The 98,056-nt window shown below is 69.6% G+C and carries 74 protein-coding genes; 38 read left to right on the forward strand and 36 right to left on the reverse strand.

Annotated elements, in window-relative coordinates:
* Both rsgA and KY572_RS43180 read left to right on the forward strand, forming a co-directional pair.
* Positions 1 to 300 (forward strand): GTPase RsgA (gene rsgA, locus KY572_RS43175; protein ID WP_224249624.1); only part of this gene is annotated, 300 nt, incomplete at its 5' end.
* A 259-nt stretch (positions 301 to 559) separates the two neighbouring features.
* Positions 560 to 2,119 carry a sensor histidine kinase gene (locus KY572_RS43180; RefSeq protein WP_224249625.1) on the forward strand — a complete coding sequence of 520 codons (1,560 nt, stop codon included), beginning with the start codon at positions 560 to 562 and terminating at the stop codon, positions 2,117 to 2,119.
* Here KY572_RS43180 and KY572_RS43185 read toward each other — a convergent pair.
* From KY572_RS43185 to KY572_RS43200, 4 genes are all read right to left on the reverse strand, one after another.
* Positions 2,116 to 3,468, reverse strand: coding sequence for a cytochrome P450 (locus tag KY572_RS43185; protein WP_224249626.1), 1,353 nt, complete (start codon positions 3,466 to 3,468; stop codon positions 2,116 to 2,118). The genes KY572_RS43180 and KY572_RS43185 overlap by 4 nt on opposite strands.
* A 25-nt stretch (positions 3,469 to 3,493) precedes the next feature.
* Complete coding sequence (locus tag KY572_RS43190; protein ID WP_224249627.1) at positions 3,494 to 4,684, reverse strand: metallophosphoesterase; 1,191 nt, start codon at positions 4,682 to 4,684, stop codon at positions 3,494 to 3,496.
* 40 nt (positions 4,685 to 4,724) lie between these two features.
* Positions 4,725 to 5,882: an AI-2E family transporter gene (locus KY572_RS43195; protein WP_224249628.1), complete on the reverse strand. Its 1,158-nt coding sequence runs from the start codon at positions 5,880 to 5,882 to the stop codon at positions 4,725 to 4,727.
* A 222-nt stretch (positions 5,883 to 6,104) separates the two neighbouring features.
* Entirely contained in the window at positions 6,105 to 7,025 is a 921-nt protein-coding gene (locus KY572_RS43200) for a hypothetical protein (RefSeq protein WP_224249629.1), read from the reverse strand.
* A 321-nt stretch (positions 7,026 to 7,346) separates the two neighbouring features.
* Between KY572_RS43200 and KY572_RS43205 the strand changes: the two genes are divergently transcribed.
* Positions 7,347 to 8,612 carry an FAD-dependent monooxygenase gene (locus KY572_RS43205; RefSeq protein ID WP_224249630.1) on the forward strand — a complete coding sequence of 422 codons (1,266 nt, stop codon included), beginning with the start codon at positions 7,347 to 7,349 and terminating at the stop codon, positions 8,610 to 8,612.
* Here the strand turns inward: KY572_RS43205 and KY572_RS47590 are convergent.
* Genes KY572_RS47590 through KY572_RS43230 form a run of 5 tightly spaced genes read right to left on the reverse strand, consistent with a single transcriptional unit; the run spans position 8,524 to position 16,190 of the window.
* Entirely contained in the window at positions 8,524 to 10,788 is a 2,265-nt protein-coding gene (locus tag KY572_RS47590; RefSeq protein WP_263452474.1) for a YfhO family protein, read from the reverse strand. The two genes, KY572_RS43205 and KY572_RS47590, sit on opposite strands and share 89 nt — an antisense overlap.
* Complete coding sequence (locus KY572_RS43215; RefSeq protein WP_224249631.1) at positions 10,785 to 12,260, reverse strand: hypothetical protein; 1,476 nt, start codon at positions 12,258 to 12,260, stop codon at positions 10,785 to 10,787. Before KY572_RS43215 ends, KY572_RS47590 begins: the two co-directional genes overlap by 4 nt.
* Positions 12,261 to 12,266: 6 nt before the next feature.
* Positions 12,267 to 13,520 (reverse strand): hypothetical protein, encoded by a 1,254-nt coding sequence (locus tag KY572_RS43220; protein WP_224249632.1) that lies wholly within the window; start codon positions 13,518 to 13,520, stop codon positions 12,267 to 12,269.
* Positions 13,521 to 13,554: 34 nt separating this feature from the next.
* Positions 13,555 to 14,784, reverse strand: a complete 1,230-nt coding sequence (locus KY572_RS43225) for an SGNH/GDSL hydrolase family protein (protein WP_224249633.1) — start codon at positions 14,782 to 14,784, stop codon at positions 13,555 to 13,557.
* Between the two features lie 8 nt (positions 14,785 to 14,792).
* Positions 14,793 to 16,190 carry an MBOAT family O-acyltransferase gene (locus tag KY572_RS43230; protein ID WP_224249634.1) on the reverse strand — a complete coding sequence of 466 codons (1,398 nt, stop codon included), beginning with the start codon at positions 16,188 to 16,190 and terminating at the stop codon, positions 14,793 to 14,795.
* 89 nt (positions 16,191 to 16,279) lie between these two features.
* Here KY572_RS43230 and KY572_RS43235 point away from each other — a divergent pair, with 89 nt between their 5' ends.
* The 9 genes from KY572_RS43235 to KY572_RS43275 all read left to right on the forward strand — a co-directional run bounded on the left by KY572_RS43235 (position 16,280) and on the right by KY572_RS43275 (position 26,614).
* Positions 16,280 to 17,605, forward strand: a complete 1,326-nt coding sequence (locus KY572_RS43235; RefSeq protein WP_224249635.1) for an amidohydrolase family protein — start codon at positions 16,280 to 16,282, stop codon at positions 17,603 to 17,605.
* Complete coding sequence (locus KY572_RS43240) at positions 17,602 to 18,588, forward strand: class I SAM-dependent rRNA methyltransferase (RefSeq protein WP_224249636.1); 987 nt, start codon at positions 17,602 to 17,604, stop codon at positions 18,586 to 18,588. Before KY572_RS43235 ends, KY572_RS43240 begins: the two co-directional genes overlap by 4 nt.
* A gap of 43 nt (positions 18,589 to 18,631) precedes the next feature.
* Positions 18,632 to 19,822, forward strand: coding sequence for a serine/threonine protein kinase (locus KY572_RS43245; RefSeq protein WP_224249637.1), 1,191 nt, complete (start codon positions 18,632 to 18,634; stop codon positions 19,820 to 19,822).
* Positions 19,823 to 19,845: 23 nt separating this feature from the next.
* Positions 19,846 to 20,643: a tRNA pseudouridine(38-40) synthase TruA gene (truA, locus tag KY572_RS43250; protein WP_224249638.1), complete on the forward strand. Its 798-nt coding sequence runs from the start codon at positions 19,846 to 19,848 to the stop codon at positions 20,641 to 20,643.
* 36 nt (positions 20,644 to 20,679) lie between these two features.
* Positions 20,680 to 21,399 carry a hypothetical protein gene (locus tag KY572_RS43255; RefSeq protein WP_224249639.1) on the forward strand — a complete coding sequence of 240 codons (720 nt, stop codon included), beginning with the start codon at positions 20,680 to 20,682 and terminating at the stop codon, positions 21,397 to 21,399.
* A gap of 56 nt (positions 21,400 to 21,455) precedes the next feature.
* Positions 21,456 to 22,820: an AHH domain-containing protein gene (locus KY572_RS43260; protein ID WP_224249640.1), complete on the forward strand. Its 1,365-nt coding sequence runs from the start codon at positions 21,456 to 21,458 to the stop codon at positions 22,818 to 22,820.
* 8 nt (positions 22,821 to 22,828) lie between these two features.
* Positions 22,829 to 23,392 carry an imm11 family protein gene (locus tag KY572_RS43265; RefSeq protein ID WP_224249641.1) on the forward strand — a complete coding sequence of 188 codons (564 nt, stop codon included), beginning with the start codon at positions 22,829 to 22,831 and terminating at the stop codon, positions 23,390 to 23,392.
* A 204-nt stretch (positions 23,393 to 23,596) separates the two neighbouring features.
* Complete coding sequence (locus KY572_RS43270) at positions 23,597 to 25,363, forward strand: DUF3131 domain-containing protein (RefSeq protein ID WP_224249642.1); 1,767 nt, start codon at positions 23,597 to 23,599, stop codon at positions 25,361 to 25,363.
* Between the two features lie 132 nt (positions 25,364 to 25,495).
* Complete coding sequence (locus tag KY572_RS43275) at positions 25,496 to 26,614, forward strand: SGNH/GDSL hydrolase family protein (protein WP_224249643.1); 1,119 nt, start codon at positions 25,496 to 25,498, stop codon at positions 26,612 to 26,614.
* Positions 26,615 to 26,616: 2 nt separating this feature from the next.
* On the opposite strand, the gene KY572_RS43280 is transcribed toward KY572_RS43275, so the two are convergent.
* Positions 26,617 to 27,813 carry an acyltransferase gene (locus KY572_RS43280; RefSeq protein ID WP_224249644.1) on the reverse strand — a complete coding sequence of 399 codons (1,197 nt, stop codon included), beginning with the start codon at positions 27,811 to 27,813 and terminating at the stop codon, positions 26,617 to 26,619.
* Positions 27,814 to 28,122: 309 nt separating this feature from the next.
* On the opposite strand from KY572_RS43280, the gene KY572_RS43285 reads away from it, so the two are divergent.
* On the forward strand, positions 28,123 to 29,523 hold the full coding sequence (locus KY572_RS43285) for a hypothetical protein (protein ID WP_224249645.1): 1,401 nt from the start codon (positions 28,123 to 28,125) through the stop codon (positions 29,521 to 29,523).
* Here KY572_RS43285 and KY572_RS43290 read toward each other — a convergent pair.
* Positions 29,507 to 29,956 carry an ATP-binding protein gene (locus KY572_RS43290; protein WP_224249646.1) on the reverse strand — a complete coding sequence of 150 codons (450 nt, stop codon included), beginning with the start codon at positions 29,954 to 29,956 and terminating at the stop codon, positions 29,507 to 29,509. The genes KY572_RS43285 and KY572_RS43290 overlap by 17 nt on opposite strands.
* Positions 29,957 to 30,079: 123 nt before the next feature.
* Between KY572_RS43290 and KY572_RS43295 the strand changes: the two genes are divergently transcribed.
* The 8 genes from KY572_RS43295 to KY572_RS43330 all read left to right on the forward strand — a co-directional run bounded on the left by KY572_RS43295 (position 30,080) and on the right by KY572_RS43330 (position 41,557).
* A complete protein-coding gene (locus KY572_RS43295) occupies positions 30,080 to 31,297 on the forward strand; it encodes a PP2C family protein-serine/threonine phosphatase (protein ID WP_224249647.1) in 1,218 nt (405 codons plus the stop codon).
* A gap of 228 nt (positions 31,298 to 31,525) precedes the next feature.
* Positions 31,526 to 31,852, forward strand: coding sequence for an STAS domain-containing protein (locus tag KY572_RS43300; protein ID WP_224249648.1), 327 nt, complete (start codon positions 31,526 to 31,528; stop codon positions 31,850 to 31,852).
* A 12-nt stretch (positions 31,853 to 31,864) separates the two neighbouring features.
* Positions 31,865 to 33,976: a glycoside hydrolase family 2 protein gene (locus tag KY572_RS43305; RefSeq protein WP_224249649.1), complete on the forward strand. Its 2,112-nt coding sequence runs from the start codon at positions 31,865 to 31,867 to the stop codon at positions 33,974 to 33,976.
* The gene (locus tag KY572_RS43310) at positions 33,973 to 35,829 is read left to right on the forward strand and encodes a glycosyltransferase family 2 protein (protein ID WP_224249650.1); all 1,857 of its coding nucleotides are present in this window, start codon (positions 33,973 to 33,975) and stop codon (positions 35,827 to 35,829) included. The genes KY572_RS43305 and KY572_RS43310 overlap by 4 nt, the downstream gene beginning before the upstream one ends.
* 1 nt (position 35,830) lies before the next feature.
* Positions 35,831 to 37,177 (forward strand): DUF3131 domain-containing protein, encoded by a 1,347-nt coding sequence (locus tag KY572_RS43315; RefSeq protein WP_224249651.1) that lies wholly within the window; start codon positions 35,831 to 35,833, stop codon positions 37,175 to 37,177.
* Between the two features lie 23 nt (positions 37,178 to 37,200).
* Positions 37,201 to 38,406: an OpgC domain-containing protein gene (opgC, locus tag KY572_RS43320; protein WP_224249652.1), complete on the forward strand. Its 1,206-nt coding sequence runs from the start codon at positions 37,201 to 37,203 to the stop codon at positions 38,404 to 38,406.
* Between the two features lie 17 nt (positions 38,407 to 38,423).
* Entirely contained in the window at positions 38,424 to 38,981 is a 558-nt protein-coding gene (locus KY572_RS43325; RefSeq protein WP_224249653.1) for a heme NO-binding domain-containing protein, read from the forward strand.
* Entirely contained in the window at positions 38,978 to 41,557 is a 2,580-nt protein-coding gene (locus KY572_RS43330; RefSeq protein WP_224249654.1) for a hybrid sensor histidine kinase/response regulator, read from the forward strand. The genes KY572_RS43325 and KY572_RS43330 overlap by 4 nt, the downstream gene beginning before the upstream one ends.
* A 51-nt stretch (positions 41,558 to 41,608) precedes the next feature.
* Here KY572_RS43330 and argC read toward each other — a convergent pair whose 3' ends face one another.
* The 7 genes from argC to KY572_RS43365 all read right to left on the reverse strand — a co-directional run bounded on the left by argC (position 41,609) and on the right by KY572_RS43365 (position 49,284).
* Positions 41,609 to 42,679, reverse strand: coding sequence for an N-acetyl-gamma-glutamyl-phosphate reductase (gene argC / locus KY572_RS43335; protein ID WP_224249655.1), 1,071 nt, complete (start codon positions 42,677 to 42,679; stop codon positions 41,609 to 41,611).
* Complete coding sequence (locus KY572_RS43340) at positions 42,676 to 43,737, reverse strand: P-loop NTPase family protein (protein WP_224249656.1); 1,062 nt, start codon at positions 43,735 to 43,737, stop codon at positions 42,676 to 42,678. Before KY572_RS43340 ends, argC begins: the two co-directional genes overlap by 4 nt.
* On the reverse strand, positions 43,734 to 44,924 hold the full coding sequence (gene argG, locus KY572_RS43345) for an argininosuccinate synthase (RefSeq protein WP_224249657.1): 1,191 nt from the start codon (positions 44,922 to 44,924) through the stop codon (positions 43,734 to 43,736). The genes KY572_RS43340 and argG overlap by 4 nt, the downstream gene beginning before the upstream one ends.
* Positions 44,925 to 45,003: 79 nt before the next feature.
* On the reverse strand, positions 45,004 to 46,353 hold the full coding sequence (argH, locus tag KY572_RS43350; protein ID WP_224249658.1) for an argininosuccinate lyase: 1,350 nt from the start codon (positions 46,351 to 46,353) through the stop codon (positions 45,004 to 45,006).
* The gene (locus KY572_RS43355) at positions 46,346 to 47,416 is read right to left on the reverse strand and encodes a M20/M25/M40 family metallo-hydrolase (protein ID WP_224249659.1); all 1,071 of its coding nucleotides are present in this window, start codon (positions 47,414 to 47,416) and stop codon (positions 46,346 to 46,348) included. The genes argH and KY572_RS43355 overlap by 8 nt, the downstream gene beginning before the upstream one ends.
* Positions 47,413 to 48,261 (reverse strand): amino acid kinase family protein, encoded by an 849-nt coding sequence (locus KY572_RS43360; protein WP_224249660.1) that lies wholly within the window; start codon positions 48,259 to 48,261, stop codon positions 47,413 to 47,415. Before KY572_RS43360 ends, KY572_RS43355 begins: the two co-directional genes overlap by 4 nt.
* 18 nt (positions 48,262 to 48,279) lie before the next feature.
* Positions 48,280 to 49,284 carry an N-acetylornithine carbamoyltransferase gene (locus tag KY572_RS43365; protein WP_224249661.1) on the reverse strand — a complete coding sequence of 335 codons (1,005 nt, stop codon included), beginning with the start codon at positions 49,282 to 49,284 and terminating at the stop codon, positions 48,280 to 48,282.
* Positions 49,285 to 49,490: 206 nt separating this feature from the next.
* On the opposite strand from KY572_RS43365, the gene KY572_RS43370 reads away from it, so the two are divergent.
* Positions 49,491 to 49,919 carry an arginine repressor gene (locus tag KY572_RS43370; protein WP_224249662.1) on the forward strand — a complete coding sequence of 143 codons (429 nt, stop codon included), beginning with the start codon at positions 49,491 to 49,493 and terminating at the stop codon, positions 49,917 to 49,919.
* Between the two features lie 59 nt (positions 49,920 to 49,978).
* Here KY572_RS43370 and clpB read toward each other — a convergent pair whose 3' ends face one another.
* Complete coding sequence (clpB, locus tag KY572_RS43375; protein ID WP_224249663.1) at positions 49,979 to 52,609, reverse strand: ATP-dependent chaperone ClpB; 2,631 nt, start codon at positions 52,607 to 52,609, stop codon at positions 49,979 to 49,981.
* Between the two features lie 252 nt (positions 52,610 to 52,861).
* On the opposite strand from clpB, the gene KY572_RS43380 reads away from it, so the two are divergent.
* Positions 52,862 to 53,353, forward strand: coding sequence for a hypothetical protein (locus KY572_RS43380; RefSeq protein ID WP_224249664.1), 492 nt, complete (start codon positions 52,862 to 52,864; stop codon positions 53,351 to 53,353).
* 21 nt (positions 53,354 to 53,374) lie between these two features.
* On the opposite strand, the gene KY572_RS43385 is transcribed toward KY572_RS43380, so the two are convergent.
* The 3 genes from KY572_RS43385 to KY572_RS43395 are packed head-to-tail and all read right to left on the reverse strand — an operon-like array spanning position 53,375 to position 54,557.
* Positions 53,375 to 54,007, reverse strand: coding sequence for a hypothetical protein (locus KY572_RS43385; protein WP_224249665.1), 633 nt, complete (start codon positions 54,005 to 54,007; stop codon positions 53,375 to 53,377).
* Positions 54,004 to 54,315, reverse strand: coding sequence for a DUF1844 domain-containing protein (locus KY572_RS43390; protein ID WP_224249666.1), 312 nt, complete (start codon positions 54,313 to 54,315; stop codon positions 54,004 to 54,006). Before KY572_RS43390 ends, KY572_RS43385 begins: the two co-directional genes overlap by 4 nt.
* The gene (locus tag KY572_RS43395) at positions 54,312 to 54,557 is read right to left on the reverse strand and encodes a hypothetical protein (RefSeq protein ID WP_224249667.1); all 246 of its coding nucleotides are present in this window, start codon (positions 54,555 to 54,557) and stop codon (positions 54,312 to 54,314) included. Before KY572_RS43395 ends, KY572_RS43390 begins: the two co-directional genes overlap by 4 nt.
* A gap of 95 nt (positions 54,558 to 54,652) precedes the next feature.
* Here KY572_RS43395 and thiE point away from each other — a divergent pair, with 95 nt between their 5' ends.
* From thiE to thiD, 3 genes are read left to right on the forward strand one after another with little or no spacing between them, the layout of a single operon-like run.
* Positions 54,653 to 55,327, forward strand: a complete 675-nt coding sequence (gene thiE, locus KY572_RS43400) for a thiamine phosphate synthase (protein WP_224249668.1) — start codon at positions 54,653 to 54,655, stop codon at positions 55,325 to 55,327.
* Entirely contained in the window at positions 55,324 to 56,091 is a 768-nt protein-coding gene (locus tag KY572_RS43405) for a gamma-glutamyl-gamma-aminobutyrate hydrolase family protein (RefSeq protein ID WP_224249669.1), read from the forward strand. The genes thiE and KY572_RS43405 overlap by 4 nt, the downstream gene beginning before the upstream one ends.
* Entirely contained in the window at positions 56,088 to 56,828 is a 741-nt protein-coding gene (gene thiD, locus KY572_RS43410) for a bifunctional hydroxymethylpyrimidine kinase/phosphomethylpyrimidine kinase (RefSeq protein WP_224249670.1), read from the forward strand. Before KY572_RS43405 ends, thiD begins: the two co-directional genes overlap by 4 nt.
* A gap of 6 nt (positions 56,829 to 56,834) precedes the next feature.
* On the opposite strand, the gene KY572_RS43415 is transcribed toward thiD, so the two are convergent.
* Positions 56,835 to 57,755: a sigma-70 family RNA polymerase sigma factor gene (locus KY572_RS43415; protein ID WP_224249671.1), complete on the reverse strand. Its 921-nt coding sequence runs from the start codon at positions 57,753 to 57,755 to the stop codon at positions 56,835 to 56,837.
* Between the two features lie 111 nt (positions 57,756 to 57,866).
* Here KY572_RS43415 and KY572_RS43420 point away from each other — a divergent pair, with 111 nt between their 5' ends.
* The 4 genes from KY572_RS43420 (at position 57,867) to KY572_RS43435 (ending at position 67,177) form a co-directional block, all read left to right on the forward strand.
* The gene (locus tag KY572_RS43420) at positions 57,867 to 61,832 is read left to right on the forward strand and encodes a bifunctional serine/threonine-protein kinase/formylglycine-generating enzyme family protein (RefSeq protein ID WP_224249672.1); all 3,966 of its coding nucleotides are present in this window, start codon (positions 57,867 to 57,869) and stop codon (positions 61,830 to 61,832) included.
* Between the two features lie 218 nt (positions 61,833 to 62,050).
* On the forward strand, positions 62,051 to 62,977 hold the full coding sequence (locus tag KY572_RS43425; protein WP_224249673.1) for an ADYC domain-containing protein: 927 nt from the start codon (positions 62,051 to 62,053) through the stop codon (positions 62,975 to 62,977).
* Positions 62,974 to 66,306 (forward strand): CHAT domain-containing tetratricopeptide repeat protein, encoded by a 3,333-nt coding sequence (locus KY572_RS43430; protein ID WP_224249674.1) that lies wholly within the window; start codon positions 62,974 to 62,976, stop codon positions 66,304 to 66,306. The genes KY572_RS43425 and KY572_RS43430 overlap by 4 nt, the downstream gene beginning before the upstream one ends.
* 118 nt (positions 66,307 to 66,424) lie before the next feature.
* On the forward strand, positions 66,425 to 67,177 hold the full coding sequence (locus tag KY572_RS43435) for a hypothetical protein (protein ID WP_224249675.1): 753 nt from the start codon (positions 66,425 to 66,427) through the stop codon (positions 67,175 to 67,177).
* Between the two features lie 77 nt (positions 67,178 to 67,254).
* On the opposite strand, the gene dnaB is transcribed toward KY572_RS43435, so the two are convergent.
* From dnaB to rpsF, 4 genes are all read right to left on the reverse strand, one after another.
* The gene (gene dnaB / locus KY572_RS43440) at positions 67,255 to 68,628 is read right to left on the reverse strand and encodes a replicative DNA helicase (RefSeq protein ID WP_224249676.1); all 1,374 of its coding nucleotides are present in this window, start codon (positions 68,626 to 68,628) and stop codon (positions 67,255 to 67,257) included.
* A gap of 96 nt (positions 68,629 to 68,724) precedes the next feature.
* Positions 68,725 to 69,168: a 50S ribosomal protein L9 gene (gene rplI / locus KY572_RS43445; protein ID WP_224249677.1), complete on the reverse strand. Its 444-nt coding sequence runs from the start codon at positions 69,166 to 69,168 to the stop codon at positions 68,725 to 68,727.
* A gap of 30 nt (positions 69,169 to 69,198) precedes the next feature.
* A complete protein-coding gene (gene rpsR, locus KY572_RS43450) occupies positions 69,199 to 69,603 on the reverse strand; it encodes a 30S ribosomal protein S18 (RefSeq protein WP_224249678.1) in 405 nt (134 codons plus the stop codon).
* A gap of 45 nt (positions 69,604 to 69,648) precedes the next feature.
* Positions 69,649 to 70,119: a 30S ribosomal protein S6 gene (gene rpsF / locus KY572_RS43455; protein WP_224249679.1), complete on the reverse strand. Its 471-nt coding sequence runs from the start codon at positions 70,117 to 70,119 to the stop codon at positions 69,649 to 69,651.
* A gap of 359 nt (positions 70,120 to 70,478) precedes the next feature.
* Between rpsF and KY572_RS43460 the strand changes: the two genes are divergently transcribed.
* The gene (locus KY572_RS43460) at positions 70,479 to 72,536 is read left to right on the forward strand and encodes a hypothetical protein (RefSeq protein ID WP_224249680.1); all 2,058 of its coding nucleotides are present in this window, start codon (positions 70,479 to 70,481) and stop codon (positions 72,534 to 72,536) included.
* Between the two features lie 12 nt (positions 72,537 to 72,548).
* Here the strand turns inward: KY572_RS43460 and pth are convergent, their stop codons facing one another.
* From pth to KY572_RS43485, 5 genes are all read right to left on the reverse strand, one after another.
* The gene (gene pth / locus KY572_RS43465; RefSeq protein ID WP_224249681.1) at positions 72,549 to 73,124 is read right to left on the reverse strand and encodes an aminoacyl-tRNA hydrolase; all 576 of its coding nucleotides are present in this window, start codon (positions 73,122 to 73,124) and stop codon (positions 72,549 to 72,551) included.
* 69 nt (positions 73,125 to 73,193) lie between these two features.
* Positions 73,194 to 73,916: a 50S ribosomal protein L25/general stress protein Ctc gene (locus KY572_RS43470; protein ID WP_224249682.1), complete on the reverse strand. Its 723-nt coding sequence runs from the start codon at positions 73,914 to 73,916 to the stop codon at positions 73,194 to 73,196.
* Positions 73,917 to 74,089: 173 nt separating this feature from the next.
* Positions 74,090 to 75,043 carry a ribose-phosphate pyrophosphokinase gene (locus tag KY572_RS43475; RefSeq protein ID WP_224249683.1) on the reverse strand — a complete coding sequence of 318 codons (954 nt, stop codon included), beginning with the start codon at positions 75,041 to 75,043 and terminating at the stop codon, positions 74,090 to 74,092.
* A 41-nt stretch (positions 75,044 to 75,084) separates the two neighbouring features.
* Positions 75,085 to 75,387, reverse strand: coding sequence for a septation regulator SpoVG (gene spoVG / locus KY572_RS43480; protein ID WP_224249684.1), 303 nt, complete (start codon positions 75,385 to 75,387; stop codon positions 75,085 to 75,087).
* A 102-nt stretch (positions 75,388 to 75,489) separates the two neighbouring features.
* On the reverse strand, positions 75,490 to 75,870 hold the full coding sequence (locus KY572_RS43485; protein WP_224249685.1) for a DUF5658 family protein: 381 nt from the start codon (positions 75,868 to 75,870) through the stop codon (positions 75,490 to 75,492).
* A gap of 199 nt (positions 75,871 to 76,069) precedes the next feature.
* Here KY572_RS43485 and KY572_RS43490 point away from each other — a divergent pair, with 199 nt between their 5' ends.
* From KY572_RS43490 to hpt, 3 genes are read left to right on the forward strand one after another with little or no spacing between them, the layout of a single operon-like run.
* Positions 76,070 to 76,669 (forward strand): thymidine kinase, encoded by a 600-nt coding sequence (locus KY572_RS43490; RefSeq protein WP_224249686.1) that lies wholly within the window; start codon positions 76,070 to 76,072, stop codon positions 76,667 to 76,669.
* Positions 76,670 to 76,689: 20 nt separating this feature from the next.
* The gene (locus tag KY572_RS43495) at positions 76,690 to 77,505 is read left to right on the forward strand and encodes a uracil phosphoribosyltransferase (protein ID WP_224249687.1); all 816 of its coding nucleotides are present in this window, start codon (positions 76,690 to 76,692) and stop codon (positions 77,503 to 77,505) included.
* A 10-nt stretch (positions 77,506 to 77,515) separates the two neighbouring features.
* Entirely contained in the window at positions 77,516 to 78,049 is a 534-nt protein-coding gene (gene hpt, locus KY572_RS43500; protein WP_224249688.1) for a hypoxanthine phosphoribosyltransferase, read from the forward strand.
* 51 nt (positions 78,050 to 78,100) lie between these two features.
* Here hpt and KY572_RS43505 read toward each other — a convergent pair whose 3' ends face one another.
* The 3 genes from KY572_RS43505 to KY572_RS43515 form a co-directional block, all read right to left on the reverse strand.
* Entirely contained in the window at positions 78,101 to 79,111 is a 1,011-nt protein-coding gene (locus KY572_RS43505) for a ribonucleotide-diphosphate reductase subunit beta (RefSeq protein ID WP_224249689.1), read from the reverse strand.
* A gap of 113 nt (positions 79,112 to 79,224) precedes the next feature.
* Positions 79,225 to 81,699, reverse strand: coding sequence for a ribonucleoside-diphosphate reductase subunit alpha (locus KY572_RS43510; protein WP_224249695.1), 2,475 nt, complete (start codon positions 81,697 to 81,699; stop codon positions 79,225 to 79,227).
* A 474-nt stretch (positions 81,700 to 82,173) separates the two neighbouring features.
* Positions 82,174 to 82,974 (reverse strand): IF-2 protein, encoded by an 801-nt coding sequence (locus KY572_RS43515; RefSeq protein ID WP_224249690.1) that lies wholly within the window; start codon positions 82,972 to 82,974, stop codon positions 82,174 to 82,176.
* A 101-nt stretch (positions 82,975 to 83,075) separates the two neighbouring features.
* Between KY572_RS43515 and KY572_RS47600 the strand changes: the two genes are divergently transcribed.
* From KY572_RS47600 to KY572_RS43540, 4 genes are read left to right on the forward strand one after another with little or no spacing between them, the layout of a single operon-like run.
* Positions 83,076 to 88,697: a methyltransferase domain-containing protein gene (locus KY572_RS47600; protein WP_263452476.1), complete on the forward strand. Its 5,622-nt coding sequence runs from the start codon at positions 83,076 to 83,078 to the stop codon at positions 88,695 to 88,697.
* Positions 88,698 to 88,720: 23 nt separating this feature from the next.
* Positions 88,721 to 89,572: a diaminopimelate epimerase gene (gene dapF / locus KY572_RS43530; RefSeq protein WP_224249691.1), complete on the forward strand. Its 852-nt coding sequence runs from the start codon at positions 88,721 to 88,723 to the stop codon at positions 89,570 to 89,572.
* Between the two features lie 38 nt (positions 89,573 to 89,610).
* A complete protein-coding gene (locus KY572_RS47980) occupies positions 89,611 to 91,461 on the forward strand; it encodes a response regulator (protein WP_224249692.1) in 1,851 nt (616 codons plus the stop codon).
* A 12-nt stretch (positions 91,462 to 91,473) separates the two neighbouring features.
* Positions 91,474 to 92,967 carry a DUF4388 domain-containing protein gene (locus KY572_RS43540; protein ID WP_224249693.1) on the forward strand — a complete coding sequence of 498 codons (1,494 nt, stop codon included), beginning with the start codon at positions 91,474 to 91,476 and terminating at the stop codon, positions 92,965 to 92,967.
* Between the two features lie 655 nt (positions 92,968 to 93,622).
* Here KY572_RS43540 and KY572_RS43545 read toward each other — a convergent pair.
* The gene (locus KY572_RS43545; protein WP_224249694.1) at positions 93,623 to 97,993 is read right to left on the reverse strand and encodes an RHS repeat domain-containing protein; all 4,371 of its coding nucleotides are present in this window, start codon (positions 97,991 to 97,993) and stop codon (positions 93,623 to 93,625) included.
* Positions 97,994 to 98,056: the final 63 nt, after the last annotated feature.

Genomic DNA, 98,056 nt, shown 5'->3' on the forward strand with positions numbered 1-98,056 from the left:
GGAGTCCCCGTGCTCGCGCTGAGCGCGCAAGAGGGCACCGGGCTCGAGGAGCTGCTCGCACGGCTCCCCCCGGGGAAAACCGGGGCGTTGCTCGGCTCCTCGGGAGTGGGCAAGTCCACGCTCGTCAACCGGCTCCTGGGAGAGGCGCGGCTGGCCACCCAGGCCGTCCGGGAGGATGACTCCAGGGGGCGCCACACCACCACGCACCGGGAGCTCTTCGTGCTACCTCATGGAGGGCTGCTCATCGACGGGCCGGGGATGCGCGAGCTCGGGCTGTGGGGGATGAGGAGGAGGGCCTGAGTCAGGCGTTCTCCGACATCCTCGCGCTGGCCACCGACTGCCGCTTCTCGGACTGCGCCCACCGGGGCGAGCCGGGGTGCGCGGTCCGAGCCGCCCTGGAAGCAGGGGGCCTCTCGCGAGAGCGGCTCCAGAGCTTCGAGAAGCTCCAGCGCGAGCAGGCCTACCAGGCGCGCCAGGCCAGCAGCTCCGCGCAGCGAGAGCACAAGCGCAGATACGCGCGTCGTAAGTCGAGGCGTTTCCGTCCAGAATGGGCGCTGACATGCCGAGCACTTCCAGCCAGGGGGGCGGGCCCGAGCAGCCCGGTGCCCGCGTTCCATCGGAGACGCACTCCTGGCGCATTCTCCCGTGGTTGGACGGCTTTCTCTCGGAGGCGCTGCGTCGTGCACCGCCCGCGGAGCTCGGCCGTGCCAGGGTGGTGGCTGGCACGACCATCGCCTTGATCGTGCTCGCCGGGCTGATCTTGATCACCACCCTGAGCGGGGAGCTGCCCGCGGGCTATGTCGTGGGGACCACCGGCACCCTGGTCGGCTATGCGGGCATCCTGTGGATCTTGCGCGGGGCCTCCTCGTCCCGTCTCCCGGCGCTGCTCCTGAGCGCGCTCATGGCGTCCACCATCCTCCTGGTCTCCCTCCACGAGGGCGACTCCTTTCTCGCCGCCAGCGCGGCGATGATGTTGGTCACGATCCTGTCGGAATACCTGCTGGGGCCGCGCCTGGGCCTCGTCATCCTCATCCCCGTCCTCTTGATCGTCGGAGTCGTCTGCCCGCTCTGGATTCAGTTCCGGGACGCCGAGCCGCTCGTCATGACCAATGGCCATCGGTGGGGGATCCACATCATCGCCGCGCTCTGCATCCTGGCGGGGTGGGCGGTCGGGGGGCTGTACAGCAGCGCGCATGCCTCCACGCGTGCCGCGCTCGAGCGGGACATCCAGGCTCGCAAGGAGGCCGAGGCCAAGCTGGGGGAGCTGCACCGCACCTTGCTGGATGTCTCGCGCCAGGCGGGGATGACGGAGATCGCCACGGGCGTGCTGCACAACGTGGGCAACACGCTCAACAGCCTCAACATCTCGGTGGGCATCGTCACCGACAGGCTGCGCGGCTCACGCATCTCCATGCTGAGTCACGTCAGCGGGCTGCTGAACGAGCACGCCGCGGACCTCGCGTCCTTCCTCACCACCGATCCTCGCGGCTCCAAGCTGCCCATCTACATCAGCGCGCTGTCGACGCAGCTGGCGTCCGAGCGCGAAGCGCTCCTGGAGGAGATGCGGGCGCTCAACCAGAGCGTGGAGCACATCAAGTCCATCGTTCTCATGCAGCAGGAGCACGCCCGGTACGGTGGATTGGTGGAGCGGATCCTGGTGCCCCAGCTCATCGACGACGCGCTGCGCCTGGACGCCAGCTCCTTCGAGCAGCTGGGCATCGTCGTGTGGCGGGACTACGCGGAGGTGCCTTCCATCGAGGTGGATCGGCACAAGCTGCTGCAGATCCTCCTCAACCTGCTGAGCAATGCCCGGCATGCGCTGGTGGAGAGCGATGCGCCGGACAAGTCCCTGATGATCCGCGTCGGCCTCGACGAGAAGGGGGAGAAGCTGCGCATCGAGGTGGGGGACAACGGGGTGGGCATCGAGACCGAGAACCTGACGCGCATCTTCTCCCAGGGCTTCACCACGAAGAAGACGGGGCACGGCTTCGGCCTGCACATCAGCGCCCTGGCCGCGCAGGAACTGCGAGGGCGGCTCTACGTGGCGAGCGCCGGACGGGGCCACGGCGCCACTTTCACCATCGAGCTGCCCCTTCAGAGCGAGGAGCCCGCACGCTAGGGAGCCGCGCGTGCGCGGAGCTTCATGGGCATCCCGTGTCTGGGGCGCAGTGTGATCGAGGGGAGCAGCGGCACCGCTCCTTCCCGCGTGCGCTCCAGCCGGAAGTGCTGGGCGAGGGTGGCCAGCACGAGCCGTGCTTCCATGAGCGCGAAGCTTTGTCCGATGCACAGCCGCGGGCCGCCGCCGAAGGGGAACCAGGCGAAGCGCGGCAGGCGGCGCTCCAGCCCGTCCGCCCAGCGCTGGGGACGGAACGCCAGCGGCTCCTCATAGAAGCGGGGATCCCGCTGCACCGTCCACGGGTTCAGCCACACCGCGGCGCCCGCCGGGATGCGCCAGCCCGCCACGGTGTCCTCCTTCACGGACTCCCGGCTCAAGGACCAGGCCGGCGGATAGAGCCGCAGGGACTCCTTCACCACGTACTCCGTGAAGGGCAGGGCGGGCAGATCCTCCACCGTGGGTGCTCTTCCGCCCAGCACCGAGTCCAGCTCCTGGTGCAGCGTGGCCTCGGCTTCCGGGGTCCGGGACAGCAGATCCCAACAGAAGCTCAGGGTGATGGCCGTCGTCTCATGGCCCGCCAGCATCAGCGTCACCGCCTCGTCGCGGATCTGCTGGTCGCTCATCCGGCTGCCGTCCTCGTCCTGGACCTGGAGGAGCATCGACAGCAGATCGCCGGTGTCGCGGCCCTCCACGCGCCGCTGCTGGATGATGCCGTCCACGACGCGGTAGAGCCGCCGGATCGCGAGCTTGTAGCCCACGTTCTCAGGGGTGGGGATCCAGCCGGGCACCACCAGCGCCTGCAGCTTCGAGAAGTGGTCGATGACCCGCCCGAGCGCCGGTCCCACCTGGGCCGTCGCTCCATCTCCCATCTCGAGGCCGAAGAGGCTCTGGACGACGATGTCGAGGGTGACCTTCATCATGTCCTCGGCGATGTCGCGGACCTCTCCCTCCCGCCAGGTGGCCAGCATGCGCCGGGCGTGCTCGGCCATCACCTGCCCGTAGGCGGCGATGCGCTGGCGGTGGAAGGCGGGCTGCATGAGCCGGCGCTGCCGCAGCCAGAAGTCTCCTTCGCTGACCAGCAGGCCCTGGCCCAGGAACCCCCGGAGCAGCACGCGCTGGAGCTTGTCCTTGACGTAGTTGCGCTGCGCCGTCACGAGGACGTGCTCGATGTGCTCCGGGAGGTTGAGCACGTACGTGGGCTGCCCCAGGAAGGTGAGGTACGCCACGTCGCCGTAGCCGCCCCAGGCGCAGTCCTCGAGGAAGGCCAGGGGCGCCCGCGCGTAGTCGACGACACTCCCCACGAGGGAGCGAGGGCGGGGGCCTTTGGGATGCGTCGCGGGGGTGGAGCTCATGCGCCCAGTCTAGAGGCGCCTGTGCCTACGTCGTCAGCACGAGTTTGACGAGCTCGGGCGGGCTGCCGAAGCGCATGGGCGGGCCCCAGAAGCCACACCCGCGGCTCACATAGATGTGGGAAGCGCCGTGCCGGTAGAGCCCCGCAGAGTGCTCCCAGATCATGCCGATGAAGGCCGTCATCGGGAAGAGCTGCCCGCCGTGGGTGTGACCGGAGATCTGAAGGTCCACGCCCTGCTCCGCCGCGACCCGGAAGTTGGAGGGCTGGTGCGCCAGCAGCACTGCGGCGCGGTCCGGGTTCCTGCCCTCGAGCGCCCGGTCGAGATCGTAGCCCGGCCTGCCGCGCCGCCTGCCGCCGCTCCAGTCGTCCACGCCCACCAGGTCCAGCGAGCCCCCCGCGTCGCCGATGCTCACCCGACGGTTGCGCAGCACCTGGATGTCCAGCGTCTGGAGGAACTCCACCCAGGGATCCTCGCCGGAGATGTACTCGTGGTTGCCCGTGACGAAGAATCGGCCGAAGCGCGCCTTCAGGTTCCCGAGCGCCGCCACGGCGGGGCCGAGCGTCGCCACGTCCCCGTCCACGAGATCCCCGGTGACGGCGACCAGATCGGGCCGGAGCGCGTTGGCGCGCTGGACCAGCTCGTCCATGAACCGGCGCTGGATGAAGGCTCCCACGTGGATGTCCGTGAGCTGGACGATGCTGAGGCCGTCCAGGGCTCGCGGCAACTTGGGAATCCGGATCGCCAGCTCGGTCACCAGCGGTGGAGCGAAGGCGCGCCAGCTGCCGTAGGCGGCCATTCCGGTTCCCAGGAAGGCGGCACTTCCCGCCACCGTTCGCGCGAGGAAGCGGCGCCGCTCCTCGTCCACGACGGGCTGAGGGAGAGGCTCGCTGGCCGCCGCGGGTCTCCGCAGCCTGCGTCCCACCGTCAGGACGCCACGGGTGAGATCCACGGCCAGGAGCGCGAGCACCAGGAAGAGCGCGACGCCCATCCACGTGTACGTCGCCACGGAGGCCGTCTCGGCGACTCCCTCGGGGAGGAAGTCGCCCAGCCTGCGCCGGTTGATCATCGCCAGCGTCATGAGCACGAGCACGGCCAGCACCAGCAGCCGGAGCGCGAGGCTCCGCACCGTCGTCCACACCAGGCGCCGGTACAGATAGATGTGGCCCAGGGTCGCCCCGAGCAGGATGAGGAGCGAGAAGGAGAACCGCAGCGACATGGACGGCATTCTCTCCGAAGTGGTTCGAGGGGAGCAGCCTTCAGTGGTGCAACGGCTCCTCGGTGTCTGCTGTTCCCCGCGGGGCCTCGCCCTTGCTCTCTGGAGGCGGTGGCATCCCCGGGGCCGTCGTGACGGGCGCGGGAGCCAGCGCTCGGGCCTCCTGCTCCCACTGGGTGTTGCGCTGCTCGCGCACCCGCTGCAGGAGCACCTGGAGCGCGGCGGCGAGCGGCAGGGCCAGCACGGCGCCCAGCACTCCCATCACCATGGCGCCCCCGACGACGACGATGGCGATGAGCAGCGGGTTCATCTTCAGCGTCCGCCGCTGGATGAGCGGCTGGAGCACGTTGCCCTCGAGCTGCTGATAGACGAGGAACAGCCCCAGCGCGATCAGCGCGCGGCGGAAGCCCACCGTGGCCAGCGTCGTCACCGAGACGGTAATGGCCACCAGCAGGCTGCCGATGTACGGGATGAACCCGAGCACCAGGTACATGAGCCCCAGCGCGAGGAAGAAGGGCACCCCGAGCGCCCAGGTGATGACGCCCGTCACCACGCCGCCCAGCGCGCAGACGAGGAACGCTCCCACGAGGTAGCCGCTCACGGCCCGGTTCATGTCCAGCAGCAGCGAGCGCAGCTCGGCGCGCCGGTCCGGCTTCACCCAGAGCATGGACTGCTCGAAGAGCTGCTCGCCGAAGAGCAGGCCGAACACGGTGATGGTGAACACGGTGATCGCCGTGAGCAGCACCCCCACCGAGGAGCTCAGCACCTCCAGGATCGGCCCGGCGATGGTGGCCGGCAGCTGCGGCAGCCTGTCCTCCACGGAGCGCATCACGCTGAATCGCTCGTCGAGCGAGCGCAGCCACTCGGCCTCGCGCAGCTGGGTGACGAACCCCGGCAGCGCCGAGATGAGGTGGCTCAGCTGGTCCACCAGCATGGGGATGATCGACAGGCCCATGAACGTGAAGAGCCCCAGCACCGAGAGGACGGTCAGCATCACGCTCCAGCCGCGCTTGAGCCGGAGGCGCTCGAACAGGCGCACCAGCGGCTCCAGGGCCAGCGCCAGCATCAGGGCGAGCGCCAGGAGCACCAGCAGCGGGCGTAGCTGGTAGAGGATCAGCCCCAAGGCCGCGAGGGCCAGCACGTGGAGGCCCACCGTCCACACGGTGCGAGGGGCGACCTGGGAAGGGCGGGACGGAGCCATGGCGGCCCCTAAGGTGCGGCCTCGCCGCGCCGCTGCATCGGTTCGCGGGACGGAACGTCCACTGGCGGGAACTGGCGGGCCGGCTGCGCACGCTTCTCGACACTGGGCTGCACTGGATTGGCGTCACGGTGTGGCTGCTGGCGGTGGGATGTGCCCATGAAGATGCGAGCACCGGCGAGGCGTTCGCCACCCTGAGCCTCCCCTTCGAGCTGCGCTGAGGGGTCAGGTCCAGGTCCCGTTGCCCTCGGACTTGTTGACGATGGACTTGAAGCGATCCTTGACCTGCTTGAGGGGCTCGTACTTCAGGTCCTTCGCGACATGGATGTACTCCTCGAGCACCCGCTCATCGAGCTTTCGCGCCTTCTCGAAGAGCGCGCGGACCTTCTTGTCCCGCAGCGACGCCAGGAGCGCCACGTAGTCATCGCGGAACGCGTACCAGAGCCTGGGCCAGGTCTTGGTGGTGTACTCCTTGGCGATGTGGATGCCGCGGATCGAGTCGATGTAGGCCAGGACCATCCCCCGGCCCGCCTCCTCGACGACAGCGTCCGTGTCGTTGTACCGCGTCTCCAGGTCCGTCACCGTGGCGTGCAGCGCGCCGAGCACCAGCTTGACCCGCTTGGCCACGGCCGGTGCGCAGGTCGCGAGCTTCGGAAGCTCGTAGAGGTAGTGCCAGGTCTTCCCTTCATCGGACGAGACGATCAGCGACGCGATGAGCTGGTGCGCCGCTTCGCGGGTGCTGCCGATCACCTGTCCCCGCTCGTTGTAGATCTTGTGGCCTGTCGCCTTGCCTTGCTGCAGCGGGGCGGAGTTCCACACGATCTGATCGAGCGGGGCGATGATCCCGCGCTCCAGCATCCACGCGTAGATGTGGAGGATGCGGAACTGGATGCGAAGGCGGCCCTCTGCATGCAGGGCCACGTTCTGGGAGATGGCGTCCATTCGCTTGAGCTGGACCACCTTGAAGGGCTCCTTGCGCCCGTCGATCTTGGGATAAGGCACGGGGTTGACCGTGCCGTGAAAGGTCTCCACCTTCGCGTAGTAGTTCTTCATCGTGGAGAACTGGAGATCGTAGCGGCAGGCCATGTTCTTGCACTGGGCCAGCCCATCCTCGTTCTCCTCGTCACAGATGGGACACGTGATCACGGGAGCTCCGGAAGCGACGGGTGAGAAGCGGTCACGACAGCTGCGTGGCTTCGATTTTCTCTTGGAATCGCGGAGTGGAGCAAGATGGGGCCTTCGAAGTGGGGCTCCCTCACCCGCTGCGTAGGCCGCTGGCATGTGCTCCAGGCTCGGACCGGAGGGCAGGTCAGAGCTGTCTGGTGAGCATCAGCGGCGAATCGACGATGGTTGGCCGCGTGGCTGCGTTGGGTCCCGACCAGAGAGGTCGGGGCGTCATGGCGGGCGGGAGGAGGCCTCGGTATCACTGGCGACGCGCTGAGCTTGGTGCATGGGGGGAGAGGCGACATGCGAATCGTCTGTATCGGCGGAGGCCCCGCGGGCTTGTACTTCTCCATCCTGGCGAAGCGAGCTCACGGCAATCACGACATTACCGTGGTGGAGCGGAATCCCGCTGGGGTGACCCACGGGTGGGGCGTCGTGTTCTGGGAGGATCTCCTCGAGGCCCTCTACCGGCACGATTTCGAGAGCGCTCGGGAGATCTCGGAGAGCGCTGCCCGCTGGGATCAGCAGGAAGTGCACATCCACGGGCAGCGGGCCATCCACATCGGCGGCCATGGGTTCAGCATCGGCCGGGAGCGCCTGCTGGAGATCCTCACCCGGCGAGCCGTGGAACTCGGGGTGGATGTCCAGTTCCAGCGCGAGGCCGAGGCTCCGTCCGAGTTCGCTGACGCGGACCTGATCGTCGCGTGCGATGGCGTCAACAGCAAGGTCCGCCTGCTGCACGCCCACCAGTTCCAGCCCCGCGTCGAGGAGGGGAGGAACAAGTACATCTGGCTGGGGACCAACAAGGTGTTCGATGCCTTCACGTTCGCCTTCGAGGAGACCCCCGCCGGCTGGCTCTGGTTCCATGCCTACCGGTTCAACCGGGAGACCAGCACCTGCATCGTGGAGTGTCCGCTGGAGACCTGGCAGGGGCTCGGCTTCGACACGCTCGGGCCCGACGAGACCCTCCGGCGACTGGAGGGCATCTTCTGGCGCCACCTGGCGGGGCACTCGTTGTTCAACCAGCGGCGCGGACTCGGCAAGACGCCCTGGCTCCACTTCAAGACCATCACCAACGAGCGCTGGTCTCACGGCAACATCGCCCTCATGGGTGACGCCGCCCACACCACGCACTTCTCGATCGGCTCGGGGACGAAGCTGGCGATCCAGGATGCGATCGGGCTGGCCGGGAAGCTGCGCGAACACCTGGACATCCCGACCGCGCTGAGGGCTTACGAGGAGGAGCGGCGTACCTCCCTGGTCACGCTGCAGCGCGCGGCACGCAGCAGCGCGGCGTGGTTCGAGAGCGTGCCCCAGCGGGTCGATCAATCCACCCTGCAGTTTGCCTACGCCCTCTTGAGCCGCAGGGGGGCTCCGTTCTGGAGCTACCCTCTCTACCTCGCCACCCAGAACGAGGTGCTCAGGGGACTGCTGCGCTCGCTCCATGCCGCCAGGAGGTGGGTGCGCACGGGAAGCGGGCTCAGGCCGCCTTGGGCCGAGGAGGCTGGCGGCGAGCCGAGCCGAGGACGGAGGCGACGAGCCCCGCCAGCGCGAGCAGGGACACGGTGAGCCCCACTCGGAAGCTCAGGGGCGCGTACTCGAAGCGGACGCGGTGGGGGCCTGGAGGGACGCGCACGGCGCGCAGCGCGAAGTCGGCGCGGTGGATCTCCGTGGCGTTCCCATCCAGCGTCGCGCGCCAGCCGGGGTAGTGGCTGTCGCTGACCACCAGGTAGCTCTCGTCACACGCGTCCACCTCCACCTCCAGGCGCTGAGCGCCCGAGCCCACCACCCGCGCGCTGCCTCCACACGACGCGCGGTCCAGGGCTTCCCCCGTGGCCAGGTACGCGGTGTGTCGGAAGGGCTGCGCCGGATCCAGCACCGCCTTCAGCGCATCCGCGTCCGGCGTCACCAGGGCCTTCTGGACGAGGAAGGCGCGGGGCATGGCCGTCTTCGAGCGGGAGAGCGTCGTGCCGTCCTCCAGCTTCTGGAGCACCTCCAGATCGTCGAAGGGCGGCGGCCCGTGGCGCACGTACCAGGTGACGCCCGCCAGGTCATAGACGCTCCGCTCCCCGGCCAGGTGGAACACGTCGCTCCGGGCGGGCTCGGGGGCGCCGTAGCCCTCCAGCGCGGGCAGCCGCTCCTCGACGAAGCGGTTGGGGATGAGCCGATCGCGGCTCAGCTCGATGGTGCGCGACACCGCGTTGGGCACCTGGGTCGGGTCCGCCGGGCCCTCGATGTCCGCGCTGATGCGCCCGTCGAGCGCCTCCGGCATCCGCTGCCGGATCACCGAGGTGCGCGCGAGCGGCTCATGGGCCGAGTACTTTGGCACGGTGAGCAGGTGGTGCGCCGCCACCAGCTCCAGCACCGCGAGCGTCGCCAGTGCGTGGCGCAGCCGGCGCGGGCGGGCGAAGGTGTCCCGGAGGACGAAGAGGAAGACGGTCGCCAGCCCCAGGAAGAGCAGGGGCCAGGTGATGCCGGCCTCGGCGGACTCTCGCATGGGCAGACGTTTGACGATGGGCCCCGCCACGCCGATGGCCACGCCCATTACCACGAACGCCGCCACCGCGCGAAGGAGCGAAGGGCGGATGCGCCGGGCGAAACGGCCCATGGCCTCCAGCCCGAAGCCGGACAGCAGGGCGATGCAGAACGCGGCCCCCACGAAGTACTTGGCTGGATAGCGGAATAGCGAGAAGGGCGGTACGTGCAGCAGCGCGGCGGCGGGAGGGAAGTGCCGGCCGAGGCTGAGCAGCGCGAACAGCAGGGCGCCCACCGCGAAGGGCCGCGCCCGTCGAGGACCCGCGAGCGCGCCCACCACCGCCAGCGCGCACGCCACCGAGCCGAGGAACTGGTTGAGGATGAACCACTGATCCTCGCCCCAGTACGGCCCTCGGGGCCAGTCCGCCAGCGGCCACACCATGGACAGGAGCTGAGGCCATGACACGGACCATGCCAGGCGCTCGCTGGCGAACCCCGCGGAGCGCGTGCGCAGGGAGTTCATCGCGAACTCGGCGGCGGGCAGCAGCACCAGGGCCGACAGGGCTCCCGCCAGCGCCAGCCCGCCCACCACGCGCGCCGCTCCGTTCCAGCGCGCCGCCCCGGGCTTGTTGGGAGCCGCCACCCCGCGTGGACGCAGGCCCCACAGCGCCAGGAGCGCCAGCATGCCCTGCCAGAGCGTCGTCTCCGGCGAGCCGGCCAGCAGGGACAGCGTCGCGAACACGGCGAGCCGGGCGATGGGCGCGGGGCCCGGCCGGAGCGCGGCGTCCCGAGCCGCCGCCAGGATGAAGCCGCTCCAAGCCGCCGCGTCGACGACGTTCTGCTGGATGCCCAGGTCCGTCATCATCGGCGACACGCCGAACACGGCCCCCACGAGCACCGAGGCGCTCCAGGCCAGCCGGAGCCGCCGGGCCAGGAGGAACGCGCCCACGGCCGCCACCCCGGCGTGGAACACCTGCATCACCGTCATCGACGCGATGGGCCCGGTGAGCACCACCGCCACCCAGCGCGGCGGGTAGAAGACCTGCGAGTAGAGCGTGGCCGCGAACGGCTGCCCCAGCCGCATGTACGGGTTCCACAGGGGCAGCTCGCCCGTGCGCAGGGACTCGAGGAGGAAGGCCGAGTCCGGGAAGAAGATGCGGAACACGTCCCGCCCGGCCAGCAGCTGGCCGGAGAATACCGAGCGGTAGATGAGGGCCAGGATGGCCAGCAGGCCGCAGACGGTGAGCGCGTTTCGCGTGGAGCATTTCATCGCGAGGTGGAGCGGGTGCGGACCCAGAGGACGTACTGGCCCTCCCGGGCCTCCTCGCGCCAGCCGCCGGCCTTCCGGAGCTGATCGAGGAGGATGTTGCCCGGATTCTCCTCATCCCACAGGAGGTAGTCCGGATCGTAGCGGGCGAGCGACTCCTCCCAGCCGGGCTCCGACCAGAGGATCCGCATGTAGTCGTCGTGGATGGGCTGGGGGAAGGGATCGTTCCGGCTGTCGATGAACACCTTGTAGTCCGGGCCCGCGAAGTACGAGACGGCACCTCCGATGGTGAAGCGGTTGAGCACCTTGCCCGGAGGCAGGTTGCGCAGCGCCTCGAAGCAGGTGAGCGGAAAGCGCGAGCGCAGCACACCCTGCTCCACGGGCACGGGGTTCTGCCAGCTCACCCCCGCCAGCAGGACGAGCGCCAGCGCCGGCCAGAGGCCACCACCGGCTCCGGCGCTCCAGCGCGCGAAGAGCGCATCCAGCGCCTGGGCGGGACGGCGGAGGAGCTCCGGCCACACGAGCCCGCGCACCGGCGCCGCGTGCTCCAAGAACGCCAGCGCCACGAGCACCGCCGCGAAGGGTGCATGGCGCTGCACCTTCAGCGCCGCGAGCCCCAGGCCCAGGGTGGGCAGGAGGATGGCGATGCGCCGCACCGGGGCCTGCCCCACGACGAAGAGCGCCATGCCGACCAGCGCCAGGTACGCCCAGCTCCAGCCCACCGCGAGATCGAGCGGCACCCACTCGTTGATGTTCTGCGTGGACTTCAGCAGCGAGTGGTGGAGTGGGTAGAGCCAGATGCTCGGGCCGCTGGGCGACAGCGCCGACACGAGGAACATGGCCACGCCGGCGACGACCGCGCGCACGGCCCGCGGGCGCTGCTCGGGAGTGTCCAGCGCCTGGCCCACCGCCGTGGCTCCGAGCAGGGCCGGGCCCAGCAGCCAGCTGCCGTGCAGGTTGGCCCAGGCCACGCCCAGCAGGGGCGCGAACCACAGCACCCGATCATTCCCCGCTCGCCAGGCCTGGACGCCGAGCACCGCGAGGGCGAACAGCAGGTGTCCCACGTGGAAGGGGCGCTCCTGGCTCCAGGTGGGGGACTGGACGATGAGGACCAGGGCGAGCACCCCGAGCGTCACCAGCCCCCGGCGAGGCGCCGCGCGGCCGAACGCCGCCCAGAGCAGCAGCACGTTGGAGGCGACGAGCGCTCCGGTGAGCAGCGCCGGGCCCGCCGCGCCCAGCAGCTTCACCAGCAGCACGGAGAGCACGCCGAAGCCCCACTCGTGGGGCACCCAGCCCGCGGTGCCCGTCACGCTGAAGGGGTCCACGCGGTTGAAGCCATGCTCCAGCACGTAGCGCCCACCCGCGAGGTGGAAGAAGAGATCGTAGTGCTTGAGCGGCGACAGCCCCAGCTTCACCCCGAAGTAGAGGGCGAGCAGCGCGGCCGGTCCAGGGAGCAGCAGGGCCCGACGGCTCACGGCACGCTATCCCACGCTCGCCACGGGTGGCATCGCGGCACTCGGGGCGGCGGGAGTCGCCGGAGCGCTGGCCGGCGCCGCCGGGGGCGCGAAGCCGAGCCGACGCAGCATCACCTTGCGGATGCTCGGGATGCGGAACCGGTAGATGAACGCATCCGCGAAGTAGTGGGCCAGCACCACCCCGAGGCTCAGGGAGGTGACGACGCGGAGGATCGTGTGCGAGCTGCTCCCGGTGGGATCGGCCGTGCCCAGGGTGCCTCGGCCCGCGCCGTCCAGCAGCAGCCCGTGGATGACGCCCAGCGCCAGCAGCGGCAGCATGGACAGGATCATCAGCGGCCAGATCCACGCGCGCCCCAGCCGGGCCGGCGGATCTCCCTCGCGAGGCTCCATCATCCGCGCGGTGATCATGTAGTACTCGAGGCCGTGCATGGCGGGCAGCATCACGTTGCCCCACATGGGAGCCACCAGCGTCAGCCCCGTCGCAGTGGCCACCGCGAGCAGGTACAGCACCTTGGGCCCGCTGGCGTTGCCCGCGCGCAGCACGGTGCGGAACAGCAGCGCGAAGAAGCCCAGCCACACGGCGAGGATCACCGCCAGCGCGCCATGGGGCAGCAGCGCGCCCTGGCCCACGTCCAGGTACGGCGTGGCGCCCGGGGCGGCCGAGTCGGGGACGAAGAAGAGGCGCACCAGGATGAGGGTGAGCACCAGCGGCACGTAGGTCTGCTGCAGCGTGCGCTCCCGAGGGTTGCCGGACCCGAGCCCGGCCTGGTGGCCGCGCAGCGTGTGCAGCGCCCAGAAGCCCTTGTGCTGCGACAGCGTGTGGTGCAGCCCGAAGATGTTGAAGAGGACGCCCACGATGTACACGTGGGCATCCTTGTTCATGTAGTACGTGAGGATGAACGCCGCGCCCACCGCGAGCATGGCCAGCGTGCCCGCAAGGATGATGCGGGGCTGCTTCGGCTCGGCGGTGAGCACGTCCCGGTGCACCGCGAAGAGCAGGTAGGTGAGCACCACGTGGGTGCCGTTGCCGAGGATGTTCTGCGCCGTCCACACCGCGAGCCGGTTCACCTCGTCCGCCGCCCGCAGCCCCACCAGCGCGCTCACCACCGCCGAGCCCACCGTGAGCAGGATGGGCAGCGTGAGGAACGCCGCGTCCGCCCGCGGCGAGAAGAGCCACAGCCCCCGGAACGGCAGGCTCCCGCGCGACGCGGGGGTGGACGTGGCGGGCCCGTGGGCCAGGGTGGGGGTCGACGCGGTCATCACTCCCAGTATACCCGCCCTCTGGGGCGAGCGATCAGGGAGCCGCGTCTTCCGCGACACCCCGGCCCCCTGGGTCGGCCACCGCCTCCGCGAGCCGCCGGGACAGCTTGGGCCGGCCGCTGGACTCGTTGAGGTGCGTCACGTCGATGAAGTCCTCCGGGCCGAACTCCGGGCTCTCGGCCAGGTCCAGCACCGGCACCCCCGCCTCCCGCTCGATGCGCGCCAGGACAGCAGCCAGGCGGGCACGGCCCTCGGGGGTAGGCTGGTTCCAGGCCCGGTTCCGGGGCGCCAGCACCACCCGCGTCTCGAGGGACACGGCGGCCAGGGCGCGCACGGCCTGGATGAAGGCCGTCACCTGCGCGTCGTCGAAGCGCAGCTCCAGCATGTCGGCTGTCTCCACCCTCCACTCCCGCTCCGACTCCAGCACCTCCGGCACGCTGCGCAGCCGGGCCCAGGCCAGGTAGGCCTCGCGCGTCTCGTCGAAGATCCAGCGCACCTCGCCTCTGCGGACGGGATCCCACTCGGGGACCTGCCGGCGCTCGATGGCGGCCCGGCCCTCGTGGATGCGCGACACCCAGGCCTTGCGCTCCGCGCTCGGGTCCTCGGGCGGAGGCACCGGCCACCAGGCGGGGGGCGGCGCGTCGAAGAGGCGGGTCTCCAGCAGGGACGTCACCGAGAGCGACGAGGTGCCCCCCATCAGCCGCAGCGCTCCCAGGTGCGAGGCCTCCTCCGGCGAGCGGCGCGCCTCCTGGGCGAGCGTGAGGAGATCGGCCAGCAGGGCCTTCTTCACGGCGGACTGCTCCCGGTACCAGGGGGAGCGGCCACGCGCCAGGGTGGCCTGGAAGGGGGTGAACTCCACCAGGGAGAGCCGGGCCTTGCGGCCACTGCGCTCGAAGGCGTCCGCTACTCGGCGGGCGAGCAGGGCCTGCATCTCGGGATCCACACCGGGGAAGCCGAGGTTGTACGCGGTGGCGGGCGACGGGAGGTGCTTCTCGAAGGTCTCCGGAGAGAAGCCGTGCTGGATGAGCGACGAGCCGAAGACGAGCACCGCGTCCTCACGCTGGGCCAGCTCGGGCAGCGCTCCGAGGAACTCCTCCAGCCGGATGGAGCCCTCGGTGAACTGGGCGCGCAGCTCCGGAGAGGTGGTGCGCACCAGCAGGGAGACGAACCCGCGCGCCAGCCCGAGCGCGGCCACCAGCAGCACGAGCCCCACCCCGAGGGTCCGGGCGGCGATCCGATCGCTGGAGGGGGAGGGCGAGGGCACGGGCGGGCTCAGAACTGGAAGTAGATGAAGCTGTGCCCCGGCATCCCGATGGCGATGGCCACGGCCAGGCAGGTGGCCACCACGGGCCACAGGGCGAAGGGACGCTGACGCAGCTCGGTCTTCTCCGCGAGCGCGGAGGCCGCGTGGCACAGGACGAGCCCCACCACCACGAACAGCAGGGTGAGCACGGCGGGCCAGGTGAAGGAGGAGGGCACCGCGGGCACGTGCATGCCCCGCAGCACCCGGAGCGCCGCGGGCAGGCTCTCCGCGCGGAACAGCACCCACCCGAGCACCACCAGGTAGAGCGTGCCCAGCCGCTTCAGCCAGCGCACCGCGGCCGAGGGCGTCTGCTTCAGCGCGGGGAAGCGCCCCACCAGCAGGTGCGCCACCACCAGCAGCAGCCCGTGGTACAGGCCCCAGAGGACGAACGTCCAGTTGGCCCCGTGCCACAGCCCGCCCAGCAGCATGGTGAACACCAGGTTGCGGTAGCGGCCCGTGCGGTTCCCGCCCAGCGGGATGTAGAGGTAGTCGCGCAGCCACGTGGACAAGGACAGGTGCCAGCGGCGCCAGAAGTCGATGGGCGAGGTGGCCAGGTACGGCAGATCGAAGTTCGGTGGCAGCACGAAGCCCAGCAGCAAGGCCACGCCGATGGCGATGTCCGTGTAGCCCGAGAAGTCCGCGTAGATCTGCCCCGTGAAGGCGAGCGCCCCCGTCCAGGCCTCCAGCGCGCTCGTGGCCCCCGAGGCCTGGAAGAGCGCATCCGAGGGCGCCGCGAGCAGGTCCGCCACCGTCTTCTTGAAGAGCCCCACCGCGATGAGCAGGTAGCCGCGCCGCACCTGCTCCCAGCGGGGTGGCTCCATCGTCTCGAACTGCGGCAGCAGCACGGAGGCGCGGATGATGGGCCCGGCCACCAGGTGCGGGAAGAACGACACCGCCGCCAGGAACTCCTCGGGACGCTCGCGAGCGGGCAGCTCCCGGCGGTACACGTCGATGGTGTAGCTCATGCTCTGGAACGTGTAGAAGGAGATGCCCGCCGGGAGCAGGAGCGAGAAGGTGGGCTCGGGCACCGAGACGCCCAGCGCGCCGAGCAGCCCGTGCGCCGAGTCCGCGAAGAATCGCGCGTACTTGAAGAAGGCCAGCACCCCCAGGTTGGCGACGATGCTCACCACCAGGAGTGCCCGGCGGCGGCGCTCGTCCTGGGAGCGGGACAGGCGCAGGGCGATCCAGAAGTCCAGCAGCGCCGTGCCGAGCAGCAGCGGCACGCAGCGCACATCCCACGCCCCGTAGAAGAGCAGGCTGCCGCCCACCACGAGCCACAGCTTCGCCCCCCGCGTCCGCGCGGCGAAGTGGAACGCCACGAAGAAGGCGATGAAGAACAGCCAGAACAGGGCGGTGTTGAAGAGCATGCGGAACGGGCGCCACCCGGAGCCGGGCGCATCATCGCCCGTGCGCCGCTGGGGACGCTACCCTCGGGCCGTGCTAAGAGAGGGCACGCATGGAAGGCCGCCTGCTGCTCAAGAACTGCGCCATCTTCCGAGCGGACGGACGCGTCCGCACCGGCATGGCCCTGGTGGTGCAGGACGGGCTCATCCGCCGCGTCGCCCCGGATGCCGACGTCCCCGTCCTTCCCGGAGACTGGGAGGTGGCCTGCCGGGGACGGCTGGTGGCTCCCGGGCTGGTGGACTGTCACACCCACCTCGTGGGCGGGCAGACCCTGCCCCCCACCGGCAATTTCCTCCTGAGGGCGCCGGACACCCGCCAGGATCGGCGCAAGCACGTGGCCTCGCTGCTGACGGCCGGCGAGGTGGAGGCCCTCTCCCGGTTCGCCCTGGCCCGGGCGCTGCGGGACGGCATCACCCTGGTGGTGGAGCACGTGGAGGCTCCCTCCGACGTGGCCGGAGCGCTCGAGGCCCAGGCGCGCGTGGCCGAGCAGCTCGGCGTCCGGCTGGTGACGGGCCACATCACCCACAGCCTCTCGGGAGACGCCCCCGCCCAGGCCTGCCTCGAGGCCAACGCGGACTTCGTTCGGCGCTACCGCTCCCACCCGCTGGTGCGTGGCGCGCTGGGCTTCCAGTCCTCCCACTCCTGTGAGGACAGCCTCCTGCGCCGCGTGAGCGCGCTGTCCGAGGAGCTCCAGGCCCCCATCCTCTTCCACCTGGCCGAGGGGGAGGACGATCTCGCCGCCACCTACGCCCGGCACGGCAAGCGCGTCGTCCCCCGGCTGGAGGAGCTGGGCCTGCTGGGCCCTCGCGCCATCGCCGCGCGGGCGCGGAGCATCAACACACAGGAGGCCGAGCGGCTGGCGGCCGTCGGCGCCTTCGTGGCGCTCAGCCCGCGCGCCCACCTCACCTCCGAGCCCACGGGCGAGTCGCTGGAGGCGGTCCTCTCCCGGCACCACATGGTGGGGCTGGGCACCAGCGGACATGGGACGCTCTGGGACGAGGTGCTGGCCGCCTTCATCGGGCTGATGCGCATCGCTCGCTCCGGCCGCCTGCCGGATCCGGACGGCGCCCTGTCGCAGCTGCTGGTGAGCGGCCCCGCGGAGCTCGTGACCCGCCTCTTCAATGCGCCCTCGGGCAGGGTGGAGGAGGGCGACATCGCCGACCTGGCGGTATACGACTACGTCCCCGCGGCGGACCCGGAGACGGGCTACTCGCCGCACCTGCTCGGCCAGCTGGCCCGCTCGCGGGTGGCCTGGACCATCGTCAACGGCCGCGTCGCCGTGCGCGAGGGGCAGCTGCTCGGCACGGACTTCGCGGAGCTGGCCACCGCCGCCACCGCCGCTCTGGCCAGCGTGTGGACCCGCGCCCGCCTCGGATGAGCTCCTCGCCCGTCTCCCTCGTCGAACGGCTTCGCGCCGCCCGGGAGCGGCGGGGGGCCCTGCTCACCGACGCGAGCACCACCGCCCTCCGCCTGGTGAATGGCGCCCCGGACGGAGTGCCCGACGTCACCGTGGACTCCTACGCGGGCGTCCATGTCGTGAGCCTCTACCGGGACTTCGCTCCCTCCGAGGAGGAGGCCCTGCTCGCCGCCGCCCACGAGGCCTGGGCGCCGCGCAGCCTCTACCTGAAGCGCCGCCCGCGCGAGGCCCGCGTGGTGGCCAACACCGCTCGGGACGTGGTGGCGCCGGAGCAGCCCGCCCGGGGCGAGCCGGTGGAGTCCCTCGAGGCGCTGGAGAACGGCCTGCGCTTCCTGATCCGCCCGGCGCAGGGGCTCTCGGTGGGGCTGTACCTGGACATGCGCGAGACGCGGGCCTGGCTGCTGGGGCAGGTGAAGGGCCTCTCCGTGCTCAACCTCTTCTCCTACACCTGTGCCTTCGGCGTGGTGGCTACCGCGGGAGGCGCCCGGCGCGTGCTCAACATCGACACCAGCCGCCGCGTGCTGGACTGGGGCGAGGAGAACGCCCGCCTGAACGCTCAGGCCGTGGACCGCTACGACTATGTAGCAGGGGACGTCTTCGACTGGCTGGGGCGGCTGGCGAAGAAGGGGCAGGGGTTCGATGTCGTCATCTCGGACCCACCCTCCTTCTCCACCACCCGCACCACCCGCTTCTCCGCGGCGAAGGACTACCCGCTGCTGGCCGAGGCCGCCGCGCGCGTGGTGGCCCCCGGGGGGCGGCTGGTGGCCTGCTGCAACCTCTCCACCCTGCCGCCTCGGCGCTTCGAGGCCATGGTGGCCGAGGGCCTGGGGCGCGCGGGCCGGCAGGGGCGCTCCGTCCTCTCGCTCGGCCCCTCTCCGATCGACTTCCCGTCCTCCCCGGAGGCCCCTCCCGGTCTCAAGGTGAACGTCGTTCAACTGCGTTAGAGTCGCGGCTCTGTCACGCTTATCGGCTATTGTTCCGAGCCCGATGTCCTCCAGCCCCGCGACCCGAGACTCCAGCCGCTTCGGCAAGTACCGACTCATCGACCGCATCGCGGTGGGCGGGATGGCGGAGATCTTCCTGGCGCACCAGGTGGATGGCGAGGGGCTGGAGCGGCCCGTCGTCATCAAGCGCATCCGCCCGCACCTGTCCAAGCACGCCACCTTCGTGAAGATGTTCCTCAACGAGGCGCGGCTGGCGGCGCAGCTCAACCACCCCAACATCGTGCAGATCCACGACCTGGGGAAGATCGGTGAGAGCTACTTCATCGCCATGGAGTACATCTTCGGCCGGGACATGCGGAAGGTGATCCCCAAGGCCGAGGAGCTGGGGATTGCCTTCCCGCTGGTGTACGCGCTGCGGATCGCCTCGGACGTGTGCTCGGGGTTGCACTACGCGCACAAGAAGGTGGACCTGTACGGCAACCCGCTGAACATCGTCCACCGGGACGTGACGCCCGAGAACATCTTCGTGTCCTTCGATGGCACGGTGAAGCTGCTGGACTTCGGCATCGCCAAGGCCGCCAACCAGGTGGAGCAGACGCGCTCGGGCGAGCTCAAGGGCAAGCTCAGCTACATGAGCCCCGAGCAGTGCCACGGCAAGCCCCTGGACTGCCGCAGCGACATCTTCTCGGTGGGCGTGGTGCTCTACGAGTGGCTCACGGGCTTCAGGCTCTTCACCGGCGAGTCCGAGGTGGCGGTGATGCGCAGCATCACCGATGGGAAGATCTACGCCCCGTCCTACTTCAAGGCGGACATCCCCGAGCCCGTCGAGGCCATCCTGATGAAGGCGCTCGAGAAGGATCGGGATCGGCGCTACCAGACGGCGGGGGAGATGCGCGCGGCGATCGACGCGTTCCTGAGCACCTACGAGTTCACCCCCACGCCGCTGCACCTGTCGAACTTCCTGCGGCAGCTGTTCCACGACGAGCTGCGCGAGGAGCAGGGCCGGCTGGTGAAGCAGACCACCAGCTCGGACGAGGTGCTGGTGCTGGATGACGAGGTGACGCCCATGGCGGCCAACCCCATGCGAGAGGGCCGCAGCCCCTCCGAGCGGCTCCTCAGCCTCACCCTCCCCGGGGAGCAGGTCGAGGCGCTCGAGGCCATCGCGCAGCGCAGCGGCGTGAGCGTGAACAAGATGGTGGGAGAGCTGCTCGCGGCCTGGCTCAAGTACCGCTAGGTCGACGGAGGCTGCTGGACGCCATGCCTCGCGTGAAGCTGGTCCTCGAGTATGACGGAACGCGTTATGTGGGCTGGCAGGTGCAGCCCAACGGGCGCTCCATCCAGGCGGAGCTGCGGGAGGCGCTGGGCCGGCTGCTGGGCGCTCCGGTGGAGGTGGCGGCGGCGGGGCGGACGGACTCGGGAGTGCACGCGACGGGGCAGGTGGTGTGCTTCGACACGGAGCGCCAGCTGCCCCTCAAGGCGTACTTCATGGGGCTCAACGGCCTGCTGCCCGAGGACATCGCCGTGGTGCGCGCGGAGGAGGTGCCGGCCGCGTTCGATCCGAGGCGCTGGTCTCGCGGCAAGCGCTATCGGTACCGGGTGAGCAACCGGCCCACGCGCTCGCCGCTGCGGCGGCACACGCACTGGGAGATCTACGCTCCGCTCCAGGTGGAGGCCATGGCGCGCGCGGCCACGCACCTGCTGGGGCGGCATGACTTCTCGGCGTTCCGGGCGTCGGACTGCCAGGCGGCGCACGCGGTGCGCGAGGTGCGCCGGCTGGCCGTGGAGGGCACGGCGGGGGACGCGGTGTTCTTCGTGGTGGAGGGCACGGCGTTCCTCAAGCACATGGTGCGCAACCTGGTGGGGACGCTGGTGGAGGTGGGCAAGGGGCGCAAGCCGGAGGCATGGGTGGCCGAGGTGCTGGCGTCTCGGGACAGGACGCGGGCGGGGCCCACGGCGCCACCGCAGGGGCTGGTGCTGGAGGAGGTGTTCTACGGAGAGGGGCCGCCTCCTCGCACGGCTGGGGACTCGGCGGACGTGTTCGACGACGAGCCGTGACGCCTGCGGGCCGGGCTTGGGCTAGGCTCCGGCGGCGTGAGCTCCAAGCCGCCCAAGGTTCTAGACTCGCTGCGCGTCCGTGTTCGCCGCCTCCAGTTCATCGTGGGGATGGGTTTCCTCTCGCTGGTGGTCGGCTCGGTGCTCACCGTGAGCCTGACGGTGCGGCTGAGCGAGCGTGTCCAGGGGATGCAGGTGGAGCCCCTGCGCGTGCTCATCGCCATCGTGCTGGAGCACCTGTGGGTGCTCGGGGTGCTGCCGGTGATGTGCTACGGCGCCGCGCGCATCCTCGAGCTCAGGCCTCTGTCGACTTCGTTGGGGGCGGCGTTCTCGGGACAGCTCTTCGTCTTCGCGCTCTCGTTCGTCCGGGATGGCTTCGAGGGGCTGTGGGCGGGGTGGTTCTACACCTCGCTGCGAGTCATCGCGTTCTCCGCGGGAGTGTTCCTGTCCCATAGGGCGGTGGTGCGTGGGCGTGCCGCGGCGGCCCAGGGCGCGGCCAAGGCACAGAAGCAGGCCGAGGAGCGGAAGGCCGAGTACATGGAGTTCCTGAAGGATGCCGAGCGCGGAGCGGAGAAGTCCGCGCAGCGTGAGGCGGAGCGGGCCGCGGCGGCGGCTTCGGTGGGTGGGGCGGCGGTGGCTTCGGCGCCGGCAGTGGAGAGCACTGCTCCCGCGATGGGCGCTACCGTGGAGCCTGCCGCTCCGAGCGCGGCGAGCCCCGAAGCTCCCGCGGAGACGAAGGCCCCGACGGCGGAGGGGTGAGCTGGCGGCGAGGCGGTCCTCCAACCTGAGTCCTCCTCGTAGGAAGGGGGTGCCCGATGGGGCCGTGGCAGGTGCTGTGGAAGGCCGAAGCGCTGGTTCTGGCGGTCATGGTGCTCGGGTGCAGCGGCACGCCGCAGCGGGTCCGGGTGGAAACCGGAGCCGGGGGAGAAGGCATCGTCCTTCTTCCTCGCACCGTTACCGTGGAACCGGTGGAGGTGACGCCGGAGGAAACCACCCGTGCCATCCAGAGATTGGCGCGAGAGGTGCGGCTTCTCGGCTCCCCACGTGAGACGGCGGAGCGGTTGTTCCAGCTCGACGCGCTGTACGGCGATTACCTGTACCTGCTGCGAGAACGGAAGCTGGTCCCGCTCGATTCAGGCGCGCCCCTGGAAGGGACGCTGACGGAGGCGGAGCAGCAGTGGGTCCGCCGGTACAAGGGCTGGTGTCAGAGCGCCCATGGCGTCGAGGGCGATTGCCTGGGAGGCGCGCTCATTGGCGGGAAGTACCTGGATCTGCAGGGCCGCTACATGTGGGCGATGGCTCTGAGCAAGAGCCCGGTGCTGGAGGAGTTCGAGAAGGCGCTGGGGGAGATGGTGAGCCTGCAGGCCGTCATGCAGGCGGCGACGTGGACAGTGGTGACGCTGCTGTTCCTGCTGGCGCTGCCCGAGCCTGTCACGAAGTTCATCGCCGCGTGGGCGACGGCGGCGCTCATTCTCTGGGTGGGTGCCCGGACGCTCTACAACCTGGTGACGGGCTGGTTCCAGCTGATGGAAGAGGTGAAGGCTGCGCGCACCTTCGAGGAACTGCGTGAGGCGGGAGAGAAGTTCGGCAGGTTGTTCTCGAGAGAGGCGGCTCAGGCGTTCGCCATGATGGCGATGGCGGTGCTGACGCACACGACGGCAGGATTCGCCAAGCAGGTGGGGACGCTGCCCGGTTCAGCGCAGGTGTCGATGCGGGCTGTTGGCCAGGAAGGCCTCCTGCTGTCCGAGGTGGGAGCAGTGGAGTCGGTGGCGGTGACGGCGGAGGGGTTCGTCGTCACGCTGCCCCCGGGCGCGGTGGCGATGGCGGCACGCGGTGGGCGAGGCGACCGCACGCAGAAACATCACATCGCGACCGTTGCTAATGAGAAATCCACCTTGCGTGGAGGCCCTTGGACTCCGCGATTCCGGGAGCTTTTCGCCAAGGCCGGATTGCGGCTGAAGGATCTGGAGAATGTGGTGCCCATTCCAGGGCACAAGGGCCCTCACCCCGAGCGTTACCATCGGCTCGTCTACACGCGACTGGACGATGCAACGAGAGGCTGTCGTAGCATCGCCGAATGCCGAGCGAGGCTGACGCGGGCACTCGACAGGCTGGCTCAGGAGATAGCTGCGCCAGGCACCGAGCTGAACCAGCTCGTCACCCAAGGTAGGCCACGATGAGGGGGTCCATGCCCAAGCGCTTCTTCGAACTCCACGACGATCTGTATGTCCGAGGGCGTTGGCACCTGAAGAACCCCACTGATGGCAAAGGCCGCAAGCTGGACGATTGGGACTTCAGGCTCGGTACGCCCGTGCATGTCGAGGGGCGGTTGAAGATCCGCATCGAACAAGAGGGAAAACCACTGGACTTCTCCGAGACGAACTCCCGGATCCCTGTGGTTCACGTCAGGGTCGCAACAGCCTTCCTGGAACTGGCTCCTGACGACGTGCAACTCATCCCCGTGGATATCGAACGCCAGCCAGAGCAGTACCTGGTCCTGGTCGCCACACGCTTGATTCGATGCATCGACGAGAAGACCTCGAAGGTGCAGTTCTGGCAACCGGAGGATGGTCTTCCCGAGAAGGTGGGCCAGTACTACGCCGTGGACCACATGCGTGTGGACAAGGCGAAGATTGGAGACGCTCGGGTATTTCGTCCCGATGGGTGGCCCGGCAGCCTCATCGTCTCCGAGGAGATCAAGGACGCCTTGGAGCGCATGGGCGCCACCGGCGCGAAGTTCGAGGAGGTCTGACGACCACGGAGCGTGAGGTGATCCGCCACACCCATGGCTTTTCGCGACGATGAAGCCTGGAGTGCTGGCCGCGTGCCACGTCATTCCAGCTATTTGGGCCCAATCCCTCGGTGTTCCAGGTCTGGCGTGCTTCCTGCTCTGAAGGGGAGCGCTGCCACAACCTGCTGGAAGGCCCGCTGAGTCCGGCTCGCCAGGGAGGGTGACGTGTCGCGCCGCCTCATCCACCTCCGTCTCGCCCATGTCCTCCTGCCCTTGCTGCTGTGCTCCTGGGCCGCGGTGGCCGCCGAGCCCACGGGCTCCAACGCCGCCGCCCTCGAGCCGGCGGCTTCGGCTCCGGGCCTGCTGCCGCGCAAGAAGTCCTCGCCCGCCGCGGCTCCCCGGCCCGCAAGCCCCTCCCGCTCACCGGTCTGCTCCCCCGTCAGTGACTACCCGGACAACCGCTGCATGGCCCGGCAGCCGCTGTGCGAGCAGGATCTCGCCATCGGCCGCACGGCCTGGAAGTACTTCGAGAACAACCTCCAGCCGCAGACAGGGCTGGTCAACGCCGCGGACAACTTCCCGTCCACCACCATGTGGGACCTGGCCTCGTCGCTGGCCGGCACCATCGCCGCCGAGCAGCTGGGCTTCATCACCCGCAAGCAGTTCGACGATCGCGTCACCCCCATGCTGGCCTCCCTGTTGGCGCTGCGGCTCTACCAGGACGAGCTGCCCAACAAGGTCTACAACACCGTCACCGGCGAGCTGACGGACTACGTCAACAAGCCCTCGAAGGATGGCGTCGGGTACTCGGCGCTGGACATGGCGCGGATGCTCTCCTGGCTGCAGCTGCTGGGCTGCATGTATCCGAAGTACGTCCCGCCCGTGCGCAACATCGTCCAGCGGTGGAAGTTCCACCGCATGGTGCGCGACGGCCAGCTCTACGGCGCCGCCATGAACGCCTCCACTCGCAAGGATGTCTCCATACAGGAGGGCCGCCGGGGCTATGAGCAGTACGCGGGGAAGATGTTCGCGCGCCTGGGCTTCGATCAGCGCATCTCGGCCACCTATCGCAACGCCTTCGCCAGCTCGGTGGACATCTACGGCGTGCAGGTGCCCATCGATACGCGGGACCCGCGCATGCTGGGGGCCTACAACTTCGTGGTCACCGAGTCCTATGTGCTGGACGTGCTCGAGTTCGGCCTGGATGAGGAGAATGGCTCGCTGATCAACGCCATCTACGAGGTGCAGAAGCGGCGCTGGCAGCAGACCGGCATCGCCACGGCGGTCTCCGAGGACAACATCGATCGGTCGCCCTACTTCATCTACAACAGCATCTATGCCGCCGGCACGGCGTGGGCCTCCCTCACGGACAAGGGCGTGCGCCACGACGGGCTGAAGACGATCTCCACCAAGGCGGCGCTGTCGCTGGCGACCCTCTTCCCCCAGGATCCGTACTCCGCCGTGCTGCTCAACGCGGTGGGCAGCGCGTACTCCCCGGAGCGCGGCTGGTACTCCGGCGTCTACGAGAGCGGGCTCGGCTACAACAAGGCCATCACCGCCAACACCAACGGCATCATCCTCGAGGCGCTGCTCTACAAGGCCGTGGGTCCACTCCACGAGATGTGCGCCCGGTGCCGTCGCACGCCGGAGGTGGTGGCGCCTCAGGTGGTGGAGGCCAGCCGCAACTTCGCCGAGTATGCCTCCGCCGCCGCGTACGCCCCTTCCTTGCCGCAGCCCACGTATGTCCTCGTGGCCGCGCCCGACCCCGCGCCCGCAGCAGCTCCCCCGGCAGCTTCGAAGCCCGCGCCCGCGGGTGCCAGCCCCGCCTCCGCGGCTCCCAAGCCCGCGCCCGCGGGTGCCAGCCCCGCGCCCGCGGCTCCCAAGTCCGCGCCCGCGCCAGGCGGCGCCTCCCCGCAGGTGGCGGCCTCTCCGTCCGCTCCGGCTGCTGCTCCTCGGGTCGTCCCCGCGTCCGCTCCCGCCCCCGCGAAATGAGACGCCTCGCGGCGGCCCGGCAGCCCACGGCCCGGGGCGAGCGGCTCGCTCTTCTGCCTGGCGCGCTCCGGGGCATGGGTCGCTCCTCGGGCGCGGCTTCGAAGGCGACCCCTCGACAGGAGCGGAACTCGGATGAACACACTGGTCTTGACGGTCGGTCTGGTGCTCCACCTGGGGGAGACGGGGAGCCCGGCGGTACAGGTGTCTCCCTATGCGAGCGAGCTTCGGTTCTCCGGACGGGTCGATCGCACCGACCCCGAGGGGCCTCGCTTCGCCTGGTCCGGGACTCGGTTCGAGCTGCGCTTCACCGGCACCTCGGTCCGGGTCCGGCTGCGCGATCTGCCCAAGATTCCGGATCCGCACGGGAAGATCTGGCCCAACCGCTTCCAGGTGACGCTCGACGATCAGCCGCCCCGGCAGCGCATGGCCAGTGACAGCTCCGAGGTGCTCTTCGAGCAGTCAGGCCTGTCTCCGGGGCCCCACCGGCTGGAGGTCTACAAGCAGACCGAGGCATTCGTGGGAGAGGCCCAGCTGCTGGGGCTCGAGCTGGCCCCGGGGGCGCGGCTGCTCCCTCCGAGCCCCGCGCCGGCCAGGCGCATCGAGTTCTTCGGAGACTCCGTCACCGCCGGCTATGGCAACGAAGGCCCGGACAGCAGCTGCCACTTCTCCGCCGACGTCCAGAACCACAGCGTGACCTACGGAGAGCTCACCGCGCGGGCGCTCGACGCCGAGTCCGTGACGGTCGCCTGGTCCGGCCGTGGAGTGATTCGCAACAACGATGCGCCGGAGGGGGCACCGGTGCTGCCCCAGCTCTGGGATCGCACCCTGCCTGCGCGCGACGGGGCCCGCTGGGACTTCACGTCGTGGAAGCCGGATGTCGTCGTGGTGAACCTGGGGGCCAACGACTTCGCGGGCGGCGATCCCGGGAGAGCGGCGTTCGAGGCGGGCTATGAGGCGTTCCTCTCCGGCATCCGAGCTCGTTACCCGGAGGCGCTCCTCGTGGTCTGCCTGGGCCCCACCATGAGCGACAGCTGGCCGGTGGGCGTGCAGGCCCGGACGAAGGCGCGGCGCTACCTGGAGTCCTCCGTCCAGCGCCTGCGGAAGCGGGGAGACTCCCGCGTCTTCTTCCTGGAGTTCGCGACACAGCGGCCCGTCGATGGCTACGGCTGCGACTACCACCCCAACCGGGTGACGCATCGGGCGATGGCGACGACGCTCACCGCCCGATTGCGCGAGCTGCTCGGCTGGTAGCCTCAGGCCGAGGGTGCGGGGCTCTCGGCCGGGGTCTGCTGGCCCTGCGCTGGCGCCGGAGCCAGCCGCGGCTCGGCAGCCCGCTCGAGACCGATCAGGAAGGCCAGCGGCTTGAGCTTCCCGAACCCGTAGGCCAGGGCGAAGGAGCCCGGGACGACGAGGGCGAACTTCGAGAAGATCATCACCAGCGGGGAGAGGTCCCAGCGCTCGGTGAAGGCCACGATGTCGAAGAGATCGATCAGGATGGGGTGCAGCAGGTAGACACCGAAGGTGTACGGGGACAGCCTGCTGAAGAGGGGCGACCAGTTGAGGTGCGAGGCCGCCATGAAGGCGCCGAACACCAGGACGGGCATCAGGCGGTTGGCGTAGAACGCGCCGCCGTTCCGGTCGACCCAGCTGCCCGCCTTCGCCACGGAGAAGGCGTAGACCAGCGTCGTCAGGAAGGCCAGGCCCACCAGCAGGAGCAGCAGCCGCAAGAGGTCCCGGGACTCCTCGCGGTCCGCCCCCCGCTTCCACCAGGCATAGAGGCTGAACGCCTGCATGCCGTAGCCGAGGTAGCCGAGATCCTTCACCCCCTGCAGGGCCATGACTCGCATGAACGGGTCGGTGATGGCGCCCCACATCCAGCGCTGCACGAAGTCCATGAGGTACAGCAGGGGAATGAGCAGCAGGCCCAGGATGGGGTAGCGCCGGGCCATCCGCATGCAGGGATACGCCAGGATGAGGATGAAGAGGGTGGGCAGGAAGTGCAGGTGGTACTGCGCCGAGCCCGTGAGCAGGTAGCCCACCCACGAGCGCGCTGCCTGGAGCTCGTTCCAGATGGCCTCGCTGTAGCCAAAGGCCGAGGCCTTCAACAGACGGAAGAACGCGAAGAACAGCGTCCAGATCAAGAAGGGGAGCAGCAGTCGCTTCGCCTGACCCAGGACGATGGAGCCGTAGGCCGTGTCCCCCTTCTCCAGCTTGTGGGCCAGCAGGAACAGGGAGAACACCAGGAAGATCTCGGCGCTGGAGATCTCCGCGACGCTGCGGACGAACGCGGTGGCCAGGTTCATCAGCGGGTCGGGGCTCTTGAAGGGAGCTCCGCTGAAGTTCGTCGAGCTGTGAATCAGGACGATGCCTACGGCGGCCAGGATGCGATTGGCATCGAGCCAGACCATGCGGTGTGAGGGAGTCGCTGGAGGGGGAGAGGCGCTTGTCATGGACTGCTCCTTTTCGTGCGGATGCATCCGCTCGTCGTGTCGGGCACAGTGGCCCCGTGGCCAGGCCTGGAGGCAGGTTCAGCATCCGGTGTGCCAGGGTCGGTGCCTGGCGAGGGCGAAGGCCGGAGGCGCTGCCGAGCCCGGGGGAGGGCAGCGACGTCCGCACGGGAAGCATGGGACTGCGACACACGTGGCGTTTCGCCACAGCGGCTCACGAGGCGGACGACAGGGCCGTGCCGGCCTTTCGGGCACTTCGAGGGACGGAGCCCGGCTGCGAGGACTGGCCTGTTTCCTGCTCAGTGTCTGCCCATGAGCCGCCGCGCTCTCATCGTCGTGACGGTCCTCCTGTCGCTCGGCGGTGCCGCCGCGGAGGCCCAGTCCCTGCCGCTGCTCGCCCGGGCGCGGCAGCTGGCCTGCGCGCCAGAGGCGCAGGAGGCTCGCGAGGCGGTGCTCGCCCTGCGCTCGGCGGACACCCTGGCCCTGGGCTTTCCGGACGAGCAGCTCTCCTCCCAGGGACAGCGGACGCTGCACGCGAGCGTGCTGGACATCCTCCTGGCGGCGCTGGCGCTGGGCGTGCGCAGACACCCCGAGCTCGAGCCGGAGGTGGCGGCGCTGGTGAGCTCGTGGAACGCCTGCGCCCTCATCGACGAGGGAGAGGCCTACGACGTCGTCCGGGGAGAGGGCTCGCCGCGACGGCGGCGACTCGTTCTTCCCCTGCCGCTGGGAGGCGACGGGCTGCGCGCCTGGAAGCTGCTTCCCGAGCCCTCCGGTGACGGCCCCCAGGTCGCTGGCCAGGGCCCGGCCTCACTCGAGCAGCTGTGCGCGGACGGCATCGAGGGAACCTCCCTCTTCGACTTCGTGCCGGGAGTGCCCTCGGGGCCGATGCGTGTCGCGCCGCCGGCACCCGAGGTGGCTGCCGACTGCCTCGTGCCGCCTCCGCTGCTTCCTCTCCCCGCGTCCCCCAAGCCAGCGCCTCTCCCGGAGCCCTCCGCGCCACCTGCTCCTGAGCTTGCCAAGGAGGAGCCCCTCACCTCGAACCTCCTGCTGCCTCCGCCGGGCACGCCCGTCGACGCGGTGCCCCTCGTCGCGGCGCCAGGCGGCCATGGCTGGACCACCGGCGTGTCCTACTCCCAGGGGCTGCAGGGGCAGGGGTCGCTGAGCGCCATCGGCCTCTTCTCTCCCGTGCGTGGGCTCACCTTGAGGGTGGGCGCCGGCTTTGGTCTGCTGCGCGAGTTCCGACCCTCCCGTCAGGTGCAGCGCCTGACGCTCTCCTGGGGCGTGGGCTACTCCGGGGGAAAGCCGGGGACCTGGTCCCTGCAGCTCGACAACTGGGGACCGCTGGATCCCACCGCTCCCAGGGACTTCCTCCGCGGCGTGGCCTTCGACATCGGCTACCAGGCGAGGCTCCCCGCGCTGCTGGAGCGGGTGCTCTCCACAAGCTTCAAGCTCACCCTCCCGCGCGCAGGCTCGCCGTCCACCTCTGCCGTGTTCGTCGTGAGGCCGGCTCCCGGCGGCTTTGCCTCGGTGGCCCTGCGCTTCTCACCGCTGGAGCGCACGCCGCTCACCTGGTCCTACTCCGCGGGCTATGCGCTGACCTGGAGCCCCCGCACCTTCTCCCTCACGTACGCCCACTGGGGAGCTACCCCCGCCTTCGAGTTCGATCCCCTGAAGGGAGGCGCGCTCACCGCCAGCGTCACCTGGAGCTTGTGAGCGAGCGGCGCCGCACCAGCCGCATCCGGTTGCCGCTGGGGAGCGCCTCGTAGGCCACCTCGTCCATCAGCTCGCGCAGGATGTACAGCCCCCAGCCTCCCTCTGGCAGCGTGTCTCGAGCCTCCGGGTCCACAGCCGGCAGGGAAGGCCGGCTCAGCGCTCCGGCGGGAAGTGACGCGCCCTCATCGCGCAGCTCGAGCACCAGCCCGCTCGCATCCTTCCAGGCCTTCAGCTCGAAGGGCTGCCCCGGGCGCGAGCCGTACGCGTGCTCGATGACGTTGTTCATGGCCTCCACCGCGCACAGCTCGATCTCGGCCATGGCCTCCGGGCCGCACCCGAGCGCCGAGAGCAGCGCGCGCAATGCCTCCGCCGCCTTCCTCACGGAGTCGGGCTCGCTCGTGAGGGCGAGGTGGAGCTGTGTGGGTGGCTGCATCTCAGGGCTCCAGTTCATCCTTCCACGACAAGCTCTGCGAGGAGCATGCCGGCCAGCGCTCACACGGCGTCCCGAATCTTGCATGGAGTGCCCTCGATCGGAATTTCCCGAGCAGGAGAGGTCATGGACCTGGAGAGCGATGATGTCCCTCGCGGCAACTCCCCCGAGGAAGCGTCAGGACCGAGGAGGGAGCCGCACCTCGCCCACCCGCAGCCCCGGACGGCCAGGCGTCCACGGCGCGTGCTGGTGGTGGATGATGCGCCCACCACCTGTGCCCTCTTCTCCGGCATGCTCGAGCGGGAGGGCATGGCCGTGAGCGTGGCCACCTCCGGCTACGAGGCGGTGGCCATGGCCCAGGCCGACCCTCCGGATCTGGTCCTGCTGGACTACATGATGCCGGACATCACGGGCATGGCCGTGGCGCGGCGCATGCGCGCGGACCCACGTCTGCGCGAGGTGCCCATCATCCTCGTCACCGCCTCCTCGCTCGAGAGCACCATGGAGGAGGCTTTCGCCGCGGGGGCCGATGACTATCTCATCAAGCCCGTCGCGCGCCCCCTGCTGCTGGCGCGAGTCGAGGCGGCCATCCGCGCCCACGAGAGCCGCATCGCCGCGCGCAGCGCGAACGCGCTCCTCCAGGATCTGCAGGAGGCCCGGCGTGTACAGCAGTCGCTGCTGCCCAGGCTGCCGGTGGACTTCGAGGGCTGGCACATCAGCGGGGCGGTGGTGCCCTGCTCCCTGGTGGGAGGGGACATGGTGGACGTGATGCCCGGCATGGGCGGGGCGAAGGTGGTGTCCCTGGTGGACGTGGCGGGGCACGGCATGGCGGCGGCCCTGGTCGCGGCGCAGGTCTCCAGCGAGCTGCGCATGCTGGTGGAGACGCGGCCGCTCGACGAGGCGATGATGGCGCTCAGCTTCCACATGTTCCACCGTGGCACCGAGCGCTATGCGTGCGTGGCGGCCATCGAGATACGGGGCGGCAAGGTCACCGTCATCAACGCGGGCCTGCCTCCGGTGTGCGTCCTGCGGCGGGGAGCGCTCCGTGAGACCGTCTCGGCGAGCGCGGTGCCGCCAGGGCTCTTCGAGGACCCCACGGTCATCCCCACGCACCTGACGATCGATCCGGGGGACTGCGTGGTGATGCTCAGCGACGGGCTGACGGAGCCCTTCGGACGCGCGGACTCCGTGGCACCGGGGCTCACCGCGCTCGGGCTGCAGGGCATGAGGGGGCTCGCGCCGGCCCCGCCGGCCCTCGTCCAGCGGATCCTGGAGTGCGTGGGCGACTCGCAGCGAGACGACGCCACGCTGCTCGTGCTCGACCGCGTGCCCGGCGGGCAGTGAGGGCCCTGGCGGGGCCTGTGGTGGGACACGGCGGTGAACGCGTGGAGCGAGGGAATCCGCCACAGCCCAGCGCGGCGAGCGCGCGCACCCCCCAGCAGCACCCGCTCGGTGTGGCACGGCACGGACGTTGCTCAAGCTTCGAGGAGAACCCTGAGCCGAGAGGCGGACAGGGGCTGGCTGGGAGCCTCCACACGAAGGCCTGGCCCCATTCCCTGAACCGGAGATGCCATGGACCTGAAGACCGAGTGGCTCGAGGACACACTCATCATCACCCCGCATCTGGACCGCCTGGATGCCCTGGCGGCCGTGGAGTTCCGCAAGGAGGTGCTGCAGCACGTCGCGGACGGCAAGCGCGTCGTGCTCAACATGATCTTCATCACCTTCGTGGACAGCTCCGGCCTGGCGAGCCTCGTCTCGGTGCTCAAGGGCCTGCCGCCCGGAGGCTCCCTGCGGCTCGTCCATGTGCACTCGAACGTCCGGGCGCTGCTGCAGCTCACCCGGCTGGTGAAGGTCTTCTCCACCTTCCCGAGCATCCGGGAAGCCATCGAGGCCTGAAGGCGCGCGCCCATGTCCCTGCTTCCGCTCACCGCCATGTGCTCCGCCCTGCTCGCCGCTGCCTCCGTGGGCCGCGCCGGAGCCCTGTCCCTGGAGGGCCGCTGGATCGCCAGTGAGCAGGAGCTCACGCAGGCGCCTCGCTCCCTTCCCGAGGGCAGGGAGATGCCGGTGCCCTCCAACTGGTACCGGCACGGCATCGATCGGGGCGGCGTGGTGTGGTTCTCCCGCGAGGTGCGCCTGCCCACGGACGGGCACTTCCGGCTCGAGTTCGGCGGCGTGGATTATGAGGGGCAGGTCTTCTGGGATGGCCAGAAGGTGGGTGGGCACCGCGGGTACTTCGCACCCTTCTCGCTGAAGCTGCCACCAGGCCGGGCCGGCTCCCGTCACCTGCTGGCGGTGCGGGTGGACAGCCCCCTCGAGTCTCCGGAGGACTTCAGTCAGTTCAAGACCCTCATCAAGGGCGTGCTTTCGCACCACGACACGCGCCCCGGAGGGGCGTGGTCGCCGCGAGGCCAGGAGGCGAATACGGGCGGTATCTGGGGGGCGGTGCGGCTCGTGCCCGTCCGGGCCGCGTGGATTGGCGACGCGCGGGTGCGCACGCTCGGGGCCAGCGCACGCAGGGCCCGCCTGCGCGTGGAGATCCAGCTCGACGAGGTGCTCGAGCCCGAGGCGCTCCTGGACTTCGTGCTCCGGGAGCCCGGGGGCACCGTGGTGGCGCGCGTGGAGCTCGGCAGGGTGGGCCAGCAGCGGCGCTTCGAGCGTGAGGTGTGGCTTGCCCGTCCCCGCCTGTGGTGGCCGCGCGAGCTGGGAGAGCCGGCGCTCCATGACCTCGAGGTACGCGTGCGAGGCCAGGCCGGAGAGGATCGGCTCGCCCGCCGCGTCGGGATCCGCACGGTGCGCCAGGACGCGGGCCGGCGCCTGATCGTCAATGGCGTCCCCCTCTTCGTGCGCGGCACCAACTACATCGGCAGCCTCTACCTCGCGGAGCTGGACCGGGGGATGGCGGCGAGAGACCTGGCGTTGATGGAAGCGGCCCACATCAACGCGGTGCGGGTGCACGCGCACCTCTCGTCGCCCGCCTTCTACGACGAGGCGGACGCGCGCGGAATGCTGGTGTGGCAGGACTTCCCGCTGCAGTGGGGCTACGACGACAGCCCCGCCTTCGCCCAGGAGGCCCGCCGCCAGGTGGGGGAGATGCTCTCGGCGTTCGGGCACCACCCGTCCATCGTCTTCTGGACGGGACACAACGAGGCGCCCTGGTCCTCGGAGTGGATGGTCTACAAGTACGGGGCGCGCTACAACCCGGACCAGAACCGCGAGCTGGCCCGGGCCCTGGCGGAGGCGCTGAGCGCCGACACGACCCGGCCCCACCAGGTGAACTCCCCGCCAGCCGAGCACGCCTGGGCGGGCTGGTACTTCGGCAGCTACCGCGAGTTCTCCCGGCCCGCCGCCCACCCGGTGCTCACCGAGTTCGGAGCCCAGGCGGTGCCCGCGCGGGCCACGCTGGAGACCTTCCTGCGCCCCGAGCAGCTGTGGCCCCTGGAGGGCAGCAACCTCGAGCTCTGGACGCACCACAACTTCCAGCTGCGCGAGCTGCGCGACCTGGCCCGGGTGCCGACGGGCGGCTCGGTGGACGAGCTCATCGAGAACTCCCAGCGCTACCAGGCGCGGCTGCTGCAGTTCGCCGCGGAGCAGCTGCGCCGGCAGAAGTGGCAGCCGGTGACGGCGCTCTTCCAGTTCATGTTCGTCGAGCACTGGCCCTCCATGAACTGGGGGATGCTGGACCATCTCCGCCAGCCGAAGCAGGGGTACGCCGCGCTGGCGCGGGCCTACCAGCCGGTGCTGGCGGTGGCCTCCCGGCCGCGCAAGGACGGGCCGCTGCGGCTGAGCCTCGTGAACGACCGCCAGTCCGCGCTGCCGGGCCTCTCGCTGCGGGTGCGCTTCGGGGAGGACGACACGCGGACGCGCGAGCTGCGCGTGGACGTGCCCGCCAACGGAGTCCTGGAGCTCCCCGAGGAGCTGCCGCCGCCAGCGCCCACCGAGTCCCTTCGCCTCACCCTCATCGAAGCATCGGGTGCCGCCCTCTCCGACAACCACTACGCCCCTGGGTACTTCACGCCATGACCATCGCCACCGTTCGACAACCATCGCTCGAGTCGGACAGCGCTCCTCCCCGGGAGGAGGTCCGCTCCGGCTCCATCGAGGAACGCCAGCCTCCCGAGCCCATGCCCCACAGCGCGGCGCGCGAGGCGCTCTTCCAGTCGCTCGCGACGGCCTCCGTGGTCTTCGGGCTGTGGTACCTGGACTGGCGCTGGACCAGCTCGGTGAACTGGGAGGCGTGGTGGTTCTCCGTGCCCCTGCTGCTGGCCGAGACCCTGGCCTTCGTCGGCACCTGCCTCTTCATGCTCAACCTCTGGCGCACGGAGGACACGCCGCGGAGCCCGCCGCCGGCGACGGTCGCGGACATCCTGGAGAGGAAGCCCAAGCAGGATCGCCCGCTCATCGTCGACGTCTTCGTCGCCACGTACAGCGAGGATCCGGAGCTGGTCCGGCTGTCCCTGCGGGACGCCCGGAAGCTGCGCTACCCGCACCCCATCGACTTGCGCGTCCACGCGCTGGACGATGGGCGGCGCCCCGCCATGCGGGCCGTGGCCGAGCAGGAGGGGGTGGGCTACATCACCCGCGGGGACAACGTCGGCTTCAAGGCGGGCAACATCCGCAACGCGCTCGAGCAGACCCAGGGCGACCTGGTGGTCATCTGCGACGCGGACACGCGCCCCTTCCCGGAACTGCTCGAGGAGACGCTCGGCTACTTCCGCGATCCGCGGGTGGCGTGGGTGCAGACCCCGCAGTGGTTCTATGATCTGGACGAGGGAACGCCGCTGCCCGACTTGCTCTCGCGCTCCCTGCGGCTCGGCCGGGTGGGCCGCGCGCTGGGCCGCGGCGTCGAGGCGCTCATCGGCCCGGTGCGCGTGGGCGCGGACCTGTTCGGCAATGATCCGGCGCTCTTCTACGACGTCATCCAGCGGCGCCGGAACTGGTGCAACGCCTCGTTCTGCTGCGGCGCGGGCAGCGTGCACCGCCGTGACGCGGTGATGGAGGCGGCGCTCCGGGCCTACGGCGAGCAGGTGGCCAGCGCGGTGGAGCAGATCACCCAGGAGGTAAAGGACACGCGGCTGCGCGCCGATCTCTCCGAGGTCATGTCCGGCGAGGCCGCGCGCGAGTTCGAGCTCACCCCCTACAAGTTCCACGTGTCGGAGGACATCTACACGAGCATCGTGCTGCACTCGGACTGCCAGCGGCGGTGGAAGTCCGTCTACCACCCGCGCGTGCTCACCCGGATGCTCTCCCCGCAGGACCTGCTGGCGTGGACCATCCAGCGCTTCAAGTACGCGGGGGGCACGCTGGACATCTTCTGGAACGACAACCCGCTGCGCCGCGCGGGGCTCAGCATCTGGCAGAAGCTGATGTACGGGACGACCATCTACTCGTACCTCGCGCCGCTGTGGACGGTGGTCTTCCTGCTCTGGCCCATCCTCTACCTCTTCACCGGCCTGAGCCCCGTGGAGGCCTACGACACGGACTTCTACATGCACCTGGTGCCCTTCGTGGTGCTGAACAAGGTGGCCTTCGCCGTGGGCACCTGGGGCGTGCCCGCCTGGCGCGGCGAGCAGTACTACCTGTCGTTCTTCTGGCTCAACATCAAGGCCATCGCGGACGTGATGAGGGGCAGGCCCATCAAGTTCCACGTCACGCCGAAGACGCGGCAGGCGGGCACCTTCCTGTCGCTCGTCTGGCCCCACGTCGCGCTCATCGCGCTGACGCTGCTGGGCCTGGTGGTGATGGGCGTGCGCGTCTTCGTCCTCCGCACGGAGGGCCTGGACGCCTACCTGGCCAACGCCTTCTGGGGGCTCAACAACGTCCTGGCGCTGTCCGCGATCGTGTTCGCGGCGCTGCGCAAGGAGAAGGGGAACTGAGATGCGACACTCGAGAGGGTTCATCGCCGCGCGCTCGCACGCGGCTTTTCTCATCGGGCTGATGGCGGCGCTGGGAGTCATCTTCTTCCTGCGCTACCGCATGCCCACCGTCCGGCCGGGAGTGGTGGACTACGCGCGGCTGCTCGAGGATCGGCCCGAGGCCGCGCCGCTGCATCCGACGGGGGTGCCGCTCTCCGAGCAGGAGCGCGCGTGGGCGCGGATTGCCTGGACCTACTTCGAGCGCAACTACCAGCCGAAGACGGGCCTGGTGAACTCGGTGGATGCGTACCCCTCCACCACGCTCTGGGACCTGGGCTCGTACATGATGGCGCTGCTGGCCGCCGAGGACCTGAAGCTCATCGGCGGGCCGGAGTTCGAGTCGCGCATGAACGCGCTGCTGGCCTCGCTCGCCGCGCTGCCGCTCGTGGACGGCCGGCTCCCCAACAAGGCCTACCACACCGCCACGCTCGCCATGGTGGACTACGACAACTCCGAGTCCCGGAATGGCGTGGGCTGGTCCGCGCTGGACGTGGCGCGCTTCGCGGTGCCCGCCACGCTGATCACCTGGCGCCACCCTCGCTACACGCCCGCGGTGCGCGCCGTCCTCCAGGCCTGGGGGCTGGAAGACATGGCGCGGGACGGGCAGATGATGGGCAGCCACCGCTCCAGGGAGGACGGGGGGCTCGTGCTCGTCCAGGAGGGGCGCTTCGGCTACGAGCAGTACGGCGCCAAGTCGCTCTTCCTGCTCGGGTTGGATGTGAGCCGGGCCCTGCGCTACGAGGTGGGCGTGGACGTGATGGAGGTGGCGGGGCAGCGCGTCGCCTACGACGCGCGGCTGCCGGAGGATCATGCGGGCACGCAGAACGCCGTGCTCTCGGAGCCCTACGTGCTGGAGGCGCTCGAGTTCGGCCTCAACTCCACCACGCTGCCCCTGGCGCGCGCCGTCTTCCACGCGCAGGCGGGGCGCTTCGAGGACACGGGCATCCTCACCGCGGTGTCCGAGGACAACATCGATCGGCCTCCGTACTTCGTCTACAACAGCGTCCTCAACGGCAGGCGCGAGTGGGCGGCCTTCGCTCCGGATGGCAGCGACGCCTCCGCGCACCGCAGCCTCTCGCTGAAGGCGGCGTTCGGCTGGGCCTACATCTTCGCCGGTGACTACTCCGGGCGCCTGCTCCAGGGGGTGGCGGCGCTGAACGATCCGCAGAAGGGCTGGTACTCCGGGCGCTACGAGGCGGACGGGAAGGTGAACACCGCCATCACCGCCAACACCAACGCCCTGGTGCTCGAGGCACTCTGGTACCGGGCCCGGGGCCCCCTGCTGCCGGCGGCGAGGGCACTGCGATGAGCCTTCGAGTGGTTGAGCCCATCATGCCCGCGACGGAGGCGCCCCCTCCACGCGCGAGCTGGGCCTACGTCGCAGAGCCCGGCGAGAGGGATTCGCGGGTGGACTTCCTGCGTGGCGTGGCGATGGTCAGCGTCGTCATCGTGCACGTGGAGTTCTTCTCCCTGTTCAACTTCGTCGCCTGGGAGAGGGTGGGTGGGGTGAGCTCCGCCGAGTTCTTCGTCGTCCTCTCGGGCTTCGTGCTCGGCGAGGTGTCCCGCCGGCGCGTGGCACGAGAGGGGCTGGGAGGCGCCTGCTGGAAGCTGTGGGAGCGCGCGGCCCAGCTCTACGGCGTCCTGCTGGGCGTCGCCTTGCTGGGGGCGCTGGTGGCGAGCATGCCCTACTGGGACTCCAGCGCCCTCACCACCTTCGTGGACCGGGGCTCCGGCACCGTCTACCCCCTCTACCCGGGGACGGGTGCGAGCCTGCAGCAGTGGGTCGGCCGGTGGCTCCTGCTGCGCATGGGACCGTACCAGGTGCAGATCCTCGGCCTCTACGCCGCCCTCTTCCTCGTGGCCCCCGCGGCCCTCTACCTGCTGTCCGCGGGCAGGACGCGCTGGCTGCTGGTGCTCTCGTGGGTGGGCTACTGCTCCCGGTGGGTGGTGCCCTCCAAGCCCACGGGAGCGCTGTTCGAGCACGCCTTCCCGCTGCTCACCTGGCAGCTGCTCTTCTGCCATGGGCTGGCGGCGGGCTATCACCGGCAGAAGCTTCTGGCCCTCTACGCGCGCTACCGCACGCCCGTGCTGGGCGCGGCGGTGCTGCTCGGCGCGGCCTTCTTCTTCTTCGCCCAGAACAACCCCAATCCCCTGGTCCCCGAGTACGCGCGTCTGTCCCTCATTCCCCGGGGCAGCTTCTATCGCCTCTACTGGCAGTTCTTCTCGAAGAGCGAGCTGGGCCTGCTGCGCATCCTCAACGTCGCGGTGCTCCTGGTGCTGGGCGGCGAGCTGCTCACCCGCGCCTGGGGGCCGCTGCGGGCCGCGCTCGGAGGCTTCTTCATCCCCCTGGGCCAGGCCTCGCTCTACGTCTTCGCGCTGCACGTCCCGGTGGTGTTCATCGTCTCGAACCTCATCCCCTTCGGCTACGCCGCCTCGGGGGGCGCGTTGCTCCTCAACACGCTGGGGCACCTGGGGTGCCTGGCCGTGCTCTGGCTGCTGGTGCGCTACCGCTTCCTCTACCGCTGGATCCCTCACTGACGCGCCCGAGGTGACACATGTACGGACTGGTGAATCGCGCAATCGAGGAGATGGTGTGTGGCAGTCAGGGGGAGGAGACCTGGGAGCGCATCAAGTGCGAGGCCGGGGTCGACACGGACGTCTTCATCGGCAACCAGGGCTATGACGACGCCATCACCTACCGGCTGGTGGGCGCGGCCAGCCAGGTGCTCGGGCTCCCGCCGGAGCGCATCCTCGAGGCCTTCGGTGAGCACTGGGTGCTGAAGACCGCGCGGGATGGGTATGGCGAGCTGCTGACCGCGGGGGGCTCCTCCTTGAGCGAGTTCCTCCAGAACCTCCCGAGCCTCCACGCCCGCATCAACCTCATGTTCCCCCACCTGACCCCGCCCTCGTTCTCGTGCACGAACGTCACGGCGGAGTCGATGGACTTCCACTATCGCTCGAAGCGGCAGGGGCTGGCCCCGTTCATGGTGGGGCTGCTCCGGGGGCTCGGCAAGCTGTTCGACACGGAGGTCTACATAGAGCACATCGAGGCGCGGAGCGCGGGGGCGGACCATGACGTCTACCACCTGCGGTGGAGAAGGACGCAGCCGTGAGCCCGGGGCTCCACCTCGGGCTCGCCCCGGAGCAGTTCGCCCAGGCCTTCCCGTTTCACGTGGCCTTCGACGAACGGCTCGTCGTGGTGCAGACCGGCCCCTCCCTGCACAAACTCTGTCCCGGGCTGCGGGCAGGCTCGCGGCTCGGGGAGCACCTCCGGCTCCGAGGCGATGCGCCGACGCTCAGCTTCGAGCTCCTCCGCTCCGTCTCCTCGCGCCTGGTGGTCATGGAGACGCTGTGCGAGCAGGTGCCGATACGCGGTCAGCTCCTCTTGTCCGAGGCTGGAGATTGCATCGTGTTCCTCTGCTCACCGTGGCTGACGGAGCCCGCCTCCATGCGCAAGCTGGGGCTCGGGGTGGGGGACTTCGCGCTGCATGATCCGGTGGTGGACCTGCTCCACCTCATGCAGTCACAGACGATGTCGCTGGCGGACGCGAACCGCCTGGCGGAGAAGCTGACCGCCCAGCGCGCGGAGCTCCGCTCGGCGAACGCCCGCCTCGCCACCCGGTACTCCGTGACGCGCGCGCTGGCACAGGCGGCCCGCATCGAGGATGCGGCCTCCAGCATCCTCGCCAGCGTGTGCGAGCTGGGCGCATGGGACATGGCCGTCATCTGGCTGCGCGAGGAGGAGCCGCGCTCCTTCTCGTTGGTGAAAGGTCCCCTGGCCGGGACGCCGGGCGCCTCCGCCTTCGAGGCCTACCTTCGCGGCACCCCCCCGGGGCTGGAGGTGGACCCCGCGGGGAGCGCCCTGCGCACCGGCGCGGCCGACTGGGCGGAGGATCTGAACCGACTCTTGAGCTCCAGCCGCTCCCGCTCCGCCGTGAAGGCGGGGTTCCGGGGCGCCTGCGCCTTCCCCCTGCCTGGCGTTCATGGGAGCGCGGGCCTCTGCGAGCTGTATGCCGCGCAGCCTCGAGTCCGCGACGCGCGCCTGCTGGCGGCGCTCGAGGAGATCGGCGCCTGCATCGGGCAGTTCATTGACAGGTACCGCACGGAGCAGGAGCTGCGAGAGTCGAAGAAGGCCGCCGAGGCCGCGACGGTGGCCAAGAGCCAGTTCCTGGCGCGCATGAGCCATGAGATCCGCACGCCCATCAACGGCGTCATCGGCATGATCGAGCTGGCCTTGCGCTCGCCCCTCACGGCGAGCCAGCGCGAGCACCTCGAGACGGCCCAGTCCTCCGCCGAGCTGCTGCTCCAGCTCGTCAGTGACGTGCTCGACTTCTCGAAGATCGAGGCGGGTCAGCTCCACCTCGCGGAGTCACGCTTCTCGCTGCGGGAGTGTCTCGAGCGTCCCCTCCGGGGACTCGCGGCCAGGGCTCGCGACAAGGGCCTGCGCTTCACGGTGGAGCTGCCGGAGGATCTCCCGGACGCGGTGAGGGGAGATCCCCTCCGGCTCTCGCAGGTGCTCATCAACCTGGTGGGCAACGCGGTGAAGTTCACCCACCAGGGAGAGGTCCGCGTGGAGACGCGCGTCCAGGAGCGCTCCGCCGGCTTCTGCCAGCTCGCCCTCGCCGTGAGTGACACCGGCATCGGCATCGACCCCGTGAAGCAGCGGCACATCTTCGAGGCCTTCGCCCAGGCGGACGCCGAGACGGCGCAGTTCTATGGCGGTACGGGCCTGGGGCTGGCGATCTGCCAGCAGCTCGTGCAGATGATGGGAGGGACGATCTCGGTGGAGAGCAGCCCCGGGAGGGGCAGCTGCTTCCTCTTCACGGCGCGGCTGGGGATCGACGAGAGCGCGAGCAGCGCCGCGGCGCCGGAGCCTCCACGCCACCGGGGGCGAGCCCAGCGGGGGCTGCGCATCCTGGTGGTCGAGGACAACGTGGTGAACCAGCTGGTGACCCGAGGGCTCCTCGAGCTGGAGGGCCACGTGGTGGAGACCGTGGACCGGGGAGAGGCGGCCCTGGCGCGCACCCGGAGCACGCGCTTCGACCTCATCCTGATGGACATCCAGATGCCGGAGCTGGACGGGCTCCAGGTGACGCGACGGATCCGCGAGGAGGAGGGATGGACCGGTGCGCCGCGGACGCCCATCGTGGGCCTGACGGCGCAGTCCGTCGTGGGAGACCGCGAGAAGGGGCTCGAGGCGGGCATGGACGAGTACCTGGCCAAGCCGGTTCGCGGACGCCAGCTCGCGGAGGCGATCGACCGTGTCCTCGGCCAGCGCCAGGCGGACAGTGGCCCTCCGGCTCCCGAGGCGCCCCGCAGCCTGGATCGGGCGGCGCTGGAGGAGCTGGTCGGCGGAGAGTCGGTGCTCCTGGCTCGGATCGTGAGCGTGTTCCTCCGGTACGGGCCGGAGATGCGGGATGCGGTGCTGGCGGCCCTCTCCGGGGAGGACTCGAAGGAGCTGGTGGCCGCGGCGCACAAGCTGAAGGGCTCCCTGGGCGATCTCGCGGCGCGGTCCGCCTTCGCGGTGTGTGGCCGCATCGAGCTGCTGGCCCGGCGCGGGGAGCTCACGGCGGCCCGCGCGGAGCGGGAGCCGCTGGAGCGAGAGCTCGCCCAGCTCTTCAACGAGCTGCGGGAGCTCGAGGCGCAGCTGTCCCTCGGCGGACGGGATGCCATGGGTCGTGGGCACTGAGGCCGCTCGCGCTCCTGCGAGCGACCTCCGTGCGATGTCCGGGCCCTGGGCTCAGCAGGGGAAGCAGGCAGCCTGACGCAGCGCCGTGTCCTCGGGGAGGCCGAGCGCCACGTTGAGGTTCTGCACCGCCTGGCCGGCCATGCCCTTGACCAGGTTGTCCAGCGCCACCATGACGGCCACCGTGCGGCCGCGCGTGGCGACGGAGATGTCGCAGAAGTTGCTGCCCACCACCGAGGCCAGCCGAGGCGTGCCCTCCACCACGCGCACCATGGGAGAGGTGGCGTAGTAGCGGCGGTAGAGCTCGGTGAGGGAGGCGGTGCTCACGCCGCCCGCGTTCTCCGGCCACTCGAACTGCACGGTGGCGAAGATGCCGCGCACCAGGGGCGCCGAGTGGGGGATGAACGTCAGCCGGTGGCGCGAGGCCTTGTGCGCCACGAGCATCACGTCCATCTCCGCCTCCTGCGGGTGCTCCAGGGGCTTGTAGACGCGGAAGTCATGCGCGCGGGTGGGGTGGTGGGTGCCCTCGCCCGGCAGCACGCCCGAGCCGGACGAGCCCGTCACCGCCGTGGCCGCGATCAGCCCCAGCCCCGGGGTGGACGCCACCGGCAGCAGCGCGAGCTGCACCGCGGTGGCGAAGCAGCCTGGGTTCGCGATGCGCTTCGCGCCCTTGAGCTTGTCCCGGCGCCACTCGGGCAGTCCGTACACGAAGCGCTCGAGCAGGTCGGGCGCCAGGTGGGGACGGCCATGCGTGGCGGCGTAGCGGCCCGGGTGGTCCAGCCGGAAGTCCGAGGACAGGTCCATCAGCACCAGCCGCTCGGACAGCCCCAGCTCGGCCCACTTCTTCTCCAGCGCGGGGAGCTGCTTCGCCAGCTCCTCGTCATCCATCACGGAGAAGACCACCGGCTGCGGCGAGTCCGTGAGCCAGCGCCAGTCCGGCTCCGAGTCGAACTTGCCCTCCACCAGCCCGCGCAGGTGCGGATGCAGCGCGTGGAAGGGCATGTCCGCGTGCGGCTTGGACACCGCGCGCACCGCGGCCACCGCCGGGTGACCGGACAGCAGCCGCAGCAGCTCTCCACCACCGAAGCCCGAGGCTCCCAGGATGTAGGCGTGAACCCGTGTCATGCGCTCTTCCTCCCCGCGATACGCGGCGCGACCTTCTCCAGGATGAGACCGCCCAGGCCGGCGGCGTCGGCTCGGGCGTTGTGCGCGGGCAGCCCCACCTCGCGCTCCACGAAGCGGATGCCCACGCGGTTGTCCGTGGCGGGCCCGGCCACCACGTCCACCTGGATGCCGTACGTCTCCTTCAGGTGGCGCACGCCGCCCGAGGCGCCCACGGGATCATTGGCGCACAGCACCCACGCGCCGCCCATCCCGCGCAGCTCCGGATCCTCGAGGATGGACTGCACGCCGTACTCGCCCATGATGCCGTCACCCGTCTCGGCGACGATGACGTCCACCTCGGCGGCGGCCAGCTCGGAGAGGATGATGCGGGACACCTGGGCGGCCGTCTTCGGGCTGGTGCACACGGTGCCCGCGTCGGTGAAGTCCATCACCACCTCCGCGCCCGAGTCCCTCATGCTCAGCGTGTCGCGCATCAGCGACACGCCGGTGAGCTTGGCGCCGCCCACGCGGAAGCCGGCCTGGGCCAGCCGGCGCACCATGGCGCAGGCCGCGTAGGTCTTCCCCGCGTTCATGCAGGTGCCCACCACGTACACCACCGGCACGGACACCGGCTGCTGCGAGCCCTTGAGCGCTCCGGCGCGGACGTGGGCCGGCTGACCGGCGCGCGACTGGAACTCGGGGAACATCAGCACCTGCCCGAGCACCTCCGCCTCGAAGGGAGTGCCTACGCCCGGGTTGTGCGAGGTGCACTGGCCGATCACCCCGCCCATGTTGAGCATGTGCAGCCGCTGGCCGGGGGCCACCTTGTCTGGCACCACGCCCTCGTACCCGTGCAGGGCGTTGCGGTGGCCGAGCGCCCCCACGACGATGTCTCCGCCGTGCAGCGTCACCAGCCGGCCGTGCACGTCCTCGAGCTGGTTGTAGACGGACTTCTCCCCGTGGATGCGGGCGGCGATCACCGCGCCCTCCACCGCCTGGATCTCCTCGGTGAGGTGCACGGTGCGGCCGAGCCGCAGGTTGCGGGTGACACTGCCTACCTTGTCGACGTGGACCTTCATGGCTTCACCTTGAGGGCCAGGGTCTGGGCCACGCCGTACACCTTGGCGAAGCCGGCGGCCTCGGCACCCGTCCAGAGATGGTTGGCCTCGCCGTAGCTCGCCACCTTGGCGTCCATCAGCGAGTGCGGGGAGCGCACGCCCTCGACAATCATGGCGCGCGGCTGCAGCGTCACGCGCACCTCGCCCGTCACGCGGGCCTGCGAGGACTGCAGGTACGCCTCGACGTCCCGGGCCAGCGGATCGAAGAAGTGCCCCTCGTGGAGCAGCGTGCCGTAGAGGTTGCCCAGCGTCTCCTTCCAGAAGAGCTGCTTGCCGGAGAGCACCAGCTTCTCCAGCTCGCGGTGCGCGGTGATGAGCATCACCGCCGCCGGGGCGTCGAAGCCCACGCGGCCCTTGATGCCCAGGATGGTGTCACCCAGGTGCACGCCGCGCCCCACGCCGTAGGGCTGGCCCAGCGTGTTGAGCTGGGCGATCAGCTCCACGGGCGCCATCGCCTGGCCGTCAATCGCCACCGGGCGGCCCTTCTCGAAGCTCAGCACCAGCGTGCGCGGCTTGAGGTCCGAGGGGATGACGCCGGCCGGGTAGGCGGCCTCCGGCAGGTTGCTCCACGAGTCGTGCGTCTCCTTGCCGCCGACGGAGGTGCCCCACATGCCCTCGTTGATGGAGTAGGCGCCCGTCTTCGCGGGGAGGTGGATGCCGCGCTCGGCCAGGAAGGACATCTCCTGGGCGCGGCTGAGGCTCAGCTCGCGGATGGGGGTGATGAGGTCCATGTCCGGCGCCAGCGCGCGGAAGGCCACGTCGAAGCGGACCTGATCGTTGCCCGCGCCGGTGGAGCCGTGGGCCAGGGCCTTGGCGCCCACCTCGCGGGCCATGCGCACCACCTCGGTGGCCTGGCAGACGCGCTCGGCGGAGACACTCAGCGGGTAGGCCTGGCCGCGCAGCACGTTGCCGGCGAGCAGGTGGCGCAGGTAGTCCTCGAAGAGCAGCGCGCGAGCGTCCACCGTGTGGTGGGCCACCGCGCCCAGGCGAGCCGCGTGCTCCGGCATCTTCGCCAGCGCCTCGGCGGTGAAGCCGCCGGTGTCCACGGTGACGGTGGTGACAGCGTGCCCCTGCTCGCGCAGATAGACCACGCAGAAAGAGGTGTCCAAGCCGCCGGAGAAGGCCAGCACCACGGGTTTCTTGCTCATTGTCTTCGAGGTCTCCTCAGTACCGCTGCTGCGTCCACTACAACTGCATTCACGGCTGCTGCATTCACGGCGACTGCGTCTACGGCTGCCAGACGCGCTCGGCGCAGGTGGCCAGGGCGCGGTGGGTCTCGGTGAGCCAGGCTCGGACGCTGCCCAGCTCGGCGCGGAGCTGCTCCAGCGCGAGGTTGCCGGCGCCGCCCAGGTGGGTGGCCGTCAGCGCGGCCCGGTCCGGACGGAAGGTGCCGTCGGAGAGCTCGCGCGCCACCTCGCGGTAGGCGTCGCGGAAGGGCAGGCCGCGCCCGACGAGCACGTAGGCGTGGTGGGCGGCGTACAGCGTGTCGTCGCAGGCCCGGGCGGCGGCCTCGGCGCGGATCTGGATCACGGGGACCAGCCGCGTGAGCACGTCCAGCAGCTCCCGCAGCGAGCCCAGCCCGGAGAGGGTGGGGCGCTTGAGGAGCTGGAAGTCCCGGTGGTAGCTGGAGGGCAGGCCCCCGGCCACCTCCTCCACCTGTCGCGCAATCCCGCGCAGCTCGCGGCAGCGGGCACGCGCCAGCTCCACCACGTCCGGGTTCTTCTTCTGCGGCATGATGGACGAGCCGGTGGTGAACGCGTCCGGCAGCGAGAGGAAGCCGAACTCCTCGGTGCTGAAGAGGGACACGTCCCACAGCCACTTCTCCAGGCCACCCGCCACCGAGCACGCCCACGAGAGCGCCGCCATCTCGTGCCGGCCGCGGCTGTTCTGCACGTCGATGGGGCTGCGCTGCACGCGCGAGAAGCCGAGCAGGCTTGCCACGTACTCGCGATCGATGGGCAGCGGCACGCCGAAGCCCGCCGCCGCTCCCAGGGGGCTTCGGTCCAGCCGGGCCCACAGGCCGCGCAGCGCCTCCAGCTCCTCCAGCAGGCCCTCGGCGAAGGCGGCGCCCCACATGCCGAAGGTGCTCGGCATGGCCCGACGCATGTGGGTGTAGCCGGGCATCGGCACGCTGGCGTGCGCCTGGGCGAAGTCCAGGAAGGCCCCGGCCAGCTCCGCCGCGTGGGCGCCGAGCACCAGCACCTGCTCGCGCAGCATGAGCCGCAGGGCCAGCTGCACCTGGTCGTTGCGGGAGCGGCCCAGGTGGATGCGGCGGCCGGCCTCGCCCACCCGCTCCACGAGCGCCGCCTCCAGCGCGGTGTGCCCGTCCTCCTGCTCCGGACGGATGGTGAACGCGCCCGCCCGCGCCTCGTCATGGAGCGCGCGCAGGGCGGGCACCAGCGCCCGCATATCCTTCTCGGGCAGCAGCCCCACGCGCGCCAGCATCCGCGCATGGGCCGCGCTGCCGAGCGCGTCGTGCGGCGCCAGCGCCAGGTCCACCTGGGGATCATCCCCGACGGTGAAGCGGTGGATGGCCGCGTCCAGCGGAAGGCCCTTCGACCAGAGGGTGTCAGCCACGGGCCACCTCCTCGAAGTAGCCGCGGATGAGCCGCTGGTAGAAGGCCACGCCCGCCTCCAGCTCCACGAGGGCCAGGTACTCGTCCGGCTTGTGCGAGCGCAGCGTGTCGCCGGGGCCCACCTTCACCGCGGGCACCTGCCCCAGGAAGGCCCAGTCGGACGCCGTGCTCGAGCCCACCGGCCCCACGCCCCCACCGGCCGCCACCGCCGCCCGGACGATGGGCTCGCCCGGAGCCGTGGACTTCGGCAGGTAGCGCGCGGAGTGGACGATCACCTCGCTGCGCAGCACGCCGGCCAGGTGGGTGGCCACCGCCGCGTGCTCCATGCCCGGCGTGGTGCGGATGTCCACGAAGAACTCGCAGCGGTCCGGCACCTGGTTACGGGCCAGGCCGCCCTGGATCTGCGTCACCTGGGCGCGTGCCTCGCCCAGCAGCGGGTGCGCGGGGAAGCGCAGCTCGGCCAGGGTGGAGATGTCCTGGGCCGCCAGGTGGATGGCGTTCTGCGCCTCGGCTGCCTGCGCGTGCGCCACGTGCGCGGAGCGGCCATGCGCCACGCAGCGCAGCAGGAGCATCCCGCGCTGGGCGGTGCAGGGCTTCAGCCCGGTGGGCTCACCCACCACGGCCGCGTCCAGCGGCCCGAGCGCCGGCAACACCGTGCCCAGCCCCGCGCCGCCCGTCTCCTCCTCGGCGGTGAAGGCGAAGACGACCTCACCCCGGCCCTCCAGGGCCTGGGGGTTCTGCAGCAGCTCGCGGGCCGCCAGCAGCATGGACGCCACGCAGCCCTTGGCGTCATTGCTGCCCAGCCCGTACAGCCGGCCCTCGCGCCACACCGGCACCTGGGGCTCCAGCGTCCACCCGGCGCACGGGGGCACCGTGTCCAGGTGCGAGTTGACGAGCAGCCGCCGGGGGCCGCTGCCCACGGTGAACCACAGGTTGTGGCCCTGGCGCTGGACGCGCCCGCCCCAGCCCTCGACCCAGGAAGCCACCTGATCGGCGATGCGTCCCTCCTGTCCGGAGACGCTCGGGGTGGCCACCAGGGCCTCGAGCAGGGCGGCCGGCGTCACGTCCGGGCCCCGGGATTGCGCGCGGCTTCTCGCACTACCATCGTGCCGCTGCCCTCGTTGGTGAAGACCTCCTCCAACAGCGCGTTCGGCAGCACGCCGCTCACCAGGTGCACGCTGGCCACGCCGCCCACCAGGGCGGAGCGGATGGCGTGGACCTTGGACAGCAGCGCCGCGGACATCTGGCCCTCCTGCTCCAGCGCCGCCAGGTCCGTGAGCGTGGCCTGGGGAATGAGCGAGGTAGGCTCGTCCGGGCGCCGCAGCAGGCCTGGCGTCGGCAGCAGGAAGAAGAGCTTCTCGGCGCCCAGCGCCACGGCGACCGACGCGGCCACCGTGTCCGCGCTGGCGCTGTAGACGCCGCCCGACGGATCACCCGCCAGCGGCGCCACCACGGGCACGTAGTCCCCGGTGCGCAGGTGCTGGAGCAGGCGCGTGTCCACCGACTCGATGTCGCCCACGGGGCCGTAGTTCCCCGGCCGGTTCCCATCCCAGGCGCTCTCCACCATGCCCTCGCCGGGGCGCCGCCGGGCGCGCAGCAGGCCCGCGTCCACGCCGCTCAGGCCCACGCAAGGCACTCCCGCCGCCTGCAGGTCGGCCAGCAGGTCCATGCGGACCTTGGCGGACATGGCGTCGAAGGGCGTGTCCAGCTCCGGGCCGGCGCCGTGCACCACCACGGGCTGGATGGAGAAGGTCCACAGCAGGGCGATCTGCTCGCAGGCGGCGCGGCGCAGCCGGGGATCCCCCAGCACCGGGCCATCCACCAGCAGGACGAAGGTCTTCCGGCGGAACTGCCGGACGTAGCGCGCGGCGGAGCGGAGCGCGGCGTAGGGATCGGGAGAGAAGGGCAAGGGGAGCCTCGAAAGGGGTCAGGTGGCCAGGAGCCAGTGGAGGATGGAGCGCTGGACGTGGAACCGGTTCTCAGCCGTATCGATGACACGACTGGAGGCGTGATCCAACACGTCGTCAGCCACCTCGACGTTGCGGCGCACCGGCAGGCAGTGCAGGAAGATGGAGTCCTTGGCGGCCCGCGCCATGGCGCTCCGAGTGGGCATCCACCCCGAGTACGAGGCCAGCAGCGCGGCCACATCCCCCGGCGCATGCCCGGCGCGGGTCGCGGGCCCCCACGCCTTGGCGTAGACGGCGCGGCTGCCCTTGAGCGCCTCGGCCTGATCGTGGGTGTAGGTGACGCTGCCGCCGGTGGCCTTCGCGTACGCCTCGGCCTCGGCGCGCACCTGCGGGTGCAGCTCGAACCCCGGCGGGTGGGCCACCCGCACCTCGCAGCCCGCGGCCGCGGCGCTGAGCAGGAACGAGTTGGGCACCGCCTTGGGCAGCGGCTTGATGTGGGGCGCCCACGTGAGCGTCACCGGCACCTTCTTCGTCGAGCCGAAGTTCTCCCGCAGCGTGAGCATGTCCGCCAGGCCCTGGCAGGGGTGCTCGCGCGCGGACTCCATGCTCACCAGCGGGACGGTGGCGTGCTTGCGGAAGGCGTTGATGACCGAGTCGAGCTCATCCTCCTCGTCCCCGCCGCCGCCCGAGAAGGCGCGCACCCCGAGCATGTCCACGAAGCGCGACAGCACCGGCGCCGCTTCCTTGATGTGCTCGGCCCGGTCCCCGTTCATCACCGCCCCGATGCGGTCCTCGAGCTTCCACACGCCGTTGCCCACGTCCAGCACGATGGCGTGCCCGCCCGAGCGCAGCATCACCGCCTCGAACGAGGTGCGCGTGCGCAGCGACGGGTTGAAGAAGACCATGCCGAGCAGCCGGTTCTGGAAGACGGGGCCGGGGGACTGACGCTTCCAGGCGGCCGCCTGCGCGAGGATCGTCTCCACGCCTCCGGGGCCAAGGTCCTGAATGCGGGTGAAGTGCCTCATAGCGGTGGGTTCCTCGCTGGATCTCGAGAGGCCTCCGGGCTGGCTGCATATTCATGCATAAATATGCGTTGCCCCGTAGGAGATGCGCATAATATGCAGAACGACGCGCAGCGCAATCCTTAAATTTCTTGCGGTTTTTTGGCGGCTTTGTTCGATGCCCTAAACGGTTCTTGCATGCATATGCATGCAAAGTGCATCGTGCCGGGATGGGCGCGGATCAGGCGTTGGACGAGGCCATCCTCCGGCTGCTGGAGGCGAACGAGATCACCGATCAGGCGGTGCTGCAGCGGCTGCTGACCGCCGAGGGCTTCGCTCCGAGCCAGTCGACGCTCTCCCGACACCTCAAGCGGCTGTCGATCCAGAAGGTGAGCGGGCGCTACCAGCGCGTGGAGCCGGGGGCGGCGGAGCCCTCGCAGGCGGTGACGGTGCTCGAGGCGCCTCCCAACATGCTGGTGCTGAAGACGGCGCCGGGCTACGCGCAGGTGGTGGCGGTGATGATCGATCGAGCGCCGGACATCCCGGGCCTGGCGGGCACCGTGGCCGGAGACGACACCATCTTCATCGCGGTGCAGGACCCGTCGCTGCTGGCCGACGTGCGCCTCCAGGTGGAGCGGCTGCTGCGGCTGGTGCCCTGAAAAGGAAGAGGGCCGCGGAGCGCGAGGCTCGCGGCCCTCTCGTTCCATATAAGGAGGGGCTACGCGGTCTTCCGGGGCTTCTCTCCGCGGGTGTTGTCCACCACCACCTTGCCGAAGGTCAGCCCGTCCGCGGCGGCATCCGCCTGGATGTTGTCGCCGGGGAGGAACTCGCCCCCCAGCACCTTCAGCGCCAGCGGGTCCATCAGGTACTTCTGGATGGCCCGCTTCAGCGGCCGGGCGCCATACGTCGGGTCGTACCCGCGCTCCGCCAGGAAGTCGCGCGCCTTGTCCGTGAGCTCCAGCGTCAGCCGCTTGTCGGCCAGCAGCTTGCTGAGCCGCGCCAGCTGCAGCTCGACGATGCGGCTGATGTCGCTCTTCTTGAGCGGCTCGAAGATGACGATCTCGTCCACGCGGTTGAGGAACTCCGGCCGGAAGTGGGCACGCAGCGCGTCCATCACCTCGCCGCGTGTCCGCTCGTCGATCGCGTCCTTGCCCGCCATGCCCTCCTGGAGCGCCTGCGAGCCGATGTTGGACGTGAGGATGAGCACCGTGTTCTTGAAGTCCACCGTGCGCCCCTGGCTGTCCGTCAGCCGGCCCTCGTCGAGGATCTGCAGCAGGATGTTGAAGACGTCCTGGTGCGCCTTCTCGATCTCGTCGAAGAGGATGACCGTGTAGGGCCGCCGGCGCACGGCCTCGGTGAGCTGGCCGCCCTCGTCGTAGCCGACGTAGCCCGGAGGCGCGCCGACGAGCCGGGCCACGGAGTGCTTCTCCATGTACTCGGACATGTCGATGCGCACCATCGCGCTGTCGTCATCGAAGAGGAACTCGGCCAGCGCCTTGGCCGTCTCCGTCTTGCCCACGCCGGTGGGGCCCAGGAAGATGAACGAGCCGATGGGCCGGTTCGGATCCTGCAGCCCGCTGCGCGCGCGGCGCACGGCGTTGGACACGGCGACGATGGCGTCCCGCTGACCGATGACGCGGTGGGCCAGCCGGTCCTCCATCTTCACCAGCTTCTGGACCTCGGCCTCCATGAGGCGCGAGACGGGGATGCCCGTCCACTTGGCCACCACCTCGGCGATGTCCTCGGCGTCCACCTCCTCCTTGAGGAACTTCTGGGTCTTCTGCAGCTCGGCCAGCTTCTCGTTCTGCGCCTTCACCTCCTTCTCCAGCGAGGGGATGACGCCGAACTTCAGCTCCGCCGCCTTGTTCAGGTCGCCCTGACGCTCGGCCGCGGCCTGGTCGTTCTTGGCCTTCTCCAGCTTCTCCTTCACCCCGCGGATGGTGGTGATGGCCGCCTTCTCCGCGTCCCAGTGCGCCTTGAGCGAGGTGAAGCGCTCCTTGAGGTTGGCCAGCTCCATCTCAATCTGGCCCAGGCGTTCCACCGAGTGCGCGTCCGTCTCCTTCTTCAGGCCCTCGCGCTCGATCTCCAGCTGCGTCATCTTCCGGCGCACGTCGTCGATCTCCGTGGGCATGGAGTCGATCTCGATGCGCAGGCGGCTGGAGGCCTCGTCCACCAGGTCGATCGCCTTGTCCGGCAGGAACCGGTCCGCGATGTAGCGGTGGGAGAGGGTGGCGGCGGCCACCAGGGCGTTGTCCTGGATGCGCACGCCGTGGTGCACCTCGTAGCGCTCCTTGAGGCCGCGCAGGATGCTGATGGTGTCGTGCACGCTGGGCTCGCCCACCATCACCGGCTGGAATCGCCGCTCCAGGGCCGCGTCCTTCTCGATGTGCTTGCGGTACTCGTCCAGCGTGGTGGCGCCGATGCAGTGCAGCTCGCCGCGCGCCAGCGCCGGCTTGAGCATGTTGCCCGCATCCATGGAGCCCTCGGCCTTGCCGGCCCCGACGATGGTGTGCAGCTCGTCGATGAAGAGGATGACCTCACCGGCCGAGTCGGCGACTTCCTTGAGGACCGCCTTGAGGCGCTCCTCGAACTCGCCGCGGTACTTGGCGCCGGCCACCATGGCGCCCAGGTCCAGGGTGATGAGCCGCTTGTTCTTCAGGCTCTCGGGCACGTCGCCATCGACGATGCGCCGCGCCAGGCCCTCGGCGATGGCCGTCTTGCCCACGCCGGGCTCGCCGATGAGCACCGGGTTGTTCTTGGTGCGCCGGCTGAGCACCTGGACGCAGCGGCGGATCTCCTCGTCGCGCCCGATGACGGGATCCAGCTTGCCCGAGCGGGCCGCCTCCGTCAGATCTCGCCCGTACTTCTCCAGCGCGCGGTAGGTGGCCTCCGCGTCCTGGCTGGTGACGCGGGCCGAGCCGCGCACGTCCTTGATGCCGGACAGCACGCGCTCGCGCGTCACACCCGAGGACTTCAGCACCTCGCCGATGGAGCCCTTGTCGTGGGTGAGGGCCAGCAGCAGGTGCTCGGAGGAGACGAACTCATCCTTGAGCCCCTTGGCCTCGTCCTCGGCCTTGTCGAACGTCTTGAGCAGGCGCTGGCCGAGCATCGCGCTCTCACCGCCCTGCATGCGCGGCAGCTTCTGCAGTGCCTCGCCGAGCCGGCTGGCGAACAGCTTCGAGTCGGCGCCGATCTTCCTCAAGATCGGCTCGACGATGCCGTCCTTCTGGCCGAGCAGCGCCGCGGCGAGGTGCTCCGGCTCGTAGTTGGGATTGTCCGCCCGACGGGCGAGGGACTGACCCTCTTGGATCGCTTCCTGCGCCTTGACTGTGAACTTGTCGAGTCTCATGCCCTCAACGTAAGGGCCGAACCCCCCTTGGCAAGAAACGCTCGTACAAGCTCCGCGGAATAGTTTGAGGTGCCGGAAATCACAGGGCTTTCTGGGTTCAGGAGTTGCCAGAAATGAGGCACCCGGCTATACGCCGCGCGCCTTTTCGGGGGGAGTCCACTGGAAGCGCACGGCGGTTACCTCATACGCATCGAGTCATTTCAGGGGCTGGAGCTCGTCCGGCTGGCGCGTGAGGCGCTGGCGCTGGACGGAGTGACCGGCGCCCTGCCGAACCTGCACGTCACGGTGATCCGTCGACGGAAGCTGGTGCGGCTGTCCTTCGTGGGGCTGCCGGCCGCGGGCCGGGGGGCCGCCAGCTGGTACGCCGAGCACCACGCGCTGCCTCGCCTGCTCTCCCGGGCGGCCAACGCCACCGTCCATACCTATGTCTATGAGCCCGCGGCGGGCGAGCAGGTGATCGCCTACGGCAACGGGCACCGGGTGGGCGGCGACCAGGTCATCTACGCCGACGTGGAGATGTCGGGCGAGGAGGAGCAGGACGACGCGGCCTTCACGCGGATGCGCGCCCGGTGGCCGATGGGGCACCTGGCCTACGTGTTCGGGCTGACGCGCGAGGAGCTGCTGGGCATGCGCCGGACGGCGCCCGGAGTGGTGCTCTCGCTGGAAGCGGCGGACGCGGAGGAGCGGCTGGAGACGCTGCTGCCCGGCCCGCAGCTGCCCCGCGTCACGCCGGACGCGGCCTGAGCGGCCTGGACGCGCTCGCGCCTACTCGGCCGGGCCGTCCTGGGCGGTGACGACCTGGCGCACGCGCTCGCTGCGGAAGTACTGGCCGAGCAGGATGAAGCCGCCGGCCACCAGGGCGGTGAGGCCGATGTAGCCCGCGGCCAGCACGGTGGGCGCGAAGCGCTGGATGATCTCGATGCTGGTGGGGTCCTGCCAGGCCGGGAAGGGGCCCTTCACGATGGCGGCGCTCATCTGGTCGACGACGACCATCCACTGAGCCCCCTCGATGGTGCGCAGGATGGCCGCGAGGATGGCGGCCCCGCCCAGTAAGCGTCGCATGCCCTCGCGGGGCAGGCCTCCGGGCCGGAGCATCCGGGCGGCGGCCACGAAGACGAAGGCGCAGACCACGGCCAGCGTGGCGAGCAGGAAGATGCGCGGCTCGCGCATGGGCTCCAGGGCGGAGAACTGGGCGCGGAGCACGTGCTCGTTGGCCTCGCGGTCTCCGAAGCGGCCCGCGTTCTCGAGCACCGCCTCCCTGTATTCGGAGAACTGCGAGAGGCTCGAGGCCTCGGTGACGGCGGACATGCCCGTCAGGCCCGCGAGGATGAGGCTGAGCACCGCGGCGATGCGGATGCCGCGGGGCAGGCGCTGGGGCTGTGCGGCGGGGACGCTCAACGCTTGCTCGCCTCCACGAAGCGCAGGCGCAGATCCGTGAGGAGGGTGGTGAAGAGCTTCTCCTCCTCCTCGGTGAGGTTGCCTCGCGTCTTCTCGCGCAGCATCGACAGCAGATCGAGGCTCTCGCGGGCCAGCTCCAGGTTGCGTTCCTTGCGGCCCGTCTCGGGGTTGGCCGTGTCACCCAGGTGGATCAGCGCGGTGGAGGCCAGCCCGATGATGAAGGTGTTGAAGGCGATGGGGCTCTCGGTGGTCGCGGGGCGGGCTTCACCCCGCATCACGAACGTCTCGCCGCGCTTCTCGTCCGTCATGGGGCCTCGGTGTCCTCGGAACCCTCGTCCGCCTCCGCCTCGTCGTCGCCCTCGTCGATATCGTCCTCGTCGGACTCGAACTCGTCGCCATCCATCGCCGTCTCGACGGGGACAGCCTTCTCGGCCACGTCCGGCAGGCCCTTGATGTGGCGCTCGTACGCCTTCTCGTCGAGCTGGCCGCTGCGCAGGTAACGCTCGGCGGTGCGCTTATCCAGGTGCTTCGGGTCCAGGGTATCGGCCATGTTCAAATCCTCGGAATCTCTTGTGAAAAGGGCGCGCCACCTTATAGCAGAGGCGCAGCCTGTCAACGCCGCCGGACCCGCCACACCAGGAGCCGATGAACGCCCCCGCCCGTCCCATCCTTCCCCGAGGCCCCTATCTGCTCTGTGACGATACCGTCCGCCCCGAGCTCCCGCTGGGAGAGAAGGCAGCCCGGCTGCTGTCCGGTGGGGCACGCATCCTCCAGCTTCGGATGAAGCGCACCCCGCCTCGGGAGGCGCTGGCCGCCGCTCGGGAGGTGGTGGCCGCGTGTCGCCGGGCAGGCGCGGTGTGCCTCCTGAACGATCGGGTAGATCTGGCGCTGCTGTCGGGCGCGGACGGGGTGCATGTAGGAGACGAGGACCTCCCCCCGGAGGCGGCGCGGGAGCTGCTGGGCCCCGGGAAGGTGGTGGGCGTGACGGTGCGGAACGCGGCGGGGGCTCGGGCGGCGAAGGAGGCCGGGGCGGACTACGTGGGGGTGGGGCCTGTCTTCGGGACGACGACGAAGCAGGTGCCGGCGCCGGTGCTGGGGTTGGAGGGCTTCGCGGCGGTGGTGCGAGACAGCCCGCTGCCGGTGGTGGGCATTGGCGGGGTGGGGCTGGGGAACATCGCGAAGGTGGCGGAGGCGGGGGCGCACGGGGCGGCGGTGGTGTCGGACGCCCTGCTGGCCGAGGACATTGCCGAGCGGGTGCGTCGCCTGCTTGCCGCGTTTGACACAGGCGTTCGAGGGGCTACCCTCGCGGGCTCTCCATGACTGCTCCTCCGAGACATCACGGCCTGCCGCCGCGGCGGCCCAACATTGGCATCTCCCCGGACTGGACGGGGGTGGGCCCCGACAACCCCTTCGCCCGCTACGAGCTGAAGGTGCCGTACGCGGACGCGGTGTTGCGGGCCGGCGGGCTGCCATTCGTGCTGCCGTACTCGGATGACGCCACGTGCGTGGAGGCCTACCTGGACCGCGTCTCCGGGGTGCTCATCACCGGGGGAGCCTTCGACATTCCGCCCGAGGCCTACGGCGAGACGGCTCGGGAGGGGATGGGGCCGCTGAAGGAGGGCAGGACGGCCTTCGAGACGGCGCTGATGCGCGCGGCGCTCAAGCGCAACATGCCGGTGCTGGCGGTGTGCGGCGGCATGCAGCTGCTGAACGTGGTGCTGGGCGGCACGTTGTACCAGGACATCGGGCGCGAGGTGCCGGAGGCGCGCGAGCACGAGCAGAAGCACGATCGCACGCAGCCGCAGCACCCGGTGGAAGTGCGCGAGGGCACGCTGCTGGCGGAGGGGGTGGGGAAGGGGCAGCTGATGGTGAACTCCACGCACCACCAGGCGGTGAAGAAGCTGGGCAACCAGGTGGTGGCGAGCGCCACGTCTCCTGACGGAGTGGTGGAGGCCATCGAGTCCTCTGCGCACGTCTTCGCGCTGGGGGTGCAGTGGCATCCGGAGTTCATGCTGACGACGCTTCCGGTGCACGGCGGCATCTACAAGGTGTTCGTGCACAAGGCGCGTGACTACCGGCGGTGAGCGCGCCTGCTCGAGTGCTGCTGCTCGCGGGCCATGAGCCCACCGGTCGCGCGGGGCTGCTGGCGGACGCGGCCACGGTGCGGGCGCTGGGAGGGGCTCCGGTGGCGGTGCCCACCGCGCAGACGGCGCAGGGCACCACGACGTTCCTCTGGGAGGCCGCTCCCGCGCGGCTGCTGCGCGCTCAGGTCGCCGCGGCGCGAGAGCTGGGGCCGCTGCACGCGGTGAAGCTCGGTATGGTGCCGGACGCGGTGCGGCTGAAGGCCCTCCGGGAGGCGCTGGAGGGCGTGGACGCCTGGTGGGTGGTGGATCCGGTGGTTCGGAGCTCGCGGGGGCAGCGCCTCTCGCGACTCTCCGCCCGGCACTACCTGTCTCTGGCGGGCCCGCGCGTGGTGCTCACGCCGAACCTGGACGAGGCGGCGTGGCTGCTGGGGCTGCCCGCGGTGAGCACGGTGGAGGAGGCGGCGGAGGCGGGGCGAGCGCTGGTGGCGCATGGCTTCGGCGCGGTGCTGGTGAAGGGCGGCCATCGGGAGCACGGCGCCGTGGATGTGCTGTGCATGCCAGGCCGGACGCGGCAGCTCACCGGGGAGAGGCTGCCGAGACCGCCGGAGCGCCGGGGGACGGGCTGCCGGCTGGCCTCGGCGCTCGCGGTGGAGCTGGGCCGAGGGCGCACGGTGGAGGCCGCCGCGCGCCGGGCCAAGGCTCATGTGGCGCGCTACCTGCGCACGGGCGCGGGGTAGGGCCGCCTACTTCTTCTCCGGCTCGCCATCGACGAGGATCTCGCTGAAGCTCAGGTCGAGCTGGCTCTCGAGCGTGGTGACGAGGCTCTCGAACTCGTTCGAGGACAGGCGGAGGCGCTCCTTGAGGCGGCGCTTCGTGTCCTCATAGACGGCCTGTCGCGCGCCCTTGATCCAGCGCGAGATCGTCGACTGATCCACGCCGAACAGCGGCGCCATCCGGGTCGTCGGGAGCCGATCGACGAAGTGGAGCCGGAGCAGGTGTCGATGCTCGTTCGACAGCGCGTCGAAGGCGTCGCGGACGGCCTGGAGGAACATGGGGCGGTAGCGACGCTTGATGAGATCGAGATCCGCATCCGGATCGGGAGACTGCAGGCTCTCCAGGGCCGCCAGGGCGTTCTCCTCGGAGGTCTCCCGGGTGGGCGGGCCCACTCGGAGCGCCATGCGCGCGGCGATGACACGGATCCAGCTCAGCAGCGCGCCACGGCCCGTGTACTCCGCCAGCCTCGGCCCGGACTCCGGGGTGCCGAGCAGGAGGTGGATGCGGACCAGCTGGCACAAGTCCTCGAGGACGGGGGCGGAGAGCTTGAGGTACGCGATCAGCGCCGGCAGCCTGGCCAGGTACTCGCGCTCCAGGGTCTCGGTGGCTTCCGGCACGTTGTGGACGCAAGCGCATGCCAGGTACAGGTCCTCGAGCGCGAGCTGGCCGAGCTGCTCCGAGAGAGACGACGCTTCGCTGACCTCGGGCAGAAACCTGGCCAGGTGGCGCACGAAGACTTCGGCGGGCAGCGTCACCTGAGGCCACTCGCCTTGGCCCTTCGCCCAGGCGCCGCGGAGCAGAGCCTCGAACTCGGCCATATGGCTCGGCACGTTCAGCCGTGCCGGCGTGTGCTCGAAGAAGGTGATGGCGAGCTTTAGCGGCTCTTCCATGGGTTCCAGCCTACCTCTATCGTCCCGTGTCTTCCGCCCGCCGTACTGGATGAGACTAGGATAGAGCCGCTGGCGTTCCAACCCGATTCGCAGTCTTTCTCGGAGTCGTTGATGGCGCGTCCTTCCGATCAGGCGGAGTCGTCATGTCTGACGGATGAACTCCTGGCTCGACTCATCGACGAACGGCTGGCCGTGGACGAGCTGGCCCGACTCCATCGCCATACCGCGGAGTGCCAGCCCTGCCGCGCCCTCTTCGTGACGGTCGTCCGCGGAGACCTGCGCATGGAGGACGCCGGTCCGGAGCAATTCGCTCCGGCCGAGACGGCCCCTGTGCCACCGGCCGTCGGCTGGACACCCCCCACCGAGTTCGACGAGTTCCAGCTCGAGCGTCTGCTGGGGCGCGGCGCCATGGGCGTCGTCTATCTCGCGCACGATCGCTTCCTGGATCGGCGGGTGGCGGTGAAGTTCATCGCGGCGCAGCAGCCCAGCGCACGGGTCCGCTCGCGCTTCCACAACGAGGCGCGCGCCATCGCCCGGCTGCAGCACCCCAACGTCGTCACCCTGTTTCGCGTGGGCGAGGTGGACGGCCATCCGTATCTCGTCTCCGAGTACCTGGCCGGACAGAGCCTGGCGGGGCTGGCCCTGCCCCTGCCCTGGCGGCGCGTCCTCAGGCTGGGGCGGGGACTGACGCGAGGGCTCGCGGCGGCGCATCGCCAGGGCGTGCTGCACCGGGACCTCAAGCCGTCCAACGTCTTCCTCACGGAGGAGGGCGAGGTCAAGCTGCTCGACTTCGGTCTGGCCGAGCTCGTGGATGAGAGCGCGTCCGCGGGAACGAGCGGGGCTCGCGCCGCCGTGGGCACGCCGCGCTACATGGCGCCCGAGCTCTTTCGTGGAGAGCCGGCGACGCCCCAGAGCGATCTCTACGCTCTCGGCCTCGTGCTCTACGAGCTCTGCACGGGCACGCTTCCTCCACAGCAGGTGCCGGGACCGGCTGGGGCGATGGAGCGACCGGAGCAGGGGAGCACTCCTGCGCTCACGGCCGTCGTGCCGGGCATCGACCTCGACTTCGCGGCGCTCGTGGAGCGGTGCCTCGCCGCCGAGCCGAGCATGCGCTTGGTCTCGGTGGACGCGCTGGGTGCGGAGTTCGAGCGGCTGGGCGGGATTCGCGAGCCGGAAGTCCTCCCCGCCGAGAACCCCTACCGGGGGCTGGCACCCTTCGAAGCCGAGCACCGCTCGCTCTTCTTCGGGCGGGATGGCGAGATCCTCGCCGTCCTGGAGCGGTTGCGCAGCCATCCCGTGGTCCTCGTGGCGGGAGACTCGGGCGTGGGGAAGTCCTCGCTCTGTCGCGCGGGCGTCCTGCCGCGCGTCGAGCAGGGGGCGCTGGGCGAGTATCGCGAGTTCTCCTCGCTGACGCTGTCCCCCGGCCGCCGTCCGCTCGCGAGGCTTGCGGCGGCACTGGCTCCCATCCTGGGGCGCCCGGAGGCCGAGCTGGGGCACTGGCTCACCGAGACGCCGGAGCGCCTCGGGCCCGCCCTGCGAGCCGTCCACCAGGAGGGGCGCGGCCTGCTGCTCTTCCTCGACCAGCTCGAGGAGCTGATCACCTTGAGCGAGCCCGCCCAGGCAGCCCGCTTCGCCCGTCTGCTGGGAGAGCTCGCCCTGCCGGCGGCGGGGGTGCGCGTGCTCCTCGCGGTGCGGGGTGACTTCCTCGCGCGGGTCGGGGCACTGTCGGGCCTGGATGACGTGGTGGAGCAGGCGCTCTACCTGCTCAAGCCCCTCTCTCCGGAGAAGGTGCGCGAGGCCATCATCGGACCCGCTCGCCGCCGGGGCGTGGTCTTCGAGTCGGAGGCCCTGGTCCATACCCTGGTCGAGGCCACGGCGCGGGATGCGGGCAGCCTGCCGCTGCTCCAGTTCGCGCTGGCCGAGCTGTGGGAGCGCCGCGACGCCGCCCGGGGCTGCATCACCCAGGCGGCGCTGGACGAGATGGGCGGCGTGGCTGGCGCGCTCTCCCGTCATGCCGACAGGGTGCTCGCGCAGCTCGGCCAGGCCGAGCAACAGGCCGCGCGTCGCCTGCTCGGGCGCCTCATCACCGCGGAGGGCACTCGCAGTGAGCGCGGCGAGGAGGAGCTCACCGCGGCCTCGGAGGAGGCCCGCACCGCCCTGAGAGCGCTCGTCGAGGGGCGCCTGCTGCATGTGCGCAAGGCGGGGGATCGGGCCAGCTACGAGATCGCCCACGAGGCGCTGATCGCGAGCTGGGGGACGTTGCGGCAGTGGCTCGACGAGGATGCGGGGCAGCGCGCGCTGCGCCAGCGCATCGAGGCCGCCGGGGCCGAGTGGGAGCGCCTCGGGCGCGCCGAGGATCTGCTCTGGCGAGCGCGTCAGCTCGACGAGGCGAGAGCGCTCGACAGCGTCGCGTTGGGAAGCCGAGAGCAGGACTTCCTCCGGGCTTCCCGGCGAGCCGTGCGTCGCCAGTCCCGGCGCCGCTGGATTGCCGCGCTGATCCTCGTGCTCCTCGTGGGGGGCTTCTATGGCGTGCCGCGCCTGAAGCAGCACCAGGAGCTCCGGAGCTTCGTGAGCGCTCGGGTGGCGGAGGCTCGGGACGCGCTCGGCGCGGCGAAGAAGCATGCTCGGCGCGCGAGTGAGGGCCGCCAGGAAGCGATAGCGCTGTTCACGGGCCAGCATCCCGGCGGCTCGGGGGCTGCGCGGGATCCACAGGAACGCTGGCTCCACGCCGAGGAGGTCTGGGGGCAGGCGCTCGAGGAGCTCCGGCAGGCCGAGGCCTCCTATTCGGAGGCGGAGCGAGCCATCGAGGACGCGCTCGAGCGCGCCCGCGATGAAGAGGAGGCAAGACAGCTCCTCATCCAGCTCACCCATGAGCGCATCCTGCTGGCGGAGCGCTTCTATCAGAAGGACGAGCGCACCCGGCTCGTCCAGCGCTTCAGGAGGTTGACCGTCGAGGGCGAGGCGCCGCGCGACGAGATCGACGCCCCCGCGGAGCTCGTCCTGGTGACCGATCCTCCAGGCGCGAGCGTCGAGGTCACCCGCTATGTGGAGAGCAAGGAGGGACTGCAGCGAGTGCCCCTCCCTCGCCCGGAGACTCTCGGTCCGACGCCGCTCGCGTGGCGGAGCGTGACACCGGGCTCCTATCAGCTCCACATCTCGCGGGAGGGGAATGCACCGGTCGAGCTGCCCCTCCTGCTCGAGCGAGGAGAGCAGGAGCGCGTCACCCTCGAGCTCCTCTCGGAGGTGCCCGAGGGCTACGTCTACATCCCGCCCGGCTGCAGCCTCGAGGGGAGCGCGGACGTGGAGGAGCTGCGGACGATGATGGAGAGCGCGCCCCTGCATCCGAGCTGCCTGGAGGAGGGCTATTTCATCGGGCGGTACGAGGTGACGATGGGGGACTGGCTGACGTACCTCGACACCCTGCCCGCGGAAGCGCCCGAGCGCAGCTTCCTGGAGAAGCCGAGCTTCAACGGCGACAGCGCGGTGTCGTTGCGGCGGCTGCCTGACGGCGCCTGGAGCTTCTCCCTCCACCTCGTGAGCGGAGCCGTCCTCACGGCGCGCGCTGGCGAGCCCATCCGCTATCCGGGGCGGAAGGCCCGAGCGGAGCAGGACTGGCGACGCTTCCCCCTCGTGGGCGTCTCCGCGGACGATCTCGCCGGTTATCTCTCCTGGCTCGATCGCACCGGGAGACTGCCGGGCGCTCGCTTGTGCAGCGAGCTGGAGTGGACGCGTGCGGCCAGGGGCGCGGACGATCGCAGGTTCCCCCATGGCAACCGGTTCCAGAAGGACGACGCCAACATCGATGCCACCTACGCCTTCCGGCCCGACGCCTACGGCCCTGACGAGGTGGGCTCCCATCCGGCCTCGGTCAGCCCCTTTGGCCTCGAGGACATGGCCGGCAACGCCTTCGAGATGACCCGGCCCACCCAGGACGGCTTCGGAGAGATCGTCCTTCGAGGAGGCGCCTGGTACTACGGCGAGACAGGCGCCCTGGTGGCCAGTCGACAGGCCAGCACCTCCCGCCTCCGAGATGCCCGGATTGGCGTACGCGTCTGCGCCTCGCTGCCAGCCGAGTGAGGTCCGCGCCGATGGCGAGTGTTTGCATAGCCCGCCTGCACCTCGCCTCTTCTCGTTATGGTGGCGCACTGACTGCATCGCCAGGAACGAGGACGTCCAGGATGAGACACCTTCTGATTCTTTCGTGCATCGTGGTTGCTACAGCAGCCTGGGCGTCCGAGCCCACTCCGACTCCCCAACCCGCCCAGGTGCCCGCGCCCACCCGAGCCAGGGCCGCCGTGAGAGCACCTCCCTGTCAGCCCCAGGCTCCCGAGCGGAAGGTCTGGCCGCAGGGCACGCTGCTGTGGGGGACGGGGCGCAAGGACGAGCAGAGCGAGACGAGCAGCATCCTGGCCTCGGTCGACTTGAGGAGTATGCGGCTCGGGGCGGCAACGGTGAAAGGCGCGCGCCTGGAGGAGGGGAGACTGGTGGCGCCATCGCGCAAACCCGAGGAGCTCGTCGGCGCGGTGCTGCAGGGCCGCTCGAGTGACGGTCAACCCGTGGAGGTGGCGCTGTGCGGAGTGGAGGAGGCCGCGGAGGAGCCCGCCATGCGGTGGTATCGGATCCAGATCTGGAACGCGGAGACCTCGACCTGGGAGAACCCGTGCCTGGCGACCCACCGCGTGCCCTCGCCCCGAGCGTTGGCGGTGCCGGGCGTGTGGGACGAGCAGGGCGCGCGGCATGCGCGGGCCGGGCAGTTCACCTTCGCCTGCGAGAACGGGGTGATCTCCAAGTGCATCGGGTGGGGCTACAAGCCTTGGGGCAAGAAGGCGGGCCAGTCGCTGGAAGAGCTGCATCAGGCCTGCACGCGGATGGCGCGAGCGGACTACTGCGGGAACGGACGCAGCCACACGCGAGAGGACATGCCGATCGACATGTACGACGGGCTGGCGGTGCTGTCGCGGACGAGGGAGGCGGTGGCGGGCTGGGAGCCGGGGCGGGCCTCCTTCGAGGCCGCATGGACGGGCGACGGCGCGTGGTGCCTCTCGCGGACGCGAGATGGGAGCGCGGTGGAGCTCATCCTGGAGGAATGTCCCGCCCGCTTCGAGGCCGCGGAGAAGGACCTGGGGGAGGGTGACCGCTGCCAGGTACTCCGCAAGGGGGCTGGCGCCAGCGCGGTGCTGCTGCGAAATCGCTCGTACGAGAGGAGCGCTCCACGGCCATGAAGAGACGCATTCGGCGAGCCCTGGTGAAGACCGCGTGGCTGCTCCTGAGCTGCGTGGCGTGCGCCACGGTGGACACAGGGGGAGCAGACCCACGCCTGAGCGAGGCGCGGCAGGCCTACGAGCAAGGCCAGCAGCAGCGGGTGGCGGGCCACTACGTGGAGGCGGCGGCGGCGGCCCAGCGCGCGCTGGAGCTCCGGGAGGCCGTGCTCGGGGACAAGCATCCAGACGTAGCCCAGTGCCTCCTGCTGCTCGGGAGCATTCACCTGATGCAGGCGAACTACGCGCGAGCCGAGCCCCTGCTCCAGCGTGCACTCGCGATCCGTGAAGCAGCCTTGGGGCCGCGCCACCGGGACGTCGCCGAGTCGCTCAACGCGCTCGGAACCCTCTCCCTGAAGCAGGGGCATCCCGAGCAGGCCGAGTCGTTGTACCGGCGGGCGCTCGAGATACGGGAGGAGGTGCTGGGCAAGGACCACCCGGAGGTGGCCTCCCTGCTGAACAATCTGGGCAATCTCGCCTTGATGCAGGGCCAGCTCGCCAGGGCCGCGGCGATCCACGAACGAGCGCTCGCCGCGCGGGAGAAGGCCCTCCCCAGGAATCATCCGGACATCGCCTTCTCGCTCAACAACCTCGCCAGCGTCTACATCAAGCAGGGTCAGTACGCGCGCACCGAGCCGCTGTATGAGCGTGCGATCGCGATCAAGGAAGAGACCCGCGGCAAGGACCATCCTGAAGTCGCCCAGTCGCTCAACAACCTCGCCAATGCCTACGTGCACCAGGGAAAGTACCCGCGGGCCGAGTCGCTCTACCGGCGCGCCATCGCGATCTGGACCGCGGCGTTCGGTGAGAAGCACCCCGCCATCGCCGACGCGCTCTACAACCTCTCCAACCTCGCCATCAATCAGGGGCATTACGCACAGGCGGAGCCGCTGCTCCAGCGCACGCTCGCGATTCAGGAAGAGCTCCTGGGCAAGAACCACTCCGAGCTGGTGGATGTGCTCAACGTGCTCTCCCAGCTCGCCACCATGCAAGGGCAGTACGAGCGCGGAGTCCCGTTCTCGCTGCGGGCCATCGAGATCTGTCAGGCGACGCTCGGAGAGCTCGATCCCAAGGTCGCCTATTCGCTGTCTGGCCTGGCCAGCCTCTACGCGGAGCAGGGCAGGTACGCGCAGGCGGAGTCCTTGTATGAGCGGACCGTGGCGGTTCGGGAGCAGGCGCTCGGGAAGGACCATCCGGAGGTCGCCGCGGCGCTCGACAGCCTCGCCAACGTCTACGTGGCGCAGGGGCTCCTCGCCCGAGCCGAGCCGCTGCATCTGCGGGCGCTGGCCATCCGCGAGCAGGAGCTCGGCGGGAATCACCCCAATGTGGCCCGCTCGCTCCACGATCTCGCGATGCTCTATTTCCACCAGGGGCAGTACGCCCGGGCCGAGCCGCTGCATCAGAGGGCGCTGGAGATTCGGGAGGCGATCCTGGGTGGGGCGCATCCGGATGTCGCCGAGTCGCTCCAGGGCATGGCCCTTCTGCGCGTCGCGCAGCGGCGCCTTGCCGACGCGCTGCCGCTCTTCGAGAGAGCCCTCGCCGTCTCGGAGGCGCACCTGCGCCAGGAGGTCTTCGGCTTCTCCGGGCGAGGCCTGGAGAGCTTCCTGCAACTGCTCCGCAGGAGTGAGGAGCAGCTCTATGCGCTCGCCCGGGCTCACCCGGACGATGCACGGGTTCGGCGTCTCGCGCTGACCGCCGCCCTCCTTCGCAAGGGCCGCTCCGTGGAAGAGCTCGCCGGCACCTCCCAGATCGTCTCGCGGAGCCTGGCGCCGGAGGGGCGCGAGGCCTTCGAGCTGTTGCGTGCCTTGCGCACGCGCATCGCGGAGGAGTCGCTCGCGGGGCCGGGCTCGCGTTCGCTCGCCGAGTACCAACAGCAGCTCAAGGAGCTCGTTGGCCGGAGTGATGCCCTCGAGGCCGACCTCGCCCGGCGCTCGGCGCCACTGCGTGCGCATGCCGCGCGGCCAGCTCCCGCCGAGCTCGTGGATCGCGTCGCGGCGACGCTCCCCCAGGACGGCGCGCTCATCGAGTTCGTGGCCTACGATGACCGCCCGATCGTTTCCGGCACTGTGGCCCCGGCCCCGTCGAGCGCGAGCAGGCCGCGCTACCTCGCGCTCCTGCTCTTCGCGGGTGGCCGCACGCATGCCGTCGATCTCGGTCCAGCCGAGGCCCTGGACAGCGTCGCCTCGCGGCTGCATCGCGTGCTGGCGCGTCGCGTGAGCGACTACGCGTCCGCCTCCAAGGCGCTCTACTCGCTGGCCTTCCGTCCCCTGGTGCCGCGGCTCGAGAAGATGAGGCGCTTGTTTCTCTCGACGGACGGGCAGCTCTCACTCGTGCCCTTCGGTGTGCTGCACGATGGCCGCCGCCTGGTCGAGGATGGCTTCGAGCTCTCCTATCTCACCTCGGGAAGAGACCTGCTGCCTCGTTCCGAGGAGGCCGCTTCCGGCGACTCGGTCGTCGTCGTGGCGGACCCCGACTTCGATGCTCCTCCCGCGGTCGGCTCGGGGCTCGCGAAGGCTGTCACCGGCGAGCGCTCGGGGGCGCTGGAGCGCTTCTTCTCCGACATGCGCGCGGCGGGCGGGGACCAGCCATTCCTGCCGCTACCTGGGACTCGCAAGGAGGCGGAGGCCATCCAGCGCATGTTCCCGCGGGCGCAGCTGCTGCTGGGCCGGGAAGCGACGAAGGAGGCGCTGCTGACGCTGCGCACGCCAGGAATCCTCCATGTCGCCACCCACGGCTTCTTCCGGGAGGATGCCCCCGTCACGGCCGGCACTCGCGCCGTGGGGGCCTGCTGCGCGCTCAGCGAGGCGGACAGATCGCCGCGCCTTCCGGATCCCCTGCTGCGCTCGTACCTGGTGCTGGCGGGAGCGCGGGCTTCGGCCACACAGCCTGGCGGAGCTGGCAGGGAGGACTCCCTGGTGACGGCGCTGGAGCTGGCGGGGCTCGATCTGTGGGGCACCCAGCTCGTGGTGCTGTCGGCCTGCGACACGGGCCTGGGTGACATCAAGCGGGGCCAGGGCGTCTACGGCCTGCGCCGCGCATTCGTGATGGCGGGGGCTGAGGCGGTGGTGGCGAGCCTGTGGAGCGTCAATGACGAGACGACGCGGGAGTTCATGGAGGGCTACTACCGCAACCTGTTGGCGGGGCAGGGGCGCATCACGGCGCTGCGCGAGGCCATGCGGACGCTGCGCCGGAAGCACCCGCATCCCTACTTCTGGGCGCCCTTCATCGCCATTGGCCAGGACACACCGCTGCGCGGGCTGACGCCGAGCGCCGAGCGGCCGCCTGCCCCCTGAGCGGCTTCATCCCAGGAAAGTTCCGCCTGGACGGGAAAGAGGAAGCGGCCTGCATAGCTGGCTCGCGGCGCGTCTCCTCCATTTTGCGCACTTCGCGTTTCCTCTCAGGAGATGGCTGATGGTCAGGATGTCGTGGGTCGTTCCCGTGCTGTTCACCCTTCCTCTCTTGGGCTGCGGAGGCATCCAGGAACCGGACGTCCAGGAAGCTGGGCAGGAGAGTCTCGCGCGGGTCGGCGAGGTCCAACAGGCGCTCGTCCGGTCCTGCACGGGTGACCTGGACTGCAACATCTACGCGAATTGCTCCTGCATCAGCGGCACGTGCCAGGGCGGCGAGCCCGAGATCTGCGGCGCCCCCCCGCAGCGCACGTGCACGAGCGGCGCGAACTGTCGCTCGGGCTGCTACTGCTCGGGGGGCTACTGCAAGGATCCCGGGGGCGCCTACACCGACTACTGTGCCAGGCCGCCACCGGATGCGTACGAGGCCGACAACACCGCGCAGACCGCCGCGGCCTACCTGGGCACACCGCAGACCGGCCACACCTTCCATGAGGTGGGAGACGTGGACTGGGTGGTCGTCTACGTTGCTTCCGCCGCGCAGGTGACGTTCGAGACCTACGACATCGGAGGGTCGGACACGGTCATGAAGCTCTACGCCTACAACGCCAGCACTGGTGGCGTGGGGAGCCTCCTGGCCACGAACGACAACAAGTGCGCCTGGGGTTGGCCTTACGACGTGAACTGCCTGGGCTCCAAGATCGTCCGCAGCGTCCCGGCCCAGTCCGCCTTCTTCGTGCGCATCGAGAACAAGTCTACGGGGTCCTTGAACGTGTACAGCCCGGGCCCGCCGAGCTACAGCCTGAGGATCTTCTAGAGGCGCGCAGCCTTCCGAGAGGGGCCCCAGCTCACCCGGGGCCCTTGCTCGGCGGGGCGTGCCGGGCTCGGGCGCCCTTACTGGAAGTCGCCCCGGGCGCGGCTCTCGAAGCGGGTGAACTCCGCGAGGAACACCAGCTCGATCGAGCCCACCGGGCCGTTACGCTGCTTGGCGATGACGAGCTCCACGGGGATGGCGCTGCGGGACTTGGCGGCCTCCTCGCCATCGCCCCCTTCCTCCTCCTCGCGGTGGATGAACATCACCACGTCCGCGTCCTGCTCGATGGAGCCGGACTCGCGCAAGTCGCTGAGCATCGGCTTGCCGCCCTTGCGCTCCTCCACCTTACGGTTGAGCTGGCTCAGGGCGATGATGGGCACCTCCAGCTCCTTGGCCAGCTGCTTGAGCGAGCGGGAGATCTCGCTGACTTCCAGCTGGCGGCTCTCCACCTTGCCCTTCTGGTGCATCAGCTGGAGGTAGTCGATCACGATCAGCGACAGCCGCGGATCCTTCTGCTTGAGCCGCCGCGCCTTGGCGCGCAGGTCGAACGGTGACAGGCCGCCCGTGTCGTCGATGTAGATGGGGGCGTTGTAGAGCTTGCCCGCCATCTCCTGGAACTTCTCCTCGTCGTTCTGGGTGAGCCGGCCGCCGCGCAGCTTCTTCATGTCCACGCGCGCGCTGGAGGCCAGCAGACGCATCAGCAGCTGGTCGGCGGGCATTTCCAGGCTGAAGATGGCCACCGCCTTGGGGTCCTCCTCCAGCGCCGCGTGCATCGCGATGTTCATCGCCAGCGACGTCTTGCCGATGCCGGGGCGCGCCGCGAGGATGATGAGCTCGCCGGCGTGCAGGCCCGTGAGCTGGTTGTCCAGATCGATGTAGCCGGTGGACAGGCCCGTCACGCCCGAGGACGAGGCCTTCATCTTGTCGAGCAGCTCGAGCGTCTGCTCCATCAGCTCGCTGACAGGGCGGAGATCGCCCTCGCGCCGCTTCTCGGCCAGGTTGAAGAGCTTGCGCTCGGACTCGTCGAGCACCACCTCGACGTCGCCCGACTCCTGGCTGGCCATCTCCATGATCTCGCGGCCGACCTTCGCCAGCCGCCGCCGGAGCGCCTGATCCCGGACGATCTGCGCGTACTGCACCGCGTTGTGGGTGAAGGGGACGCCCTGGTCCAGCGTCATCAGGTACGCCGGCCCGCCCACCGCGGCCAGGTTCCCCAGCACCTTCAGCTCCTCCGCGAGCGTCAGGTGGTCCACCTGCCGCTGGGTGGCGTCCAGCTTGAGCATCGCGGCGAAGATCGCGCCGTGCTGCGGGCTGGAGAAGTCGTCGGGGTGGACCACCTCGCCCACGTTGGCGATGAGGGTGTTGTCCGCCAGCACGGCGCCGAGCACCGCACGCTCCGCGGCCAGGTCCTCGAGGACCTTCCGCCCTTCACTACCATCGAGCACGTTCGACATGATGCAGCCCCACTCTACAGGTCGTCCCGCCGGCAAAAAAAGAGGGCCACCGGGTATGCCCGGCGGCCCTCTAGGCTGCTGAGGTAGGAGCCCCCGTTACTCGGGGATGACGTCCACCTTGATCTTCGCCACCACGTCGCGGTGCAGCCGCAGCTCCACCTCGTGGTTGCCCACCGTCTTGATGGGCTCGGGCAGGTGGATGCCGCGGCGGTCCACCTGCTGGCCCTGGGCGGCCAGCGCCTCGGCGATGTCCAGCGCGGTGACGGAGCCGAACAGCTTGTCCTGCTCGCCCACCTTGCGCTTGATGCTCACCTTGACGGAGCCGATCTTCTTGGCCAGCTCCTCGGCGGCGCCCTTCAGCTTGGCGTTGCGCGCGGAGATGACGCCCTTCTCGTGCTCCAGCTGGCGGATGTTCTGCTCGTTGGCGAGCACCGCCTTCTTGCGGGGCAGCAGGTAGTTGCGCCCGAAGCCGTCCTTGACGGTGACGAGCTCCCCGGACTTGCCGAGGCCGTCGATGTCTTCACGAAGAATGACCTTCATGTGCTGTCTCCAGAAGTACCGGACGGGCGACTAGCCCACCATGGCGTTGTAGGGGAGGAGCGCCAGGCCGCGGGCGCGCTTGATGGCCACCGCCACCTCGCGCTGGTGCTTGGCGCAGTTGCCGGAGATGCGGCGGGGGATGATCTTGCCGCGCTCGGTGACGAAGTACTTCAGCGTCGCCTGGTCCTTGAAGTCCACCTTGGTGTTCTTCTCGGCGCAGAAGCGGCAGACCTTCTTGCGGCCGAAGCCGCGCCCGCCGCGCTTGTCGTCATCCATGCCGCCGCCGCGGTCGCCGCGATCGCCACCGCGATCCCGATCACCGCCGCGATCACCACCGAAGCCACCGCGATCGCCGCCGCCGAAGCCGCGGCCGCCACCACCACCGCCGGAGCGCGTGGGAGCCGCGGAAGTCGTCTTGTTATCCGTACCGTTCATGAGCGTTCTCGTTCTCGAAAGGGTCCGTGGAAGACCGAAGGGCGCTTAGGCCTCCTCGGTGCCCTCCTCCTCCGCCTCGCCAGCCTCGTCCACCGGCTCGCCGCGGAAGGAGGCCTCGCGCTCGGGAGCGCCCGGACGGGTCTCCTCGACGTCGCCCGCCATCTTCACGTCCTCGAGCACCGGCCGGGACTCGGGGTCCACCTCGTCCGCCAGCTTCACGGACAGGTAGCGCGTCACCTCGTCCAGGTTGCGCAGGTTGCGCTCCACCTCGGCCACCAGCTTGGAGTTGCCCAGGTAGTGGGTGTGGACGTAGATGGCGCGGGGCTGCTTGGCGATGGGGTACAGCGTCTTCTTCTTGCCCCACACCGTGAAGCGGATGACCTTGCCACCCTCGCGGCTGACGATGCCGCGGACGCGCTCCTTGAGGCGGTCCACGTTGTCGTCGGTCAGGTCGGGCTTGACCAGGAAGATGGTCTCGTACTCACGAAGCCGCACCGCGGCCTGTGTCTCAGCCATGTTTTCTCTCCCCTTGGGGTCGAGTGCCCCCCGGCCAATCCGGGGAGCGGGGAAACGGTCGTAGCGCCTCGGAGGCTCTACGCCGGGGACGGGAAACAGCGCGCCCGTCACCTTCGCGCTTCGTCCCGTGCGAACACGGGAAGATGGAAAAGAACATCCCCGACCACCCGGTAGGTGGGAGGGGAGGGGTCTTCTACGAGGGGGCACCCCCCAAGTCAAGGCGGAGGTAGCCGCCTGCCCGGCAGGCAAGCCCAGAGGGTGGGGCAGCCCTCCGGGCGGCGTGGCCCCGGGCCATCACATCCCCGCGCCTCGGACTCCAGTCATGGCTGAAAAACCCACCCATTTTCGAGGTCATTTTCATGCCCAACACCAAGCGAAACCACAACTCCAGGCCCAGGCGCGCTACCCGGGCGGCCGTCGGCGCCGAGGTGCTTGCCCCGCAGCTTCCCGTGGGGCTGAGCCAGAAGCTCGCGTCCATCCGGCTGAACACGGCCGACGCCGCCAGGGACGAGGTCGGCGCCCTCAAGCTCCAGCGGGCGGACGTGGCTCCCAGCGTCGCCACGCTCTTCCAGTCCTCGCAGGTCCGCGCCCTCAACTTCACCCGAGGAGTCATCGCCAACTGGCGCGACGACGCGGAGGCCGAGCAGGAGTCCGAGCCGCTGATGCGGTGGGCCCGGCGGTCCGGGCCCGCGGAGCGTCAGATGGTGAGCCGTGCCTTCCGGCTGCAGGGCAGGGGCTCGCTCGTCATCCACAACATCGGCGCCATGGACAAGGCGGACGCCCGGACGTTCATGAAGGACTACTTCGAGGCGGGCGGCGACATGGGGGATGTGGCCGAGTGGTTCCAGCGCGCTGGCCACGTGCTCCGCACCGAGCGGGCGCAGGCTCCGGGCGTCGAACTGTTCGGCGGGATCGTCGACTTCTTCAAGGATGCCGTGAAGACGGTGGGGGATGCGCTCCAGGCCGCGGGCAAGTCCCTGGGCGACGCCATCGGCAAGGTGGCCGGCTGGACGGCGGACAAGATCGCCGACTTCGTCGAGGGCCTCATCGCCGCGGGCCGTAGCGTGGGGGAGATCCTCGGCGAGGCGGTGAAGAAGGGCACGGCCACCCTGCGGAAGTTCGTCCGAGGCGTGCTCGACGCGGGCCGCTCGCTGGTGGAGGTGCTCGCCTGGTCCGCGACGCAGGTGGCCAGCACCGTCAACGAGGTCGTCGCCGAGGTGCTCGCGGCTGGCCGGCGCGTGGCGCAGATCATCCAGGCGGTGGCCAACCAGGTCGCCTCGGTCGCTCACGCCACGGTGCGGGCGCTGGTGGCGCTCGGCCGGCAGGTGAGGGAGATCGTCGACGCCACCGCCGAGCTGGCCGCGACCGCCATCGAGCGCATCTACAAGGGGCTCCAGCTCGCCGGGAAGACGCTGGCCCACGTGGCCGCGGAGCTGGTCCGCTACTCGGGCCAGGTGCTCCGGCGGATGGTCGAGGGGGCCTACCGGGCGTTCCGGCAGGCCGCCGACATCCTGGTCGCCTTCATGAAGGACCAGCTCGGCACCATCCGCATGGTGCTGGAGGGGCTGCTGGCGGCGGGGCTCCAACTCGCCCAGGCGGTGGCGGACATCGTCAATCGGGTGGCCCAGGCGTTCCGCAAGGGCTTCTTCGAGGGGCTCATCGCCCTGGGCAAGAGCCCCTTCCTCATCATGAAGGCGGCGCTGGAGGCCGCGGGCGGCGTGGCGGCCCTGGCCCTGGCCACGCTGCTGGACGTGCTGGGCGGGCACCGGGAGCTGACGGCGGAGGAGAAGCGCCAGGCCACCCGCGTCTACGGAAACACGATCGACCTGAGCCGCGTGAAGGTCGCCGTGGCCTCGCTCCCGGCCGACCTCATCAACCTGATCAACGGCAGCCGGCCCTTCACGACGATGTACGTCATCAACTTCGCCTCGTCGGCGGACATCGACATGAAGACGCTCATCCACGAGCTGGCGCACGTCTGGCAGGGCGTGATTGCCGGCCCGGTCTACATGATCCAGGCGATCGAGGCGCAGCTCGGCAGCGAGGGCTACAGCGTGACGGACGACATGCTCCGGGCGCGCGGCAATGACTTGAAGCGCTTCAACCGGGAGCAGCAGGCGGTGATCGCCGAGGAATACTGGTATGAGGCCTTCGGCCAGTCCGAGACCGCGTACCAGGGCCTCTCCAACCGGGGCCTGGACGTGGACCTGCTGAAGCCCTACGCCGAGCAGTTCAAGACCACGGCCCCCCTCGTCCCCCTGCCCGTGAAGCCCGTGAAGCCGCTGCCCATCGTGGACCTCGAACTGCCCCAGCTGCCGCGGCTGTCGCCCATCAAGAACCCGTCCCTCGAGGCGGCCCGCACGGTCCGGCGGCCCGCCTCCCGGCGCAAGGCGGGAGGCCGGGCCAAGCGGCGGTAGCCGGCGGAGGGCTCAGGCCTTGCGGTTGAAGCGGTTCATGGCGGTGGCGAGGCCCTCGCGTGCCCACGTCTCCGCCATGTCCGCGGCCCGGCCGATGAACTCCTCGAGCTGGCGCCGCTCCCCGTCATCGAAGCCGGAGAGCACGTAGCCGGCCACGCGCTCCTTGGCGTTGGGGCCCTCCGGCTTGCCGATGCCGAAGCGCAGGCGGATGAAGCCGTCCGCCCCCAGGCTCTGCACGGAACTCTTCAGCCCGTTGTGCCCGCCGGTGCCTCCGCCCGCCTTGAGCTGCAGCCGGCCAAAGGGCAGGTCCAGCTCGTCGTGGATGACGAGGATGTCCTCCACGGCCACCTTGTAGAAGCGCGCGGCCTCGGCCAGCGAGCGGCCGGACAGGTTCATGTACGTCTGCGGCTCCACGAAGAGGATGCGCTCGCTGCCCAGGGAGCCCTGGCCCACCCTGGCCTGGAACTTCTCCTGGTTCAGCTCCGCCCGGGCTCGGGGGAGCAGCGCCTCCACCACCATGAACCCGATGTTGTGCCGGTGCCGCTCGTACTCGCGCCCCGGGTTGCCCAGCCCGCAGATGAGCTTCATGGGAGGCTCCTAAAGAAAACGGGGCCGGCCCCGAGAGGCCAGCCCCGCTTCGGACGAACCAGCGAGAGCTTACTTCTTCGCCGGGGCCTTGGCCTGGCCGGCTGCCGCCTTGGCATCGCCCGCCTTGGCCTCGCCCGCCTTGGCCTCGCCGCCCTTGGCCGCCGCCGGAGCCGCGGCCGCACCCGCCGCCGGAGCCGCCGCCGCAGCAGCAGCCTGCGGAGCCTCCTCGCGCTCGGGCGCGGAGACCACGGCCAGCGTGTAGTTGACGTTCGTCTTCACCGACACGCCCTGGGGGAGCTTGATGTCGTTGATGTGGAGCGCCATGGCGATCTTGAGGTGGGTGACGTCCGCCTCGATCTTCTCCGGGATGGCCTGCGGCAGCGCCCACACCTCGAGCTCGCGGCGGGCCTGGGTGAGCAGACCACCGTCCGCGGTGCCGATCGCCTTGCCGGTGAGCACCAGCGGCACGTTCACCTTCACCTGCTCGTTGTCCTTCACCGCGATGAAGTCGGCGTGGAGCACCTCGCGGGTGACGGGATCCATCTGGTAGTCCTTCAGGAGGACCTGATGGGAAGCGCCGTCCAGCTTGAGGGTGATCAGGGTGTTGAACTTGTGCGGGGTGTTGATGGACTGGCGGATGGACTTCGGGTCCACCGCCACGTGCACCGGCGCCTGCAGGTGCTTGCCGTAGACGACCGCGGGAACCAGGCCCTGGCCGCGCAGCTTGCGGGCCGCGCCCTTGCCGGCGCCCTCACGGCTCTTGGCTTCGAGGGTGCTCTTGTCGACAGACATGGAAATGCCTCTTCGGGGAACTGCGAGTGCCCACCGGATCGCCCGGCGCCCTCGGCATCCCGCCCCGATGGCGGGCCCCGAAGACGGCGCCTCTCGAGGCTACCGGTGGAGTGGAGGTGGCACATGCCAGCCAGCGGGCGCGGAGTCAAGCCGCCCGCCAGCCGAGCGCGCGCCTAGACGAACAGGGAGCTGAGCGAGTCGGCCCGGTGGATGCGGGCAATGGCCTCGCCGAACAGCTTCTCCGTGGTGAGGACCTTGATCTTCGGGCACTCCAGGGCCGCGGGCGCCAGCGGCACGGTGTCGGTGAACACCACCTCCTCCAGCACCGAGTCGGTGATGCGCTGGATGGCGGGCCCCGAGAGGATGGGGTGGACGGCGTAGGCCACCACCCGGCGCGCTCCCTTGTCCTTCAAGGCGGCGGCCGCCTGGGCCAGCGTGCCGGCGGTGTCCACCATGTCGTCCACCAGCACGGCGTCCTTGCCCTTCACGTCACCGATGAGGTTCATCACCTCGGAGGAGTTGGGCCGCGGGCGCCGCTTGTCGATGATGGCCAGGCCCGTGTTCAGCCGCTTCGAGTAGGCGCGCGCGCGCTCCACGCCGCCCGCGTCCGGCGAGACGATCACCAGGTCCTGCGTGTCCGGGAAGCGCTTGCGCAGATCCTCGAGGAACACCGGCGAGCCGTACAGGTGATCCGAGGGGATGTTGAAGAAGCCCTGGATCTGCCCGGCGTGCATGTCCATGGACACCACGCGGGTGACGCCGGCCACCTCGAGCATGTCCGCGATCAGCTTGGCGGTGATGGGCGTGCGCGGGGCCACCTTCCGGTCCTGCCGGGCGTAGCCGTAGTAGGGCATCACCGCGTTGATGGAGCCCGCGCTCGCCCGCTTGAGGGCGTCGCAGATGATGAGCAGCTCCATCAGGTGATCATTGGCCGGCGGGCAGGTGGACTGGATGATGAACACGTCCTGTCCACGGACGTTCTCGCCGATCTCGACGTGGATCTCCCCATCCGAGAACCGCCCCACGGTTGCCTTGCCCAGGGGCCTCTTCAGATAGTCGCAGATCCTATGGGCCAGCCCCGGATTGGAGCTGCCCGAGAACACCTTGAAGTCATGGGCGGGCGGCATGAGCGCGCTACTAACCCGCCGCCGCCCGCAAGGGAAGCGCCTTAGTCGGCCTCGGCGGCCGCCATGACATTGTGCATGTGGACCCCTCCCATGGCCGTCTGTTTCTCGTACTCGTGAAGGATGATGCGCTCCATCTCGCTGCGGGTGTCCGCATTGAGGGGATGGGCGATGTCCTTGTAGGTGCCATCCTTGCGCTTCTTGGCGGGCATCGCGATGAAGAGCCCGGAAGCGCCGTGGATGACCTTGAGGTCGCGGATGACGAAGCAGTGATCCAGGGTGATTGTCACATAGGCCTTCAGCTTGTCCTCTGCGACGGGAAACACCCTGACGTCGGTGATGTTCATGTGGCCCCCCACCAGAACCCGAAAGAGCGGTGTTGGAGGGAAGCCTGGGACAGAGCGACCCCGAAATGCAAGTCCTTCGCTACTCAGTACGTTGTGCGGTTGTCATGCGAGGTGGGGCCAGTGGCGTACCAGGTGGGCCAGAAATGCCAGGTGGTACACGTTGATGATGGCGTAGATGAGGGCGCCTGCTCGGATGGCCAGCCGGCTGGCGCGCAGGGTGCGGTGCAGGCACAGCAGCGTCAGCCCCGCGTTCACGATGATGAGCTTGGAGACCATGAAGACCAGAGGGGAACTCTCGTAGGCTACCCGCATCAGCGGGTTGAGCTCCTCGGCCACGTCCAGCTGGAGGAACGTCAGGGTGAAGAGCCCATCCAGCAGGTTGAGCACCAGCAGGGCCACCGATGCCGGCGAGAGGTAGAAGGACCCCAGCCCCGCCCAGAAACTCCGCTCCTGCTGTTGTACCGTCTGTACCGTCGCCGCCACCCCGCACCTCCCCGTGAGAATCCTGCGGGTAGGCCCTTCAAGAGTCTTGCCAGCGCCGCAGGCCCCACCAGGTAGGCGCAGGCACGACGGCGGATGCGGGGGGCCGAGACAGGCTCGGGGCGGTCACGCGATCATTGACTCCGGGGTGGCGGTGCATGAGTATCCGCGCGCCCTCCGCCCCTCGGACGGGGATCATCTCGTGCACCAATTCCCCAAAGATATCGGGTGGATAGAGGTCATCTGCGGCTCGATGTTCTCCGGCAAGACGGAGGAGTTGATCCGCCGCGTGAAGCGCGCCGTGTACGGCAAGCAGCGCGTCCAGGTCTTCAAGCCGAAGATCGATGACCGCTATGACGAGACCCAGGTGGTCAGCCACTCCCAGCTCAAGCTGGTGTCCACGCCGATCGAGCGGGCTGAAGAAATTTTCTACCATCTGTCGCCTGAGACACAGGTGATCGGTATCGACGAGGTGCAGTTCTTCGGGCCCGAGGTGGTGCAGGTGTGCGAGGCGCTGGCCAACAAGGGGCTGCGCGTCATCTGCGCGGGGCTGGATCAGGACTACCAGGGGCGGCCCTTCGAGCCGATGCCGCAGCTGCTGGCGGTGGCTGAGTACGTGACGAAGGAGCTGGCCATCTGTGTGGTGTGCGGCAATCCGGCCAACCGCTCGCAGCGGCTGGAGGCTCGGGGCGAGCGGGTGGTGGTGGGGGCGGCGGGGGCCTACGAGGCGCGCTGCCGCAAGTGCCACGTGGCGGAGGCCGCCGAGGCCACGCCGCCGCAGACGCTGAAGCTGTTCGACTGACTCAGGAAGGGCAGGGTCCGATGCGCGACACTCTCTATGCGAACGTCCCGTTCCGGTTGAACGAGATCTCCCACCGGTATGGCCCGCAGGTTCACCTGGTGGGAAATCCTTTTCTCCTCTCGCAGCTGGCGACGCTGTGCGCCAAGGGGACGGTGCAGCCGCAGATCAACCGCCTGGTGGAGCTGCTGTACGCGGATCTGGTGAAGACGGTCATCAACGCGGAGTTCCCGCGGAAGATGGTGGCCATCCCCACGCGGATGGTGGACTCGACGCCGCAGGGCATCTTCCAGGGCGAGGTCATCGACGCGCACACGCGCGTGGTGACGGTGAACATCGCCCGGGCGGGCACGCTGCCCTCGCAGGTGACGTACGACCTGCTGAACGTGACGGTGGATCCGACGCTGGTGCGGCAGGACCACATCATCATGAGCCGGATGATCGACGCCGAGCACATGGTGGTGGGCTCGAACATCGGCGGGGCGAAGATCGGCGGGGACGTGGACGACGCCATCGTGCTGTTCCCGGACCCGATGGGGGCGACGGGGGGCAGCCTGTCGACGGCCATCTCGCTCTACAAGAACAAGGTGCCGGGCAAGCCTCGGCGGATCATCACGCTGAACCTGATCGTCACACCGGAGTACCTGCGGCGGCTGACGACGGAGCACCCGGACGTGACGATCTACGCGCTCCGGCTGGACCGGGGGCTGTCTCCGCCGGAGGTGTTCGGCACGGAGCCGGGGACGCACTGGGACAAGGAGCGGGGGCTGGACGAGCGGCAGTACATCGTTCCCGGAGGCGGCGGCTTCGGGGAGATCATGAACAACGCGTACGTGTAGGGGACGAGCCGTGGCTTTCTACGAGAGCGATGTCGGGACGCTGATCGACGAGAAGAAGGTCCAGGCGCGGGTGCGCGAGCTGGGCGCGGAGATCACCCGGGACTACCAGGGCAAGGATCTGACGTTGGTGTGCGTGCTGAAGGGCTCCACGTTCTTCGCGATGGACCTGGCGCGCGCCATCGATCTGCCGCTGACGATGGAGTTCCTGGGGGTGTCCTCGTACCAGGGCGGGACGGAGACGACGGGCGAGGTGCGCATCACCACGGACGTGAGCAAGCCGATGGCGGGCAAGCACCTGCTGGTCATCGAGGACATCATCGACACGGGGCTGACGATGAGCTTCCTGCTCGAGAACCTGCGGGCGCGCCACCCGGCGTCCTTGAAGGTGGCCTCGCTGCTGGAGAAGCCGTCGCGGGCCCGGACGAAGGTCCAGATCGACTACAAGGGCTTCGTCATCGACGACGTGTTCGTCGTGGGCTACGGGCTGGACTACGCGGAGAAGTACCGGAACCTGCCCTTCATCGGCGTGATGAAGGGCAAGTAGAAGGCTGGAGCTTCGGGAGCGGCGGAAGGGCGCCAGGAGCGCCCTCCTTGCTCAGAACGCGGCGTCGAGCACCACGTCGTTGGCGGCGCCCACGCCCACGCCCACCTGGTAGGCGCTCACGCGACGCTCGAAGAAGTTGGTGAGCTCCTGCACGTCCTGCAGGTCCATGAAGGACAGCGGGTTCTTCACGTGGAAGATCGGCGCCAGGCCCAGCATCGTCAGCCGCTGGTCCGCCACGTACTCCAGGTACTGCCGCATCTCCTGCGCTGACAGCCCCGCCACGCCGCCGCTCAGCAGGTCCTGCGCGAACAGCGTCTCGCACTCCACCGCCTCGCGGAGCATCTCCTCCACGTCCGAGCGCATCTGCGCGTCGAACAGGTCCGGCTCCTCCTGCAGCGCCACCTTGATCGTCTCGAACGCGAACGCCATGTGCGCGCTCTCGTCCCGGAACACCCAGTTCGTCCCCGCCGCCAGCCCGTTCAGCAGCCCCTTGTTCCGCAGGAAGTACACGTACGCGAACGCCGCGAAGAAGAAGAGCCCCTCGATGCACCCCGCGAAGCAGATCAGGTTCAGCAGGAACCGACGCCGATCCTCCTTCGTCTTCAGCTCCTTCAGGTCGTTGATGGAGTCCATCCACTTGAGGCAGAACTGTGCCTTGCGCCGGATGGAGGGGATGTTGTCGATCGCCGCGAACGCCTTGGCCCGGTCCGCCGGATCCGGCACGTACGTGTCCAGCAGCGTCAGGTAGAACTGCACGTGCAGCGCCTCCTCGAAGAGCTGGCGCGACAGGTACATGCGCGCCTCGGGCGCGTTCACGTGCTTGTAGAGGTTCAACACCAGGTTGTTCCCGACGATGGAGTCGCCCGTCGCGAAGAACGCCACCAGACGGTGGATCAGGTGCCGCTCCGCGTCCGTCATCTTGCTGCGCAGGTCCACCAGGTCCGTGGAGAAGTCCACCTCCTCCACCGTCCACGTGTTCTTGATGGCGTTCCGGTACATCTCGAAGAAGGCCGGATAGGCCATCGGGCGCAGCGTGAGGTTCATCCCGGGGTCCAGCAGCATCGTCGGCATCCTCTGAAGTGAAGTTCGAAAAGGAGAAAGCGAAGGAAAGGGCGCCCCTCTCGCGAAACAGAGGGACGCCCCAGGTCAACCAGGAAGGGCAGGGGAGCGGCGGCCTACTGGCAGGCCTCGCACATCTCCGGGTTCTCCAGCGAGCAGGCCACCGCCTCGGCCTCCGTGTACACCGGAGCCTCGGGCGCCGCCGTCACCGCGGGAGCGGGCGTGGGGGCCGCCACCGGAGCCGCGCTGGCCGCCGGCATGTTCGGCGTGGAGGTGATGCTCGCCCCCGCCGGAGTGCCCACCGTGGCCTTCGCGATGCGCGTCGCAGGACGCGAGCGCATGTAGTACGTCGTCTTCAGCCCCTTCTGCCAAGCGTAGAAGTACATCGAGGACAGCTTCCCGATGTTCGGCGCCTCCACGAAGAGGTTCAGCGACTGGCTCTGGTCGATGAACGCGCCCCGGTCCGCCGCCATGTCGATCAGCGAGCGCATGGGGATCTCCCACGCCGTGCGGTACACCGCCTTGAGGTCCGCCGGCAGCTCCGTCAGGTCCTGCACGCTGCCCTCGGACAGCTTCAGCCGCGAGCGCATCGACTCGTTCCACAGCCCCAGCGCCTGCAGCTCCCGCACCAGGTACTTGTTCACCTGCAGGAAGTCACCCGACAGCGTCTCGCGCTTGAAGAGGTTGGACACCTGCGGCTCGATGCACTCGTAGCAGCCCGCGATGGACGCGATCGTCGCCGTGGGCGCGATCGCGATCATCAGCGAGTTGCGCAGCCCCGACTTCTGGATGCGCGCGCGCAGCGCGTCCCAGCGCGCCTTGTCCTCGGGCACCACGCCCCACGCGTCGAACTGGAGCTCGCCCCGCGCCGCCCGCGTGTCCGGGAACGTCAGGTGCGGCCCATGCTGCTCGGCCAGCTCGCACGAGGCGGTCAGCGCCGCGTAGTAGATCTCCTCGGAGATCTTCTTCGACAGCGCGCGGGCCTCGGGCGCGTCGAACGGCAGCCGCAGCTGGAAGAACACGTCCTGCAGGCCCATCAGCCCCAGACCCACCGGGCGCCACTTGCGGTTGGACTCCGCCGCCGTCGGGATGGGGTAGTAGTTGAGATCGATCACCCGGTCGAGCTGCCGGATGGCCAGCGCCACGTTGGCCCGCAGCCGCTCGAAGTCGAACTTTCCGTCCACCATCATCCGGCCCAGGTTCAGCGAGCCCAGGTTGCACACCGCCGTCTCCGAGGCGTTCGTCACCTCGAGGATCTCCGTGCACAGGTTCGACAGGTGGATGACGTTGCCGTCCTTCGCCGTCTGGTTGCTCTTGCGGTTGCTGATGTCCTTGAAGGTCATCCAGCCGTTACCCGTCTGCGCCAGCGTCTTCATGATGCGCGCGTACAAATCCCTGGCCTTCACCTTGCGCACCGCCAGGCCCTTGGCCTCGGCCTCGGCGTACGCCTTCTCGAAGGCCTCGCCGTACAGGTCCGTCAGGTGCGGCGTCGACTTCGGATCGAACAGGGACCACTCGGCGTCCTGCTCCACCCGCTTCATGAACAGGTCCGGCACCCAGTTGGCCAGGTTCAGGTTGTGCGTGCGGCGCGCCTCGTCGCCCGTGTTGTCACGCAGCTCGAGGAAGTCCTCGATGTCCGCGTGCCACGTCTCCAGGTACACGCAGCACGCGCCCTTGCGCTTGCCGCCCTGGTTCACCGCCGCCACCGACGCGTCCAACGTCTTCAGCCACGGGACGATGCCGTTGGAGTGCCCGTTCGTCGACTTGATCAGCGAGCCGCGCGCGCGCACCCGGTGGTACGCCACGCCGATGCCGCCCGAGAACTTCGAGAGCATCGCCACGTCCGTGTACTTCTTGTAGATGGCCTCCAGCTCGTCGGCCGGCGAGTCCAGCAGGAAGCAGCTGGAGAGCTGCTCGTGCCGCGTGCCCGAGTTGAACAGCGTGGGCGAGCTGGGCAGGTACTCCAGCGAGCTGAACAGCCGGTACAGCTCGATGGCGTCCTTGGCCGAGTCCGTCAGCGCGCACGCCACCCGGAGGAAGAAGTCCTGCGGCGTCTCGATGACCTCGCGCGTCTGCGGGTTCTTCAGCAGGTAGCGGTCATAGACGGTGCGCAGGCCGAAGTACTCGAACAGGTCGTTGCGAGCCGGATCGATGGCCGCGTTCAGCTTGCGCGCGTTGGTCTGCACGAACTGCAGCAGCCGGTCCGCGATGAGCCCGTGCTTGTGCCCCGCCGCCACCGACTGCGAGAAGGAGTGGATCTCCTGGTTGGAGACTTCCTTCTGGATGTAGGTGGCCAGCAGCCGGGCCGACAGGCGCGCGTACTCGGGCTCGTCGACGATGAGCGCCGCGGCCGTCTGGATGGACAGGCTGTCCAGCTCCTTCGTCGTGGCCCCGTCATACAGGCCGCTGATCGTCTTGGTGGCCACCCGGAGCGCGTCCACCCGCGAGAGGCCCACGCAGCAGCGGCTCACCGCCCGGACGATCTTGTTGAGGTCCACCGGCTCCGCATTGCCGTTGCGTTTGCGCACCCGCATCATCGTCGGGGCCAGCTCATTGGCGGGCGTCTGCGGCGCGGCGGCCGGAGCGGGCATGGGCGGGACGACAGAAGCGGGCTTCGAGGTGGGGATCTCGACGGTCACGAGTAGCGCACTCCCAGTGAAGACACGACAGGACGGACCCCTCCCGTTCGGAGACCGAGGGGGCTCGTCGTGTCCTTGAAAGGTTGGTTTCTTGTGGCCCGAGGGGCGCTCCCTACAGGGGTAGGGGGGCCGACGGGGACGCACAACCTATTGGGGGCCCCGACCGGTGTCAACGCGAGATCTAGGGGATGCCTGGGCCCGACCCTTGCAATCTATGATCAGTATCCAACGCTTCTTTCGACACGTGCGCGCAACGCGTCAGGACCCCAGCAAGAGGTGGGCCTGACCCACCCGCCGAGACGGATTCGTGGCACGTCCCAGGAGTGAAGAATTTCCTGGAATCCAGGCAAGCCTCGAGGCCGTTCCCACGCGTTCATTTCCGACCACTCCAGGCCTTCGAAAACACGCTCTTCAGGGGAGGGAGGCTCAGGGGGGGGCACTGCCTGCATCCGGACTCAGGGGCTGGTCTGGAGGGGCGGGCTGGGGCTCTCCGCCGGCGGTAGGGGCCGCGGGCGGGGTGGGGGTGGGGGCCGGGGCCTGCTCCTGGGACGGGGGCGCGCTGAGGGTGTGGACGGCCTTGCGGAGGGACTCCTCCAGGGCGTTGGCGGCGGGCTCCACCTGGGAGAGCATCTGGTTCGCGCTGCGTGCGTGCCGGGTGTCACTCTCGGAGGCAAGCCGGAGCTGGGCCAGCGCCTCGGCGATGAGCTTGCGCGCGTCCTCCATGCGCTGCCGGGCCTGGTAGTAGGCCACCTCCGCCAGCATCCGCTTGAGAGAGGTGCGCTGCTCCTCGCTGAGGCCGGTGAGGCGCTCGGCGCGTCGCAGGTAGTAGACGCCGCGCTCCACCCGGGGCGGCTCGTCCGAGGCGATGCGCGGCCGGGCTAGCGCCTCCAGCTGGGTGAAGAGGGCCCGGTCCAGCTCGTCCCGCTCGCTGAAGCGCTGGGTGAGGAGGCTCGCGGGGACGTCGTGGTTCTCCAGCGGGATGGGGGCGTACGTGTCCGCCAGCCCTACGTCGCTCGGCCGGAAGGGCAGTGCACCCCAGGGCAGCATCCGCCCCTTCATGACGATGAGCTGCCCGCTGTCCACCGCCAGCGTGAAGGTGCGCGCGTTGAGCTGGGAGAGCAGGAACGCCACCGCGCCGCCCATCGCCAGCACGAGCAGCGTCACCACCAACCGCGTGAGGGTCCGCATGGCCCTGGCGCCGAAGCCTTGCTGAGGGTTGCCGTTCATCGCCTGCTCTCCTGTCATCCGATCGTGCGGCCCTGGGGACGGAGCCGTCGTTTCCTTGGGACCTGAGTCCCGGCAGCTATACTCCACCCGCCAAGCTACCCATGCATCCCACATTCCGCCGCATGGGGCCCAGTGAACTGCTGCCCCGCTACATCTTCGTGGAGAGCCTCATCGCCCGCAGGCGGGTGCTCGAGGTGGACTCGGTGGCCTCCACGGGCGGCGAGAGCGCTCGCTTCCTGCTGGAGCGCGGCGCTCGGGTGGTGGTGGCCTGTGACGCGGATATGGCCGCCGTCGAGGCCGCGCAGAAGGCCCATGGCGGCCCCACGCTGCGCTACCGCGCCAACGTCTATGAGGACCTGGAGTCGGGCAGCTTCGACACCGTGCTGGTGGCGGACCTGGCGCCCTATGTGCGCGCCCCGGCGTTGCTGGCGGAATTGGCGCGGCTGGTGGCGAAGCAGGGCTACCTCATTGGTGGGCTGCGCAACGTGGGTGGCCTGGCCCTGTGGCAGCTGATGGAGGTGGAGGAGGGCGTGCCGCCCACGTACGGGCAGCTGCTGGATGTGCTCTCGGCGCACTTCCCTCATGTGGAGGTGGCCACCCAGAGCCCGCTGCTGGGCTACCAGCTCGCCTTCGAGCGCGGGGAGGGCCTCCAGGTGGATGGCTCGCTCATCCGCGGGGGCGAGGCGGCGTACTTCGTCGTCATGGCCGGCCAGGAGCCGGCGCGGATCGTGGACCCCACATGGGTGCAGCTCCCGCCCGAGCCGCTCGCGTTCACCAGGGGACGGCTGGACGAGGTGGCCCAGCGCGCCAAGGCCTGGGAGGAGCGCGCCGGGAAGCAGAAGGAGCTCGTCACCAAGATCCGCGCGGAGCTGTCGGACCGCGAGGCGGAGGTGACGGCGCTTCATCCGAAGCTGGAGCTGGCTCGGGACGAGGTGGCCCGGCTGACCGCGCAGCTGGAGCAGGCGCGGGGCACTACCGAGCAGGCCCGGGAGCGGGATGAGCTGGCCGCGAAGCTGCGCCGCCGCGAGCTGGAGCTGCAGGTGGCCCAGGAGCGGCTCACGGACGCCGAGCGGCGGATGACGCAGCAGCGCCTGGAGCTGGAAGGGGTGCAGCGCGTCCAGGCCGAGGCCGGGGTGCAGGTGCTGGCGGCTCAGGAGGCCCAGCGGCTGGAGCGCGCCCGCCGCGAGGAGGTGGGGGCCGCGCTGGAGGAGACGCGCGAGCGGTTGACCCAGGCGTACGCCGAGGTTCGGGACCTCCAGGACGAGCTGTCGAACCTGCGGATTGCGCGGGAGAAGGATCGGCTCGCGGCGGACCGGGCGCAGGAGCAGGTCGAGGATCGTCGGCGGCAGGCGGAGGCAGCGCGGGAGCGGGAGCTGCGCATCGCCGAGCAGTACTCGCAGGCCCTGGCCGCGGTGGAGCACCTCAAGGTCGAGCTGGCCCAGGTGAAGGAGGCCTCGCAGGCCTCCGCGGATGCGCTCCTCCTCAAGGAGGCGGAGCTGGCGCGGGTGGCGCGGGGGCTCGAGGAGGGTCGGCAGCGGGTGTCCGCCGCCGAGGCCGGGCGTCAGGAGGCCGAGGACCGGCTGGCGGAGAGAGAGGCGGAGCTGCGTGGGTTGGGCACGGAGCTGGAGGCGGCGCGTGCTGTCTCGGCACGGCTGACGGCGGAGCTCGAGGCCCTGAAGCGCGCCGAGCTGGCGGCTCGGGAGACGATCGAGAAGCTCGACGAGGAGATCGTCGCGGCCCGTGGCCGCATGGCGGATCTAGAGGAGGATCGTGAGAAGGCCGCCGCGGCGTTCGCGCAGTCGCTCGAGTCGGAGCGGGAGCTGGGAGAGCAGCGGCTCGCCCAGGCTGTGGCGGAGGAGCGGGCTCGGACGGAGGCGGTCGGTGTGCAGCTCGCGCGGGAGACGGCCGCTCGCGAGGCGCTGGAGCTGCAGCTCGAGCAGCTTCGCTCGCTGAGCCAGACCGAGTCCGCTGCGCGTACCGCGACGGCGCTGGCGCTGGCCGAGGCGGAGCAGAAGCTTCAGGAGCTGACGGAGGCTCGCGAGGAGCTGCAGCGGCAGGTGGCCGAGGCTACGGCGGCGCTGGAGGCCTCGCGAGGGGCGCTCGAGGCGGAGCGGGCTCGGAGCAGCGGGCTGGAGAGGGAGCTGGCCGGACTTCGGGCCGAGCTGGAGTCGGAGCAGCAGCGTCGGGGCGGGCTGGAGAAGGAGCTGACAGGACTTCGGGCCGAGCTGGAGGCCGGCGAGCAGCTTCGCGATGAGCAGCAGCGGGAGCTGGTCGGGCTTCGGGCGGAGCTGGAGGCCGGCGCGCTGCGGCGCGGTGAGCTGGAGCGGGAGCTGGCCGGACTCCGCGCGGAGCTGGAGACGGGCGAGCGGCAGCGCGGCGAGCTGGAGCAGAAGCTGAGCGGACTCCGTGCGGATCTGGACGCCGGGGAGCAGCTGCGCGGCGAGCTGGAGCGGGAGCTGACCGGACTCCGTGAGGAGCTGGAGACGGGCGAGCGGCAGCGCGGCGAGCTGGAGCAGAAGCTGAGCGGGCTCCGTGCGGACCTGGAGGCCGGGGAGCAGCTGCGCGGCGAGCTGGAGCAGAAGCTGTCCTCCATGCAGTCGGAGTTCGGCGCTGGGGAGCAGCTGCGCGACGAGCTGGCGCGGGAGATGACCGGCCTGCGGTCGGACCTCGAGAGCGAGCGGCAGGTACGCGCCAAGGCCGAGGCGCTGGCGACCGAGACCCGCGGGACGCTCGAGACGGAGCGGCAGGAGCGCTCCCGGCTGGATGCGGAGCTGGCGGAGGTCCGGTCGCTTCTGGAGACCGAGCGTGGGGAGCGTGCTCGCTCGGGCGATGCGCTGGCCCAGCTCCGGGTCGACTTCGAGGGAGAGCGGGAGCACCGCACCCGGGCCGAGGTGACGCTGGCGCAGACCCAGGCGGCGCTGGAGGCCGAGCAGGCCCGGCGTGCGCAGGTCGACACGATGCTGGAGCAGCTCCGGGCCGCGCTCTCGGACGAGCAGGGGCAGCGCGCCCGGACGGACGAGACGCTCTCGAGGACGCGGGAGGAGCTGGCCTCGGAGCGTCAGGAGCGTGCGCGGGTGGAGGAGGCGCTCGCGGCGGTGCGGGCGCAGCTCGACTCGGAGCAGAGCGGGCACTCCCAGGACGTGGAGGCGCTCTCGGCGGCCCAGGCCGCGCTCAGCGCGGAGCGCCAGAGACGGATGGAGGCGGACGAGCTGCTGGCCCGGCTCCGGTCCGAGTTCGCATCGGAGCAGGAGCAGCGCGCCCAGTCGGAGGCGGCGCTGGCCCAGACCCGGAGCGAGCTCGAGACGGGACTCCAGGAGCAGCGGCGGCTGGTCACCTCGCTCGAAGAGGTGCGCGCGGAGCTGGCCACCGAGCGCGAGGCGCATGTCCGGCTCGACGAGTCGCTGGCGAGCGTCCGCGCGGAGCTGACCACCGAGCGCGAGGCACACGCCCGGCTCGATGATTCGCTGGCCACCGTCCAGGCAGAGCTCGCGGCGGAGCGTCAGGGCAGATCCGAGGGTGAGGCGGGGCTCGCGGAGCTGCGCGCCGCGTTCGCGACCGAGCGGAAGGATCGCGAGGCGGCCGAGGCCTCACTCGCGCAGCTCCAGGAGACGCTGGACACGGAGCAGCGGGAGCGCGAGCAGATCGCGGGCCTGCTCTCGGAGGCTCGGAACGGCTGGAACTCCGAGCGCGAGGCGGGCACCCAGCTGCGTGCGGAGCTGGAGGGGCTCGAGGCGCGGCTGGCGGAGCAGCGCACCGCCCACGAGGAGCTGAAGGCGCTCGTCGAGCGGGAGCGTGGAGCGAGCGCGGAGAGCCTGGCCGCTGCTGCGGCTCGCGAGCAGGAGCTCCGAGCGACGCTGGAGCGCCTCGAGGCCGAGAAGACCTTGGCGGAGGGCACGGCCCAGGAACAGCGGTCCACGCTGGCGGAGCAGGGGGCACGGGTGGCCACCCTGGAGCGCGCGCTCGCGGAGACGGAGGAGCGTGCTCGTCAGCTCACCACCCGCGTGGAGGAGAGCACCGCGGCCCGGGAGCAGGAGCAGGCCCTGGCTCGCGAGCGCGAGGCCGCCTGGGATGCCGAGCGTCAGCGCCTGCTCGCCGGAGTGGCGCAGTTCGAGGCCGCGCGTGTCGAGATCATGCGGCTGGGCGCGGAGCTGCAGCGCATGAGCCAGGCCCTGCAGCAGCGAGACTTCCACCTCGCGCGGCTCGATGCCGAGCTGAACGACACCCGGGCCCGTCTGACCGCCGAGCATGAGCAGGCGGAGCTGCTCGGGGTGCAGCTCGAGTCCGCGAGGCGGTTCGCGGGCCGGGCCTCCGCGGCGGAAGCCTCGCTGGAGGCCGAGCGCGCGGCGCTGGAGTCCGCCCGCACCGATCTGGAGGCTGCCCGCTCCGAGCTCGCCCGAACCCAGGAGGCGCTGCGCACGGAGCAGGAGCGCAGCAGCCGTCTCGAGACGGAGGGCGCTGCCTCGCTGGAGACGGTCCGAGGCGAGCTGGCCCAGGCCAACGAGGCGCTGCGCACGGGACAGGAGCGCATCGGCCGCCTGGAGGCGGAGCTGGCCGCGCTGGAGTCCGCTCGCGCGGAGCTGGCCAGGGCCAACGAGACGCTCAAGGCGGAGCAGGAGCGCCTCAGCCGCATCGAGGCCGAGCGCGCCGCCCTGAACTCCGAGCGCGAGCGCCTCCAGTCGGACCTGACCGTGGCGAAGGCGGCGCGTGTGCGGCTGGAAGGCAAGGTGTCGTCGCTGGAGAGCGCCGCCGCGGAGGCCACGAAGCTCCTCGAGACCGAGCGGGCCGAGCGCGCACGCCAGACGCAGGCGGCGGAGGGAGCGCAGGAGGCGAACCGGCAGCGGGAGAAGGAGACCTCCGAGGCGTTGCAGGCCGCCCAGCAGCGGGAGAAGGAGGCCACCGAGGCGGCGCAGTCGGCCCGGCAGCGGGAGAAGGAGGCCACCGAGCGCCTCACCGCGCTCCAGCGGGAGCTTCCGATCCTCCGCGAGGAGGCGGAGAGCCTGGGCGCGGAGAAGAAGATCCTCCTGGAGGATCAGGCGAGGCTCGAGACGCGGATCCGCGAGCTCACCACCCGGCTGGAGGAGGCCGAGGCAGGCAAGGTGCCCGCCGTCGATCCCGCCATGGCCGAGGAGCTGGAGCGGCTCAAGGGCGAGCGCCGGGTCCACGAGGCCGAGGCGCAGGAGCTGCGAGAGGGGCTGGCCCGCGCGAAGACCCAGGAAGAGGACCTGCGCGCCACCCTGACCGAGCGTGAGCAGAAGCTCGAGGAGCTCCAGCAGCGCGTGGTGACGTACGACCAGGAACTGGCCAACCTCCGGCGCGCGGCGGCGGCACGTCCCACTCCGGCTCCCGCCTCCGCGAAGCCGACGCCCACGCCGGTGGCAGCCAAGGCTGAACCGGCCCGGCGACCCGCGACCCTGCCCCCCATCCCGGGAGCGCCCGCGCCTCGCCCGGCCGCAGCGGCCGCAGGCTCGGCGCCCCCGGTCCTTCGACCGGGCCCCGGTACCCTGTCGGGCGCGCCTGTCCGCACGCCTGCTCCGGGGACAGGCTCCCGGCCTGCCCTGGCTCCCACGCCTGGAACCGCGGGAGGGCCGCCTGTGCTCACCCCCGTCGCTGGCGGCGGGGCGGGGCGTCCTCCGGTCTCATCCACGGCCCTACCCAACAGGCCGAGCAGCTCGATTCCCACGGTCGGCCCGGGGATTCCCCCGAAGGTAGACGGGCAGGAGTGAGCCTCCGCCGCTAGGATGAAGCCGTGGCGGAACGCGAACGCATCTTCAAGTACCACGGGCTCGGGAACGACTTCGTCGTGCTCGATCGGCGCCAGACGGGCGTGGACATCGACGCCGAGCAGTCTCGGTGGATGTGCGACCGGCGGCGAGGCATCGGCGCGGACGGAGTCCTCTCGCTCCTTCCCTCGGCGGCCGGCCTGGCGCGGATGGTGGTGCACAACGCCGACGGCAGCATCGCGGAGATGTGCGGCAACGGCCTGCGCTGTGCGGTGAAGTACCTCGTGGACTCCTCCGGCGGTCGGCCCGAGCGCATCCAGGTCGAGACCGGCGCCGGAGTCCTCTCGTGTGTCCCGGGTTACGGCGAGGGCGGAGTGGCCGAGGTGGACATCTCCATGGGGCCCGCGCGGCTGGTGGCTCCGAACCTGCCCTCGGGGGCCACGGGCCAGCCGTTCCTCGAGGCGCCCGTGCCGGGCCACGCGGGGCTGCGCGGCTCGGCGGTGAGCATGGGCAACCCGCACCTCGTCCTGCTGGATCGTCCGCTGGATGAGGCCGAGCGCCTGGGCCCGACGCTGGAGCGCCACCCCTCCTTTCCGGACCGGACCAACGTCGAGTTCGTGCGGGTGGACGCGGATGGCCTCACGGTGGTGGTGTGGGAGCGAGGCTGCGGGCTGACGCAGGCGTGCGGGACGGGCGCCTGCGCGGCGGCGACGGCGGCGGTGCTGGCGAAGCGGCTGCCGGCGGATGCCTGGCTGCGAGTCACTCTTCCGGGCGGGGACCTGCGCATCCGGGTCCCCTCGGACCTGTCCGACATCCGCCTCCGAGGCCCGGTGGCGTTCGTTTTCGAGGGCGTTGTGGGGCTCCCATCGGGTCGGTAACCTCTTCCTCTTCTCTCGCCCTTCGAGACCTCCCCGCCGTGGCAGGCACCATCCTCCTCGTCGACGACGACCGTTTCTTCCGAGAGCTCGCCACGGAGATGCTCACGCGCCGGGGCTACCGGGTGGTCGCGGCGGAGGACGGTCCTCGCGCGCTGGAGGAGGCGGCCCTCACTCGGTTCGATCTGGTCATCACGGACGTGATGATGCCGGGGATGGACGGCTTCGAGCTCACGGCGAAGCTGCGCGAGCGCAACCCGGACCAGGAAGTGCTGCTCGTCAGCGCCCGGCCGGACGTGAAGGGCTCGGAGATGGCGCTGAAGGCCGGAGCGGCCGACTGCCTCACCAAGCCGGTGGAGGACGCGGACCTCTACCTGGTGGTGGACCGGGCGCTGCAGCGGGTGGCGCTGCGCCACGAGCGGGCGCAGCTGCGCGACGAGAACCTCGAGTTCACGCGCGACCAGAACCTGCACCGGCGCTGCCTGGAGTTCCTCGCGTACCCGGATCTGGAGGGGCTGCAGGAGCGCGTCACGGCGGACCTGGCGGCGGTGTGCGACGCGCAGAGCGCGGCGCTGTGGCTGGGGGATGACCGGGGCGAGCTGGTGCTGCGGGCCTACCGGGGGCTGTTGGACAGGCAGTTCCTGGTGGAGCGGATGAAGCCGGAGGGCGCGCTGGCCGCTCGGCTGCGAGACGCCGCGCCGTGGCTGGTCCGGGAGGAGCGCTCGCCGGTGCTGTACGTGCCTCTGGTGGCGGGGGGGGAGCTGATGGGGCTGGCGCAGCTCTCGGACCCGATTGGCGGGGAGTTCCTGCCCGAGCACGTGCGGCAGGCGCGGGTGATTGGAGACTTCGCGGCCGTTGGAGTGAAGAACGGGCGGCGGATGCTGGCGCTGCAGCGGCTGGGGCTGAGGGACCGGGACACGGCGGCGTACAACCTCAGCTACTTCACGGACTACGCGTCGAAGGAGATCTACAAGGCGCGGCGCTACGGGCGGACGTTCTCTCTGCTGACGTTCTCGATCGACAACCTGCCGCTGGTGCGGGTGAGGCTGGGGGCGGGGGACGCGAAGAAGGCGGTGCGAGGCATCATCCGTGCGCTGTCGCGGATCATCCGGGACTCGGACGTGATCGCGAAGGCGAGCGATCAGGAGTTCTACCTGCTGTTGCCGGAGACGGACTTCTTCGGGGCGCTGATGTTCGTGCGGCGTGCGGTGGCGGCGGTGCGGGACGAGCCGGACGTGCAGGAGGTGGAGGGGAAGTTGCCGCTGGCGCTGGTGGGAGGGGCGAGCACGTTCCCGAAGGACGGCGAGGACTTCGACGAGTTGGTGCACCGCTGCCGGCGTCGCATGGACGAGCGGCGGGCGTCGCTGCAGCGGCGGCTGCTGCTGGACGGGTTGCCGTTCTGGGACGAGGTGGAGCTGCTGTTGGGGATGCCGTCGAGCCCGAAGCTGCCCTCGGACGAGCGGGCGGAGCCGTCGCGGCGGGGCAAGGTGTCGGACGTGCTGTTCGACGAGCTGCAGGCGGAGATCGCGCGGGAGCTGCTGAGGGATCCGGGCTCGCGCGGGCTGCTGTACGTGGGAGGGCCGGAGATCCGTGCGGATCTGCCGATCGCGTCAGGGCTGGAGACAGCGCCGCCGGAGCTGGCCTCGCGCATCTACCTGTTGGGGCGGCGGTTGGACCTGGACTCGCACCCGGCGGTGACGCCGGTGTTCCTGGAAGGGGACGAGCGGGTTGCGAGGCACGAGTTCTTGTTCTGGCTCTCGGAGCACGCCTCGTACGCGTTGATCCAGCGGCGGGGTAAAGGGGCGACGTGGGGCTTTCACTCCTCGGACACCGCGGTGGTGGACGGGCTCATCACGAAGCTGCAGGCCGAGTACGACCTGCAGCCGTACTAGCGAGCGCGCACGGTGGCCCAGGCTCGGAAGATCCTCATGGCGGACCCCGACCTCGACTCGGTGAGGCTGCTGACGCGCGCGCTGAGGCAGAGGGGCTACCAGGTGCACTACGCGCCGGACGGCTCGAGGGCGTTGGAGATCTGCGTGTTGCGGCACCCGGACCTGGTGCTGTTCGACGAGGCGTGCAAGCTGCTGGACGCGAGGACGTTCATCCAGATTCTGAGGACGAACCCGCGGACGGAGGAGGTGCCGGTGGTGTTGACGACCACCAACCAGGACCTGGATCGGCTGAGGGGGCTGCGGCTGGCTGCGCACCTGAAGAAGCCGTTCAACCTGGACGAGGTGCTGGGCCGCATCGAGCACATCTTCCGGCGGGCGGAGGCGGCGAAGGACCTCAAGAGCGAGGCGCAGGAGATTGAAGGCTCGCTGAGCCAGCTGGGCATTCCGGATCTGATGCAGATCCTGGGAATGAACAAGCGCAGCGGGAAGCTGAGCCTGGAGCGAGGCAACGAGCGAGGAGAGATCCAGGTCGGAGACGGGCGGCCGGTGAACGCGAGGCTGGGGAGGGTGGAGGGGGAGAAGGCGCTATTCCGGCTGCTGACGTGGACGGAGGGAACGTTCACCTTCGCGCCGGGAACGAGCCCAGGGAAGCCACGCATCACCCGGGCAATGGACGACGCGTTGCTGGAGGGAATGCGGCAGGCGGACGAAGTGAACCGGCTGATGCCGTCGTTGCCGCCACGGACGACGCGGCTAGTGATCGCGCCGGATGCGGACCTGCCCCAGGACCAGCACCCGGTGACGGCGCAGGTGGTGGACCTGCTGAGGCAGCCGAGGGCGCTGGGAGAGGTGCTGGACCTGGCGCCGGCGACGGACCTGGAGGTGCTGGGAGTCCTCATCACGCTGATGCAGAAGGGTGTGGCGAGGGTGGCGGAGGGAGAGGAGGAGGGGAGTGGCCCTCTGCTGGGACCGGCGGAGCTGCACGCGCTGCGGAGCCGGGTGCTGCGAGGGAAGTCCCCGCTGAAGGTGGTAACAGCAAAGGTGTTCATTTGCGGCAACGGCCCGTCTGCGGCAAGGCGGTTGTTCGCGCAGTTGCCGGGCCTGGCGGCGGTGTCGGCAGAGCCCACAGCCGTGAAGAGCGGCTTCGGGACACTGGGCAGGCTGGAACTGAGCGAAGTGCTGCACCTGGACTTCTGCGTCCTGCCCCCGGCGGAGGCAGCGCGGCCGCTATGGCGCCCCTTTAGCGCGGGAGCGGTGGGAGCCCTGCTGATGGACACCTCCGAGGCAGCAGTGCGCCTCGCCAGCTACCTGGCTTGGGAGATCCGAGTGCCCGTGGCCGTGGTGGGGAACACCGTGCCTGAGAAACTGCAGGGTGCCCCAGCCGGAGCCATGGCGCTAGGAGAAGACCTGACCGAAGTCCTCCGAGGCCTGCTCATCCAGAGCCTTCACCCGGCCCCCGCCACACCAGGGATGCAGCAGGGAATACGCGCCGCTTCTTCAGCTTGAGAGAGCATTGCTCAGCAGCCTAAAGTCAACCTCTATTCTAATCTTGGCATGATATACCACGCCGCTATCCTGCCGTGAGTAGGTTCCGCGCCATCCCGGCGATAGAACGTTGAATTGAGTTCACTATCGGAGACGGTCACTGCTCTCGGTAGTACTGTTGTTGGGTGGTGTCACTACATCCTGAAAAGGACGGCCTGAGGCATTCTCTCTCAGCGTCCTTCAACAAATCAGCGCAGTTCCCAGAATTCCCAGCCTAGGCGTTTCAATACCGTCGCTTATGCAGCGGATATTTCGAACCTTCGAGCGAAAACCCTTATTACGCTTGCTGTGGTGTTGGTAGTGATCTCGAAGCATTGTATGTCTACGAGGTCTACTCCCATGACAGCCCATTGTTGTTTGAGTCCCGTCAGTTTAGGTGAGTCGCTGATACAGCACGCCTCCAGGATTGAATCCGGGCCGATCACCCCAAAATTCATCTGAGCATCGAGGCCGTAACAGTCAGTGAATCGGATCTTTTGCTTCTGGCCGTCTGTCCACTCGACGAGCATCTCTACCTCGTCGCGCTTACCAGGTGCCGAGCGATCGATGTTGATATTCAGCAGTGTTGAGTCGTGCCACTCTAGTGTGTCGAAAGTCTCTCTAATTCTTTCGGTCATTACTTAAACCCTGGATCCTTTTCGCCCGGTGCAGGGCTGTAGTGTTTTTTGCCGTTATTGATATGGTAGTGGCTCTTGTTTGGCCCCTTCTCTCCAGTAGGCGTGCCTGGATCTATCCGCAGTCGCTCGGTGTACTTCCCATCGATGATTTCACCATAATTGCCCTCACGATAGGGATTTTCAACATAACTCTTAGGAATCTCGTATTTGGGCCCCTTGGGAAGAGCTACCCCCTGGGGTGTCACATGGAACACTCCATCGACTCTACCGCTCTCCTTTGCTGCGGCAGCTTCAAGTTTCTTCAAAACCCGAGGCATGGCTGGGGTCGTTTCTGCCTTCATCAGCGAGCCAAGGATAGTGCCGCCTCCTACAATAGCACCCTCTAACAACTTGCCTTCAGCGTAGCCCTCTGCCGCATCTAGGAAAAGATGGGTCTCAAGTTCTGCTGCTTCACCCATGCTAGATGCAAACTTGTCGCCGAGTGGCGCAGCCTGCTTGGAAGAGATCGCATTGATGGTGGCACCCTTGACGGTCTCCCCGAGGCTCTCCTTCGTCGCCTCAATTACTTCTTCAACTTGGTTTCCAACCGCTTCGACTTGGTGGACGACTGGTAGAGAGGAGAGATAGTCGGCGGTTTGGCTGCTGGCAGAACCGAACGTGCGCTTGACGTTTTCAAACAGCCAGCCCGTTGTGCTCGTATTACAGTGGATGTAGTCGCAGACCGTTTTCTGCAACTGCTCTCGATCCTTGAGCACCGCCTGTAGTTTCTCTGCTGCATGGTCGCCTCTGTACTGGTAGGCCACCGCATGCAGAAGACTGGCGAGTTGCTCTCCGCTCAGTTGAGAGATTTCTGCCTCATAGAGAGTTCCCTGGATGTTCTGTCCGAACTCGGTCAATGCAGGGTCGTGCCCGGTGATATCCTTCCACTTCAGCGGGTTGGCGTACGCGTACACGTACCGATGTAAACTCGGAGCGTCGTCCAGTCTGCCTTCGTAGCTGTCACGGCTCATGAACCGTCCCAACTCGGAGTCATAGTACCGAGCGCGTGCGTAGGTCAGTCCTGTCTCCACGTCGAGCTGGTGCCCGGTGAAACCCAGCTTGAAATCGCCGGCCGAGGGGCCTGTGCCACTCCGGTGATTGCCCCAGGCGTCATACTGGCGTGTCGTCGTCACCTCGCCGGTGAGGGACGTTGCGAGGGACACACTGTCCAGTACGTCGTTGCTGAGGAGGCGGGTGTTAGTGCTGGCGCCAGTGCTGTCGCTGACAGCCAACGGTTTCTGAGCGTAGTGGTAGCGGCGCTTCGTCAGTCGCGTCGCATCCACCTCTTGAAGGACAAAGTGACCATCTTGCACGTACTCCACATTCTCGTGAGCGGTGTGGCGCCAGATGCGCTGCAGGTTGGCGTCGTAGTCATAGCGGCCCACCTCCTGGTCGTTGTCGTGTGCGATCGTGAGTGTGTTGCGAATGTCCCACGAGAACGAGCGAGTGCGCGCGGACGAGATAAGAGAGGAGAGGTTGCCATTCGCATCATAGCTGAGTTGTCGCTCTCTGGAGGTATCCAGATGGTCAGCAAGGCGCATCAGCCAGTCAGCACGGTTGAAGGTTCCAGAGGTGTTTCGTGAGAGCTGGCCAGCAGAGACTGAGTCGAAGGCTTCCGGGCCCAGCGATGAGACGACCGAAGAAGGAGCGTCGCGCTCTCCAGTCCGATTGCCGACGGCATCCAGACGATAGAGGACAACTCGGCCGTCGGGATAGGCCACGCCCGTGAGCCTGTCGAGGGCGTCGTAGCCGTAGGTGGTGGTCTCAGGGGATGCCAGTGCCTGAGTATCGGGTTGAGTGCGTGTCTCCGTTTGGCGCAGCCGATTGCCGTTGAGGTCGTAGGAATAGGCAAAGCGACTGCGCAGCGGGCCATTTGGGGTGCAGTCCTCGGACACAGCGCCTTGGGCCAGAACGATGTTGGTGAGTTGGCCTGCGACGTCGTAGCAGCGCTGCTCAGTCAAGCCGTTGGGCAATTCCGTGGTCTGCGGGAGCGAGTCGGGCCAGTACTTGAAGATGATCGTACCCCCAGGAATGATCGCTTGCGAGACCCGGTCGAGCGCATCGTACTGATAACTCGTCGCGACGTTGTCTGGGTCGGTCACGCTCTTTCGCTGCCCTGCCGCGTAGTACGTGAAGGCAAGGGTCTTGTTTGAGGGAAGCCTAGTGCTCTCGAGCCTGTCGAGCTTGTCGTACGTATGCGTGGTGTGCTGCTGAACGACAGTGTTCGCATCTGTCCGTTTGGTTTCGATGATGTCAGTGAGATTGCCGTTGGCGTCGTACGTGAAGCTTTGCGCCTCGATAGAGGGGAAGGCTCTCGGCAGAGCGTGGTTCGAGTAGGTGCGTGAGGCCAGGCGGTCCAGCAGCCTATGGACGGAGGCTGTTACCTGTCCCTTGGCGTCGGTGAAGGTCTCGAGGTTGCCGTTGGCGTCGTACGTCGAGCGCCAGGTGAGGGTCCCCACGTCGGACAGGGTCTCGGCGCCCGGTTCGAAGAGGGGCAGGGTGGTTCGGTGCGCCGCAGTCAGCCGCAAGTGCGCGTCGAGGTGGACGTGCTCGGCAATACGGTGGCCGAGCGCATCGAACTCGAACGTCGAGAGGTTCCCGTTGGCATCCTGCTTTGCCACGAGGTTGCGCGTGGCGTCGTAGACGAAGGAGTAGTGGCCTCCCAGTGCATCGACCACGTCCGTGAGCTTGCCTACCTCGTCATAGGTGTAGCGGGTGACGTGGGTTCCTGTGCAGACCTGAGCCCGAATCTGCTCCACCGTGAGGCCCGTCGCCTGGCCATGTCCCATCGTCGGGTGCCCCAGCGGGCGCTTCACGCACAGAAGGTTGCCCGTGGCGTCGTAGGCGCTTGCCGTGACTCGCTCCAGGGCATCCTCGGAGCGCACCTGCCGGTTCAGGTCGTCGTAGGTCCAGCGGTTCGTGTAGGGCTTGCCCGGGTCTCTCGGGCCCAGCGTGGAGACCAGGTTGCCGACCGCGTCGTAGGTGTGCCGGGTTGTTACCGCTTCCGGCGTGCCTACTCCTCGTGTCTCCTCCAGCAGTCGTCCTGCGGCGTCGTAGCGGTAGCGGCTCGTGTGGTTGTTGGGATCGATCCGTGTCACCGCGAGGCCCGCGGCGTTGTAGGTCGTGGACTCGATGCGGAGCGTATTGCCGAGGCCTCGCGTCTCGCTCACCCGCCGGCCCAGGCCGTCATGGAGACGCACGGTGGGAATCTCGCGCCGGTCCACCAGGGTCTGGCTGCGTGCGGCATCGTCGTACGTGTTTGTCTGGGTATAGCGTGCCGTGGACTGGTTGATGTCGAAGTCCTGCTGCTTCGTGAGCCTTCCCGCAGCGTCGTAGTCGTAGCGGGTCGTGTGTCCCTTGGCATCGCGTGCGACTCGCAGGTTCTGCGCGTCGAAGCGGGACTCTCGAACGTGGTTCAGTGCGTCCTGCACGCGCACCTCGCGATGCAGGCCGTCCTGGACGTGAATGGTTTCAAACGTGCGAGCGTCCCGCTCCACCACGCGAACCAGACCGGTGTCGATATCGGGCGTATCGAGGTACAGGCGCTCCAGCGTGGTGAGCGGCGTGCCTCCGCTGGAGATGCTCTCCACCAGCCGCTCGAGCGCCGGCCGGCCCGCGACGTCGTAGCCAGTGGTACGGACGATGCCGCGACCATCCGTCTGCTGGATGGCGTGACCCTCGCCGTCATAGACGAAGGACTCGATGACGCTCATGGGCTTGCGCCGCTCCAACAGCCTCCCCAGCGCGTCGTGCTTCTCCTCGGTGCGCCGGTTCAGCGCGTCCACCTGGGCTGCCAGATTGCCGTGACTGTCGTACTCGAGGCGGGTGGTCAGCCCGAGCGCGCTTCCCACGCTCGAGTCATCCGGCGTGCGTCCCAGTGTGCCGCTCGGCTCGCTGGCCGCGTCCACCGTCTGCTGGTAGGTCCGGTCCAGGTCGTCCTTGAGGACTACCGTCAAGAAGCCGCGCGCATCCTTCGTCGCGACCGCGTTCTGCGCGTCGGCGTAGGCCATCCGCGATTCGTAGGTGTCCGTCGCATTCCCCAGGCTCTTGAATGTCTCCTTCACCTCGAAGGGCCGGTTCAGCCCGTCGTACCGCGTCGTGCGACGACGCTGCTCGATGCCTCCCGCCAGCCAGCGCTCCACCTTGGGATTGCCATTGAGGTCGTATTCGCGTCTCTCCTCTCGGCCCACTGGATCCACCGTGCGCACGAGCCGGTTGGCGAAGTCGTACTCCATGCGCGTCTCGTGGTGGTTTCCGTCCACACTTCGCGTCTTGTTCCCCACCAGATCGAAGCGCGCGAGCGTCTCGTAGCGCTGGGGTGGCGCATCCATGTCCGGCCCAGGCACGCTCGGGCTCTGCACGCGCACTACGCGATACAGCGAGTCGAGCCCGTA

This window comes from Hyalangium gracile (assembly GCF_020103725.1).
In the GTDB taxonomy this organism is placed as follows: domain Bacteria; phylum Myxococcota; class Myxococcia; order Myxococcales; family Myxococcaceae; genus Hyalangium; species Hyalangium gracile.

Bases quoted from the DNA above. Each gene is read 5' to 3' on its own strand.
- KY572_RS43240 (WP_224249636.1), top strand. From the start codon at position 17,602: ATGAGCTCCTCGCCCGTCTCCCTCGTCGAACGGCTTCGCGCCGCCCGG.
- pth (WP_224249681.1), bottom strand. From the start codon at position 73,124: ATGAAGCTCATCTGCGGGCTGGGCAACCCGGGGCGCGAGTACGAGCGG.
- rpsF (WP_224249679.1), bottom strand. From the start codon at position 70,119: ATGGCTGAGACACAGGCCGCGGTGCGGCTTCGTGAGTACGAGACCATC.
- KY572_RS43205 (WP_224249630.1), top strand. From the start codon at position 7,347: ATGCGAATCGTCTGTATCGGCGGAGGCCCCGCGGGCTTGTACTTCTCC.
- KY572_RS43265 (WP_224249641.1), top strand. From the start codon at position 22,829: ATGCCCAAGCGCTTCTTCGAACTCCACGACGATCTGTATGTCCGAGGG.
- KY572_RS43290 (WP_224249646.1), bottom strand. From the start codon at position 29,956: ATGCAGCCACCCACACAGCTCCACCTCGCCCTCACGAGCGAGCCCGAC.
- KY572_RS43280 (WP_224249644.1), bottom strand. From the start codon at position 27,813: ATGACAAGCGCCTCTCCCCCTCCAGCGACTCCCTCACACCGCATGGTC.
- KY572_RS43305 (WP_224249649.1), top strand. From the start codon at position 31,865: ATGTCCCTGCTTCCGCTCACCGCCATGTGCTCCGCCCTGCTCGCCGCT.
- KY572_RS47590 (WP_263452474.1), bottom strand. From the start codon at position 10,788: ATGAAATGCTCCACGCGAAACGCGCTCACCGTCTGCGGCCTGCTGGCC.
- KY572_RS47600 (WP_263452476.1), top strand. From the start codon at position 83,076: ATGCATCCCACATTCCGCCGCATGGGGCCCAGTGAACTGCTGCCCCGC.
- argG (WP_224249657.1), bottom strand. From the start codon at position 44,924: ATGAGCAAGAAACCCGTGGTGCTGGCCTTCTCCGGCGGCTTGGACACC.
- KY572_RS43510 (WP_224249695.1), bottom strand. From the start codon at position 81,699: ATGCCCGCTCCGGCCGCCGCGCCGCAGACGCCCGCCAATGAGCTGGCC.
- thiE (WP_224249668.1), top strand. From the start codon at position 54,653: ATGAACGCCCCCGCCCGTCCCATCCTTCCCCGAGGCCCCTATCTGCTC.
- KY572_RS43230 (WP_224249634.1), bottom strand. From the start codon at position 16,190: ATGCTCTTCAACACCGCCCTGTTCTGGCTGTTCTTCATCGCCTTCTTC.
- KY572_RS43220 (WP_224249632.1), bottom strand. From the start codon at position 13,520: ATGACCGCGTCGACCCCCACCCTGGCCCACGGGCCCGCCACGTCCACC.
- KY572_RS43495 (WP_224249687.1), top strand. From the start codon at position 76,690: ATGCGCGACACTCTCTATGCGAACGTCCCGTTCCGGTTGAACGAGATC.
- opgC (WP_224249652.1), top strand. From the start codon at position 37,201: ATGCCCGCGACGGAGGCGCCCCCTCCACGCGCGAGCTGGGCCTACGTC.
- truA (WP_224249638.1), top strand. From the start codon at position 19,846: ATGCCTCGCGTGAAGCTGGTCCTCGAGTATGACGGAACGCGTTATGTG.
- KY572_RS43435 (WP_224249675.1), top strand. From the start codon at position 66,425: ATGGTCAGGATGTCGTGGGTCGTTCCCGTGCTGTTCACCCTTCCTCTC.
- KY572_RS43470 (WP_224249682.1), bottom strand. From the start codon at position 73,916: ATGTCTGTCGACAAGAGCACCCTCGAAGCCAAGAGCCGTGAGGGCGCC.
- KY572_RS43260 (WP_224249640.1), top strand. From the start codon at position 21,456: ATGGGGCCGTGGCAGGTGCTGTGGAAGGCCGAAGCGCTGGTTCTGGCG.
- KY572_RS43545 (WP_224249694.1), bottom strand. From the start codon at position 97,993: ATGGATGCGCCACCCCAGCGCTACGAGACGCTCGCGCGCTTCGATCTG.
- KY572_RS43245 (WP_224249637.1), top strand. From the start codon at position 18,632: ATGTCCTCCAGCCCCGCGACCCGAGACTCCAGCCGCTTCGGCAAGTAC.
- clpB (WP_224249663.1), bottom strand. From the start codon at position 52,609: ATGAGACTCGACAAGTTCACAGTCAAGGCGCAGGAAGCGATCCAAGAG.
- argC (WP_224249655.1), bottom strand. From the start codon at position 42,679: ATGACACGGGTTCACGCCTACATCCTGGGAGCCTCGGGCTTCGGTGGT.
- KY572_RS43460 (WP_224249680.1), top strand. From the start codon at position 70,479: ATGCCCAACACCAAGCGAAACCACAACTCCAGGCCCAGGCGCGCTACC.
- KY572_RS43285 (WP_224249645.1), top strand. From the start codon at position 28,123: ATGAGCCGCCGCGCTCTCATCGTCGTGACGGTCCTCCTGTCGCTCGGC.
- KY572_RS43365 (WP_224249661.1), bottom strand. From the start codon at position 49,284: ATGAGGCACTTCACCCGCATTCAGGACCTTGGCCCCGGAGGCGTGGAG.
- KY572_RS43405 (WP_224249669.1), top strand. From the start codon at position 55,324: ATGACTGCTCCTCCGAGACATCACGGCCTGCCGCCGCGGCGGCCCAAC.
- KY572_RS43315 (WP_224249651.1), top strand. From the start codon at position 35,831: ATGCGACACTCGAGAGGGTTCATCGCCGCGCGCTCGCACGCGGCTTTT.
- KY572_RS43235 (WP_224249635.1), top strand. From the start codon at position 16,280: ATGGAAGGCCGCCTGCTGCTCAAGAACTGCGCCATCTTCCGAGCGGAC.
- KY572_RS43415 (WP_224249671.1), bottom strand. From the start codon at position 57,755: ATGGAAGAGCCGCTAAAGCTCGCCATCACCTTCTTCGAGCACACGCCG.
- KY572_RS43310 (WP_224249650.1), top strand. From the start codon at position 33,973: ATGACCATCGCCACCGTTCGACAACCATCGCTCGAGTCGGACAGCGCT.
- KY572_RS43275 (WP_224249643.1), top strand. From the start codon at position 25,496: ATGAACACACTGGTCTTGACGGTCGGTCTGGTGCTCCACCTGGGGGAG.
- KY572_RS43325 (WP_224249653.1), top strand. From the start codon at position 38,424: ATGTACGGACTGGTGAATCGCGCAATCGAGGAGATGGTGTGTGGCAGT.
- KY572_RS43300 (WP_224249648.1), top strand. From the start codon at position 31,526: ATGGACCTGAAGACCGAGTGGCTCGAGGACACACTCATCATCACCCCG.
- KY572_RS43515 (WP_224249690.1), bottom strand. From the start codon at position 82,974: ATGAACGGCAACCCTCAGCAAGGCTTCGGCGCCAGGGCCATGCGGACC.
- KY572_RS43195 (WP_224249628.1), bottom strand. From the start codon at position 5,882: ATGGCTCCGTCCCGCCCTTCCCAGGTCGCCCCTCGCACCGTGTGGACG.
- dnaB (WP_224249676.1), bottom strand. From the start codon at position 68,628: ATGTCGAACGTGCTCGATGGTAGTGAAGGGCGGAAGGTCCTCGAGGAC.
- spoVG (WP_224249684.1), bottom strand. From the start codon at position 75,387: ATGAACATCACCGACGTCAGGGTGTTTCCCGTCGCAGAGGACAAGCTG.
- KY572_RS43190 (WP_224249627.1), bottom strand. From the start codon at position 4,684: ATGTCGCTGCGGTTCTCCTTCTCGCTCCTCATCCTGCTCGGGGCGACC.
- KY572_RS43475 (WP_224249683.1), bottom strand. From the start codon at position 75,043: ATGCCGCCCGCCCATGACTTCAAGGTGTTCTCGGGCAGCTCCAATCCG.
- KY572_RS43370 (WP_224249662.1), top strand. From the start codon at position 49,491: ATGGGCGCGGATCAGGCGTTGGACGAGGCCATCCTCCGGCTGCTGGAG.
- rplI (WP_224249677.1), bottom strand. From the start codon at position 69,168: ATGAAGGTCATTCTTCGTGAAGACATCGACGGCCTCGGCAAGTCCGGG.
- KY572_RS43295 (WP_224249647.1), top strand. From the start codon at position 30,080: ATGGACCTGGAGAGCGATGATGTCCCTCGCGGCAACTCCCCCGAGGAA.
- rpsR (WP_224249678.1), bottom strand. From the start codon at position 69,603: ATGAACGGTACGGATAACAAGACGACTTCCGCGGCTCCCACGCGCTCC.
- KY572_RS43340 (WP_224249656.1), bottom strand. From the start codon at position 43,737: ATGAAGGTCCACGTCGACAAGGTAGGCAGTGTCACCCGCAACCTGCGG.
- KY572_RS43395 (WP_224249667.1), bottom strand. From the start codon at position 54,557: ATGGCCGATACCCTGGACCCGAAGCACCTGGATAAGCGCACCGCCGAG.
- KY572_RS43505 (WP_224249689.1), bottom strand. From the start codon at position 79,111: ATGCTGCTGGACCCCGGGATGAACCTCACGCTGCGCCCGATGGCCTAT.
- KY572_RS43185 (WP_224249626.1), bottom strand. From the start codon at position 3,468: ATGAGCTCCACCCCCGCGACGCATCCCAAAGGCCCCCGCCCTCGCTCC.
- KY572_RS43420 (WP_224249672.1), top strand. From the start codon at position 57,867: ATGGCGCGTCCTTCCGATCAGGCGGAGTCGTCATGTCTGACGGATGAA.
- KY572_RS43180 (WP_224249625.1), top strand. From the start codon at position 560: ATGCCGAGCACTTCCAGCCAGGGGGGCGGGCCCGAGCAGCCCGGTGCC.
- KY572_RS43430 (WP_224249674.1), top strand. From the start codon at position 62,974: ATGAAGAGACGCATTCGGCGAGCCCTGGTGAAGACCGCGTGGCTGCTC.
- KY572_RS43390 (WP_224249666.1), bottom strand. From the start codon at position 54,315: ATGACGGACGAGAAGCGCGGCGAGACGTTCGTGATGCGGGGTGAAGCC.